This window comes from Waltera intestinalis (assembly GCF_009695995.1).
Lineage (GTDB): Bacteria > Bacillota > Clostridia > Lachnospirales > Lachnospiraceae > Acetatifactor > Acetatifactor intestinalis.
This window is the reverse complement of record NZ_VUMU01000005.1, coordinates 57,672-173,014: the sequence shown is the minus strand read 5'-3', so window position 1 is coordinate 173,014 and position 115,343 is coordinate 57,672. Positions and strand designations below refer to the sequence as shown.

Sequence of the window (115,343 nt, the reverse complement as noted above, 5' to 3'; positions counted from 1 at the left end):
CACTTATCCCTGACATCTTATTATTTACTTAAGGATAGATTGAATGACACAGAAGATATATATCGTAGAAGGGCGGCAGTTTCGGACAGAGGCGGATTACCAGAACGCTCTGAAGGATCAGCAGGTGATTGAAAATCTTCGGATGCAGACTAAGAAGATGAACCTGTCGGATCAGAAGAAGCTCTTGGAAGTGATCCGTAGCGGAAAATGCAGATTTCACAGTATCCTGGGACAGGATTATATGGAGGAACTGGCAGAAGAAATCCGCAGACAGGAACGAAAAGATGCCCCGGTTTCCAAAGCCAATGCAACGAAAAAAAAGGAACTTTTAAAGAAGCCAGTAAAGAAAAAAGAAACACCGAAACGTAGGCAGACCACACAGAAACAGAACAAACCGCAGTTTGATGAACAGGAACTGGATAAAATAGTAAAAGAAGAACTGAAGAAGCGCGAAAAACGAAGAAAACTTCTGGTAGTCCTCTGCGGTATGGCAGCCATTGTCTGCCTGGGGTATTTCGGCGTATATAATTGGTACAATTATCGTACTGCTGATAATTACAAGCAGCTGAGCGAATTGAAAGATAAAGAGCCAACAGCAAGCGATGCACCGGCTCCGGTGATTCATTATACCGTGGAGGAAGGACAGAGCACGCCGCCTCCGGTGCTGGATGAATATAAAAATCTATTAAATAAGAACAAAAGACTAATCGGATGGGTAAAAATTGACGATACTAATATAGATTACCCTGTTATGCAGACAACGGATAACGAATATTATCTGGATCACAATCTGAATCAGGAGTATGACAAGAACGGATCCATTTTCATGGACAAGGACTGTGATGTGCTGAAACCCAGTACAAACCTTATTCTGTATGGGCATCACATGAAAAGCGGGCAGATGTTCGGAGGCTTATCCTTATACAGCGACCAGAGCTACTATGAGAAACATCCCTGCATACAGTTTGATACCATCTATGAAAAAGGTCTGTATGAGATCATGTATGTATTCCGTTCAAGGGTATACAGTGAAGATGAGATCGTATTCAAATACTATCAGTTTATAGACGCCCAGAGTGAGCAGGAATTTGACTCTTATATGAATGACATGGAGGGAATGTCATTATATGACACAGGAGTCACGGCTCAATACGGTGACCGGCTTTTAACTCTGTCGACTTGTGATTATCAGGAGAAAAACGGCAGATTCGTAGTGGTTGCTAAAAAGGTGACGACAAAGGAGTAAAGGATGACTAAGGGTACAAGGAAGACCAACAGAAGATTAAAAAAGACAGTAAGGAAGACCCTGGGAACATTGTTCCTGATCTCGGCGATCGTAGTAGCAGCGATCCCTACGGAAGGACTGCGTGCGGAGGAAGATGCTGTGGCGCAGGCTGCAGGACATTCACATAATGCGACACATAGCTCTTCTAAATATAAGGTTACGATTCCGAAGGACGCATCAGAGAAAGCAAGTCTGCTTTCCGGTAGCAGCACAATTCCCACCATGGATACGCTGATTCCCGTGGTAGACAGCAATGCGACCATTTATACAACAGAGACCAACACAGACGGAACCAGCTATCAGTTTGCCTATGTGAACTATAAAAATTCCTGGTGTGCAGTATTGCTTGGTTATAATAAAAATACGACATTGACCGGGAATGTACTGGATATTCCCGATATGGTAAATGCGTACATACAGCCTACCGGTAACCAGGGTACCATCAATGGTTACGTGGCGGCAAGTAAGAATGGACAGCCTTTGTATTATGAGGCTCTGACACAGAAGACCAGAGAAGTGGAAGTACAGGCGACGGATAGCGAAGGAAATCCAAGATATGATTCGCAACAGAATCCGATCATGGAGACCAAGACTGAGACTTACTACGATGGTGAGATGCGTCCTTGTTATGCTACGGACAATGCCTGGAAAGAACTTTCTCTTGAGAATTTCTTCCAGAAAAAGGGCACCGGTTATTCTTACACCAGTACGCAGGCGGAAAATGAGGATAAAACAGCAAAAGTATATGACGGATTTGCAAAGACAGAACAGCCGGATGATCAGTGGATCAAGGATCTGGATGTAAAATACATCGGTAACCAGTATCTGGCATCAACAGCCAATCCAAATGGTACCTATACCTGGTCTGTGGCAGGAGATATCACATCTAAAAATCCGTTAGATGGTATTTTCGCCGGAGCCAGCAATATTGTAACACTGAACATTGGTGAGAAACTGATTGGTGTCGGCAACTATGCGTTCTATGGCTGTAATGGTCTGAACAGCATTTCCTTTGGTAATGGTATCACTGTCATCGGTAACTGGGCGTTTGCGGAATGCGGCAGTATGAAAGCAGTGAACATCCCCAGAGAGTGTAACCTGGCACAGTTGGGAGATCATGCTTTCTACAGTTGTACCCAGTTGACGGATATTGATATTCCTATTTCTGTAAGTTATATCGGAGACTATGCATTCGCGGAATGCCGGTATTTATATGAAGTAGAGATATGTAATCCGGAGCAGGAGAACGGCATCAGCTCCAGCAGCCTGAAGGAAATGGGCTGGAATGTATTTGAAAATGACGAAACCCTGTATTCCGTGACTTTCCCGGATATGTATAGTGAGATCATCGGAATCTCCATGTTCAAGGGATGTAAGAACCTGCATTATGTAGCTTCCCGAAATGCACAGTTTACCATCAACTCCGGAAGTGCAGATGATGATGTGTATTGCTTTGACTGCTTTAAGTCCATGCTTGCGGATGATCCGGTAAACGGTACTTTCTATTTTGAAGGACTGAATACCAGTCTGCTTCATACATTGTGCCGGGAGAACTGTTTTGCATTCAGTTACATCAATTATGATCCGACTACAAAGTTATACCAGAAGCTGAACCAGTATGAATTGACGGTTCAGGACCCCCAAGTTTCAGGTGAACCTGGCCGTTCTACGTTTGTAGTAGATTCCTCCAACCAGTTGCTTAATGCCAGCGTAGGAACCGGCGTTAAGACATTGAATATCCCGGATCCCATCGGACCATATCATATTTACAATATCTCGGCAAATACATTTGCCAACAATTGTAACCTGACAATGGTATCTCTGCCTGCCAGTGTACAGTCGGTTGGAGAGGGTGCTTTTCGCGGATGTCATAATCTGGCAACGGTAATATTTAACAACAGCAGTATTGCTATTGGAACGGATGCGTTTAAGACCCAGGACTTTACCGGTACACACAGAACGGGTTGTACACACAGCACAGCGACAGCTATGAACGCTGCAGATAACAGTCCGGCAGTGAAACTGACCTTTGTAGGAGAAATCTCACCGGAGTCCACGCCGTATAAGTATGCGATGAGCCCGGACGGCAGATATAATAACAGCAGTCAGGTGGCAACCTATGTCAGATATTGCAGCGGATGGCCGTTTAACCTGGTAGTACAGTACAATCCGGAAAAGAATGTCAGCGAACTGACTGATTTTCCGGCATTTACGGAGTTAACCAAGTACTTAAATGAAGCTGATTATCCGTATCTGACAGATGCTCAGAGAGATGCAGCGAAAACTGCTCTGGATAAATATACTTCTGGAAGTTCGCTGACAGAAGATCAGCAGCAGTTCATTGATTCTGCGCTGAATGTGACCATACCGGAAGGTGTTCAGGCAATCAAGGATGGACTGTTTGTGGAAAAAGAGAAGGATCAGAAGGAAAAGACTCTGACCATATACGGTCTCGACAGTATTGAAGAAAATGACTTCAAGGGCGCAAAATACCTGACTAATGTCATCAGCTACAGCAATACCCTGTCCAGCATAGCAAACAATGCCTTTGAAGGCTGCGAGAAACTGGCTGCAGTGCAGATCAATGGCAATACCCAGTCCATTGGTAACTATGCATTTAAGGATTGTAAGCTGTTGAAAGATGTGTCCTTGTCGGGAAATATCAGCAGTCTTGGCAGTATTCCGTTTACCGGCTGTGAAATTCTGGATAAGGTAACATTCCAGGGAACGGATTATTTCACCTGTGATAATTCGATTATCTATGGAATGAACGACAGCGCAAAAGCGAAGATCATTGAATGCTTAGAGGGCAGAACCAGCAAGCGTGTGAACGCCAAAGAGACAACAGGCGTGACGGAAATGGCACCGGAGGCATTCCGGGGCTGCGACAATCTGACTACGATCGATCTGTCGGACAGTGCTATTACAGTAGTACCGGAATATGCATTTGCGGACACCAAGAATCTGGATACCGTGAAGCTGCCGATCACCTGTGAGGAACTGAAGGGTAATGTATTCAATGGCAGTAATATGAAATGGCTGGAGGAGTCCAGTGAGAGATTAACACTGATTGATCAGGATGCTTTTAACGGAATTCTTAAAGATAAAGGGGCTGTTACTTTGTGTGCTCCGTCGACCAGTTACCTTTACAGATATGGTGAGGCAAACGGATTTGCTGTGGAAGATACTCCGCTGGAGGAAATCTATACCGTTATCTTCCGTGACTGGAATGAAGAACTGCAGAAAAATGTCCAGGTAGACGAACAACAGGTACGGGGCGGGGAAGATGCGGTTCCGCCTACACCGTTAGGTAAGACCGGCGAAGTATTTAAGGGATGGGATGGCGATTACACGAACATCACGGAAGATACGACATGTACCGCTATTTATGAGAAGGAAGATCCCGATGCAAGTAAATTTACCGTAACTTTCCTGGATTGGGATGATAAAGTGGTCAAGGAGATCAAGGTATCCTCCGGTGGAAGCATCGCAGATGCAGATCTGCCTAATACTGCGACTCTAGTGAGAGATGGTTATTTATTTATTGGCTGGGACAGGGATCTGACCAACATCACAGAGAATATTACCACCAAAGCCGTATATAAGGCGCTGAGCGAGGATGATATTGTAGTCAGATATATCAACAGTGTGACCAAGGAAGTATTCTATCAGACTACGATCAAGAAGGGTACGGTTGCACCCAGTATCCAGACCCCTACGGTCAGTGGTTACACCTTCAAGGAATGGCTGCCGGATATTGCAACAGCTATCACAGAAAATACAGATTTCTATGCAGTATATGAAGCCAGTGGCTCTAATAATGGTGGAACTGCCAGTCCGGGTGCCAGCACCAGTCCCGGAGCAAGCACCAGTCCCGGAGGCAATAATAACAACGGAACTACTGCCAAGATGTATACTCTGACGGTTAAAAACGGTTCCGGATCCGGAAGTTATGTGGCAGGTTCCCAGCCGATCATCGTGGCAAATGACCCTGCGGCGAACCAGCAGTTCAGTAGTTGGTCAATAGATCCGGCCAATACGACGATTGCCAGCAAGGTATTGTCTGCAACTGTCATCACTATGCCGGAAGCTAATGTAACAGTAACTGCAAATTATACTGCAAAATCCGGTTCAGGTAACAAAACAAATACATCTACAGGAAGCGGTAATTCCACGAATTCCAATTCCAACAGAAGACCGAGCAGCACTACTACGGGAACCGTATCCGGTGGCAGAACCACCGTTGTTATTGATAAAAACGGTCTGTCCAATACCGGTGTGGTATCTGCAACGGTGAATGGATCTTCTGATAACTTTGTGATCAAGATCACAGAGAGTGCAGCAGCTTCCGAAGAGGTAGTTAAGGCTCTGATGGCAGAGTACGGCAGTGATATCAGTGCTATCAAATATTTTCCTATGGATATCAGTCTGTATGATTCCACGGGCAATACGAAGATCACGGATACCACGGGATTATCCATCAGCATTACGTTACCGCTGCCGGATTCCCTGATCACCTACGCAGGTAATAATAAAGTGGCCGGAGTAGTGAACAGCAAGCTGGATAAGCTGTCGCCGAAGTTCTCCACGATATCCGGAGTATCTTGCGTAACCTTTACGGCAGAGCATTTTTCACCGTATGTGATCTATGTGGATACGAATAATCTGACTGCGGGAACCATCGCAGACAGCACACCTAAGACCGGAGACGGCATTCATCCCAAGTGGTTCCTATCCATGGGACTTGCATGTATCTCGGTAGTACTCTTCATGAAGAAGGACAAAAAGACTCTGCGGAAAGCCAGAGCCTAATGTGAAATAAAGGATGGGAAGGTTTATGAATCATAAAAAGTGGATGGCTGTCATAGCACTGGCAGTTACCGCATTGATCCTGACACATCTTCCTGTGTCGGAGGCAGATGCGGCAGCGTCTGCCTCTGATTTTCAGACGCAGGGGAGTACACTGGTAAAATACAGAGGGACGGAAGAACGCGTCACGATTCCGGATACAGTGGAAGTCGTAGGCGAGAGTGCCTTCGAGAACAATCAGAAGGTACAGTTCGTTGTAATTCCGAAATCTGTCAAGCGTTTGGAGGCCTATGTTTTTTGGGGATGTAACAATCTGGAAGAGGTTGTCCTGGGAAAGGGTCTGACTGCAGTGGACGAGTATTCGTTTGCAGGATGTACGGGTTTAAAGCAGATCACAATTCCGGAAAATATACAGAGTATTGATGCACAGGCATTTGCGGGATGTGTTAATCTCACAGATATTTATATCCCGGCTACGGTGACCGGTATTGCGGAAGATGCTTTCTTAAACTGTGATAATGTGACAATCCATGCGGACGAGGGAAGTGTGGCAGCACAGTTTTCCCAAAAACTTGCGGAGCAGAAAAGCCGTGATCCGCTGGTGACGGCAGCTCCTGTACAGACACCGACAGCAGTAAGCAGACCGGATACACAGGCAACGACAGAACCTGTATCAACGGCTACGCCTGCACCTGCTGCAACACCGGTTCCCGGTAATGTCCTGGGCAGTACTATTATTGTAGGGAATCATGCCTTGGTAATGGTGCATCCGGGTGAGGAAAAAGTACAGCAGGGGTATACGGAACCGGAAGCGGGACAGGAGACCGGTGAAGAACAGGATATCACAGCTGAGACAGAGAACGGCAAGATTCCGGAATGGATGTATTATCGTAACCAGGCTGTCGGCGCAGTTACGATCCCGGAAGGTACTACAGAGATCGGACGGTTTGCTTTTTCCAGAAGTTCTCTCCGGACAATTACGATTCCGGAAGGTGTAACGACGATTGATTATGCGGCGTTTTATCATTGTGATAATCTGGATAACGTGGTATTGCCGGACACGGTGAATACTGTTGGTGCCAAGGCGTTTACCCATACCGGCTGGCTGGATGATTTTGAAGAGAACAGTATGGATGATTTTCTGATCAGTGGGGACATCCTGGTAGCTTATAAAGGGAATCTGCCTGAAGTTGTGATACCGGCTGGCGTTCGCGTGATCGCAGAGGAAGCATTCCGAAATCATACGGAATTGAAAAAAGTACATCTGCCGGCGAGTGTCACGGATATTGGAAATGACGCTTTCCCGGAGGGGATAGAGATTATAAATGAATAATGGGGTGATTTAACCGACACCCGGAATAGAAACCGGCATAAGATAGAATAAGTCTTATGTCGGTTTTACTATATTTTTACCGGGAAGGAAAACGGATGCAGAGGGTCAGGGAGCAGGTACAGGTACCGGAACAAATATATAGCGTAACTTGGCGGTCAGAGCCTGTAACGGTTGCTGTATTGGATACCGGGATCGCATATCATCCGGATCTTGCCGGGCATTTGTTATGTTTTCGTGATTTCGTGGAGAAGAGCTCTCTGCCGTATGATGATAACGGACATGGAACCCATGTATGTGGCATCCTTTGTGGAAACGGAGAATTGTCGGATGGAAGGCTTCGGGGAATGGCACCGGCATCGAAACTTGTCGTGGGAAAAGTGTTGGATGGAAAGGGAGAAGGATCCTGTGATTCCATGCAGGAGGCATTTCAGTGGATCCTACGGGTAAAAAACAGGTATCAGATCAGGATCTTAAATATATCTGTCGGAATCGGTGAACTGAAGGAACGATATAAGGAACAGGTACTGCGGGAGTATATGGAATTGTTGTGGGATCATAATATTCTCGTAGTCTGTGCAGCGGGAAATGCAGGACCTGAGGATGGGAGTATTTCGGAGATGGCAAGCAGCCGGAAAGTGTTAACAGTGGGTTGTCACGATGGAAGATATTGTAAAAATGACCCGAAGCGATGCGAAACATATTCCGGAAGAGGTAGAAAATACGACGTCATCCGAAAACCGGATATTGTGGCTCCCGGGACGCGGATCCTGTCCTGCAATGCTTTCTGGAAAAATAGAAATGGCAGAATTTTTAAACCTTATATTGCAAAAAGCGGTACCTCCATGGCAACCCCCATTGTGTCCGGAGCGGCAGCACTGGTACTACAAAAATATCCGAGAATGTCCAATGAAGAATTTCTCCGTCGGGTAGCGCTGACAGCTACGGATCTCGGAGAACCCTGGAATAAGCAGGGCTTCGGAATGCTCAATGTCCGCAGATTATTAGAAAACAAGTAAAATGATAAAATCACTGGGAAAAATAAAAAATGTGATTAAAATAAGTCAATAAAATTAATACTAAAGATATTGACACAAATGGTATGATTGTATACAATGATACGAGAACTGCAAAATGTATTTTTACTGCGCAGAGTAAAAATAGAAAACAATATTGCAGATGTCGAATGTCAGGGAAGAGAGGTATACCAATGAGAGATAGTGATGCATTTCAGAATCGTCCGGTCTCCATGAATCCGAAGAACAACCTTCTGGAGATTGAGGAGCATATGTACATACTGGATGATGTGGAGAAGCCGAACGTGTTCCGTAATATGTTCCCTTATTCCGAAATCCCCAAAATACCTTTTAATGATCGTATCGTGCCTCATAACATGCCGAAGGATATCTGGATCACAGATACCACTTTTAGAGACGGACAGCAGTCCAGGGCACCTTATACCACGGAGCAGATCGTGAAAATCTATGATTATCTGCACGAACTGGGCGGTCCCAACGGAATGATCCGTGCCAGCGAGTTCTTCCTGTACAGCAAAAAGGACAGAGATGCTGTCTATAAGTGCATGGAGAGGGGATATAAGTTCCCTGAGGTGACCAGCTGGATCCGCGCCAGCAAGGAAGATTTCAAATTAGTAAAAGAGATTGGAATGAAGGAGACCGGTATTCTGGTAAGCTGTTCCGATTATCATATTTTCTTAAAGTTAAAAATGACCAGAAGACAGGCAATGGATCACTATTTAAGCGTTATCCGTGACTGCTTAGAGGAGGGCATCAGCCCAAGATGTCACCTGGAGGATATCACCAGAGCGGATATCTACGGCTATGTGGTGCCGTTCTGTCTGGAATTGATGAAACTGATGAAAGAGTATCAGATTCCCATCAAGGTACGTGCCTGTGATACCATGGGATACGGTGTCAACTATCCCGGTGCCGTTATTCCCCGTAGTGTACAGGGTATCATCTATGCGATCCATACCCATGCAGGTGTGCCTCACGAGTTGATCGAGTGGCATGGACATAATGACTTTTACAAGGCAGTGTCCAACTCTACCACGGCATGGCTGTATGGCTGTTCCGGTGTCAACACTTCCCTGTTTGGTATCGGTGAGCGTACCGGTAATACGCCTTTGGAGGCAATGGTATTCGAGTATGCACAGTTAAAGGGCGACTTAAACGGTATGAATACCCGTGTGATCACGGAGCTGGCAGAGTACTATGAGAAAGAAATAGGTTATCAGATTCCTCCCAGAACCCCGTTTGTGGGCAAGAACTTTAATGTAACCAGAGCCGGCATCCATGCAGACGGACTGCTTAAGAACGAGGAGATCTACAATATCTTCGATACCGAGAAATTCCTGAACCGTCCGGTATTGTGCGCTATTTCCAACACCTCTGGTCTGGCAGGTATCGCACACTGGCTGAACACCTACTACAAGTTAAAGGGAGACAAGCAGGTACAGAAGAATTCCGAACTGGTAGCAGAGATCAAAAAGTGGGTAGATGAGGAGTATGCTGGAGGTCGTGTCACCGTGCTTACGGATGAAGAGATCGTGGCATGCGTCAACCGGATCTGTCTGGAGAAGAATCTGAAGATCGGTGAGTGAGCATAGAATAAGCATGACAACGGTAACAGCGTTGTCTGGAATCGAGGATTATAGTGAGTAAGTATGATGTAAAGCAGGAAGTAACGGACAAGTTCTCCCTGCGGGGACGGGTATTTCACAAGCTGAGAGAGGACATTTTAAGCGGAAAATACCAGGAACATGAAGAATTGAAGGAAGTGGCGATCGGCGAGGAGATGGGCGTCAGCAGAACCCCTGTCAGAGAAGCGTTCCGTCAACTGGAGCTGGAGGGACTGATCCAGATCATTCCGAACAAGGGTGCCTATGTCACCGGCATTACGCAGAAGGACGTGAAGGATATTTATATGATCCGTTCTTTGTTGGAAGGACTGTGTGCACGCTGGGCCACGGAGCATATCACTAAGGAACAGATGGAAGAGATGGAGGAGAATGTCTATTTGTCCAAGTTCCATGCCCAAAAAGGGCATCTGGAGCAGCTGGCGGAGTTAGACAACCGCTTCCATGACATTCTGTACGAAGCCTGTGACAGCAAGATGCTGGAGCATCAGCTGAAGGATTTCCATCAGTATGTTCTGCGTGTCCGTAAGAAGACATTGTCCAGCGCCAACCGCGGACCCAAGTCCAACGAAGAGCATGAGCAGATCATGGAGGCAATCAAGGCTGGCAACGCCGATCTGGCAGAGCAGCTGGCACATCAGCACATGATCAATGCCTATGAGAACATGGTGAAGAACGGTCTGAATGAGGCTTATGCACAGCAGGCTGGAAGTCAGGAATAAGTTGTCTGTTGGAACGAATTACGTTAAAATAGAATAGAACGAAAATTAATACTGGAAAGGAAATCGTTATGGAAAAGATCAAAATGACAACCCCTCTCGTAGAGATGGACGGAGATGAAATGACCAGAATCCTCTGGCAGATGATCAAGGATGAGCTGTTACTGCCCTATATCGATCTGAAGACAGAGTATTATGATCTGGGACTGGAGCATCGTAATGAGACAGACGATCAGGTAACCGTAGATTCTGCCAACGCTACCTTGAAATATGGTGTTGCCGTAAAATGTGCGACCATTACCCCCAACGCTGCCAGAATGACAGAGTACAACCTGAAGGAAATGTGGAAGAGCCCCAACGGAACCATCCGTGCCATCTTGGACGGTACTGTATTCCGTGCACCAATCCTGGTAAAGGGCATCGTTCCCTATGTAAAGAACTGGACCAAGCCCATTACCATTGCCCGTCATGCTTACGGTGATGTATATAAAAATACAGAGATCAAGGTACCCGGACCCGGTAAGGCAGAGCTGGTATTCACCGCAGCAGACGGCACCGAGACCCGTGAGCTAATTCACAATTTCGACGGAGCCGGTATCATTCAGGGTATCCACAATACCAATAAATCCATCGAGAGCTTTGCAAGAGCATGCTTCAGCTATGCGGTAGATACGAAGCAGGATCTGTGGTTCTCCACCAAGGACACCATTTCCAAAAAATACGATCATACCTTCAAGGATATTTTCCAGGAGATCTATGATAACGAGTACAAGGCTAAATTTGAGGAACTGGGCATTGAATATTTCTACACGCTGATTGATGATGCCGTAGCCCGTGTCATCCGTTCCGAGGGCGGATTCATCTGGGCATGTAAGAACTACGATGGTGATGTAATGTCAGATATGGTAGCTACCGCTTACGGCGATCTGTCCATGATGACCTCTGTACTGGTATCTCCCAGCGGCGTTTATGAGTACGAGGCTGCTCATGGAACTGTACAGCGTCATTACTACAAGCACTTAAAGGGTGAAGAGACCTCCACCAACTCCATTGCTACCATCTACGCATGGACAGGAGCTCTCAGAAAGCGCGGCGAGCTGGATCAGATTCCCGAACTGTGTAACTTCGCAGACAAGCTGGAGCAGGCATGCATCAAGACCATCGAGGATGGCAAGATGACGAAGAGCCTGTCTCTGATCTCCACCTGTGAGCATCCCGTGATCCTCAACAGCCTGGACTTCATCAAGGCTATCAGAGAGACCCTGGACAGCCTGCTGTAAATTGAAAATTAGTTGAATACATTGGCAAAATCCACGAACTCCCGGAGCATGCGATACACATGTCTCGATGTAAGGTCTCCGGATGTGAATTTTCTACGAAAAGTGATGAGTAGTTCTCGTCATGACGGGGCCGCCTACAGTCGACATCCATGTCGACAATCGGCTGACGCGGACATCGTGTCCGCTTTCCCCCTGTCTTTCAGCACTTTTCTAGAAAATATCAACATCCTCCGACAAACATCTTCGACATGGCACCGCATACTCCGGGAGTTCTGCGTTTTGAAAAGCTTTCAAAAACCAGTAGCCCTGGCTGGGTATAAGAATAAGCAGTGCCGTAAGCAGACGTCGGTACTTAGCGGTCGTATTGTGACCGCTTATGTACCGCTACGCTCTGCGACAGAGCGCGAGCGTGCCGCGTTTCTTATACCCTGCCAAGGGCTACGGGATTATTTCACTAACTCTCAATTTACTCCGCCAGTTCTTCCCATTGTTCATATAATTTTTCTAATTGTTCCTGGCAGGTAGTCTGCTCTTTGGACAGCTCCTGCAATTTCGCCACCTGGGTACCGATGGCGGGATCGGACATTTCAGTGTCGATCTCGGAGATGCGAGCTTCCAGTTCGGCAATCTTTTCTTCGCATTTTTTCAGGTCATTTTCTTTTTTTCGGAGTCTTGCTTGTTCTTCCTTCTGGGCTTTCCAGTCCAATTTGACTTCGGATTCTGCAGCCTTAGCAGCAACAGCACTATCTGCATCCGCATTCTGCGGTGCATTAGCCTCTATGGCAGCCATCACGGTGTCGTGTTTTTCCAGATAGTAGTCATAATTTCCAACATAACTTACGAATTGTCCCTCCGTCAGATCCAGGATCCTGTGGGCGGTACGGTTGATAAAATATCGGTCGTGGGAGACATACAATATGGTCCCTTCGTAACCGTTCAGGGCGTCCTCCAGAATCTCCTTGGACATGATATCTAAATGGTTTGTCGGCTCATCCAGGATGAGGAAGTTTGCGTTGGAGAGTACCAGCTTGGCGAGAGACACGCGTCCGCGCTCACCGCCGCTCAGATCACTGATGCGCTTGAACACATCCTCCCCGGTGAAGAGGAAAGCCGCCAGTACATTGCGGATCTGGGTATTGTTCAGGTAGGGATAATCGTCCGAGATCTCTTCGAACAATGTCTTCTCGCTGTGGAGCACATGATGCTCCTGATCGTAATAACCAATCTCTACATTGGAACCTAAGCGGAAAGTGCCCTGATCGGCAGGAACGAGACCGTTTAAGATCTTAAGCAAAGTGGTCTTGCCGCTGCCATTATCACCGATGATCGCCACGTGTTCACCGCGCTTGATCTCGAAATTGACATCGGTAAAAAGCTTATGGGAGTCAAAGCTTTTGGACAGATGCTCCACAGTCAGCACATCATTGCCGCTTAAGATCCGGGGCGTCAGAGTCAGCTTCATATCCGTGCGGACCTCGGAGGGCTTTTCGATGACCTCAATCTTGTCCAGCATTTTCTCCCGGCTTTCCGCCCGTTTGATGGATTTTTCCCGGTTAAAGGATTTTAATTTTTCAATGACTTCTTCCTGATGCTTGATCTCACGCTGCTGGTTCATATAGGCATTCCAGGCAGCAACGCGCAACTGTTCCTTTTTTACGGCATAATCGGAGTAATTGCCCATAAAGGTCGTAGCTTTAGACTGGTCGATCTCGATGACTTTCCCGGCGATCCGGTCCAGGAAATATCGGTCGTGGGAGACGATGAGAACGGCTCCCTTGTAATTCAACAGATAAGTCTCTAACCAGGCGATGGAATTCATATCTAAGTGGTTCGTCGGCTCGTCCAGGATAATGAGATCAGGGTTCTGTAACAGAAGCCGTCCTAACGCCACACGGGTCTTCTGACCGCCGGAGAGCGTGGCAACCGGTTTGGAGAATTCATCTTCGGTAAAGCCAAGACCCTTTAACACTCCTACCAGCTCACTGCGGTAGAGATAGCCGCCGCCGGTCTCGAAAGCATGGGTGAGAGAGGTGTACTGCTTCATAAGGTCTTCCAAAGCGTCCCCATTAGCATGCTTCATATTGTTTTCGCATTCTCGGATCTTTTCTTCCAGGCGCAGCAGATCCGCCTTGACGGATAACAGTTCCTCGTAAATGGTGTGAGAGGTGTCCACGGTGCTGTTCTGGGCGAGATACCCAAGTGTCTTGTCTTTCGCCAGAACCACCTGCCCGTCATCGGGAGTCATTTCCCCTACGATGATGCGGAGCAGCGTTGTTTTTCCGGCACCGTTGATGCCCACGATGGCAGCTTTTTCATGATCCTCTATATGAAAAGAGACATTTTTCAATACCTGATTTTCTACAAATGCTTTTGAAATATTCTGACAAGATAATATCATGGTAGTAAGTATCCTTTATTTCCAGCCCACACAGAACGGGCTTTTTAAATTTTATTGTAACGAAAAGAAGAAAACCTGTCAATTCATTGACAAGTTTTTAACATATGGTGTATACTTAAAAAAATCGGAGGTGAAAGTATTGGAAGCAAAAGAAATTTCACAGGCTGTGATCGGCAGACTGCCCAGATACTTTCGATATTTGGGGGAATTGAAGGATGAAGGTGTGGAACGTATCTCTTCGCAGGAACTTTCCGGACTGATGAAAGTGACCGCATCCCAGATACGACAGGATTTTAATAATTTCGGCGGATTTGGTCAGCAGGGATATGGATATAATGTAGAATATCTGTACCGTGAGATCGGTAAGATATTAGGGCTGGATAAGCAGCATAATTTCGTTATTATCGGAGCCGGTAACCTGGGCAGAGCTCTGGGTAATTATTTGAACTTTGAGCGTCGTGGTTTTATTTTTAAGGGAATGTTCGATGCGAATCCGGAGCTTGTGGGGAAGGATGTCCGTGGTGTGAAGGTTATGCCCATGGAGCAGCTGGAATCTTTTATCCGGGAGAATGACATAGATATTGCAGTACTGACGATTCCCAAGACCAGCGCTGTAGAAGTGGCTGACAAGCTGGTGGCGAACGGGATCCGTGCCATCTGGAACTTTGCGCATGTGGATCTGAATGTTCCGGAGGGAATACAAGTAGAGAATGTACATCTGTCAGACAGTTTAATGAAACTTTCGTATAATATTAACCGTTACAATTCAGATATAAAATAATGAACCTCAGGGAAAAACAAGCGGCTGCGAAGCAGACATTTGTTTTTCTGGGTTCATTAGCGAACGAATATCCTGCGAAGCGGGATGAAGAGTGCGATAGCACGAATTCGTGAGCTTACGAGAGAGTAAAGCATAAAGGGAGTGATATTATGGGCAACGATAACGCAGAAGAAAATGCGAGGAACCGGCAGGAAGCTTTTAAAAGTGCACTTGTTGGGAAACATCTGCCCGTACTCACCCTGGATAATAAGTGGTACAAGCTGCTGAATAAGACCGGTTCTGTTCCGTTAAAAGAGACAGAGGATGCCTTGAACCAGCTGTTAAAAAGACAGGGAAAGCTTAATACAGAGTCGAAGGATATCCGCAATCTGAAAAAGAAGCTGATGAAAGAGATCGTTCCCATGGTGGATGAGGCAGAACAGCAGGGAGAGGACAGTAAGCTGAACAGGCAGATCGAAGAACATAAGCGCCTGATCGAAGAGTGCAATGAGAAGCTGGAAGCTTATGAAGATGAGCTGAAAGACCTCCCCCGGGAGATCGAAAGATTAAATCTTCAGCTAATGATGTTTACTATGGAGTGCTGCTATGATATTATGAAGGATAATGACAAACAGATCAATGAGACTGCAGAGTGGGTGGGCGCGATCCGCATTGAACTGAAAAAACGTCTGATCGAGAAACAGCAGATGGAACAGCAGAATCAGGAGATTTATAACTACATGCATGACATCTTTGGTGCAGAGGTGGTCAATCTGTTTGACATGAAATATAATCCGGAGCAAAAATAGTATGAAATATCTGGTAACTGCACAGGAAATGAAGCAATACGATAAGAATACCATAGAGTACCTCGGCATACCGGGGCCGGTTCTGATGGAGAGAGCGGCGCTGGTAGCGGAGGATTTTATAAAAGAGCGCTTTGATGCCGTGAAAGAACGGACGAAAGTGCTCATTTTTGCTGGTATGGGGAACAATGGCGGCGATGGCCTGGCGTTAGCAAGACTTCTTGCGGCGGACGGATACGCAGTCGCGGTAAAATGCGTGGGAGATATGCAGAGAGCTACAAATCAGTGGAAATCGCAGTGGCAGACTTTGCAACATTTTCCGGTGAAGACAGACAGTAATATTGCGGTGGATGAATATAATGTAATTGTAGACGCCCTCTTCGGCGTTGGATTGAGCCGCCCTGTGGAAGGAAACTATGCGGATGCCGTGAAAGAGATGAACATGGCAGAGGGATTTAAGCTGGCACTGGATGTGCCAAGCGGTATCTGCTCAGATACCGGCAGAGTGCTGGGTTGTGCATTTCTGGCGGATGCCACGGTCACTTTTGGTTTCTGTAAGAGAGGACTGGTACTGTATCCCGGTGCGGAATACGCCGGAGAAGTCCGGACTGCGAATGTGGGGATCGGACCGGAGAGCTTCTTAGGACAGGAACCAGAAATGTACACTTATGAGAAAGGTTCCGTACAGTTACTTAAGAGAAACGCTGCGGGGAACAAAGGAACCTTCGGCAAAGCACTACTTGTTGCAGGAAGTAACGGCATGGCGGGGGCAGCTATTTTGGCGGCGAAAGCAGCCTATCGTACCGGAGCCGGCATGGTAAAGGTGATTACCGCGGAAGAGAACCGACAGATCATACAGCAGGGGATTCCGGAAGCGTTGTACGGCTCCTGCAGACAGCTGACGGAGAGCTTAGACTGGGCGGATGTCATCGCCATAGGTCCCGGCATCGGCAGAGAAGAACAGGCACTGCAATGTCTGAAGACCGTGGTGGAGAGAAGCAGGAAGCCGCTGGTGCTGGATGCAGATGCCCTAAACCTCCTGGCAGAGGAGAACGGCAGGATGCTGGCAGAAGAACTGCGCGCCCAGGGTGCGGAAGGCAGAGTGATCCTTCTGACACCTCATGTGGGGGAAATGTCAAGACTGCTCCAGCGGACAATCCCGGAGTGCAAGGACGATCTGCCCACATGTGCGAAAATACTGGCCAAGCGATTTCATGCCGTAGCAGTTGCCAAGGATGCGAGGACTGTGGTATGTAAGGAACAGGGAGCCTGTTATCTGAATACCACGGGCAACAGTGGAATGGCTACGGCAGGCAGCGGAGATGTGCTGACCGGCGTGATCCTGGGATTGCTGGCGCAGGGAATGGATGCCCCGGAGGCTGCAACCTGCGGCGTATATCTGCACGGCATGGCAGGAGATCTGGCGGCCGGACTTCATACCGAATATGGTGTGATGGCGGGAGATATCGCCGAATGTCTGATGAAAAATCAAAATAAGAAAGCGTGAAAATATGACGAGAGAACTGCAGGAAAAATTAGAGTCCTATCAACGGGTATGGGCGGAAGTGGATCTGGATGCCATCTGGGAAAATATGGTCCATATGAAAGAAAACATTGCGGAGAATACGAAAATACTGGCTGTCATTAAGACGGACGGATATGGTCATGGTGGTGTTCCCATCGCGAAAATGTTAGAGCAGCTGGACTTCATGTTCGGCTATGCGGCAGCCACTTATGAAGAGGCACATGTACTCAGAGAAGCAGGCGTGAAGAAACCGATCCTGATCCTGGGATATACTTTTCCCTATTGCTACGAAGAATTGATCCGGGAGGAGATCCGCCCGGCAGTCTACCGCAGGGATACGGTGGAAGAGCTGGTCGCAGCAGCGGCAAAGGTCGGACAGAAGGCAAAGGTTCATATCAAGGTAGATACCGGCATGGGAAGAATCGGCATTACGCCGGATGAAGAAGGACTGGAGTTCGTCAGATTCCTTATGGGACATCCGGAGCTGGAAGTGGAGGGCATCTTCACCCATTTTGCCAAATCCGATGAAGAAGATAAGACTTCTGCATACCATCAGCTGGCACTTTTTCAGAATTTTATCGACAGAATACAGACAGAGCTGGGGCTTACTATTCCCGTCAAGCACTGCTCCAACAGTGCGGCAATCTTGGAAATGCCCCAGGCAAATATGGATATGGTCCGTGCTGGTATCACTACTTACGGTCTGTATCCTTCCGAAGAAGTGAGCAAGGATATTGTACCCTTACGGGCAGCCATGTCTCTCTACAGTCATATTGTATACTGTAAGACGATTCATGCGGGACAGAGCGTCAGCTACGGCGGGCTGTTTACGGCACAGAAGGATACCAGAGTAGCCACGATCCCCGTAGGTTACGGAGACGGTTATCCCAGAAGTCTGTCCGGAAAAGGCTATGTACTGATCCGGGGGAAAAAGGCACCAATCCTCGGAAGAGTCTGTATGGATCAGTTCATGGTAGATATTTCGGAGATTCCGGGAGTTATGGAGGGCGACAAAGTAACTCTTCTCGGTGTGGACGGTACAGAGCGGATCACAGCGGAAGAATTGGGAGAACTCTCCGGCAGATTTAATTATGAATTTGTCTGTGACCTGGGGAAAAGAATTCCCAGGGTCTACAGGCAGCATGGTGAGATCACAGAAGTAAGAGACTATTTTGAAAATTTCTGATGGATCAAGAGTGTTCGTATAACTCCGTAAGAATCGGCAATACTTATCTTAAATCGCTGATGTAAGGAGTAGAAATGAGAAGAGGAGATGTCTATTACGCGGATCTGCGGCCGGTGATCGGCTCGGAACAGGGCGGTATCAGACCGGTGCTCATCATCCAGAATGATGTGGGCAACAAACACAGTCCTACCGTGATCTGCGCTGCAATCACCTCAAAGATGAATAAGGCGAAGCTGCCTACACACATTGAATTAAATGCCCGTCTCTATGATATGGATAAGGATTCGGTAGTGCTTCTGGAACAACTGCGCACCATTGACAAGAAGAGATTAAAGGATAAAGTATGTCATCTTGACGGTGATATTATGCGGAGAGTGAACCGGGCACTGAAGGTAAGCCTGGAACTGGATACATAGCCTGATACCCTGCGTATCCAGAGGAATATATAAAAGAATTAAAATACGAAAGGATGAAATGAACGATGGATATCAGTGGGCCTGTGGCCATATTTCTCTTTTTCCTGCTGTTACTGGTAGATATGTTTTTTTACGGATTTGATGCTGCCATTGACAACCTCAATGAAAAAGAGATCTTACATAAAGCAGAGGAAGAAAAGGATCGCCGGTCGGTGCGGCTTTCTGAGATGGTCAGCCGTCCGGGGATCTATATCAATACGGTACAGTTAGTCATTACGCTGATCAATATTTTAATGGGTGCCTTTTACCTGAATATCTGGCTGCAGACGATCGACAACGGCCTGAATGTGATCAATATCGGCGGATTGTCGCTTCAAAATGTTCCCACGGGAGTGATCTCCGGGATTGCAACGGTATTGTCTTTTGTTGCCATGATTTATATTCTGCTGACCTTCGGAGTACTGATCCCGAGAAAAATGGCATCCAGGAAACCGGAAAAGTGGGCATATGCCTGCATTGACCCGATCTTTTGGATTACGAGACTGTTATCTCCCTTGACGGGTCTGGTAAATCTGACTGCAAAGGGAATATTATTCATATTCGGTGTCCGTAATAATGTGGATGAGAATGATGTGACCGAGGAAGAGATTATTAACATGGTTCAGGAAGGGCATGAACAGGGTGTGATCCAGGCCAGTGAAGCGGAGATGATCTCCAATATTTTTGAATACGGAGACAAGGAAGCTCAGGACATCATGACGCACCGCGGAAGTATTGTAGCCATCGACGGTGAGACGAAGTTAAAAGATGCCATTGCTTCCATGCTGGAAGGCAAGAACAGCCGTTATCCGGTATATGAAGAGAACATTGATCATATCATCGGTATCTTACATCTGAAGGATGCCATGCGGTTCCACATCAGCGATGATAAACTGGATCTGCCCATTGCAAAGCTGGATGGGCTGCTCAGAGAACCTTATTTTGTGCCTCAGACCAAAAATATTGATGAACTGTTCAAAGAGATGCAGTCCCAGAAACTACAGATGGTCATTGTTGTAGACGAATACGGTCAGACCGACGGACTGATCGCCATGGAGGACATCCTGGAGGAGATCGTCGGTAATATCATGGATGAATATGATGAAGATCAGGAATATATCAAGAACCGCGGTAAGGGCGAATATGTCATGGAAGGTAAGACTCCGCTTAAGGAAGTGGAAGAGCTGTTAGACATTACCTTTGACGAGGAGGAATTCGAGACATTAAACGGCTTCCTGATCTCGAGGCTGGACAGGATCCCAGAGCCGGATGAACAGTTTGATGTGGACTATAAAGGATACAATTTCAAAATCCTTTCTGTGGTCAAAAAAATGATCGGAAGTGTCCTCGTCAAAAAGCTCCCGGAGGAAAAAACACTGGAGAATGCAGAAGACGGACAATCAGTGCTTGAAGAAAAACAAAAATAATGCTATGATAAAAAAAGCGTTATTGCGCAGGCGTTGCGCATACAAAGAGAAAGAAACTTTAAGTTCAAAGGAGTAACAAAGATGTCAGGACATTCAAAATTTGCTAATATTAAGCATAAAAAAGAGAAAAACGATGCAGCAAAGGGTAAGATTTTCACTATTATCGGACGTGAAATTGCAGTCGCTGTAAAAGAGGGCGGTCCCGATCCTGCTAACAACTTTAAACTGGCTACCGTTATCGCCAAAGCTAAGGCTAACAACATGCCAAATGATACTATCGATCGCGGTATTAAGAAGGCAGCCGGCGATGTAGGCAATGTGAACTACAAGTACGTGACTTACGAAGGTTACGGTCCCAACGGTATCGCCATCATCGTAGATGCACTTACCGACAATACCAACCGTACCGCTGCAAATGTCAGAAGCGCATTCACCAAGGGACAGGGTAACGTAGGTACTCCTGGATGCGTATCCTTTATGTTCGATAAAAAGGGCCAGATCATCGTGGACAAGGAAGAGTGTGATATGGAAGCGGATGATCTGATGATGACAGCACTGGATGCCGGTGCGGAAGACTTCTCCGAAGAGGAGGACAGCTTTGAGATCCTGACCGATCCCGATAGTTTCGAAGAGGTACGTAAAGCACTGGAGGATGCCGGAATTCCCATGATCAGTGCGGAAGTCACAATGATTCCTCAGAATTATGTAACTCTGACCGATGAGACTGCAGTGAAGAATTTACAGAGAACACTTGATCTGTTAGAAGACGATGATGACGTTCAGGCAGTTTATCACAACTGGGACGAATAATTCGAAAGGGTAGGGGTAGCAGCATGGAGAAACTTGCTATTGTAGTTCCTTGTTATAACGAAGAAGAGGTGCTGAAGATTGCTTCCGAAGCACTGAGGGGGGTACTGGATGATCTGATCCGCAAAGGGAAGATTGCGGAAGACAGTTTTATCCTGTTTGTTAATGATGGAAGTAAGGATCGTACATGGGAGCTGATCGAAGAAGAACATCAGGCGCATCCGGTACAGGTATGCGGCGTGAAGCTGGCAGGCAATGTGGGACATCAGTTCGCACTGACCGCCGGACTGATCACGGCAATGGATCTGTCCGATGTGACGGTTTCCATCGATGCGGATCTGCAGGATGATGTGGCTGTGATCGAAGAGATGATCGATAAGTTCCATAACGGCTGTGACATTGTATACGGTGTCCGTAAGGAACGTAAGACCGACACTTTCTTCAAACGTACCACTGCGCAGGGGTTCTATAAGGTTATGGAGATGATGGGAGTCAAGACGGTTTACAATCATGCGGATTTCCGACTGATGTCCAAGCGTGCGGTAGAACAGTTCTCCAAATATCAGGAAACAAACCTGTTCTTAAGAGGCATGATGCCTCTGATCGGTTACCAGACCGACTGTGTATATTATGATCGTAAGGAAAGAGTGGCCGGGGAATCCAAGTATCCGTTAAAGAAGATGCTGGCATTGGCATTTAACGGGATTTCTTCTTTCAGTGTGAAGCCGATCAGCATGATCCTGGGATCCGGTGTGATCATTGTATTATTAAGCATTCTTGCGGCAATCTATGCACTGATCTCTTATTGCACCGGACATGTGGTACCGGGATGGACTTCTTTGATTCTGTCCATCTGGTTCTTGGGCGGTATTCAGCTGATGGCCGTCGGACTGGTAGGTCAGTATATCGGCAAAATCTACATTGAAGTAAAACATCGTCCCAGATATAACATCGAAAAGGTACTGAAATAATGAATTATAAAAAAAGCATTTTAAGTGTTGTATTGTGGTTCATTTATGCAATAATAGTGGGCACCGGAATGGTAGGCACGGCTATGGCCGTGACCCTGCCTGCGTACGGTGCCCTTATTATCACAGGGGTTTGGCTTGCGGTGACAGGACTGGCTGTGTTTCTGCTACATAGATTTTTGGAGAAAACAAAGCACCCATTTTCGGAAGACAGACAACAGATAAAACTGATCGCGGAAAGCCTGTTGTTGGTTGCGCTGATCGCAGCTGGTATTGTACTTCGTACCGGAGAAATCATGCGGTATGATCTGTCCGCAGGGGGCGGAAATATCTGGTTTGATACCGTCATGGTTACAGAGAATACACAAATTCCGCAGGTGGTGCATGGAGCGGTATATTTTTATCTGCAGGTATTACATGGTCTGCTGGTTTTTCTGGGCAATAAAATGACAGCGGCTCTGATCCTTCAGGTGATATTGCAGATCCTGTCCGGAATTTTTCTCTATTTTGCATTAAGAAAAATGTCGGGTGCGGTAACAGCAGTGGTGACATTCGCATATTGGATGCTGTGCCCGGTGATCTCAGAGGTGGTTATTCTGGGACCGGAAACGCTGTACATACTTCTGTGGATGATTGGGTTGTGCATAACAGCAGAGTCCCTGGATCATTTTGTACAGTCGGGAGCTGAACCGGGGATCCGCTCCGTAATCGGTTTCTTTTTTGCCGGGGTAGCTACGGGCGTTCTGGGATATCTGGATGTTATGGGTTTTTTATTATTGCTACCGATATTTTCTGTGATTTTTTTGGTAACACAGGAGATGATTCGACTGGCTCGTAAAATCGGTGCGGCTATCCTTGGAATTGTGGGAAGCCTGGCGGGCTTTTTGCTTTCCATAGCTTTAGATGCCGTAGGCAGCGGTAAAATGATGGAAAATGTACTGGCAGCATGGGGAAAGGTCTATCTTCCGGAAAATTTTGTATTACCGGTAACCATTGAAAACGATAATGCGATAACTATTGCAGTAGTTGCGATTCTCGGAATCGGAGTTTTTGGATTTTGGTGCCGGAAGAGCCTGGAAAGACAATCCGTGTGGCTGGTAATTGCCCTTTCCCTGGGTGGGATGATCTGCTATGGAATGACGAGTGCGGAAATGCAGGGATTTACTTTGCTGTATCTGATCATAGCTGTGGTGGCCGGTGCAGGAGTACAGGCAGTCCTGCCGTATGAGCTTACACAACAGAATGCATTGCAGCAAGTCCGGGGAGCAGTCGAAGAACCTATGGCGGAAACCAAGCCGAAGAAACGACAGCTTAAGATACAGGATCTGGAGGAAGAAGGGCTTCCTGCAGAAACGGACAATAAAGTGCAATTGATCGAGAATCCGCTTCCGGTTCCGAAAAAACATGTTCCCAAAGTGTTGGATTATAAATTGAATGATGATGTCTCCGATTTTGATTATCCTGTAGCGGATGATGATGATTTTGACCATTAAAATTGTGTGATGAAAAGCAGAAAAACGGACACACTAAAGGCGATACTTTAAAAAAGGTATCGTCTTTTTTATTTTTAAGAAAGGCCGGTAAAAGTATGAGTGATATTAAAAGTGAAAAAGAAAAAGCGGAAGCGGAAGAACACAGAGATGAACGGATCGAAAAAACCGGACAGATCACCCTGCAGGATCATGCGGGGGAACAGAAGATACATTTGCTTACGATCATCGGAGAAGTGGAAGGGCATGAGAATCTTGCAGGGAATTCCAAGACGACGAAATATGAACACATTCTTCCTCAGCTTGCGGCAATCGAAGACAGTGAAGAAATCGGCGGTGTGCTGGTGCTGTTAAATACTATGGGTGGAGATGTGGAAGCGGGACTTGCCATTGCTGAAATGCTGGCGTCGTTGAGTAAACCTACGGTATCTCTGGTCCTGGGAGGCAGCCATTCCATAGGCGTTCCCATAGCAGTCAGCTGTAAATATTCTTTTATTGTCCCAACGGGAACTATGGTGATACATCCGGTACGGACGAACGGTATGGTGATCGGTGTTCCACAGACTTTTGAATATTTTAAGCTGATCCAGGACAGAATTACGGGGTTTGTGTGTCAACATTGCAGGATCAGCCGGCAGAAGCTGGAAGATCTCATGATGGAGACCGGATTCCTGACGAAAGATGTCGGCAGTATCCTGGTAGGAGAAGATGCTGTGAAACACGGTATCCTTGATGAAGTGGGCGGGATTGACCGCGCAATCCGAAAGCTTCGGGAGATGATGGACAGCAATATAAAAAAGGATGACAAGGCAGTGGAAAAATGATATACTTCTAATTATGACTATTAGGCTGACGTAAAAGAAAAGCATCGTAGATGCGATTTTACTAATGCGGCTCTGAATAGTTATATTCGTATTAACATTAAAGTTAGGGGTATGATGACATGGCATCTTCATCAGGCAAAAGAACATCATCTTCCGGCAGGACAAGAAAAAGTACGACGAGCAGACGCAACAGGCAGGCGCAGAGATCTGCACAGGACAGTGAACTTTTTCACGAGATTGGTCTGATCGTCCTGTTTGTTGCGATGTTGATATTATTTTGTTGCAATTTTGGTATTATCGGTCCGGTTGGCAATGCAATCAGTGGGGTCTTATTTGGCATTTTCGGATTCACTGCGTATATAGCGCCTATTGTAATATTTCTGGCGGTGGCTTTCTGGTTCGCCAATGAGGGGAACCCTACCGCAGTCCGAAAAGTGATCGCCGGTGCCGTATTGTTTTTAATGATCGGTGTAGTATGTGATCTGATCACGAAGACTGCCGGCTCTATGGAACAGTACGATATCAAAATGTTATATACGAACTGCAGCACAGGTAAAAAGGGCGGCGGTATTTTCGCAGGCAGTATCTGTTATCTGTTGTTACATTATCTGGAGACCGTAGGAACAGTGCTGGTAGTGCTTTTGTGTTCATTGATCAGTCTGATCCTGGTAACGGAGCGATCCTTCTTAAACAGTATGCGTAACGGCGGCGACAGGATCCGTGAAATGTCCAGAGAAGACGCGGCGCGTAGACGAGAGAATGCCGAAATCCGCAGGCAGGAGCAGGAAGAGCGTACTTCCCAAAGAGAGGAAGCACGCCGCATCCGCGAAGAGGAGCGCCGGATCCGTGAAGAAGAGCGAAGACTTCGCGCTGAGGAGAAAGAGAACGAACAGATCCTGAATGCTGTCCCCCGCAGAGAGAAAAAGGTGACAGGAGTTATGATGGATACCTCCTTGAAAAAGCAGGATACACAGCCTGCCGGTAGACGGGATGATATCCATGAGATCGTATACGAAGAGGATGCACAGGAAGCTCCTGAAGTGGAAGAGACCCGGGTGACTTCCAATGATTTTGATAAAATCAATGTGACGGATATGCATCAGGTGACGATGCAGGAAGCAGTGGGGGAGGCTTCTTATGAAGATATACCGGTGGAGGAAGTAAGCAGCGCAGCTACGTTTAAAAAGCCTTTTGAACGCAGAGAGTCCTGGCAGGAGGAAGCGGCGCTTCTGACGCCCCAGGCGGAAGCTATCCGGATCCATAAGGAAGACATTCCGGAGCATGAGGAAACACCTGCAGAACCGGCTGAGAGCCCCGTACGCCCGAAGATCACGGCACCGGAGCCTCCTAAGGGGAATTCCCTGGCGGAAGACCAGATACATAAGGATATTGCAAAGGCAGCCAAACAGCCAGCGGCAGAATACCGGATCCCTCCTTTGAGTCTGTTACAGAAGGGAAAGGCGTCTACGGGAGATTCTTCCAGAGAATTAAAAGAGACTGCCATGCGCTTGCAGCAGACACTGAATACTTTCGGTGTGAAGGTAACGATCACCGATATCAGTCAGGGTCCTAGTGTTACCCGGTATGAATTACAACCGGAGCAGGGGGTAAAGGTATCTAAGATCGTAGGTCTGGCAGATGATATCAAATTGAATCTGGCAGCCACGGATATACGTATCGAGGCACCGATCCCAGGCAAGGCTGCCATCGGTATCGAAGTCCCGAATAAAGAAAATATGACAGTAGCACTCCGTGATCTTTTAGAGAGTAACGAATTCCGGGAATTTAATTCCAACATTGCTTTTGCCGTAGGTAAGGATATTGCTGGCAAGACGGTAGTAGCGGATATTGCCAAGATGCCCCATATGCTGATCGCCGGAGCTACCGGTTCCGGTAAATCCGTATGTATTAATACCCTGATCATGAGTATTTTGTACAAGGCACATCCGGATGATGTAAAACTGATCATGGTAGACCCTAAGGTCGTAGAACTGAGTGTGTATAACGGCATTCCTCATCTGCTGATCCCGGTAGTGACAGACCCCAAGAAGGCATCTGCTGCATTGCATTGGGGTGTCAGTGAGATGGAAGACCGTTACCGGAAGTTCGCGGATTATAATGTCCGTGATCTGAAGGGCTATAATAAAAAGATAGAGGCCATGCCTGTTTGCGAGGGAGAGGAACGGCCTAAGAAGATGCCGCAGATTGTTATTATCGTAGACGAACTTGCGGATCTGATGATGGTATGTCCCGGCGAGGTAGAAGAATCCATCTGTCGTCTGGCACAGCTTGCCAGAGCGGCAGGGATCCATCTGATCATTGCTACCCAGCGACCCAGCGTGGATGTCATCACCGGTCTGATCAAGGCGAACATGCCCAGCCGTGTGGCGTTCTCCGTATCCAGTGGCGTGGATTCCCGTACAATCCTGGATATGAACGGAGCCGAAAAACTTTTGGGAAAAGGAGATATGCTGTTCTACCCTCAGGGCTATTCGAAGCCGGCCCGTGTACAGGGAGCTTTCGTATCGGATAAGGAAGTATCCGATGTGGTGGATTATCTGAAAAATCAGACCCTTGGCAATGTCTATAACAGCTATGCCGAGGATATAGAAGAAAAAATTAAAAATATCGGCTCATCGGGAGGCTCTTCCGGAAGCGGATCCGGCGGTGGCAACGACAGAGACGAATATTTTGAGGAAGCCGCGCGTTTTATTATAGACAAGGATAAGGCATCCATCGGAATGCTGCAGCGTGTGCTTAAGATCGGCTTTAACCGTGCCGCCAGGATCATGGATCAATTGTGTGAGTACGGCGTGGTCGGCGAAGAAGAAGGCACAAAGCCCAGAAAGGTACTTATGAGTATGGAACAGTTTGAACAGTTGTTAGAGGAAATCTGACATGGAGAACTGTCTGAATAAACGGAGGGAAAAATATGAAAACAGATATTGAAATCGCACAGGAAGCGGTCATGGAACCGATCACGAGCGTTGCGGCAGGTATTGGCATCGACGCAGATGACCTGGAGCTTTACGGCAAGTACAAAGCAAAACTTTCTGAGGAATTTCTGAAAAAAATACAAGCTCGTCCCAACGGAAAATTGATTCTGGTAACAGCAATCAACCCGACTCCCGCCGGAGAGGGCAAGACGACCACCACGGTAGGATTGGGAGAAGCTTTCGGACGAATGGGGAAAAAAGCAGTGATCGCTCTCAGAGAGCCATCTCTTGGTCCCTGTTTCGGTATCAAAGGCGGTGCAGCCGGCGGTGGATATGCCCAGGTAGTACCTATGGAGGAACTGAATCTTCATTTTACCGGAGATTTTCATGCAATTACTTCTGCAAACAATCTGCTGGCAGCACTTTTGGACAACCATATCCAGCAGGGCAATGAACTTGGCATTGATACCAGACAGATTGTCTGGAAGCGCTGTGAAGACATGAATGATCGTGTCCTGCGTAATATCGTAGTGGGGCTGGGCAATAAGACAGATGGCTATGTCAGAGAGGATCATTTTGTCATCACTGTGGCCAGTGAAATTATGGCAATTCTGTGCCTGGCTGACGATATGAAGGATCTGAAGGATCGTCTGTCCCATATCGTGGTGGCCTATAACTATCAGGGAGAACCGGTAACGGCAGGTCAGCTGAAGGCAGTAGGCGCTATGGCAGCTTTGTTAAAGGATGCTATAAAACCGAATCTGATCCAGACACTGGAGCATACCCCTGCGCTGGTACACGGCGGACCGTTTGCCAATATTGCACATGGATGCAATTCTGTCAGAGCGACCAAAGCTGCCATGAAGATGGCGGATTATTGTATTACGGAAGCCGGTTTCGGCGCCGATCTGGGTGCGGAGAAGTTCTTTGATATCAAGTGCCGTAAAGCCGGACTTACCCCTGATGCGGTTGTACTGGTAGCAACGATTCGCGCATTGAAATACAATGGCGGTGTAGCAAAAGCGGATCTGGGTGCAGAGAATCTGAATGCCCTGAAAAAGGGTATTGTCAACCTGGAGAAACATATTGAGAATCTGCAGAAATATGGTGTACCCGTAGTTGTGACCCTGAATTCCTTCATCACGGACAGTGCGGCAGAGACTGCTTATGTCAGAGATTTCTGTGAAGCAAGAGGTTGTGAGTTTGCACTCTCGGAAGTATGGGAGAAGGGTGGCGAAGGCGGAATCGCTCTGGCTGAAAAAGTATTAAAGGCAATGGAAGAGAAAGAGAATGATTTCCATGTCCTCTATGAGGATGAAATGCCTCTTTCGGATAAGATCACAAAAATTGCGAAGGAAATCTACGGTGCATCCGGCGTAAACTTTGCGCCTGCTGCTGTAAAGCAGTTAAAACGACTGACGGAGCTGGGCTTCGGTAATCTGCCGGTATGTATGGCGAAGAATCAATATTCCCTGTCGGATGATCCCACACTGTTAGGAAGACCATCCGGATTTGAATTAAACGTAAGAGAGGCTTATGTATCTGCCGGCGCCGGTTTTGTCGTAGTACTCACCGGTGCGGTCATGACCATGCCGGGACTGCCCAAGGCACCTGCTGCCTACAATATTGATGTGGATAACAATGGAAAGATCACAGGATTATTCTAGTAAGGAGGACTGGTGTCCCATGGCACAGTTGATAGATGGAAAAGCTATTTCCGCACAGATCAAAGAGGAAGTAAAAGAAAAAGTTGCAGCTTTAAAAGAGCAGGGGTGTGAAGTGACTCTGGCTGTGATTCAGGTAGGAGCCGATCCGGCTTCTTCCGTATATGTTCGAAATAAGAAAAAAGCATGTGAATATGTGGGTGTTCGTTCTCTGGCGTATGAACTTCCGGAGGAGACCACAGAAGAAAAGCTTCTGGAGCTGATCCGAGAAATGAATGACAGAACGGATGTGAACGGCATTCTGGTGCAACTGCCGTTACCCAAACACATTGATGAGGAAAAGGTACTGGATGCCATTTCTCCTTTAAAGGATGTAGACGGATTCCATCCGCAGAATGTCGGTGCGCTCTGTATCGGCAAACCGGGATTTGTATCCTGTACACCTGCCGGTGTGATCCAGCTCCTTAAGAGATCCGGCATTGAGATTGCCGGTAAGGAATGTGTTGTTGTTGGCAGAAGCAACATTGTAGGCAAACCGATGGCACTTTTATTGCTGCGGGAGAACGGTACGGTTACCGTTGCTCACAGTCGCACAAAGGATCTGAAAGAAGTGACAAAGCGGGCGGATATTCTGGTAGTTGCCGTAGGCAGACCGAAAATGATCACCGCTGATTATGTCAAAGAGGGTGCCGTTGTGATCGATGTCGGCATTCACCGGAACGAACAGAATAAATTATGCGGCGATGTGGATTTCGATAGTGTGGAGCCTGTATGCAGCGCAATCACCCCGGTTCCCGGTGGCGTAGGACCCATGACCATAGCCATGCTGATGAATAATTGTCTGGAATCCGTTTCTTTGCAGGCAATAAGAGGATAATCGTATGAAGTGTCCGAATTGTGGGGCAGAGATGGAGGAAGGAAAGCTTTACTGTGAGCATTGCGGTGAAGATATCCATATAGTCCCTGATTTTGAGCCGGAAGTAGAATACAATATGGAACAGACGCTGAGTGACATTGCGAAGGAAATGGAGCCGGAATCTGCGGAGGAGGGAGAACCTGTAAATCCCGAATCACAGGATTGGGATGAACTCCCGGAAAGCCATGTCTCACAGCACCCATTCCGATGGAAATTTATTGTCCTTGTGCTGGTCCTGCTGGTGGTTGCTGTGGTATGTACCGGTTTTGGGATTTCTTATTCCCATTATCATTCTGCAGACTATCAGGTAAAATGCGCTAAAGGTTTTGTCTCATTAGAGGAGTATGATCAGGCAATCGCTTGTTATGAAAGAGCACTGGAACTGGAACCTGAAAATATTACTTTTAAATTTGAACTGGCAGATATTTACTTCCGGAAAAACAATAAGATAGAGTACGAATATTTGCTCAGGGAAATCGTGGCAGATTCCGAGGCCACTTCCGAACAGCTGGAGACTGCTTATGGAAAACTGATTGCCATTTATGCGGCCAGAGACGATTATAAAACGATTAATGATCTTCTGCAAAACTGTGGTAATGTAAACATTATGAGTAAGTACCAGAGTTATATGGCTATGGAACCGGAATTCAATCTTCAGGAGGGATATTATACCAGCATTCAGCCGCTGAAATTGACCACTTTCGGAAGCGGGAAGATTTTTTATACCATGGACGGAAGCAAACCCGGAGAGAACAGTTCCCTGTATACCGCACCTATTTTGCTGGAGAATGGGGATTATTGTATTAAAGCAATATACATCAATGAGAATGGAATTGAAAGTCCGGTGGTGACCAAAAATTATCATATTGAAATTGATGAATTGAGCGCACCGGAGGTCACGACTGTCAGCGGTGACTATGAGTTCCCAATCAACATTGAAGTGACAGATGGAAATGATGTCTATTATACGACGGACGGTTCCGATCCTACGCAGAATTCTGCAGTATATTCCGGACCGATTCCCATGCCTTTGGGAAAATCGACTTTTCGCTTCCTTCGGATCGCAGAAGGAAGGAAAAGCGAGATCGTTGAAAAAAGTTATAATCTGGTTATGAATACAGAATTCATGCCGGAAGATGCCGTTAAAAAAGTTGTGAACCATGCAATACAGAGTGGTAAAATAACAGAGGAGTCCGGCAGCTTTGATGAGTCCGGAGCAGCATATCTGTATCAATATCAGTATGTGACCAACATAAATAAAATAGATGATTTTTATGTCATCGCAGAAATCTACAGAGGTGAAGACGGAACCGACACAAAGACAGGAAACCTGTTTGCTGTAAATGCCTATAATCAGGAACTGTATAAACTGCAGGTGGACGAAAGCGGTCGCCGTTATACTCTGGTGACTGTTTCAGATATATAAAATCCTATATAAATCCTAACAGAAGGGACGGAAAAGAGAAATGTATAAGATCGTAAAAAAACAGGAGCTGACAACCAACATCTATCTGATGGAGGTAGAGGCAAAAAGAGTGGCGAAGACCTGTGAACCCGGTCAGTTTGTCATCGTAAGAATGGACAGTGAAGGAGAGAGAATCCCTCTGACTATCTGTGATTACAACAGAGAAAAAGGAACCATCACAATTGTGTTCCAGACGGTAGGCGCGGGAACCAAAATGATGGCACAGTTAGAAGAAGGGGAATATTTCCATGATTTTGTAGGCCCTTTAGGACGTCCTTCCGAACTTGTGGAGCAACCTCTGGAAGAAGTAAAATCCAAAAAGATCCTCTTCGTTGCAGGTGGTGTAGGAGCAGCACCGGTATATCCCCAGGTGAAATGGCTGCATGAGCATGGAATCGCTGCAGATGTTATCGTAGGAAGCAAGACCAAGGATCTTCTGATCCTGGAAAAGGAAATGGAATCTGTAGCCGGAAATCTTTATGTGACCACGGATGACGGTTCCTACGGAAGAAGTGGTATGGTAACCCAGACGATAAAAGATCTGGTAGAAGAAGGCAAAAAATACGACCTGTGTATTGCTATTGGCCCCATGATCATGATGAAGTTTGTATGTTTATTAACCAAAGAACTGGAGATTCCGACCGTTGTCAGCCTGAACCCCATTATGGTAGATGGAACGGGAATGTGTGGTGCCTGTCGTGTAACGGTCGGTGGCAAGGTGAAATTTGCCTGCGTGGACGGCCCCGAGTTTGACGGACATGAAGTGAACTTCGACGAGGCAATGAGACGTCAGCAAATCTACAAGACCGCAGAGGGACGTGCAATGCTGGCTCTGGAAGAGGGCGAGACCCATCACGGCGGCTGTGGCAACTGCCAGTAAGCTTTTAGACGGAAAGTCTGAACACGATAAAACAGAAAGGCATGGTTAAATAAAATGGATGTATTAAAGAGAATTCCTGTCAGAGAACAGGATGCAAAGGAACGTGCTACCAACTTCAAGGAGGTATGTCTCGGATATAATAAAGAGGAAGCAATGGAAGAGGCTTCCCGCTGCATTAACTGTAAAAACGCACAGTGCGTAAAAGGCTGTCCCGTAGCCATCCAGATCCCTCAGTTCATTGAACAGGTGAAGAACGGCAATATTGAAGAGGCTTATCATATCATCAGCGAATCCAGCGCACTTCCCGCTGTCTGCGGTCGTGTATGCCCGCAGGAGAGCCAGTGTGAAGGAAAATGTATCCGTGGTTTCAAGGGGGATCCCATCTCCATCGGTAAACTGGAGCGTTTCGTTGCAGACTGGGCAAGAGAAAACGGTATCAAACCCACACCGGCAGCACAGAAGAACGGCAAAAAGGTAGCTGTCATCGGTTCCGGCCCTGCGGGTCTGACCTGTGCCGGAGATCTGGCAAAAATGGGTTATGATGTCACCATCTTTGAGGCACTGCATGAGGCAGGCGGTGTACTGGTATACGGTATTCCTGAGTTCCGTCTTCCCAAGAGCGGCGTTGTGGCAAAAGAGATCGAGAATGTTAAATCTCTCGGTGTTCATATTGAAACCAACGTAGTGGTAGGTAAATCCGTGACCATCGATCAGCTGATGGATGAAGAGGGCTTCCATGCCGTATTTATCGGTTCCGGTGCAGGACTTCCGAAGTTCATGGGTATCCCCGGTGAGAATTCCAACGGTGTATTCTCTGCCAATGAGTATCTGACCAGAAGCAATCTGATGAAGGCGTTTGATCCCGATTCCAGAACACCTATCATGCACGGTAAAAAGGTAGCTGTGGTAGGCGGCGGTAACGTGGCTATGGATGCTGCAAGAACCGCACTTCGTCTGGGGGCTGAGGTACATATCGTATACCGCAGAAGTGAAGAGGAGCTTCCTGCCAGAGTGGAAGAAGTACATCATGCAAAAGAGGAAGGCATCATTTTTGATCTGCTGACCAATCCTATAGAAATCCTGTCCGACGATAAGGGCTGGGTGACCGGCATGAAGTGCATCCGTATGGAACTGGGCGAGCCCGACGAGAGCGGCAGACGTCGTCCCGTGGAAGTACCCGGATCCGAATTCGTGATGGAGTTAGATACCGTGATCATGTCTCTTGGTACCTCCCCGAATCCGCTGATCTCTTCTACCACCAAGGGACTGGATACCAATAAGTGGAAGTGCATTATTGCGGATGAAAATAACGGCAAAACCACCAAGGAAGGTGTCTATGCCGGAGGAGATGCGGTAACCGGAGCAGCTACCGTAATTCTGGCAATGGGAGCAGGAAAGGCTGCTGCCAAGGGTATTGATGAATATCTGAGTGCAAAATAAAGTGTTGCGAATATTAAGGATGGTGTTAGCATATGGCATGGTGTCCGAAATGTAAAAATGAATATCGGGAAGGAATCACCGTATGTCCCGATTGCGGAGAAGCACTGGTAAGTGAGGAAGAACTGACGGACTGGGTTTCCGTGCTGTTTGGTGAACAGGACGAGATGGAGAAGTTAAAAGACTTCCTTACATACAATGGAGTGGGAAAAAGTAAACTTGTCTATGATGAGACAGAGCAGGTCTATGAACTGTTTGTAGATGCCAAGGACGAAAAAAAGGCGAAGACCATCGCCAGAGTTTTCTTAGAGCAGCAGGAAAAGGAGCACAAGGAGAATGCCGCTGAAGAAGAAGCAGCGGTAGACGAATTCCTGATGCCCGGCGAAGATGACACATCGGAAGAAAAGCCAAATTCCGGTGAACTATTGAAAGCCGCATCCACACAGGGAGGACTGACTTATATGAACAGTGGTGCTAAAGCAGAGGAAAACAGATCCTCCGCCTGGGTACTGTTGATTGTGGGTGCTTTAGGAATACTGGTGATGGCTCTTGGAATTACAGGGGTACTACCCTTTAACATTGGGAATCCGTACATGTTCTACGGGGTCATGAGTGCTGTATTTATCCTCTTCATCGTTATGGGCGTGGTGTCCATGCGTAATGCAAAGCTTTTCGAGAAAAAGGCAGAGTCCGAGAACTCTCTGGTAGATACCTTGCTTAAATGGAGCGAGGAAAACCTGACTGCAGAAAAAATCGATGCGCAGATTGAAAATGCCGCCGATACTCCCGAAGAAGCCTTGTATTACAAGAGATTTGAAGTGATCCGCAGCCAGATGAATCATCAGTTTATGAATCTGGACCAGCAGATGCTGGAGAATCTCATCGACACGAAGATCTACGAACAGATCTTCCCGGATACTGACGGAGCAGCGGAAGAATGATCAAAATATCCATCGTATGTGTAGGGAAGATCAAGGAGAAATTTTTCCGTGATGCCATTGATGAATACAGCAAACGGCTGAGTCGTTACACGAAGTTGAACATTATCGAAGTGGCGGATGAGATGACACCGGATGGAGCAAGCGCCGTTCTGGAAGATCAGATCCGTGAAAAAGAGGGAGTCCGCATTCTTGCAAAGCTACCCCAGGATGCCCTGATCGTGACACTGGAGATCGCCGGCAAAAATTATTCTTCCGAAGAATTTGCTTCGTGGATCGAGGACTGCAGTGTCCGTGGAAAAAGCCACATCTGCTTTGTCATCGGCGGCTCCTTAGGACTGCACAATAGCGTCTGCAAAAGGGCGGACCTGGCACTCAGCTTTTCCAAAATGACATTCCCGCACCAGCTGATGCGTGTGATCCTGTGCGAACAGATCTATCGGGCGTTCCGGATCATTCAGCACGAGCCTTACCATAAGTAAAAGTATTGTGATTTAAATAAAAGTGGCGAAAATATGACAAAAAAACAACGAGCATTAGAAATCATAGAACGTCTGAAAAAAGAATACCCGGATGCCGGATGCACTCTGGATTACGATCAGGCATGGAAGCTGCTTGTCAGCGTCCGCCTGGCGGCCCAGTGTACCGATGCCCGGGTAAATATCGTGGTGGAGAAGCTTTACGAGAAATTCCCGGATGTGGATGCCCTGGCGGATGCACCGGTGGAAGAGATCGAGGCAATCGTAAAACCCTGTGGCTTAGGTCACAGCAAGGCGAGAGATATCAGCGCCTGCATGAAGATCCTTAGGGATAAATATCAGGGGAAAGTGCCGGATGACTTTGACGAACTGTTATCTCTGCCGGGTGTTGGAAGAAAAAGTGCGAATCTGGTCATGGGAGATGTCTTCGGTAAGCCCGCCATCGTGACGGACACTCACTGTATCCGCCTGGTGAACCGCATGGGACTGGTGGACGGTATCAAGGAGCCTGCCAAGGTGGAAAAGGAGCTTTGGAAGATCATTCCGCCGGAGGAAGGCAGCGATTTCTGCCACAGACTGGTATATCACGGAAGAGAGGTATGTACTGCCAGAACCCATCCTTATTGCGAAAAATGCTGTATCAGTGATATCTGTAAAAAAGTCGGTGTATAAGAGCTGGTGGTAATGTTGCCGCAGACAGGAGGAAGCCTATGAGAATGTATGATATTATCATGAAAAAGAGAAACGGCGGAGCGTTATCCAAAGAAGAGATTCGCTTTTTTATTGAAGGCTACACGAAGGGAGAGATACCGGATTATCAGGTGTCTGCTCTGATGATGGCAATTTATTTTCAGAAGATGACAGAGAGGGAGACTTACGAACTTACCATGGCCATGGCACACAGCGGGGAGATGCTGGATCTGTCATCCATCCATGGTCGCAAGGTAGACAAACACAGCACCGGAGGTGTGGGAGATAAGACTTCTCTGGCATTGACACCCATGGTGGCGGCCTGCGGAATTCCCGTAGCCAAAATGAGCGGTCGGGGTCTGGGACACACCGGCGGAACCATTGATAAGCTGGAAAGTTTCCCCGGATTTTCTACTTCACTGACTACGGAACAGTTTATTGAAAATGTGAACAAAATCGGTATTGCCATTATGGGACAGACCGCAGATCTGGCACCGGCGGATAAAAAGCTGTACGCCCTGCGGGATGTGACCGCTACGGTAGACAATATGTCGCTGATCGCCAGCTCCATTATGAGTAAGAAACTGGCAGCCGGTGCAGATGCCATTGTACTGGATGTGAAGACCGGAAGCGGTGCTTTTATGAAGGGCAGGGAGGATGCTTTTGCCCTGGCGGAAGAAATGGTTAAGATCGGCAAAAATGCAGGCCGCAGGACCATTGCCGTAATTTCGGATATGGATCAGCCTTTAGGAATGGCAGTGGGAAATGCTCTGGAGGTAAAAGAAGCAATCGCAACATTGCGGGGCGAAGGTCCGAAAGATTTTACCGAGCTTTGCATGGTGCTTGGAAGCCAGATGCTGATGGCCGGCGGAAAGGCACTGAGTGTAGAACAGGCAAGAGCGGCACTTACAAAAGTCATTGAAGATGGCAGTGCCTTACGGAAACTGTCCGAGTTCGTGGAAGCACAGGGTGGTGATCCGACAGCGGTAACAGATCCTTCCTTACTCCCGAAGGCATCCATGGTAGTGCCGGTCTGTGCGGACAGGGATGGTTTTGTGGGACGGATCGCCTGTGAGGATGTCGGAATCTGTTCTCTGTTGTTGGGTGGCGGAAGAGAGACCAAGGAAAGCAAAATTGACTTGTCTGTAGGTATTCTTTTAGAAAAGAAAAAAGGGGATGCTGTAAAAAAAGGCGATGTGCTTGGATATCTGCATGCAAATGACGAACAGCGCCTGGAAGCGGCGAAAGATAAGTTCTTAAATGCCTATGCTATCACTGACAGCCGGCCGGAGACAGAGCCGCTGATCAAAGGGATCCTGCAATAACATATTCTGCGGATTCCGTTCATATAGTTTTATATGAAAAAGAGAACACAGCCGTACCAAAAGGAAAAATGGATCAATTCTTTGCAGCTTCCGAAAGATGTCTGTATGGGAGCACTGAGGGTTACGCTCACCGGTAATTCGGAAGTCTGGATTGAAAATTATCGTGGTATCCTGGAGTACACCGGAGAGCGGATCCTGTTACAAGCCAGGACCTGCCAGGTATGTCTGGAAGGAAGCAGACTTTCCATCGACTATTATACCAATGAAGACATGAAAATCAGTGGTAACATTGTATCGCTGACTTATATATAACAATGGGGGAACGATGGAAGATGACAGAATGGCTGAAACGGCTTCGGGGATATGTGAAAATTATTGTGTGGGGATTTGCACCACAGCGTTTTATCAATTTATGCAGTAATAAGGGAATATTGTTATGGAATATTGAAAAGCAGGATGATGTATATATCATGTGTGTCAGCCTGGAGTCTTTTTACCGGCTTCGTTCCATTGCCAGAAAAACAAAAGTAAGGGTAGTCATATCAGAAAGATATGGACTACCTTTTTTTCTGCCGCATCTGCAACGGAGAAAAGCATTCCTGGCCGGACTGGTGCTGACGGTCATGTTTTGGATCGTTTCTTCCATGTTTGTATGGGATATCCAAATATCCGGCAATTGTGTCATCACGGATGACATGATATTTCAATTCCTGGAACAGGAAGGAATACAGATGGGAATGCGAAAAAGTAATCTGGATATCGGAGAACTGGAAAAGCAGATCCGCAGGCAGTTCCCGCAGGTCACATGGACTTCCGGAAGACTGATGGGCACCAGACTACTACTGGAATTAAAGGAAAATGATGCACCGATTCCGGAAGATACGCAGGGTGCAGATGCTATCATTGGCCGGGATCTTGTGGCAGAGTATGACGGTGTCATCACCGATATGATCGTGCGAAGCGGCATTCCCCAAGTGACAATTGGCAGTCAGGTGGCCAAGGGAGATCTTTTGGTGGATGGAAAGGTGCCTATCTATGCCGAAGACGGTACGATACGGGAATATCGTATGGTCACTGCTGACGCGGATATCCGGATGGAGCATTCTGGTCACTTTCGAATTTTTTTACCGGAGGATTATATTTTAAAAAAATATACCGGCAGGGAAAAAACAGGATATTTTATGCGTCTGGGTGACAGAGAATGGAAACAGGCTCAAAAGGTTTCGTTTCTGCAATATGACAGTATTCTGAATACCCATAGTATGAAAATATTAAAAATGTTTGGAATCAACGGTACATTTGGCAAAATTACATACAGAGAGTATCAAAAAACAGAGTATCTCCGTGATGACAGTGAGGCAAAGGAAATACTGCAGGAAAAAATATCGGATTTTCTTGAAAGTTTAGGCGAAAAAGGGGTACAAATAATCTCGAAAGATGTTAAAATAGAAACAAAGTGCAATGGCTGGGTGGCGCATGGGGAACTCGTGGTGCAGGAAAAAGTCGGAACACAGGTGGATACTACGCAGAAAGAGGATTAAGACATTAATGAGCGTGACAACAATCAATCTGGAAATGGATACAGAGCAGATGCGGAAGATCTTCGGGATGCAGGATGCTTATATAAAAAAGCTGGAGCAGGATTTTCAGGTAACGGTCGTAGATCGTAATGGGAGTATTATCATTACCGGAGAAGAGGAAAATGCCGGAAAGGCTTCCCGGGTATTAAGGCAATTGACGGCACTGTCGGATCTCGGAAATGATATAGAAGAGCAGAGCGTGGATTATGCCATTGAGATGGGCAAGGAGGATCAGGAAGACAGACTCATGGAAATGGATGCCGACTGTATCTGTCATACGATCAACGGTAAACCCATCAAACCCAAGACACTGGGACAGAAAGCCTATGTGGATGCGATCCGCAAGAATATGATCGTGTTCGGACTGGGACCTGCAGGTACCGGTAAGACTTATTTGGCCATGGCCATGGCCATCACTGCATTTAAAAATAACGAAGTCAGCCGGATCATACTGACCAGACCGGCGATCGAAGCCGGGGAGAAGCTGGGATTTTTACCGGGTGATCTGCAGAGTAAAGTAGATCCGTACCTGCGGCCTTTGTATGATGCCCTGTATCAGATCATGGGGGCGGAAAGTTTTGCCAAAAATATGGAAAAAGGACTGATTGAAGTGGCACCTCTTGCATATATGAGAGGACGAACCCTGGATAATGCCTATATTATTTTGGATGAAGCGCAAAATACCACTCCGGCTCAGATGAAAATGTTCCTGACACGAATCGGTTTCGGTTCTAAAGTAATCGTAACCGGGGATTCTTCCCAAAAGGACCTTCCGGTGGGAGCAAAATCCGGTCTGGATGTTGCTGCCAGGGTATTGAAAAATATTGATGATATCGCGTTCTGCAACCTGACGAACAAAGATGTGGTAAGACATCCGCTGGTGCAGAAGATTGTAAAGGCGTATGATGATTATGAAGCACGAACGAAACGAAGATAAAAACGACTTCCTGCTTTTTTTACTGCCGGAGATTTTTACCGTGATCGCGGGAAGCACGGCAGTATATGCTATGGGTATTTTCGGCAAACAGCTCTCCGTTGAAAATGCTCTGCGAAACGCAGTAATGACCGCAATGGGCCTGGCTGTAGCCGGTTTTTTTCTCAGAAGAGAACAATTGGATTCTCAACTGGATTATGACAACGATGAACACCTGATGCGTTTTTGGATAGCAGTATGGAGCTGTCTGCTGCTTTCACTGGCTTGTACATTTCTTCCGGTAGGAGGCTGGCCCTTTTTACCTGTTTTTGTGGTATTATCTCTGTTCAGCAATCTGCCGGTCGGAATTCTTTTCTCATCAGTGGTTCTTATGATTGCTTCATTTGAAGGTCAGACTCAGGGAATTTTCTTCCTGTATTTTATCAGCGGTATTTTTGTTGCCTGCCTTTTTCAGCATCTCGAGCAGGAATTTGCAATCGGTATACCTTTGTTCTTGTCTTTGTTCTGCCTGTTTTTATGTGAGACGGCCAATATTGTGTTATTGACCAATGAGCATCTGAGCCTGGAGCAGTTTTTAGTGCCGGCAGCTAATCTGGTCGTCTCCGGTATCTTATTGCTTGGTATCCTGAAGTTTTTTTCCGGAGCAGTGGTATTCCGGGACAGAGTACGCTATCTGGACCTGAACGATACGGAGAATCAGATACTGGCGAAATATCGGCAGACGGATCGCACAGAGTATTTTCAGTGTATTCATACCGCATATTTCTGTGAACGGATCGCCTTAAAACTTGGATTGGACAAAGATGCTTTAAAATGTGCGGGGCTGTACCACAAAAAAGGCTGGGAGCTTATGAATCTTCAGGGCGAAAGCTTTCCGAAGGGCGCGAAGGAGATTTTGGAAGAGTATAAGGAAGATCAAAAATATCGACGGAAGGAAACAGTGGTTCTCTATTGTTCAGATGCTGTTGTCAGCGCCATTTTACTTTTATTGCAAAAGGAGCCGGATAAAAAACCGGACTATGATCAGGTGATCGATAAAATTTTCGAACGGATCCGGATCAAAGGATTTGTGAATGAATGTGATCTGAGTCTGCGGGACTGGAACAGAATGCAGAAGATATTTAAGGAGGAAAAACTATATTATGACTTTTTACGTTGAAAATGAAACAGAGGAAACATTTGCGGAGGGTGAGGTTTCTTTTTCTGTGGAGGATACCGTGGAGAAGGTCGCAAACGCTGTGCTGGAAATGGAAGGCTGTCCTTATGAGGTCCAGCTGAATGTCCTGCTTACCGATAATGATGGGATTCATGCCTACAATAAGGAATATCGTAATATAGACAGAGAGACGGATGTCCTTTCTTTCCCCAATCTGGACTTTGCTGCCCCCGGTGATTTTGCTATTCCGGAGGACAGAGAGGCTGATTACTTTGATCCGGATACCGGAGAACTGATTCTCGGAGATATTATTATTTCCGTGGACCGTGTCAGGGAACAGGCGGAAAGTTACGGTCACAGCAGAAAAAGGGAATTCGCATTCCTCGTGGCTCACAGCATGCTGCACCTGTGCGGATATGACCACATGGAGCCGGAAGAAGCAGAGGTAATGGAGGCAAAGCAGGAGCAGGTCCTCGCATCCCTTGGAATTACAAGAGATTAAAAAGGGCGTGGATACACGTATAGGTAACCGAAATGAATCAGGTAGAGATAAAAAGAAAACAGATACAGTTTTTTTCTTATTGTTTGGCAGGGATAAATGTCTGGGTGTTCGGAAAACAGCTTGGAAATAATGGCCTGGCTTATTTGGCGGCCGCTTTTTTGGTTTTTTTGTTTTTTTGGATACTTACCGGTAAAAATGTCCCGGATCGTTTTGGCCGGCTTCTTAGGAGCAGAAGTGCCAAAGGACAATATAAAAACGTATCTAAAATGCGAAGGAATATGATGATTTTCCAGATTGCTGCCGGGCTGGTCGGTGCGGTGCTCTGTGCGGCACTTGGATATTTTGTGCTGGAAAAAGCGTTTCGGATTCCCTATGGAAGTATGATCCTGTGGATTCTGTGTCCTGCGCTGATACTTAGATGTATGCAGTCGGTACTCCTGGGAATTTTTCAGAGTGAAGGATCGGAAATGCCTTCTGCGGTATCCGGTATCCTGCGACAGGTATTTTATTTTGGACTGGGCCTTTTGTTTTTGGGTATTTTTCGTACCTATGGGGAAAAAGTCAGTCTTCTCCTGAAAAAAGATGACTTTACTGCTATGTACGGTGCTATGGGTGTCGCATTGGGAATTGTGATCTCCGAGGTATTGGTTCTGATTTTTGTATTTGTGATTTATCAGGGAAGCGCATCCGGAAGAAGAGAGTCGGAAATAGGCATGAAGGGGACTGATACTTTTTTCAGTCAGGTCCGGGTTCTGCTTTTCAGTATGGGCGGTGATATCATCAGCGATTTACTTTTGTATCTGCCGTTATGGACAGGGCTCGTTTTATTTGAGAAAAATGCGTCGGATATTTATGCAGCTGCAGACAGCTATGGCGTGTTTATCGGAAGATATCTGGATACAATGCTTCTGGTTGTGGTTCTTTTATGCATGGGAATCCTACCGGGAGTAGCCAAAGCCGGCGCACATATCCGGAAAAAAGAAGAACGCTATGCCCAAAACGCAATACAGTCGGGAATCCAGGGTGTATTTCTACATGGAATGTTTTTCACCGTATGGCTTGCCGTTCTGGCGATACCCCTGGCGCAGACAATCGATAACTCTGTCGGAATCCTGCTGGGAGAAATGTTTACAACAGGATCCTCTGTGGTCCTGTGGGCGCTCTTGCTCTTTTATTGCTCACAAATTTTAAAATTATCCGGAAAAAACCATTTGGTCCTGTTGGGATACGGTGTGATGGATCTCGTATTTGTCATAACGTCGACTATTCTTTTCAGAATGGAAAATGCCGGGATTCTGAGCATCATCCTCGGGAGTGTCATCGGAATGGCTGCCGGCGCTGTGTGTCTGTGTGTTATATTATGTCTGCAGAGGAAGACCCGGCCCGACGCGCTCAGGGGACTGGCAATTCCGGCCGGCTGCTGTTGTGCCTGCGGTCTGCTGGCATTCGGTCTGGAAAAACTGTTGTTCCCCCATGTGGGAGCAGTGGTAACGGTGATTTCGGAACTGATCATTACACTGTTGCTGTATTGGTTCCTTCTGCTATTGTTGCGTTGTCTGCGGGGACAGGATTTTCAATATATTCCCGGCGGCAGGCTGATGCGTATGCTGGGGAAAATGTTCCGGCTGTAAAATTTGCGTCAGATGTATATTATTCCAAAAATAACTGATACTGATACAAAGAATGAACATTGACACCACAGATGTGAGGCAGTATGAAACTTGTAAAACGTATCAGTTACTTTTTTGTAATTCCCATTTTCTTTTTGAGTCTTGGCATTTTTATTGGGGTGTGGGGAATCCGTTTTTTCTATCCGGGATCGTATCCCGGACGGTATTCCGAAGTCCCTGCGGATAGAGCAGACACTTCGGAGGTACCGGAAAATGTTGCGGTTACCGTGTCAGAAGAAACCTTATGTGCGGATACGGAATATGTATTGAAAGAGACGGACATTCTCAGAAATACCTCCGTAGAGACTTCCTGGCAGATTCCGCATAAATATATTGGCATGACCAGGGAGATGTTTCTGGAAACGATGAATCTGTATGCGGAACATCCTCCACTGTCAGAGCTCGAAAGAGGTTTTGTGGGTTTAGAGGTATTATCCTTTTCCAGGGAAAAAGTTGTGGTTCGTATGGATTATCGCTATCTGCAGCCAAGCGATGGCTTTTATCTGGCAGTATGTGACAACGAAGTTGTGGTATACCTGGAGGATCGGTCTACCATATATATCAATACAGGGATTGCCCTGGACAGTCTTCCGGAGAAAATACAGATGCAGATTATGGACATGCTGTCCATTCCTGATGAGGAAACACTGTATGATTTTCTGGAGACATATTCTTCCTGAAGAAAGAAACAGGTGAAACAGAAATGAAAAAACACATTGGAATCATCGGCGGCGGTGCAGCAGGTATGATGGCTGCGGTCACAGCTGCCCGAAAAGGTACCAAAGTTACGATTTTGGAACGAAATGATCGAATCGGGAAAAAAATATTACAGACAGGAAACGGAAAATGCAATCTGGGCAACAAAAATCTCACGGTGGAATGTTACCATGGAGGAGATGCTGCATGGATAAAGCAGGCGCTGGAACGCTTCGGTACGGAGGACACCGTTTGCTTTTTTCAAAAAATAGGGCTTCTGATCAAGGAAAAAAACGGATATCTGTATCCGGTCAGTGAACAGGCAGCGTCGGTACTGGATGTGCTTCGCTACGAACTGCAGACGCTGGGAGTTGAAATCATCTATGGATGTAAAGTGCAGAAAGTGGAACGAACACTATCCGGGAAACTTGTGGTAAACGATGGTGACAGAGAATGGCAATTTGATGCGGTGATCCTGACCTGCGGCGGAAAGGCTGCCCCCGGTACCGGCTCTGACGGAAGCGGATGGAAAATTGCCAAAAAAGCTGGTCATACCTGTATTGCTCCTGTACCTGCGCTGGTGCAGCTCCGGTGTCTGGAGACAGATCTTCTGAAGGGAATAGCCGGTGTTCGTGCTGACAGCAGAGTGCGTATTTTGTGTGACGGACGTGAAACAGATGTCGAGCGCGGAGAATTGCAGCTGACGGAATACGGCATCTCCGGAATTCCCATATTTCAGTTGAGCCGTGATGTGAATTATTTACTCAGGGACCGGAAAACTGTAATGGCCGAGATTGATTTTCTGCCGGATATGACGGAAGAATCCTATGAAAATATGAAGAAAACCCGCCGGATGCTGCAGGAAAAGCGGACGGCAGAAGAGTTTTTTACGGGAATCCTGAATAAAAAGCTGATGTCTGTATTTTTGAAAATTGCAGGCATAAAACCGACAACTCCGGCAGTGGAAATTCCGGAAGATAAAATAAACACTTTTTATGAACTGTGCAGATGTTTCCGGTTACATATTACGGAGAGCAATCCCTATGAGAATGCGCAGGTAGCGGCCGGAGGAATTGCAGTAACGGAAGTGACGGAAGACATGGAATCAAAACTCTGCCCCGGGTTGTATTTCGCAGGAGAGATTCTGGATGTGGACGGAAGATGCGGCGGATATAATCTGCAATGGGCCTGGAGCAGCGGGTTTATTGCGGGGTGTTCTGCTGCAATCAAGACAGAATAAGGAGTTATTATGATCAGATTAAACCAGTTGAAACTTCCGGTAAATCATACGGAGGAACAGCTTGTACATAAGACGGCACAAAGCCTGCGGATCCCTACAGAAGATATTCTGGAACTGGAGGTCGTAAGACAGTCTTTGGATGCAAGGAAGAAGCCGGAACTTTTTTACAGTTACAGTATCGATGTCATCGTGAAAAAAGAAGAGAAAGTATATAAGGATGCCTGTCGTAGACTCGGTAAGGCAAATGTTCTGCAAACGGAGAAAAGGAAATATCATTTCCCTGCAGGCGGCACACAGCCGCAAAAGCATCCAACGGTGATCGTCGGATGCGGACCGGCTGGATTATTCTGCGGATATTATCTCGCACTACACGGATATCGTCCCGTGATTTTAGAGCGGGGCGCGGATGTGGACACGAGACAGGCGGATGTGGAGCGGTTCTGGGAGACAGGGAAACTGCAGCCCAATTCCAACGTTCAGTTCGGAGAAGGGGGTGCCGGAACTTTTTCGGACGGTAAATTAAATACATTGGTTAAGGATAAATACGGCAGAAACACAGAAGTTCTCAGGACTTTTGTAAGGCACGGTGCGGATCCTGCTATTTTATATCAGGCAAAGCCCCATATCGGGACCGATGTACTGAGCCGGATCGTGAAAAGCATGCGGGAAGAGATCCTGCGTCTGGGAGGCGAAGTTCATTTTCACAGTCAGGTGACGGAAATATTGACTGAGGGTGGTCATGTTACGGGAGTGAAAATAAACGCTGCCGAAGAGCTCCCGTGTGAGCAGCTGGTTCTGGCTCCCGGACACAGTGCCAGAGATACTTTTTCCATGCTTTATGAAAATCAGTTCCCAATGTCGGCAAAACCTTTTGCCGTAGGATTTCGTGTGGAACATCCGCAGGCTTTGATCAACCGGAGTCAATACGGTGTGGAGCAGGTTAAGGGACTGGGTGCAGCTGCCTACAAGGTGACGGCGAAGACCGGTACCGGCAGAGGGGTATATTCTTTCTGCATGTGCCCCGGAGGATATGTGGTCAATGCGTCTTCAGAACCCGGAAGACTGGCTGTCAACGGCATGAGTTACAGTGGACGTGACGGTCAAAATGCCAACAGCGCTATTATTGTATCGGTGACGCCGGAGGATTATGGATCGGAGCATCCGTTAGCCGGAATCGAATTTCAACGGGTACTCGAGAAAAAGGCATATGATCTCTGTAATGGAAAACTTCCGGTACAGCACTATGGAGATTTCCGCAAAAAAGTGACAGGAGAAGATCTACCGGAAAAAGAAATAGATTCCGACGAATGGGACAGAATGGAACCACAGTGCAAAGGAGCTTATGAATGGGCTGATCTGACGGGAATCCTTCCGGAGGAATGCAATCATGCTTTTGTGGAAGGAATGGACAGTTTTGGCAGACAGATCCTGGGATTTGATTCTCCGCATGCGATTCTGACCGGAGTAGAAAGCCGCACCTCGTCACCGGTGAGAATTGATCGGGATGAGAAATTGCAATCCGCGATCCGCGGATGCTATCCCTGCGGAGAAGGGGCAGGGTATGCCGGTGGAATTACTTCGGCGGCGATGGACGGTATCCGTGTGGCGGAGATGATTGCATCACAGTTTGCTCCATCACAGCGTTGACGTACAGAGAAAAATAGTATATCATTCAGATATTCGAAAGTTTTTATTTTATAGTCAGAGAGGCAGTCACGTGAATAACATAAGGGAACAGATAAAAAATAAGAAGAAAATCGTCGTTAAGATCGGTTCCTCTTCTTTACAACATAGCGAAACAGGAGATCTGGATTATATCCGGCTGGAAAAGCTGGTGAGAGAACTCTGTGATATCAGTAACCAGGGGAAGGAAGTCGTACTGGTGACTTCCGGTGCCATTGCCGTGGGCAAAAAAGCAGTGAATCTGAAGACAATTGAGGGACAGACCCAGGCAGAGGCCATGGCTGTAAAACAGGCATGCTCGGCAATCGGTCAGGCCCGTCTGATGATGGCTTATCAGAAACTGTTTTCGGAATACAATCATGTAGCGGCACAGATTTTGATGACTAAAAATACCATTGTGGATAATCTGAATCGTTATAATGCTCATAACACCTTTACACAACTATTAAAAATGGGGGTGATCCCCATTGTGAATGAAAATGATACCGTAGCTACCTACGAGATCGAAATTGGTGATAATGATACGCTGTCCGCAATCGTGGCAGCCCTGATCGATGCGGACCTGTTGATCCTGCTGTCGGATATCGACGGACTCTATACCGATGATCCAAGACAGAATCCGGATGCAGAATTTATCGAACAAGTGGATGAACTTACGGATGAATTCATGAATATGGGCAAGGCTTCCACCGGCAGTAATGTAGGTACCGGCGGCATGAATACCAAGATGATCGCAGCTAAAATTGCCACCAGTTCCGACGTGGATATGATCATTGCCAACAGCAGAGACATCGGCGTGCTGCATCGGTTGTTAGAAGGAGAGAATGAAGGTACTCTGTTCGTAGCACACAGGGATGAAAGCTTTGATCTGCCGGAATTTGTACAGAATCTGCATAAAAATTGATCCGGCAAAAAGGAGAATACATTATGAATATGGATGAAAGAATAAAGCGCATCAATGAGCTTTATCATAAATCTCAGAATGAGGGACTGACCGACGAAGAAAAACTGGAACAGACCATTTTACGTCAGGAATATGTGGACAGTATCAAACGTAATATGAAAGCTCAGCTGGATAATATAGAGATTGAGAGACCGGACGGCACCATTGAGAAATTAAAGCCGGTTTATAAAAAGAAAAAATGATCAAAGAACAGAAAAAACAGATTCGAAGAAAAGCGCTTGCCCGCAGAAATGCGCTTACCGAACCGGAGAGGGAACGAGGAAAGCTGCTGATCACGGAGCGGATTCTGGGACACCAGTGGTATTATCTGTCGGATACGATTTTAGGTTTTGTAAGCTACGGCAGTGAGATCTGTACGACGGAGATTCTCGAAAGTGCTCTGCAAGACGGAAAAAATGTCTACGTTCCCAAAGTGGAAGATGGAAAAATGGAGTTTTATCGGATGTTCTCTCTGTCAGAGTTAAAAAACGGTTACAAGAAAATCCCGGAACCGGCAGGGGATACGGACCGGTATGTGTTTGAACCGGAGCATGCAGACAAAACCTTACTTCTGATGTCGGGAAGCGCCTTTGACCCGCTGGGAAACCGTATGGGATACGGCGGTGGATTTTACGACAGATATCTTGCGGACAAAGAAAACTTAAGACTGCGGAGCATCGGTATCGGTTTCCGCTGCCAGCAGGTAGAACAGGTACCTGTGGAAGTGACAGATGTGAAGCCGTATCAGGTGATTCTGGTTTAAATTATAAATACCGGATAGGAAGTAGGGGATAGCTATGGCAGAGTTAACGGAATTGGGAAAAAATGCATGTGCTGCGAAATATATATTGCAGAAACTGACTACTGAAGAAAAAAATAAGGCACTGGACACTGCGGCAAACTATCTGTGTGACAGGCAGGCGGAGATTCTTGCTGCCAATGAGTCTGATCTGGAGAACGGCCGAAGAAACGGAATGAATCCCGGACTTTTGGATCGTTTAAAACTGACATCCGATCGGATTGCCCAGATTGCGGAGGGACTTCACCAGATTTCCGAGCTTCCCGACTGTATCGGAGAGGTTATGGAACATTTCGAGCGTCCCAACGGATTAAAGATCGATAAGGTGCGGGTTCCGTTAGGTGTCATCGGCATTATCTATGAAGCGCGTCCCAATGTTACTGCGGATGCCTTCGGATTGTGCTTTAAAACCGGTAATGCTGTGATCTTAAAGGGCGGCAGTGATGCCATTCATTCCAATATTGCAATTGTAAGAGTATTGCAGGATGCCCTGGATGTCTGCAAAATGCCCCGGACAGCGGTACAACTGATTGAGGATACCGATCGGGCGGTTACCGCACAGTTCATGAAGATGAAAGAATATGTGGATGTACTGATTCCCAGAGGTGGTGCGGGACTGATCCGCAGCGTGGTGGAGAACAGTACGATCCCCGTGATTGAAACCGGCACCGGTAATTGCCATGTTTACGTAGATCGGGACGCAGATGTGGATATGGCAGTAAAAATTCTGATGAATGCTAAGACCCAGAGGATCGGCGTCTGCAATGCCTGTGAGTCGCTGGTGGTACATCGGGCGATCCGTGACAGGTTCCTTCCCAAAATGGCGGAGACCCTGAAAACCAAAAATGTGGAACTGCGGGGGGACGAAAGTACCCGTGAAATCCTGCTGGACTGTATTCCGGCAACGGAAGAAGATTACGGTACCGAGTATCTGGACTATATTTTATCCATTAAAACGGTTGACAGTGTGGACGAGGCGATCGCTCACATTAACCGATATAATACGAAGCATTCCGAATGTATCGTGACGGAAAATGTGCAGACGGCGGAAAAGTTCTTAAACGAAGTGGATGCTGCCTGTGTCTATGTCAATGCATCCACACGCTTTACGGATGGATTTGAATTTGGATTTGGTGCCGAGATCGGCATCAGCACACAGAAGCTGCACGCAAGAGGCCCCATGGGTCTGAAGGAGCTGACCTCCTATAAATACAAGATCCACGGAAACGGTCAGATCCGCGGATAATGACCTGTGTATTCTCCGGATCTTTTGTCCGGAAATAACTATAGAGTATAGGAGAGAGATTATGAAAGAAGTAAATGGAAGTATTTGGCACACCATGAGCACTCAGAGAGTGACTCCCACAGATTTTGTCTGTGTTATTGAGATTTCCAAGGGTAGCAAGAACAAGTATGAACTGGACAAGGAGACCGGTCTTCTGATCCTGGACCGTATCCTGCATACATCCACCCATTATCCCGCAAACTATGGTTTCATTCCCAGAACCTACGGTGATGACGGTGACCCTCTGGATGTATTGTTACTGTGTTCCGAGCCGGTACAGCCTATGACTCTGGTAAGAGCGTATCCGATCGGTGTGATCTCCATGCTGGATAACGGCAAAAACGATGAGAAGATCATTGCAGTACCTTTCAATGATCCTAATTATAACTGCTATCATGATATTTCCGAGTTGCCCAGTCATGTGGTGGACGAGATGGAGCATTTCTTCACAGTATATAAAGCACTGGAGAATAAGACCACCGCAGTCAATGAAAAAGGCAACAGAGAAGAAGCCATCGAAGTCATTAAGAAATGTCTGGATAACTACATTGATACCTTTATCAAGAGCTGGTAACTAATGGACAATTGATTCTTGATAGTCACATAACACCATATTCCTGCGTTGCGGCGTAAGAATATGGTGTTTTTCATAGGAACTAATGAAAAAAATGTCAAAATCCACTAGATTTTTTTGGGGAAATATGAGAGAATGAACACGACCATTATGATATTATTTTATCAATAGTATTATAAGTACATATTGAAAGGAGATTTCACATGATTTATTCAAAAGAAGTTGAAGAAATGTGTCCCGTTGCACAGGGCGTACATCATGGTTGTGCTCCCATTCCCGAAGAGGCAAAATGGGTGCAGGCAAAAGAAGTTAAGGATATTTCCGGTCTGACTCACGGTGTGGGCTGGTGTGCACCTCAGCAGGGTGCATGTAAGCTTACCCTGAACGTTAAGGAAGGCATCATCCAGGAGGCTCTGGTTGAGACCATTGGATGTTCCGGTATGACCCATTCCGCAGCTATGGCTGCTGAGATCCTGCCCGGTCTGACCGTTATGGAAGCTTTAAATACAGACCTTGTATGTGATGCAATCAATACCGCCATGAGAGAGCTGTTCTTACAGATCGTATACGGACGTACCCAGAGTGCATTCTCTGAGGAAGGTCTGCCTGTCGGTGCAGGTCTGGAAGACCTCGGTAAGGGCTTAAGAAGCCAGGTTGGTACTATGTACGGTACTCTGAAGAAGGGTCCCCGTTATCTGGAGATGGCAGAAGGTTATGTAACCGGTATCGCTCTGGACAAGGATGATCAGATCATCGGTTACCAGTTCGTTAACCTTGGCAAGATGACTGACTTCATCAAGAAGGGTGACGATGCTAACACTGCATGGGAAAAGGCTAAGGGCCAGTACGGTCGTGTAGATGATGCAGTTAAGATCATCGATCCCAGAAAACAATAAGATACAGGAGGACAGAAAAAATGGCTTTATTTGAATCATATGAAAGACGTATTGATAAGATCAACGCTGTACTGAACAGCTATGGTATCTCCTCTATCGAAGAAGCAGAGAAGATCACGAAAGATGCTGGTCTGGATGTATACGATCAGGTTAAGAAGATCCAGCCCATCTGTTTTGAAAATGCTTGCTGGGCTTACACTGTAGGCGCTGCAATCGCAATCAAGAAAGGCTGCAGAAAGGCATCTGAAGCAGCAGCAGCAATCGGTGAAGGATTACAGTCATTCTGTATTCCCGGTTCCGTTGCGGATACCCGTAAGGTAGGTCTTGGTCATGGTAACCTGGGCAAGATGTTACTGGAAGAGGATACCGACTGCTTCTGTTTCCTGGCTGGACATGAGTCTTTCGCAGCAGCAGAAGGTGCGATCGGTATCGCAGAGAAGGCTAACAAAGTTCGTCAGAAGCCTTTACGTGTTATCCTGAACGGTCTTGGTAAGGATGCTGCAAAGATCATTTCCCGTATCAACGGATTTACTTTTGTAGAGACCTCTTATGATCCTTACACCAATACCGTTACCGAGGTAGAGAGAATTGCTTACTCTGAGGGACTTCGTGCTAAGGTTAACTGCTACGGTGCTAACAGCGTTCCCGAAGGTGTAGCTATCATGTGGAAGGAGAACGTAGACGTATCTATCACCGGTAACTCTACCAATCCTACCAGATTCCAGCATCCCGTAGCCGGTACTTACAAGAAGGAGAGACTGGAAGCAGGCAAGAAGTACTTCTCCGTTGCATCCGGTGGCGGTACCGGACGTACTCTGCATCCCGATAACATGGCTGCAGGTCCCGCTTCTTATGGTTTCACCGATACTCTGGGTCGTATGCACTCTGATGCGCAGTTCGCTGGTTCTTCCTCTGTACCTGCACATGTTGAGATGATGGGTCTGATCGGTATGGGTAACAACCCTATGGTAGGTGCTACCGTAGCTGTTGCAGTATCTATCGAGGAAGCTGCTAAGGCTGGCAAGTTCTAATAAATCTGATTTTCAGAATTCTGAGACTCCCGAAAAAATCGGGAGTCTTTTTTTATAAAATTATTTTTGCAATCGAACATACATTCTGCTATAATATAATGAGTAACCGCAGCACAGAAAGGAGGCATTTATGGAAACATCATCACATACGTATATTGCTATGGATCTGAAGTCCTTTTATGCCTCCGTGGAGTGCGTGGACAGAGGCTTGGATCCACTGAACACCAACCTGGTGGTAGCGGATGCCTCCCGGACGCAGAAGACCATCTGCCTGGCAGTGTCACCCTCCTTGAAAGCCTATGGGATTTCCGGAAGAGCAAGACTGTTTGAGGTAATCTCCAAAGTACGGGAAGTAAATGCACTGCGGAAGGTAAGGGCACCCGGAGGAGCTTTTACCGGAAAATCTTCTTTTGCGGATGAATTGCAGGAACATTCCGAATTAGAGGTAGCTTTTGTCACAGCTACACCACGTATGGCGAGATATTTAGAATACAGTACACAGATTTATGATATTTATCTGAAGTACATTGCACCGGAAGATATTCATGTTTATTCTATTGATGAGGTATTCCTGGATGTGACACAATATCTGAAAACCTATGGCATGACAGCGAGAGAACTGGCGTCCAAAATTGCAATGGAGATTCTCGAGAAAAAGGGGCTGACTGCCACAGCCGGAATCGGAACCAATCTGTATCTGTGCAAGATTGCCATGGACATCGTAGCCAAACATATGGAGCCGGATGTAAACGGTGTCCGGATCGCTGAACTGGATGAGATCAGTTACCGGGAACTTTTGTGGGATCATAAACCACTGACGGATTTCTGGAGAGTTGGCACTGGATACCGTCGAAAACTGGAAGCAGCCGGAATGTTTACCATGGGTGATGTGGCCAGATGTTCTATCGGCAGCACTCAGGATTACTATAATGAAGATTTACTCTATAAAATGTTTGGAATCAATGCGGAGCTTCTGATCGATCATGCCTGGGGATATGAACCAGTGACCATGGATCTGATCAAGTCCTACCGGCCGGAGACCAATTGTATCAGTTCCGGGCAGGTATTGCATTGTGCCATGGATTTTACGAAGACGAAGATCATAGTCCGGGAGATGGCTGAACAGCTGGCCCTGGATCTGATGGCGAAAAAGCTGGTGACAGATCAGATCGTACTGACTGTGGGTTATGACATTGATAATCTGAAGATACCGGAGATTGTCGATCATTATCATGGGGAGATCACGGTAGACCGTTATGGCAGGAGCGTACCAAAACATGCCCACGGCACCGGCAATCTTACGACAATGACTGCATCCTTAAGTAAGATCACGGAGACGACGATGGGATTATATGAACGGATTGTGAATCCATCACTTTTAACCCGAAGGATCACTCTGACAGCCAATCATTTAAAAGATGCAGACAAAGTGAAGGATGAGCCGGTCTACGAACAGCTGGATCTGTTCTCCGGAGGCCTTTTGTATGCTGGACAGGAGCCTGCACAGGATATGACGCAGCAGGAAAAAGAACGTCTGGAAAAGGAAAAACATTTGCAGGAAGCAATGCTCCGGGTGAAATCCAAATACGGAAAAAATGCCATTTTGAAGGCAGCCGACTTACAAGAGGGCGCTACCACAATAGACAGGAATCGTCAGATCGGTGGTCACAAAGCATAATAAATAATCATAGAAAAAGGGTAAAAAATGAACGAGAAATATAAGGACATGCTCCGGCTTCCGCATCCTGTGTCCGCCACCCACCCCAGAATGTCGTTGCAGGACCGGGCGGCACAGTTTTCTCCCTTTGCGGCATTGACAGGATACGAAGATGCTCTGAAGGAAACGGCCCGTCTGACAGATCATTTTGTCGAACTGGATGAAGACAGGAAGCAGGAGATTGACCGGCAGATCGGTTATCTGCAACAGCACATGAGAGAGGAACTTACGGTAAAGATCACTTATTTCGTACCGGACACTCGGAAAAACGGCGGTGCCTACAACACTCTGGAAGGATGCGTGCAAAAAATTGACGAAAATAGCAAAAGCCTCCGGATACAGGGAACGGAGATATTGGTAGATAAAATCTATCAGATAGATTTTATCCGGGCAACATTGTAAATATTTATAGAAAATGCTACAATATTGCCCGGCAGACATTACTGAAAAGTTTGGAAAGGAATCTTTCGGAATGAAGAAAAAATATATCGGTACAGTTTTTTTCTCTCTTCTTTTACTGTTGTTATTTCTTCCGGTTTTCTTTTATATTATTTATTACGGAAATAACGTAGATTATAATGCAATGCACAAAATTGTTACCGTGGAAGGAAACAGGGTCTTATTTTTATGTGCGATCGTGGGAGCCGCGGTACTTGGAATTCTTTATTATTTTCTCAGAAAAATTCCAACCACGCCCCGTACAATAACTGTATTTACGACCGTTACCGTGGCGGTCTGTGTCCTTTTTTATATGATCAATGTCAGTATTTCCAAATGTATAGCGTTCTACGGCGGCTGGGACTGCGGAATGGTGGCCAATTCGGCACGCTGGATCTTCGAAGGCGGCGAACTGGGATATGACGATTATTATACGATCTACAGCAACAATATTCCCATTACATGGCTTTTGTATAAGCTGTATTGCTTTTCTTCCGGTATGAAAGCGTATCCGTATAACCCGGAGTTTATATGGATCCAGTTCCAATGCGTAATGCTTTCACTGGCAGTATTATGTTCTGTACTTTTGGTGCTCAGAGTCAGTAAAAACCTGGGAACATCTGTTATAGCACTGATTTTCAATATTGCCATTCTGGGAATTTCTCCCTGGAAAATCATTCCGTATACGGATGGCTGCACCATAGCGATGCCTGTTATGATCCTTTTCTTATATTCCATGGTGCGAGGCCGCAAAAGCAGGTGGAGTTATGCTCTCTGGTTCCTGCTTATGTTTCTCGGATGCCTGAGCGGCATTATGAAAGCGACCTGTTATGTGGCGGTAATTGCGATCGTCATAATTGATATTTTTTGGACTGTTTCGGAGGAGAGCGATGTTCGTTCCCGGTTATACGGACTGGGAGGGAAGATGTTACTGCTGGTAATTGCCTTTTGTCTTGCATCATGGTGCAGGCAGGGAATGTATCAGACATTACACTACGAATACAATCCGGAGCTGGAAATCGGTTGGAGTAATTATATGTATAATGGTCTCAATGAGGACACCACGGGAGCCTGTTCCGGAGAGGGCCTTGAGATCGTACGGTCTTTTGCCGGTTCCGATAAGGCTTCCCGGATGCAATATGAACTTGCAGGAATCCGCAGGAGAATGCAGGAACGGGGATTTATAGGGACCTTGCGGTTCTGGCTGCACAAACAGGTCATGAATTTTAATGACGGCACCTTCAGCTGGTATCAGGAGGGATATTTCCAGGCCTGGGAATATCCGGAGATTTCAGACAGCTCTTTTACGGAACCATTGCGGAATTTCTACTGGCTGGATGGCAGTAATTATATCTGGTTCACGACAGTAAGCCAAGGTCTGTGGATTTTTGTACTGCTGGGAATTCTGACAGAAGCGGCATTGCTTCTGGTGAACGCAATTGCGGGATTTCGAAAGCATGGTATGTCTGTTAGGGAGGAGTCGTCCGAACTGTTGAATATTTCTGTTACCATGATCGTTATTTTTATCGGTATGTTTTTATTTGTTATGTTGTTTGAAGCCAGGGCGCGGTATCTTTATAATATGATCCCGGTCTTTTCAACAATGGCAGTTCTTGGATGGTGCGGAATATATCGTAAATGCTTCCTGATGTTTGTCAAAAAGCGGCAATAAGATATTTATTATATAAAAATTGCACGTTATCCGCTTTTATAATGTGAAAATACCACTGGTAAAAAATACAAGCATCTTGTATAATGTACATTGATAGTTCAAATTATTTTATAAAATAGGAAATAATAAGAGGGAGGAAGAATTAATGTACTATTGTAAGAATTGCGGCGAACCTTATATGACGGATGAAGCTGTAATGTGCATAAAGTGTGGCGTAGCTAAGGGACAGGGCAATAATTATTGCCATAACTGCGGTAAGCCGTTAGCTCCGGATGCAGCAGTATGCTTAAACTGCGGCGTAGCTAATAAACAGGCTCCTGCACCGGATGCAAAATCCAAACTGGTTGCCGGTCTCCTGGGTATTTTTCTGGGTACATTCGGTGTTCATAATTTTTATCTTGGCTACACCGGAAAAGCAATCACACAGCTTGTGCTTACCATTGTTGGATATATTCTTTGCTGTGTTGTAGTTGGTATTTTCCTGGTTATAGGTATATGGATCTGGAGTCTGGTAGAGGCTATTATGATCCTGACAGGCAAGATCAATGTAGACGGTAAAGGTAACCCGCTGGCAGATTAAATAAACAAAGATCCTGAAAGGATCGGAAAGAGGAAACAATGGACGGACAGAATTTTGAAAATGAAAACAATGTAACGGTAGATACTACCGCAACAGAAGTAAGTTCTACAGCAGAACCCGCACAGGAGACACCTGCAGCAGAACAGCCTGCAAACAATTATCAAGACTATACTACTAATGTACAGCCTCAGGTAGCTGTAACAACACCTGTACAACCTGAGAACAAAGATACCAATGTGCTGGCTATCATCAGTCTGGTACTGGGTATTCTTTCTATTGTTCTCGGATGCTGTACCGGATGGATCGGTGCTTTGTTTGGTATCGGTGGTATTATCTGTGCAGTATTTGCCAACAAGCAGGGTAAGAGCGGACTGGCAAAAGCCGGACTGATCTGCTCCATCGTCGGTATCGTACTGGGAATCCTGATCACCGTTCTTGCAGTAGTATTTTCTATGGCTATGGTAGGTTACGGCTTTGAAAGTATGTACTAAGAATAGCAGAAGTCTGGAAGATTATCTTTATCTGACAGGATGGATATTTCTTCTGACCGGTAGTATTGGAATCTATCTGTATCTTCATATAGTTCTTCCGAATCTGCAGGGATATACCTGCATGGTCTGCCGATTGTTTGGATTTTATTGTCCCGGCTGCGGTGGAACCAGAGCGGTAAGTGCACTGCTTGCAGGACATCCTCTGTTAGCAACCTGGTATCATCCACTGGTACCTTATACCGTTGTTATCTTTGGAGGATTTATGTTGACACAGACTCTCGCCAGATTGCATATCGGTGGGATCAAAGGATGGAAGTTCCATGAGTGGCATCTGTATGCAGCTGTCGCAATCATGATCGGAAATTTTATTTTGAAAAACATTTTGCTTCTGGGTTTTCATATTTCACTATGACTGTATTTGCAATTTTTACATATACAGAATTTTTTAAGCACAAGAGTGCGGAGGGAGAAAAAATGAATAAAAAAACTACAGGTATCATTGCTTACATCACTTGGATCGGCTGGATCGTTGCGTTTTGCGCAGGTGATAAAGAGGGCGCTAAGTTTCATCTGAATCAGGCGCTGGTAATTCTGATCGGTCAGATCATTGCAAGCGCTGTCAATTTTATTCCTAAAGTAGGTGGATTTGTAGGTTCTATCCTGAGTATTTTCCTGTTTGTATGCTGGATCATGGGTCTGATCTATGCTTGCCAGGATCAGGAGAAGGAAGTTCCGCTGATCGGTCAGATTAAAATTTTAAAATAATCATCTATCAGAAAAAATAACATAAAAAACCCCGGTGCATCAGCAGCATCGGGGTTTTTCTTGTTCTTACGAATTATTCTGCAGTAGCAGAAGCAGCATCTGCTGTTTCCTCTGCAGTGGTCAGATTTACATTTTCCGGTTGTTCACCATGCAGGAACGTAATAATGATCTGAATACGTTTATAAGCTCTTGCGTAGTTTTCTTTTGCATAATCGGCAGTCAGTTGATTGTAGCCGCCGTTGCTGTAGGCTTCATGATAACTTTCCACGGCCTGTGTCATGTACGCGCTGGCTTCATCTGCCAGAGATTCCAGATAATCAAATTCCGTGGGAAAATCCAATTCCGCAAAATTCTGAAAAGAGGTATCCAGCTGATCCAGATATCCCAGCAATTCATCAGTTGCTGTATCCGATTCCGCATCTACGTTATTGATGGCAGTATCGATATCGGAGATTTCTGTGCAGAAGGCATCTATTTCACCCTTGAACTGTGTCAGCTTAGGGTCTTTTCCACAAGCGGTAAGTGCCATGGCAGTAAGAAGTCCTGCGGTAATGGCAAGTATTTTTTTCTTCAAGATAATCATCCTCCAAATCATTTGATTCACATAAAATTTATCATATTCTGAGACTTTACGCAACCATATAATGTTAAATCGTCCCCTTTACGAATAAAAGGACAATGTGGTATGATTAAAAGAATTAAGAAACAGGGAAGAGAAACATGACACGAGAAAAATTTATTGATTTCACAAAAGATCATATCATATATCTGGATGGTGCCACCGGCTCCAATCTGGTAAAGGCCGGAATGCCCTCCGGAGTTTGCCCGGAGCAGTGGATTCTGGAACATAGAGAGGTAATGCTACAGTTACAGAAAGAATACGTGCAGGCGGGAACCAATATTCTGTACGCACCTACCTTTACTGCAAACCGCGTAAAACTGGCAGAATATCATTTAGAGAAAAATATGTCCTCTATGATCCATGACCTGGTGGCGATATCCAAAGAAGCTGCGGCGGACACTCCGGGACATCCGGTCTATGTGGCCGGAGATATCACCATGACCGGCGAGCAGCTGCGCCCTATGGGAAAAATGGAGCTGGAAGATCTGATCGCTATCTATAAAGAACAGATTCTCTGCATGGTGGATGCCGGAGCAGATCTGCTGGTAGTTGAAACGATGATGAGCCTGGCAGAGACCAGAGCGGCATTGATCGCTGCAAAAGAAGTCTGTGATCTCCCGGTGATCGCTACACTTACTTTTGAAGCGGATGGCAGAACTTTATTCGGCACAGATGCCAAAACGGCGGCAGTCGTACTGGAAAGTCTGGGTGCGAGCGCTATCGGTGCGAATTGTTCCACCGGTCCGGCACAGATGGAAGGCATCATCTCCGACATGGTATCCGTTACCACGATACCTATCATTGCAAAGCCAAATGCCGGACTGCCTTTTCTGGATGAAAACGGAACCACCTGCTATAACATGGAAGCAGAAGAGTTTACCGAAGAAATGCAAGTACTGGTGAATGCTGGCGCAACCATACTGGGGGGATGCTGCGGCACCACTCCGGAATTTATCAGACAGATCCATGACCGCTTTGGTACGGAGACAAGGGTAACGGCAGCCAGACGACCGGAGGGCATCCGGTATCTGACCTCCGAACGCATTACCCACAGCTTCGGGCTGGAGGATGGTTTTTTCGTTGTGGGAGAGAGAATTAACCCTACGGGCAAAAAGGCACTTCAGGCACAACTGCGGGAAGGCAATTTTGAAAAGGTGATCCAGTTCGCCGAGGAGCAGGAAACCTGCGGTGCAAAGGTACTGGATATCAATATGGGGATGAGCGGTATTGATGAAAAGCTATGCATGCTCCGGGCACTGGAGGAGGTAAGCGGTGTGACGAATCTTCCGCTGTCACTGGATTCCAGTTATGTGGAAGTACTGGAAACCGCCCTTCGTAATTACCCGGGACGTGCTTTGGTCAATTCGGTGTCTCTGGAAACGGAAAAATTCGAAAAGCTGCTTCCTATTGTAGCTAAGTATGGTGCAATGTTCATCCTGCTTCCTTTATCGGATGCAGGTCTGCCTAAGGACATTGAAGAGAAAAAAAAGATTATACATAAAATTTATGATCGTGCACTTTCGCTTGGAATGCGAAAGGAAGATATTGTAGTAGACGGTCTGGTGGCAACCGTCGGAGCAAATCCAAAGGCTGCACTGGAGACGCTGGAAACGATCCGTTACTGCAAGAGCAACGGCTTCGCCACAATTTGCGGCTTATCCAATATTTCATTTGCCATGCCGGAGAGAGGTTTTGTAAATACCGCTTTTCTGACGCTGGCGATTCAGTCGGGACTGACGATGGCGATTGCCAATCCCTCTCAGGAGATGCTGATGAGCTGTGCGCTGGCAACCGATCTTCTCCTGAATAAAGAAGAGGCTGCACTCCGTTATATTGAATATGCCGGAGGCGTCAAAGAGCGCAGAGAAGAAAAAGAAGCGGAATTATCCAGAAAACTTGCTCTTTTGGAGCAACAGGGAACGAAGGCAGCTTCCACGGACAATACAGAAGTGCCGTCTGCTGTAACTGCTTCGAAAGATACCCTTCAGATCAATGAAATGCAGGAAAAACTGAAAACAGCAGTTCTGAAGGGGAATCGTAACGGTATTGTAAAAATTACAAACGAAGCACTGGAGAGTGGAGAAAAACCTGTGGAATTATTGAATCAGGTTCTGCTTCCCGCTATCAATCTGGTAGGAGAATATTTTGATCAGGGCAAGTATTTCCTGCCGCAGCTGATTGCCAGTGCAGAAGCAATGAAGAATTCCATTGAAGTACTGGAGCCTTTATTACAGACCGGAAACAGTGGGGAAGAAATGCCGGTAGTCGTTATTGCTACCGTAGAAGGCGATATTCATGACATTGGTAAAAATCTTGTAGCGTTGATGTTGAAAAATCATGGTTTCCATGTGATAGATCTGGGAAAGGATGTTCCCCAGGCCAAAATTTTGGAAACGGCAAAGGAACATCACGCTGAGTTTATCGCCCTGTCAGCGTTGATGACCACCACCATGCAGAGAATGCGGGAGATCGTAGTCGCTGCGAAACAGGAAGGTATCACCGCCAAAATCATTATCGGCGGAGCCGTGATCACCCAGGAATATGCGGATGAGATCGGAGCGGACGGCTATTCCAAGGATGCAGCAGATGCTGTGAAGCTGGCCAAAAGCCTGATGGAATAAAATAAACAGCAGAAAATTATGGAGTATAGATAAAGGAGTGGAATGACATGATTGGAGCAGATGCGATTATTAAATGTCTGGAAGAAGAAGGTGTAAGTACAGTATTCGGATATCCCGGAGTGGCGATATGTCCTTTTTTCAACAGTATTCTGGATTCCGATATTAAGACAGTATTGATCCGTACCGAACAGAATGCAGCACATGCTGCCAGCGGTGTGGCACGAATGACCGGAAGACCCGGAGTCTGTGCGGTAACCTCCGGACCGGGCGCTACGAATGTCATCACGGGTATTGCTACAGCATTTGCGGACAGTATTCCACTGATCTGCATCACCGGTCAGGTGAACAGCGAACTGCTGGGAAGCGATGTATTCCAGGAGGCGGACATCACCGGTGCTGTGGAATCTTTTGTGAAATACAGCTATCTGGTAAAAAATGTAAATGATATTCCCAGAGTATTCAGGGAAGCGTTTTATATTGCCAATACCGGTAGAAAAGGACCGGTACTGATTGATATTCCCATTGATATTCAGAATGCCACGATCAAGAATTTTCATTATCCGGAAGAGGTAAACCTCCGCACTTATAAACCAACGGTCAAGGGACATGCCGTACAGATCAAAAAGGTGATCCGGGAATTGGAAAAGGCAAAGCGGCCTATTATCTGTGCCGGAGGCGGTGTATTGCTCAGTGAGGCGGAAGAGGAGCTTCGGGCATTTGCGGAAGAACACAGAATTCCCGTAGTGTCTACCATGATGGGAATCGGTGTCATGCCCACCGAACATCCTCTGTATTATGGAATGGTGGGCAATAATGGCAAGGCATATGCAAACCGTGCCATGAACGAATCGGATCTGTTGATTATGGTGGGAGCCCGTGTAGCAGATCGTGCGGTCAGTCAGCCGGATCTGATTACCCGGAATAAAGTATTGGTACATATCGATGTAGATCCTGCAGAGATCGGTAAAAATGCCGGTCCCTCCATCCCATTGGTCGGCGATGCAAAACACATTTTTCTGGATTTCCAGAAGGAAGAATTCAGCTGCGACCATGGGGAATGGCTTACTACCTTAAATGAATATCGCTCCACAATGGAGAAAAAGAGAACCCCGAATCCCGATTTTGTAGATCCGGCTGCATTCATTACCAGACTTTCCGAGAAAATGCAGGAAGACGGCATTTATGTCGCAGATGTGGGACAGAACCAGATCTGGTCCTGCGGTTATCATATCGTGAAAAAAGGGAAGTTCTTAACATCCGGCGGCATGGGAACCATGGGATATTCCATTCCTGCGGCTATGGGTGCCAAAACAGCCGCGATGGACAAGCAGGTCATTGCCGTATGCGGTGACGGATCTTTCCAGATGTCTATGATGGAACTGGCCACCATCAGACAGCATCGGATCCCGGTCAAGATCATTGTATTGAAAAACAATTATCTCGGTATGGTTCGCGAATATCAGCACTATACCTACAAAGATCATTATTCTGTGGTAGATCTGTCGGGAAGTCCCGATCTGGAGAAATTATCCGCAGCTTATGATATTCCTTATCTGCGGTTGAATAATATGGAGCATGTGGACGAAGTGCTGGATAATTTTCTGGCTGAAGACAATACGATGCTGTTAGAATGTCTGATCGATCCTATGGATCTGGTGAAATAACAAAGGGGGCTGTACTGAGATGAAGAGAATATATTCCGTACTGGTTGAAAACCGTTCCGGTGTACTGTGCAAGGTGGCCGGACTGTTTTCCAGAAGATGCTTTAACATTGACAGTCTCGCAGTGGGAGAGACGGATGATCATGCGGTTTCCTGTATGACGATCGTGAGTTCCGGTGATGAACGTACTTTGGAACAGATTGAAAAGCAGCTGAATAAAAAACTGGATGTCATTAAAGTAAAAACGCTATCCCAGGAACAGTGTTATACCAGGGAACTAATGTTATTAAAAGTTAAATATAACAAGAATAATCGTAGGGATATCATAGAAATTTGCGACATTATGAAAACAGAGATCGTAGATATGTCAAAACATTTTATGATGTTGCAAATATGTGATTCACCGGAGAAAATCGATACTCTGATCAAAATGCTTCAATCGATCAGTATCGTCGAAGTAGCCAGAACCGGAACCCTTGCATTATCAAAATGTGCAGAAAACGATGATTAAAATACATCAATCATAATATTAAATTCACTAATTGACATTCTGTAATCATCTTGCTATATTAAGAATACAATCGCTGTTTCGTGATGGAAGCACATGATTGAAGAAAGAAGAAATACGAAAGGTATGGTATTTTACGCATGCAGAAGAGAGTATTTCAGTTATTGGTAGATAATACATCGGGTGTACTCAGCCGTATTTCCGGATTATTTTCCAGACGCGGTTACAACATCGAAAGTATTACGGCAGGAGTAACAGCAGATCCCCGCTTTACCAGAATTACCATTGTGACATCCGGTGATGAAGATATTCTGGAACAGATCGAGAAGCAGGTAGGGAAGCTGGTGGATGTCCGGGATATCAAGGAACTGGATCCGGAAGACAGCGTTTATCGGGAACTGGTACTGGTCAAAGTAAAGGTTGACCCCAAGAAGCGCCTGGAGACACGACAGGGAGTGGAATTTCTTGCCAATAATTTCCGCGCGAAGATCATTGATGTCGGTGCCGAGAATCTGATCGTGGAGTTCACCGGTAATCACAGTAAGGTTAATGCACTGATTCAGCGTTTTACAGAAGAGTACGAAGTACTGGAGCTCGCAAGAACCGGTATTACAGGTCTGGGCAGAGGTATTGAGAACGTAACTTATATCGAGGATTAGGCACACGTTTACGTTAGCTCTAGGGAATATCCCTATCAGTTATAAATCTTTAGTCTCATAACGGAGGAGAAGAAAATGGCTAAAATTTTTTATCAGGAAGATTGTAATCTCTCTTTATTAGAGGGTAAGACTATCGCAATTATCGGCTACGGCAGCCAGGGTCATGCACACGCACTGAACCTGAAGGATTCCGGATGTCATGTTATCATTGGTCTGTACGAGGGCTCCAAGTCCTGGGCAAAGGCTGAGGCGCAGGGATTTGAAGTATTTACCGCTGCAGAAGCTGCAAAGCGTGCTGACATCATCATGATCCTGATCAATGATGAGAAGCAGGCTGATCTGTACAAGAATGACATCGAGCCCAACCTGGAAGAGGGCAATATGCTGATGTTCGCCCATGGTTTCAATATTCATTTCGGATGTATCGTACCTCCCAAGAACGTTGATGTTACCATGATCGCTCCCAAAGGTCCCGGACATACTGTAAGAAGTGAGTACCAGGCAGGTAAGGGTGTTCCCTGTCTGATTGCCGTAGAGCAGGATGCAACCGGTAAGGCTCAGGATCTGGCACTGGCTTATGCACTGGGTATCGGCGGCGCAAGAGCAGGTGTTCTGGAGACTACTTTCAGAACTGAGACCGAGACGGATCTGTTCGGTGAACAGGCTGTTCTGTGCGGTGGTGTATGTGCTCTGATGCAGGCTGGTTTCGAGACACTGGTTGAGGCTGGTTACGATCCCAGAAATGCATACTTTGAGTGCATCCATGAGATGAAGCTGATCGTAGATCTGATCTACCAGAGTGGATTTGCAGGAATGAGATATTCCATCTCCAATACCGCTGAGTATGGTGACTACATTACCGGCCCCAAGCTGATCACCGAAGAGACCAAGAAGACCATGAAGAAGATCCTGTCCGATATTCAGGATGGTACTTTCGCTAAGGAGTTCCTGTTAGATATGTCTCCCGCAGGCAAGCAGGTTCACTTCAAGGCTATGAGAAAGCTTGCTTCTGAGCATCCTTCCGAGAAGGTCGGCGAAGAGATCCGTAAGCTTTACAGCTGGAACAATGAGAACGATAAGCTGATCAACAACTAATCGATTGTAAAAAATAATGCTATGAAAAGGGCTGTGTGAGGAATGTAAAAGTTCTGTCACAGCCCTATTTTTTCGCAAAAAAACAGTTGTTTATAGGTGAAGAGCGCAAAAATGGACTGGAAAACGCATATTAATTGCGCTAAAATGAAAGGAACGAACAAATAGGAAAGGCATCCTGCAAATATGAAAGATTTTGAAGCAAAAACATCTCCGAAAAAAAAGATGGACACCGAGAGCTGGTTTATTGAATGCTATCGGAATAATCAGGGACATCCCCTGCGGACACTGATGCATCTGTATAAGGGGAATTATCATAAATTTGTCATGGCAGTGATCTGCTTCTTCGCAAAGCATGCCTGTGTCTGGGTGTTGCCCATCATCACAGCGAATATTATTAACGATGTGACGGCGCACAATCCGGATACTTTCCGGAATATTATATTTTACAGTATTCTGGAAGCGGGACTGATCCTGCTAAATATTCCGATGAATTATCTGTACACTTCCTATAAGAGCCTGGCGACCCGCTATGCGGAGACAGGACTCCGGAAAGCACTGATCCGGAAATTACAGCAGCTGTCCATTTCCTATCATGTGGAGACCCAGTCCGGACGACTGCAGTCCAAGATCATGCGCGATGTGGAAGCAGTGGAAGGTCTTTCCACACAGTTATTTTTAAGTATTTTAAATATTGCCCTGAATATCGGGGTTGCACTGGTGGTCACTATCAGTAAGAGCCGCATCGTATTTATATTTTTCCTGCTGACCACACCGGTGGCGGCAATTACCATGGTTACCTTCCGGAATATTATGAAGAAGAGAAATACGGAGTTCCGTAAGGAAATGGAAGAGACCTCCGCCAGAGTCATGGAAATGGTGGAACTGGTACCCGTGACCAGAGCCCATGCCCTGGAGGATGAAGAAGTATCCAAAATGAGCGGGCAGCTGTTTGCTGTGGCGGAGAAGGGCTATAAGCTGGATCTGATCCAGGCACTGTTTGGCTCGGTGGGTTGGGCGGTATTCCAGATCTTTCAGGTGATCTGCCTGGCATTTACCGGATATCTCGCCATCGGCGGGAAGATCCAGGCTGGTGATATCACACTGTATCAGAGTTATTTTGCTACAGTGGTCAATCAGGTATCTTCTATCGTTACCCTGCTGCCCACTATTGCAAAAGGTATTGAATCGGTGAATTCCATCGGTGAGGTATTGCTGTCTGAGGACATCGAAGACAACGAAGGCAAGGAAAAACTGGAGCAGGTGACCGGTACTTTTGACTTTGAAGATGTATGTTTCCATTACAAAAACAACGAGCATAACGTATTGAACCACTTAAATCTTCATGTGAAAGCGGGAGAGACCATTGCACTGGTAGGCGAGTCCGGTGCCGGAAAATCCACGATCTTAAATTTGGTCATTGGTTTCCATCAGGCGGAGAGTGGAAAAGTCCTCATCGACGGCAAAGATTTAAGCAAAATCGATCTTAGAACATACAGAAAACATTTAGCGGTAGTACCTCAGACATCCATTCTGTTCTCCGGAACGATCCGCGATAATATTACCTACGGCTGTGAAAATGTCTCAGAAGAACAATTACAGAATGTGATCAAGGCTGCGAATCTGTCAGACTTGATCGCATCCCTTCCAAAAGGTCTCGACACTATGGTGGGAGAACACGGCGGCAAGCTATCCGGCGGCCAGAGACAACGTATTTCTATTGCCAGAGCACTGATCCGGGATCCGGAGGTTATCGTGCTGGATGAAGCAACCTCGGCATTGGACAGTATCTCCGAAAAACTGATCCAGCAGGCGTTAAACAATCTGACGGAGGGGCGGACAACGTTTATTGTGGCACACAGACTGTCAACGATCCGGGATGCCGACAGGATTGCTGTAATCGCCGACGGACATTGTACGGAATATGGTACCTATGATGAGCTGATGGCTCTGAAGGGAGAGTTCTACCAGTTAAAACAGATCCAGAGTTAAAACTACTTGAAACATATGTTCGGCTATGGTATGATAAACATATCGTAGCCGAATTTTATGTGCTATGATTTGGCAAGCCAGGAAAGACGAGGATTTAACATACATGTTTGCATATATAAATGGCTTTTTGGAAGATGTTACGGTAGATAACGCGGTGATCGATGTCAACGGCTTCGGAATCAATGTCCGAATCTCCGCGGACACGGCATCGAAACTTCCCGGAATCGGAGAGCAGGTCCGACTCTATACATATACCTATGTGAAGGAAGACGCCTTTTTACTATATGGATTTCTCTCAAGGAGCGATCTGGAGATGTTCAAGCTCTGTATTACGGTCAGCGGTATCGGACCTAAGGGAGCGCTGGCCATATTATCTGTTATGGATGCGGATTCTCTGCGGTTTGCCATTATGTCCGGGGATGCCAAAGCGATATCGAAGGCACCGGGCGTAGGCACCAGAACGGCGCAGCGGCTGATCCTGGAACTAAAGGATAAGATATCCATTGACGATACGCTGATTTCCAGAGAGATTGCAGCAGGCGGTGCGGAAGGCATTCTGACCGCAGGAAGTCTGCATATTGACAGTGAGAAGAAAAAGGAAGCTGTGGAAGCCCTGGTGGCATTGGGCTACGGACAGGCAGAGAGTTTAAAGGCTGTCAATGCCATCGAAGATGTGGAGGCCATGGATTCCGGAGCAATCTTAAAGGCTGCCCTGAAAAAATTGTTTTAAGGAATGAGAGCAACGACTATGTCCAGAAGAATGATAGAGACAAATATCACAGAAGAAGATATTAAACTGGAAGGCTCCTTACGTCCCCAGACGCTGGACGATTATATCGGTCAGTCCAAGATAAAGGAGAACCTGAAGGTCTATATTACCGCTGCAAAACAGCGTGGGGATGCACTGGATCATGTGCTGTTCTACGGACCACCCGGACTTGGTAAGACCACCCTTGCCGGGATCATTGCCAATGAGATGGGAGTCCATATGAAGGTGACCAGCGGACCGGCGATCGAGAAGCCGGGAGAGATGGCTGCCATCTTAAACAATCTAGAAGAAGGAGATCTGCTGTTCGTGGATGAGATACATCGTCTGAATCGTCAGGTGGAGGAAGTACTGTATCCCGCCATGGAAGATTATTGTATTGATATTATGATCGGTAAGGGCTCCAGTGCCAGGTCCGTCCGCCTGGAATTACCGAAGTTCACGCTGGTAGGAGCGACGACCCGGGCGGGACTTTTGACAGCACCTCTGCGGGATCGCTTCGGAATGATCCATCATCTGGAATTCTATACCATAGAGGAATTGCAGCAGATCATCATGCACTCAGCAGGAATCCTGGATGTAGAGATCGAACCTGCCGGAGCAAAAGAGATGGCTAGGCGAAGCCGTGGAACACCCAGACTTGCCAACCGTATCTTGAAGCGTGTCCGCGATTTCGCACAGGTCAAATACGACGGAATCATTACAGAAGAAGTAGCCAGAACCGCACTGGATCTTATGGATGTGGACAAGATGGGCTTAGATCATATCGACAGGAATATCCTCGTGACGATCATCGAGAAATTTAACGGTGGTCCTGTGGGACTGGATACCCTTGCAGCTGCCATCGGAGAAGATGCCGGCACAATAGAAGATGTCTACGAACCTTATCTGATCAAGAATGGGTTTCTGAGCAGAACGCCCAAGGGTCGTGTGGTAACAGACCTGACTTATCGTCACCTGGGGTTAAAGCTTTAGAAAATCAGGACGCATAATTGGTTATTTTTTGCTTGCCACTCGATATAATCTGATATATAATAAATCTTGTATTATATTTTTTACAATATAGCACATATTGTGTTTCCAAAAGATTGTTAAGAGGGGTGTTGACAATGTCTCCGAAAACAGATACTGAAGTGCTCATAGGTGGTAAAGTATTTACTTTAAGCGGCTATGAAAGCGAAGATTACATGCAGAAGATTGCTTCCTACATCAATAATAAAATGACTGAGTATGGGAAACTGGACAGCTTTCGAAGACAGTCTTTGGACAGACAGAGCGTTCTGCTTCAGCTGAACATTGCAGATGATTATTTCAAAGCCAAAAAGCAGATTTCCATTTTGGAGGAAGAACTGCAGGGGAAAGAAAAGGAACTCTATGATCTGAAGCATGAGCTGATTTCCGCGCAGATTAAGCTGGAAAATGCGGAAAAACAGGGAAAAGAGCTACAGAAGCAGTTGAACGAAGATGCCAGAAAAATTGTTCGTCTGGAGACAGAACTAAAGGATAAATAAATTGATAGCTGTCCGTTTTCGGGCAGCTATTTGTATAAGCGTGTATCATACGCAACAGAGGATGTCTATGAGAAATAAAAAAGTGGAATTACTTGCTCCCGCCGGGAATGCGGAAGCATTTTACGGAGCCGTACACGCGGGAGCAGATGCAATCTATCTGGGAGGGAATCGATTTGGCGCACGTGCATATGCTGAGAATTTTTCGGAAGATGAACTGGTGGACTGTATCCGATATGCTCACCTGTTGGGCAGGAAAGTATATCTTACCGTAAATACCCTGGTAAAAGAATCCGAGTTCTCTGAGCTTTATGAATATCTGATGCCTTATTATCGCGCCGGCCTGGACGGTGTCATCATTCAGGATATTGGTGTATTTGCCTTTATCCGTGATGCCTTTCCGCAGATGGAACTACATGGAAGTACCCAAATGACGATCACCGGTGAATATGGTGCAGAATTTCTGAAAAAGCAGGGTGCCTGCAGAGTGGTACCCGCCAGAGAACTGAGTCTGGAAGAGATTCGTCGTATCAAAGAAGTAACCGGAATGGAAATAGAATGTTTTATCCATGGTGCCATGTGTTACTGTTATTCCGGTCAATGCCTCTTCAGCAGTATCCTGGGCGGGCGAAGCGGCAACCGCGGCAGATGTGCCCAGCCATGCCGACTGCCGTATACCGTAGGCGGTAACCGCCGTGAATGTTATCCTTTAAGTCTGAAGGATATGTGTACCATTGAGAATATTCCAGAACTGATAGATGCCGGAATCGATTCTTTTAAAATAGAAGGCCGTATGAAGAAACCAGAATACGCCGCCGGTGTAACTGCTGTTTATCGGAAATATATTGATAAATATTATGAGAAGCCCGGGGAAAAGCTTTCCATTTCAGGGGAAGACCTTCATCGGTTATCCTGCCTTTATATTCGCAGCGAACGGCAGAACGGCTATTATCATAAACATAACGGCAAAGAAATGGTGACTCTGAACAATCCTGCCTACAGTGGCAGTGATGAGCAGGTTTTGGAGCAGATTCGCGAAAAATATTTATACAAACATCTGACACTTCCGGTACAAATGAAGGCTTCTTTTCTCACCGGAACCGTTGCGAAACTGACTCTTCGTTGTGATCAGACAGAGGTAACCGTTACCGGAGAGACCGTCCAGGAAGCTGCAAAACAGCCGATTACTGTGGAAAATATTTCCAAACAATTGGGAAAATTGGGAGGAAGTAATTTCCATTTAGATGGCACCATGGATATCCGGGTAAGTGAAAATGCATTCTATCCTCTGAAGACAATGAATGAGCTTCGGAGAAAAGGGCTGTCGCTGTTAGAGCAGAAACTGATTACAGCAAACGGCTTCCCTTATACCAGAGAGGTACAGAAACCTTTTGACATTACCGGAGCACATAACGGACATATGCAGAAACAAAGTGGATTTTCGTTATATCTCCGAACCGCAGAGCAGTGGAACGGGTTTCTGAGATCGTCTTTTCTTAAAAAACCGAAAGAACATACTTCGTTACGAATTTATGTTGACAGTGATCTGTTCCTCACCTGGGGGGATACTATCGCAGAGCACTTACAAATATTAAAAAAAATTCCAGCAGAGACAGTGCTCGCTCTGCCTAAAATCATTCGCTTACGCGACAGTCGGTATCTGAAATTGTTGGAGAAAAGCATTCGTGACAATTTAGAAGCTGTTGACGGATTTCTTGTAAGTTCCCTGGAACACGTTGGTCTTCTGCAACAGTGGGATTTTTTACAGTCAAAAAAGAGGTACGGAGATCATGGTCTGTATCTTTGGAATTGCCGCAGTATAGAATTCTGGACGGATTATCTGGACGGATTCTGCCTACCGTTAGAACTGAATTATGCGGAGCAGAGGCAGCTCGTGAATGGGATTCTTCCTGCTGAGAAATTTTTGTACGGTCGGATTCCCATGATGGTGACGGCTAACTGTGTGACGAAGACTACCGATCATTGTCGCCGCGAGGAAGGTTTCGGAATCACAGAACTGACAGATCGTTACCATAAAGTGTTTCCGGTAATGCGAAACTGTACGCATTGCTATAATATTATCTATAACAGTGTTCCTTTCTCCCTGCATAAAACAGTTGCAAAATGGAAGGACAGTTTTTGTTGTCGTTTGGAATTTACAACAGAATCGGAAAATGAGACTTGGAATGTACTGGAGTATTTTTACGGAAGCAGAACGGATCTGCCTTATACGGAATATACCACCGGTCATGAAAAACGTGGCGTAGAATAGAGAAAGGGATCCCTAATTCATGCAGGAATATGTAATAGAATTATCTAAATATTTCATAGCCCTTTTTATGGTGCTCTATACCGGCAGCTGTTTTTATACTTTCCGCTACCCGGTTGGCGAATATTCCAAAGGAATCTTTATATTGCAGAATATTTTAATGTTTCTGGTACAGGTCCTTTGTTTTTTGGATCTGTCTCTTACCGGCGGAGATCTTCAGTATTTATTTTTCTTTGCATTTATACTGATTTTTCTGTTCGCAACGATAACTATGGTTTCTCTGATCTACGAGAATATCAATAGGCTTTTGCTCAATAACATGTGCATGCTTTTGGGCATCGGCTTATGTATGGTATCCAGACTTTCTTTTGATAAAGCGATCCGACAGTATGTGATTGTTCTGGTATCACTGATCATGTCGCTTTTTATACCTTTTTTACTTGGCAGAATTCACTTTTTCAAAAAAATCACCTGGTTATACGCAACACTGGGAATTGGTCTGCTCAGTACGGTATTGATTCTCGGAGAGGTAACCCATGGGTCCAAAATATCTTTTACCATGGGAGGAATTACATTTCAGCCTTCGGAATTTGTGAAGATCCTGTTCCTTTTCTTCCTGGCGGGTGCATTATGGGAAAATGTGTCCTTTCAGCGGGTGTTACTGACTGCTGTGATTGCAGGAGCTCATGTAGTTGTCCTGGTCGTATCCAAGGATCTGGGAAGTGCGCTGATCTTTTTCATTGGTTTTGTATTCGTTGTTTTTGCCGCAACGAAAAATTATCTCTATCTGGCGGCCGGAATGATCGGCGGAGGCGCAGCCTCTTATCTGGCATATCTGTTGTTTGATCATGTACGGGTCAGAGTTCTGGCATGGCAGGATCCTTGGAAATACATCGACAGTAAAGGATATCAGATCACACAGTCGCTGTTTGCCATCGGAAGCGGAAGCTGGTTCGGCATGGGATTATTAAAAGGTAATCCTACCGCGATTCCGTATGTGGAAGCGGATTTCATTTTTTCATCCATTTGCGAGGAACTGGGAGTTATCTTTGGAATGTGCCTGATTTTGATCTGTATCAGCAGTTTTTTGGAAATGATGCGGATTTCGGTACAAATTCACGACCGCTTTTATCAGCTGATCGTATATGGCATCGGTATTATGTATATTTTTCAGATTTTTCTGACGATTGGCGGAGGAACCAAGTTTATCCCTCTGACAGGTGTAACGTTGCCGTTTATCAGTTACGGCGGAAGTTCCGTTATGACTACGATGATCATGTTTTTCATTATACAGGGAATTTACATCCGGCTTCAAAAGGAAGGTGAGCGCAGAAGTGGCAGAAAATAAAAAAAAGCAAAATCACAAACGTATGGGAAACCAGCGGGAGATCTGGATCTCTGCAGGTGCAGCCGGTGTGCTGTTTCTTTGTCTGTTTCTCTATCTGGGACATTTTGTGGCCACGAGTGAACAGGACATGATCAACAACAGCTATAATTCAAGACAGCAGATACTGTTGTCGAGAAATTATCGTGGATCCATCTATTCCAGAGATGGAGAGGTACTTGCGGAGACAATCTTGAATGATGAGGAAGAAGAGAGCCGTAACTACCCTTACAAAAATCTGTTTTCTCACATTGTTGGCTATTCCACACAGGGCAGAATGGGTGTAGAAGCGCTGGCCAATTATTATTTGATCAATACAAATACTTCCTTGAGTAACAAGGTGAAAAACGATACTGCTGGAAAAAAGAATCCCGGGGATAATGTTTACACTACACTGGATGTTAAAATTCAACAGGTGGCAAATGATCAGCTGGATATCTATCGCGGTGCCATTATTGTAACCGAAGTGTCTACCGGGAAGATTCTTGCCATGGTATCCCATCCGGATTTTGACCCCAATTCCATCGGAGAAATATGGGAGGATCTGGTAGATAACGATTCCAGTACCGTACTGGTCAACCGGGCTACACAGGGATTGTATCCTCCGGGTTCTACCTTTAAAATTGTGACGGCATTGGAATATATTCGGGAAAATCCGAATACCTACCAAAATTATTCTTATACCTGCAACGGAGCTTTTCGCCTGGGCAATAGCAAGATCAGCTGTTATCACGGCTCCAGTCATGGGACGGTGGATTTTACCAGATCTTTTGCAAAATCCTGTAATTCGTCCTTTGCTAATATCGGAATGAGCCTGGACCGGACTGCTTTTCAGGAGACATTAAATGATCTTCTGTTTAACAAAGAGCTGCCATTGACACTGAATTATGCCAGAAGTTCAGCGCTGGTATCCGATGATACTCCTCCGGCAGAAATGATGCAGACCTCCATCGGTCAGGGTAAGACACAGATTACTCCCATGCATCTGAACATGATCACCTGTGCCATAGCCAACAACGGAGTCCTCATGAAACCGTACGCGATCGATCACGTGGAGAATGATGAAGGAACTGTCATTAAAAGTTTCAAACCCAGCGAATACGGCAGTCTGATGTCAGAAGAAGAGTCTGCGATCCTCAGACAACTGATGACTGATGTGGTCCAGGAGGGTACCGCTTCCAAGTTAAAAGGACTTGACTATACCGCAGCCGGAAAAACAGGTTCCGCGGAATATAATAATATTAAAGGTGACAGTCATGCATGGTTTACCGGATTTGCTCCTGCAGAAGATCCGGAAGTGTGTGTAACCATTATTGTGGAAGGTGCCGGCAGCGGCGGAGATTACGCCGTGCCCATTGCAAGACGTATTTTTGACGCGTACTTCAGCGAAAAACAGTAATCGGAGGTTAAGGAACATGATTGAGGCTATCAGCTGCGGCGGAGTCGTAATATTTCGCGGAAAGATTTTACTGCTCTATAAGAATATCAAAAACAAATACGAAGGCTGGGTTCTTCCGAAAGGAACGGTGGAACCCGGTGAGACCCATGAAGAGACCGCATTGAGAGAAGTATTGGAAGAGAGCGGTTCCCGGGCATTTATCGTGGACTACGTCGGGAGAAGTGAATATTCATTTACCGTACCGGAGGATGTGGTAGCAAAAGAGGTTCACTGGTATCTTATGAGTACCGACAGTTATTACAGTAAACCGCAGAGAGAAGAATATTTTGCGGATTCCGGTTTTTATAAATATCATGAAGCATATCATTTACTGAAGTTTGCCAACGAGAAACAGATTTTGGAAAAAGCTTATGCGGAATACCAGGAAAGAAAAAGGAATAATCAATGGATGAATTGATTATTCCAGCTTCTTATTTTTATTTATTATATTTATACGTTTTTAACGATTTCAAGATCGGTTCTCTGCAAAAGATCCACAAATTCATTTTTTTCATTTTTCAGAATCGGGCGGGAGAACTTATTGGGATGAATGATCAGGACTTCCCAGATACTTCCGTCATTCAACTGCACATTGGTACCGATTTGTGCGTCTGCGATCCGTTTCATGATCGGCATTAACAATTCCACATCATACTTGTCCAGACTCTTTTCGAAATTCCCCAAAATCTGTAACGGTGTAAGTGCGTTGCGGTAAGTTCTCGGCGATGCCATTGCAATATAAGCGTCAATGATCGCCATATATCTGGCATAGACATCAATTTTCTGCCCCGACATATGATAAGGATAACCGCTGCCATCCAGACGTTCGTGATGCATGATCACTGCATTTTTAACATGTTCGTTTAAATCCTGGTTACGTACGGAAGTATAGCCTACCACCGGATGCGTTTTGATGATCTTGAATTCTTCCTCTGTGAGTTTTCCAGGCTTCCACAACAATTCATAAGGAAGCTGCAGTTTTCCGATATCATAATAGAATCCGCAAAGAATCAAAGTGTTTTTTTCTTCTTCTGACATAGAGAGCCAGTCGGCGAACGTACCTGCCAGCAGTGCAGCATTCAGGCCCTGCGTATACGTCAGTTCATCCTCACTGGGCATAAGGTTATACAGATAATCCAGCAATACGGATCCGGAAGTAATATAATAGTATAATTCTTGATATATGGTAAGTAGAAAAATATCCGCCGGCTTTCTTCCCATGACCAATAATTGTTTCATGGCCAGTTTATACTCAGCCAGAAAAATCGGATAAGCACGTTCAAATGCCTTAAAATTGGAATCAAAGCGAATTTTCTCATAATGGGTCGTGGCGAAATCAATATCCTCCATAATCGTAACGCATACCAGATCGTATCGCTTTAATTTTTCTATGATCTGCGGAGTTACTGTGGTACCGGCAGGATAAATGACATGATTCTGATCCTGAATATCTTCTCCGAGAACCATATCCGGCTGAAGCTCCATCTTCGTTATAACTTTCAATGGTTTTTCCTCCTCCTTTGTACTGATTACAGTATAAAATATCATCCGGAAAAGTCAAGCGACAAAAATTGTAATATAGAAGAATCTATGCTATAATAAACTCATCTTGGCAGCAATAACCTATGCTGCAGGGCAGGTTAACAAAAAGGAATTTATTTATGGCAGGAAAGCTTACGTTTGCTCCCAATCTCTATCTGGGAGAAAGCATTGCATCTGAAAAACTGGATAAACTAAAAAAGAGACTGGAAAAAAAACCTCTTTTGGCAAATGTCTATCTCATTACTCCGGCGAAGAACCCGGCCGATCAGCTAGATATTTTTGATGCCAGGCAACTCATACAGCCTCATTACAAAAAAGAAGAATTTCTGATTCTTGGTATTGCAGCGGGATATGAGGAGGCATTGCAGCTGATCGAACAGATCACAGGAGAATGTCTGGACGCCAGAGGCGACTGTAATCTTCGGGAGTATTTACTATGTTAACGATTCTTTTTAAAATATTGGGCATTTTAGGAATTCTGTTACTGGTACTTCTGTGGATTGCACTTACGGTAATACTTTTGGTATTGTTTTTCCCTCTTTGTTATAAGGCATCCGGACAGAAGAGTGTCGATGAAATGCGTTTTTCCGTAAAAGTCCGATGGTTATTCGGTCTGGTGCGAATCTTTTACAATTATCCGCAGCCGGGAAAGCTTCTGGCAAAGATCCTTTTTTTTACTGTATATGATTCCTCGGACGAGAGAAAAGAAAAAAAGAACATTTCCACCGGGAAGTCCTCAAAAAAAGCAGTGGTTCCTCCCACAACGGAAATACCACAGGAAGCTGTGCCTTCCGCTTCCGATTCGCAGACATCTGTGAAAAAACCGATTTCGGAGCAAAAAAGCACGAAAGAAAGAGGCTTTTTGGATAAAATCCGGTACACAGTCGGTAAAATATGTGATAAAATCAAACATATTCTGAATAACATTACTTTTTATAAAGATTTATGGAATGACCCGGAGACCAGAGGATTACTCCGGCATGCCGGAAACCGTATCGGTCATATTCTGAAATCATTACGTCCGCGAAAACTGGAACTTACGGCCCGCATCGGCACCGGATCACCGGATACCACAGGCTACCTGTACGGAATCTACGGTATGATACTTCCTCAATTGGGAAAAGACATCTGTATCACTCCGGATTTTGAACAGGCAATTTTAGAGGGTAATTTTAAAACATCCGGCCATTTTACCTTAGCGTGTGTATTGTTCCATACCATTTGCGTGCTTATGGATAAGCGGCTTAAACTATTGCAGCATAAAATCAGACAATTTCAAAATAAAGAAAAAGAATAACAGATTAAAAACAGGAGGTTTAATATGGCAGAAAAAGATAATCAGTTTCAGGGGGTTGTGGAATCTCTTTTAAAAGGAATGGATACCGTGCTCTCCACAAAGACGGTAGTAGGCGAAGCTACCAAGATCGGAGATACCATTATATTACCGTTAGTAGATGTTACTTTCGGTGTCGGAGCCGGTGCGGGGAATAATTCCGAAAAAAGATCCGCATCCGGAGCCGGTGGTCTGGGCGGTAAAATGACTCCCAGCGCCGTACTGGTGATCAAAAACGGTTCCACCAAGCTGGTCAATATCAAAAATCAGGATACTGTTACCAAGATTCTGGATATGATTCCCGATATTGTAGATAAATTTACCCAGCCGAAAGAAAAAGAAGGAATGTCGGATGCCGAAGTTGTCGATATTGCATTCCCCGAAGACGGAGAAAAGCCTTCCGAAGATAAGTAATAATTTTTATACTCTGCATATAATAAGATGAGAATATGAATAGCGGGTCTTTTATGAAAAAAATCATTGGCCTGATTCTTTTTTTTGTAGCTATCGGCATGTTGTTGATGATGGTGATCCACAATCGGCTCATCGGATTGATCATATTGGCACTTCTGTTGTTTGCAGGGTATTATCTTTTCAGCAGTTGTGAGTAAGAGGGTTGAGCATGATTGATTGGGAAGAAATCATCAGGACAGAAAGTACAGAGGAACTGAAAGAAGCCAAGCTCTGGCTGTTTCAGGAGAATATGCGTCTGCAGCAGGAGCGTACCGAATTAGAACAGGCAAAGGACAAATTCCTCGAGGAACGTGTAACACTCCGGGATGAACTGGATGCTTTGAACCGTCGTACGGTTATGGAACGAAAACGTCTGAAAGAAGAAAGTCTGTTTTTTGAGAAAAAAATGGCAATTCTGCAGGACGGCTTCCGCCAGTTGGAGGAGGATCGGAAAAAGCTGGAAAAAGAGAGACGACTTCTCCGGGAAGAAGAGGTCAGTCCAAAAGCTTCTGACGAAGACGGCACCGAGAATACCCTTACCGTAGTACAGCTTTTATTTCGCGGTGTCAATAATCCATTGGCATTACGGAAGAGATATCGGGATCTGATCAAAATCTTTCACCCGGACAACCTTTTCGGTGACGGAGAGCTGGCTGGACAAATCAACAAAGAGTATTTAAAAAGGAAACAGGAAGAGCGGTTTTGGTAAAAAAATAAGCCAGAAATGAAATTTATCATTTCTGGCTTTCTCAAATCCAATATTATCGTAGAAGATTAAGCTCTTTCAACTTTACCAGATTTTAAGCAGCTGGTGCAGACATGCATTCTTCTAGCTCCGCCGTTAACCTTGCACTTAACGCTCTTAACATTAGAGTTCCAAATTGCGTTGCTTCTTCTATGAGAATGGCTTACGTTGTTACCGAAATGAACGCCCTTACCGCAAATATCACATTTAGCCATCTTGACACCTCCTCGATCTAACGCGCATCTTACGCTTACTTTTAATCAAAATTTTTAATAAAACATATGTGAAATGCTCACAACATTGATATATTAACAGAAAAACAAAATAAAAGCAAGCAAAAAATATTTATTTTTTTTATTTTTATGTTTCTTTTTCATGACAAAGCTGTTAAAATACATTTATATATGTCTGAGTCCGGGAAAATCCGGCCGGAGATATCGGAAGAAACAATTGATCCGAATATAAAGGAGGTTCTGTATGAAAGGTTCTTCTATGAATACCCATATGGGAAATATTGTCATTGATAATGAAGTCATTGCACAGTATGCCGGCAGTGTGGCGGTAGAGTGCTTTGGTATCGTAGGTATGGCCGGAGTCAGCATGAAAGATGGCCTGGTAAAGCTGCTGAAAATGGACAGCATCACCAGAGGTATCAACGTGTCCCTGGACAACAATAAACTGGTTCTGGACTTCCATGTGATCGTAGCTTACGGCGTCAGCATCCTGGCTGTCACCGACAATCTGATCAGCAACGTAAAGTATAAGGTGGAAGAGTTTACCGGTATTGAGATCAAAAAGATCAACATCTATGTTGAAGGTGTAAGAGTGATTGATTAAGGAGGAAGTAATTGTGGCTTTACAACAAATCGACGCTAAGATGCTTTCCAAGATGTTCTTAGCCGGCGCCAAGAATTTAGAGAACAAGAAAGAATGGATCAACGAGTTAAATGTATTTCCCGTACCCGACGGAGATACCGGTACCAATATGACTATGACGATCATGTCTGCGGCAAGAGAAGTTTCCGCACTGGGAGACGATGCCGATATGGCTGCTTTATGTAAGGCAATCTCCAGCGGTTCCCTTCGCGGGGCGAGAGGTAATTCCGGTGTTATTTTATCTCAGTTGTTCCGTGGATTTACCAAAAGTATTAAGGAAGAGCAGGTTCTGGATATTCCTGTTCTGACCCGTGCATTCGAAAAAGCGGTAGAAACTGCATACAAGGCTGTTATGAAGCCAAAAGAGGGCACGATTCTGACCGTAGCAAAAGGTGCTTCCGATAAGGCAAAGGAACTTTGTGAGGACGGTGCGGATGATCTGGAGCAGTTTTTAGGTACTGTCATCGAACACGCCCGTTATGTGCTCAGCCAGACTCCCGAAATGTTACCGGTATTAAAGCAGGCCGGCGTTGTGGATTCCGGCGGACAGGGGCTGGTAGAAGTATTAAGCGGTGCTTATGATGCCTTTTTAGGTAAGGAGATCGATCTGACCGTAGCTCCTGCAGCTGCTACGAAAGCAGAAGATACTAAGAGTTCTCTGGAAGTACAGGCAGAAGCAGAGATCAAGTTCGGCTATTGCACTGAATTCATTATTCTGTTGAACAAGCCTTTCAATGTAAAAGCAGAGATGGATTTCAAGGCATTCTTAGAGTCCATAGGTGATTCTATTGTATGTGTTGCGGATGACGATGTTGTCAAGGTACATGTACATACCAACGATCCCGGTCTGGCAATCCAGAAGGCATTGAAGTATGGTGCATTATCCAATATGAAGATCGACAACATGCGTTTGGAACATCAGGAAAAACTGTTCAAACTCTCCGAGAAAGAAGCGGCACAGAAAAAAGCAGAGGAAGAAAAGGCTGCACAGCCTGCCAAGGAGGTAGGCTTCCTGGCAGTCTCCGTAGGTGACGGCTTGAGCGAACTGTTTAAGAGCCTCGGCGTAGATTATATTATCGAAGGCGGTCAGACCATGAACCCCAGTACGGCAGATATTTTAGACGCAGTGGACAAGGTAAATGCAAAGACCATTTTTGTCCTTCCGAATAATAAAAACATCATTCTGGCAGCAAACCAGGCAGCGGAACTGATGACCGATAAGGAGCTTTTAGTCATTCCCACCAAGACCATTCCTCAGGGTATCACTGCTGTGATCAACTTTGTTCCGGAGTTGTCTGTGGAAGAGAACGAAGAGACCATGCTTCGCGAGATCAAAAATGTCAAGACCGGTCAGGTGACCTATGCGGTGCGTGATACCGTGATCGATGACAAAGAGATCAAGAAAGACGACTTCATGGGCATCGGTGACCAGGGCATCGTAGCCGTCGGTACCGACATGGTAAAAGTAACTCGTGATATGATCGCTGAACTTGTGGATGAAGATTCCGAACTGATCAGCATATACTACGGCTGTGACGTGGCAGAGGATGCTGCGGAAGCGCTGCGTACCGATCTGGAGGAGGCTTATCCCGCCTGCGATATTGAATTACAGTATGGTGGACAACCTATTTATTACTATACTGTTTCTGTAGAATAAATTGAGAGTTAGTTGAATAGTTGCTTTAAAATCCACGCAGAAAGGACTGCCCGCCCCGGACTCGGATGCTAGCTACAACTGTGGATTTTCTAAAGGAAAGTGGCCAAGTGTTTCTCGTCATGACGGGGCCTCCTTTACGTTGCCATCCATGGCACTTATCGGCTAACGCGAACATCGTGTTCGCGTTGCCCCTGCGGCTCAACCACTTTCCAAGAAAATCTCACAGTCTCCGCCGCATCTATGTCCGGGGGAGCAGTCCTTTTCTGCTGGGTTATGAAAAGCATCTCAATTATTTAGGCAGAGCATTTTAGAATACATGCGCAGAAGTTAATAACAAGTTCTGCATTTTCATAAAAACTGTTATAAATGTTGTTTTTATGAAAAATATCCCCATCTTTTATGCTTCAAAACTAATAAATTTCATAAAATTCGAGATATTATAGAATTTATGAAAAAAAGGAATGTATTTTAAGAATTTTTTTCATAAATATAGTAAAATAAGTATCTTTTTATGAAACTAATAGCCCTTGCCAGGGCTACTGGTTTTTGAAAGCTTTCCAAAACGCAGAACCCCCGGAGTATGCGGTGCCATGTCGAAGATGTTTGTCGGAGGATGTTGATATTTTCTAGAAAAGTGACGAGAACTACTCATCACTTTTCGTAGAAAATTCACATCCGGAGACCTTACATCGAGACATGTGTATCGCATGCTCCGGGAGTTCGTGGATTTTGCCAATGTATTCAACTAACTCTCAATTTAGTTATAGAAAAGAGGGACCGGTATGAGTGATGCAATTCCTGTGAACAGAATAAAAGGCGTGGGAGAGAAGACAGCAGCTCTGTTCGGCAAGATCAATGTCTATACCGTAGACGATCTGATCCGCCATTATCCCAGGGATTATGAGACTTATGATGCTCCGGTATCCATTCTGGAGACATCCCCCGGCAGTGTCCAGGCAGTCTACGGTCAGATCACCGCTATCCCCAACGTGAAGAAAGTCCGCAATCTCTCCATCCTCAACGCCATTTTGAAGGATGACAACGGAGATTCCATCCAGCTTACTTTTTTCAATATGCCTTTTTTAAAAAAAGTATTAAAACCCGGTGGATTCTATCTGTTCCGAGGTCTGATTCAGCAACGTGGTACCCATAAATTCATGGAACAGCCCCGGATGTTTACCTGGGACGAATACATTCAGAAATCAGGCCGTCTCCTGCCCCGATATGCCCTGACCAAAGGACTGACCAATCAGACGGTGCAAAAATCTGTGGCACAGGCGCTGGAACACTATCCACCGGAAAAAGAATATCTGCCGCAGGTGATATTACAGAAATATCCCATGCTTTCCCACAGGAAAGCTGTCTATGCCCTGCATTTTCCTGAGAGCAGAGAGGAACTGTTAGCTGCCAGAAACCGTATGGTATTCGAAGAATTCTTCTCCTTTTTACTGGTACTTCGCAAAAATAAGGAATTAGCGGCGAAGACAGAAAACCATTTTCCCATGTACGAGACTGCGGATACAGTGCGGTTTTTAGAACAGCTGCCGTTCCCGCTGACAAAAGCCCAAAAAAAAGTCTGGGGTGAGCTCAGGGAGGACATGGGAAGTCCTTATGCCATGAACCGTCTGATTCAGGGAGATGTAGGCTCCGGTAAGACGATTTTGGCAGTGCTGGCACTTCTCATGTGTGCGGCTAATGGTTATCAGGGAGCAATGATGGCTCCTACTGAAGTACTGGCAGTCCAACATTTTGAGACCATTTCAGGCTATGTAAAAAAATATGGCATTGCTTTCCGTCCGGTGCTTCTGACAGGCTCTATGACGGCGAAGGAGAAACGGGAAGCTTATGCGAAAATTGCTTCCGGAGAAGCTAACCTGATCATCGGAACCCATGCTCTGATCCAGGAAAAAGTGGAATATTCTTCCCTGGCACTGGTAGTGACGGATGAACAGCACCGCTTTGGTGTAAGGCAGAGGGAGACATTAGCTGCCAAAGGGAGTGAGCCTCATGTATTAGTTATGAGTGCTACACCGATTCCCAGGACATTGGCCATTATCCTATATGGGGATCTGAAGGTCTCGGTCATCGATGAACTTCCTGCGAATCGTCTGCCTATCAAAAACTGTGTCGTAGGGACTGCCTATCGACCCAAGGCTTATGAATTTATCGCAAAAGAGGTAGCTGCCGGCAGACAGGCTTATGTCATCTGTCCCATGGTGGAAGAGGGCGAATCGGAAGACCTGGAGAATGTAGTAGATTATACAGAGAAACTCCGGGCAGCTCTGCCACCTTCCGTTCAAGTAGCTTACCTCCATGGAAAGATGCGCCCGGCAGACAAAAACCGTATCATGGAAGAATTTGCTGATAAGAAGATCGATGTTCTGGTCTCCACCACGGTAATTGAAGTCGGTATCAATGTTCCCAATGCCACGGTGATGATGGTGGAAAATGCGGAGCGCTTCGGGCTGGCACAGCTGCACCAGCTGCGTGGGCGTGTAGGACGTGGGGAATTCCAAAGCTATTGCATTTTTATCAGCACATCAGAAGCCAAAGAGACCATGGAACGATTACAGATCCTGAACCATTCCAACGACGGTTTCCATATTGCTTCCGAGGATCTGAAACTGCGAGGTCCGGGAGATATCTTCGGTATCCGGCAGAGCGGTGAATTTGCATTTGTACTGGGTGATATATATACAGATGCAAATATTTTAAAAGAGGCTTCAGATGCCGTGGAACAGTTGCTTGTATCCGATCCGGAGCTGACAGATGACGACAGTCTGGCATTGGTGAACTATTTCAAAGAACATACCGCAGTAAATGTTGTTGACTTTCGGACCATCTGACAGTAAAATTACTTTTAGGTTCAAAGTTTTATACTTAGGATCATATAATTTATGTTAATTCATGTAAAGGGAAGGTTTAGATACCAGAATGTCAAAAATTGCAATCGTAACCGACAGTAACAGTGGCATTACACAGGCAGAAGGAGCACGTCGCGGAATCCATGTTCTGCCCATGCCTTTTATGATCGATGAAGTCACATACTATGAAGATATTGACCTGACACAGGAACAGTTCTACGAAAAATTAAAATCAGGTGCGAATATTGCCACCAGCCAGCCCTCTCCCGACAGTGTCATGAGCCTGTGGGACAAGCTTTTACAGGAATATGACGAGATCGTACACATTCCCATGAGCAGCGGTCTGTCTGGTTCCTGCCAGAGTGCCATGGCCTTTGCTACAGAGTATGATGGCAGAGTCCAGGTCGTGAACAATCAGAGAATCTCCGTCACCCAGCGTCAGTCCGCACTGGATGCCCTGCAGCTTGCAACAGCCGGTAAAAATGCGGCAGAGATCAAAGAATTTCTGGAAAACGATAAATTCAACAGCAGTATCTATATCATGCTTGACACCCTGTATTACCTAAAAAAAGGTGGGCGGATCACTCCAGCGGCTGCAGCTATCGGCACCATGCTTCGTTTGAAGCCGGTACTGACCATTCAGGGTGAAAAACTGGATGCCTTCGCAAAGGCCAGAACCACCTCACAGGGCAAGACCATGATGATCAATGCTATTAAAAAGGATATCAACGAGCGTTTCGGCGGCATGACAGAGGACAAGCATATCTGGTTGCAGATTGCCTATACCCATGACCGAGCCGCAGCAGAACAGTTCCGTACCGAAGTGGAAGCGGAATTCCCCGGCTATGACATTCACATGGACCCGCTGTCCTTAAGTGTTGCCTGTCACATCGGTCCCGGTTCCCTTGCACTGGCATGCTGTAAAAAAATCAACGTGTAATTTTCAATGATTCTGTTCCTCCCGGAAAGTAGTATTCCGGGAGTTTTCATTATCTTATCTGTTTCCCCCATCCCTTGTATTTTTTACTTTTCCAAACACAAAATCTATGGTATACTTAAGACAATAATGTATTGATAAGGAGTTCCATTTCATGGCAAAAGACAATAATTATGATGCGTCAAGTATTACCGTTCTGGAAGGTCTGGAAGCGGTAAGAAAAAGACCCGGAATGTATATCGGCAGCGTCTCCACCAAGGGACTGAATCATCTGATCTACGAGATCGTTGATAACTCTGTGGACGAGCATCTGGCCGGATATTGTGATACGATAAAGGTGACACTGGAAGCCGACGGCTCCGCAACCGTGGAAGATAACGGTCGTGGTATTCCCGTGGGTATGCACGAAAAAGGGATCAGCGCGGAGCGTCTGGTATTTACGACTCTGCATGCCGGCGGTAAGTTCGACAATTCCGCATATAAGACCAGCGGCGGTCTGCACGGCGTAGGTTCCTCTGTAGTAAATGCTCTGTCTACACGACTGACAGTAAGAGTCAAGACCGGTGGCTGTATTTACGAAGACCGCTATGAACGCGGGAATCCCGTTCTGGATCTGGTAGACGGTTTGCTTCCCATCGTAGGTAAGACAAGGGAGACCGGTACCACCATTAACTTTCTGCCGGACGATACTATCTTCGATAAAACACGTTTCAAGGAAGATGAAGTAAAGAGTCGTCTTCATGAGACCGCTTATCTGAATCCGAAGCTTACGATCATTTTTGAAGATAAGAGAAAAGAAGAACCTGAAAAAGTCACGTTCCATGAACCGGAAGGAATCATTGGTTTTATCAAAGACATGAACCGTTCCAAAGAGACGGTTCATGATGTGATCTATTTCTCCGGTGAGAGTGACGGGATCTCTGTGGAAGTGGCATTTCAGTATGTAAATGAATTCCATGAAAATGTCCTGGGTTTTTGTAACAATATTTACAACTCCGAGGGCGGTACCCACCTGACGGGTTTCAAGACCCAGTTCACCAATGTGATCAATACCTATGCCCGTGAGTTGAACATTTTAAAAGAAAAAGATGCCAACTTTACCGGTGCGGATGTTCGTAACGGTATGACTGCCGTCGTATCCATCAAACATCCGGATCCCCGGTTCGAAGGACAGACCAAGACCAAGCTGGACAACCAGGATGCCGCAAAAGTTGTGGCAAAAGTAACCGGAGAAGAAATCATAAGATTTTTTGACCGTAATTTAGAGACCCTGAAAAGCATTATCGGCTGTGCGGAAAAGGCAGCCAAGATCCGTAAGACCGAGGAAAAGGCAAAGACCAATATGCTGACAAAGCAGAAGTTCTCCTTTGATTCCAACGGAAAACTGGCAAACTGTGAGTCCAGAGATCCTTCCAAATGTGAGATCTTCATCGTAGAGGGTGATTCTGCGGGCGGCAGTGCCAAGACAGCGAGAAATCGTATGTATCAGGCGATCCTGCCTATCCGCGGTAAGATCCTGAACGTGGAGAAAGCCAGCATCGATAAGGTTCTGGCAAATGCAGAGATCAAGACCATGATCAACGCATTCGGCTGCGGATTTTCCGAGGGTTACGGCAATGATTTTGATATTACCAAGCTGCGCTATGACAAGATCATTATCATGGCGGATGCCGATGTGGATGGTGCCCATATTTCCACATTACTGCTTACCTTATTTTACCGTTTCATGCCTGACCTGATCTTCGAAGGGCATGTGTACATAGCAATGCCTCCCTTATATAAAGCAATGCCCTCCAAGGGAGAAGAAAAATATCTATACGATGACAAGGCACTGGAAAAATACCGTAAGACCCACAAGGGACCCTTTACCTTACAGCGATACAAAGGTCTGGGTGAGATGGATGCCGAACAGTTGTGGGAGACCACACTGGATCCGGAACGCAGACTGTTAAAATTAGTAGAGATCGAGGATGCACGCATGGCTTCCGAGATGACAGAGCTTCTCATGGGTACGGATGTACCACCCAGAAAAGCCTTTATTTACGATCACGCTACAGATGCGGAATTAGACATCTAGTATTATAAGATCCTGAAATGTAATGTCAGAAAGACGAGGACCAGAAATGGACGACAGCAGAATTATAAAAACAGAATACTCCGAGGAGATGCAGAAATCCTTCATCGACTATGCCATGAGCGTTATCATCGCCAGAGCCCTGCCGGATGTCAGAGACGGTCTGAAGCCGGTACAGAGAAGAACTCTCTACGATATGCACGAGCTGGGGATCCGCTATGACCGTCCCTACCGTAAAAGTGCCCGTATCGTAGGTGATACCATGGGTAAATATCATCCCCACGGCGACAGTTCCATCTATGAGGCACTGGTAGTCATGAGCCAGGATTTCAAAAAAGGCATGCCTCTGATCGACGGTCACGGCAACTTCGGCAACATCGAAGGAGACGGAGCCGCTGCCATGCGTTATACCGAGGCAAGACTGCAGAAAATCACCCAGGAAGCTTTTTTGGCCGACCTGGATAAGGATGTCGTAGATTTTGTACCGAATTTTGACGAAACGGAAAAGGAACCTTCCGTACTGCCCGTAAAAATTCCCAACCTTTTAGTCAACGGCTCGGAGGGTATTGCCGTAGGTATGGCGACCAGCATTCCACCTCACAATCTGGGTGAAGTTATTGATGCTGTAAAAGCGTATATGCTGAATAACGAGATCACGACAAAAGAACTGATGCGTTATCTGAAAGGACCGGATTTTCCCACAGGTGGCATCGTTATTAATAAGGATGAACTGGAAGAGATCTACGAGACCGGAACCGGTAAGATCAAGCTGCGTGGCAAGGTAGAATTCCAGAAAGGAAAAGCCGGCAAGACCAACGTGGTGATCACTGAGATTCCCTATACTATGATCGGAGCCAATATTGCAAAATTTTTATCCGATGTAGCAGCTCTGTCCGAGACCAAAAAGACCCAGGATATTGTAGATATTTCCAACCAGTCCTCCAAGGAGGGCATTCGTATCGTAATTGAATTACGTAAGGATGCAGATCCCGAGAATTTTGTAAATATGCTTTATAAAAAAACTCGTCTGGAAGATACCTTCGGTGTGAACATGCTGGCTATTGCAAACGGCAGACCGGAGACCATGGGCTTAAAACAGATCATCAAGTCGAATGTGGACTTCCAATTTGAAGTAGCCACCAGAAAATATACGAATCTGCTTGCCAAAGAAATGGAGCGCAAGGAGATTCAGGAAGGACTGATCAAGGCCTGCAATGTGATCGATCTTGTCATCGAAATCTTACGTGGCTCCAAAGATCGTGCCATGGCGAAGGCCTGTCTCGTAGAAGGCAAGGTGGACGGGATCAAGTTCAAATCCAAAGAATCGAAGATTATGGCAGCCCAGCTGATGTTTACAGAGAAACAGGCGAACGCTATCTTAGAGATGCGTCTGTATAAGCTGATTGGTCTGGAACTGGAAGCCCTGATCAACGAGCACGAAGAGACCCTGGCGAATATCTATCGCTACGAAGACATACTAGATCGCAGAGATTCCATGGCACAGGTCATCATGAATGAACTGGATGGATTCAAAAAGGAATACAGCCATCCTCGTAAGACGGTCATCGAGAACGGCCAGGAAGCTGTTTATAAAGAAAAAGAACTGGAAGAAATGGACGTGGTCTTCCTGATGGACCGTTTTGGTTACGCAAAAACCATCGACCTGTCTACTTATGAACGGAATAAAGAAGCCGCGGATGCAGAGAATAAATACGTCTTCACCTGTAAAAACACCGGACGTATATGCCTGTTTACCAATACCGGTCAGATGCATACCGTCAAGGTACTGGATCTGCCTTACGGCAAATTCCGTGACAAGGGTGTGCCTATCGATAATGTAAGTAACTTCAGTCAGGCCAAAGAAGAGCTGGTCTATATCACCAGTCAGAAGGAACTGAACTTATGTCAGGTAATTTTCGTCACTGCTGAATCCATGCTAAAAGTAGTGGACGGCGGAGAGTTTGACGTAACCAAGCGTACGGTTGCAGCCACCAAACTGGCGGAAGGAGATACCCTCGTAAGTGTAACAGCACTCACGGACCAGCGGAACATTGTGCTGCAGACAAAGGGCGGATTTTTCCTTCGTTTTGCTGTAGATGAGATTCCTGAGAAAAAGAAAGGGGCCATCGGTGTCCGCGGTATGAAATTATCCGACGGCGATCTGGTGGAAAATGTGTATTACACCAAAAACGCCGTGGAAACCACCATTGAATACAAGGGAAAAGAACTTGTCTTAAACAATCTGAAGCTCGGCAAGCGTGACAGCAAGGGAACCAAGGTCAGAGTATAGAGAAACGGAGAAGAAAACATATGAGAGTAATTGCAGGAACCGCAAGAAGTCTGCCGCTAAAGACCCCGGAGGGCATGGATACCAGACCCACAACCGACCGGATCAAAGAAACTCTTTTTAATATGCTGCAGACTTATATTCCGGACTGTGTGTTCGTGGATATTTTCAGCGGAAGCGGCGGCATTGGCATTGAAGCCTTAAGCCGCGGCGCCAGAAAAGCTTATTTTATCGAAAATGCGCCTAAAGCACTGGCATGTATCGAAGATAATCTGTCATTTACGAAAATGAAAGATCGTGCTATCGTATTAAAGCAGGATGCCTGTGCCGGGCTGACCGGCATCTACGAAAAACATGTAGATGTGATCTTCATGGATCCACCCTACGATCAGGAGCAGGAACGCAGAGTTCTGGAACAGTTGCGTTATGCAAAATATGTATCAGAGGAAACACTGATCCTCGTGGAGGCCTCTCTGCATACGGAGTTTTCTTATGTAGAGGAGCTTGGGTTTGAAGTAACCCGTGAAAAAAAATACAAAACCAACAAGCATGTATTTCTTCGCAGGAAATAAATGCAGAACGGAGATTTTATGAAAAGGGCTGTTTATACCGGAAGCTTTGATCCTATTACCAACGGACATATGGATATCATCCGCCGGGCCTCGGAAATATTTGATGTTTTAATTGTCAGTGTTTTGAATAATAAAGAAAAGACACCGTTGTTTTCTGTAGAGGAACGTGTTAAGATACTAGAAGAAGCCACAAAAGATCTGTCTAATGTGCAGATTGACAGTTTCAGCGGCCTATTAGTAGATTATGCACAGGAAAAGGATCTGCATGTCATTGTGCGGGGGTTGCGTGCCATTACAGATTTTGAGTACGAACTGCAGATGGCCCAGACCAACCGGATGCTTTCCCACGGCAAAATCGATACCGTTTTTTTAACAACCAGTCTGGAATACGCTTATTTAAGTTCCTCTGCCATCAAGCAGATTGCAAGCTTTGACGGAGACATCACACCCTGTGTTCCGGATTTTGTAGCTGATCTGATTTACGAAAAATATCGTCAGAAAAAGCTTTCAGACAATCGCAATGTGTAAATAAGGAGAGTTTCATGAGCAGTCGAATCGAACAATTAATTGACGAAATAGAAGATTATATCGAGAGTTGTAAGCCTAAGTTCATGTCCAGTACCGAGATCATTGTTAATAAGGATGAAATCGATGAATTGTTGCGGGAACTGCGCATGAAGACACCGGATGAGATCAAACGTTATCAGAAGATCATCAGCAACAAAGAGGCAATTCTGAACGATGCCAAGGCCAAGGCAGAAGCTCTGATCAATGAAGCAACCGTTCATACCAACGAACTGATCAATGAACATGAAATTATGCAGCAGGCATATGCCCAGGCCAACGAGGTGGTCACCATGGCCAGTAAACAGGCACAGGAGATTTTGGACAATGCCACCATTGAAGCCAATGAATTAAAATCCCAGGCAATGCAGTATATGGATGATATGCTGGCTCATCTGGAAAATATCATATCCGCTTCCACACAGCAGGCCAGTGCCAATTATGATACCCTGATCGGCAATCTGAATCAGTATCGGGATATTATCCAGTCTAACCGCAGTGAACTCCATCCGGTAGATGAAGACTTAGAGGGTATAGACAACGCTGACGAGGCCAGTGATGATTTAAATGTAATGTAATCATAAAACCAGTTTTCTGCCGAAAGCTGGTTTTTTAAAAATAAAGGAATTGACATAATGAAAGTTAGTAAAAAACAAAAAAGGCTGTTTGTCAGGACAATGATCTGTACGGTCAGTCTTGTCACAGCCTGTTTTTTTTGCAGTTCGCTGGAAGCTGCTGCGGCTCCGAGAGCACAGGAGACCGGAGAGAGGGTTACCATTGTCATCGATCCCGGACACGGTGGTGAAAATGAAGGAACCCTGGAAGGCATTGTCCAGGAGAAGAAAATGTCCATGGTTACCGCCATGGCAATGTATGAAGAATTACTGAAATATGATAATGTGGATGTCTACCTGACCCATACGGAAGATGTCAATCTTTCTCTGGCAGACCGGGCACAGTTCGCTGCAGAGCGGAATGCGGATTTTTTATTCAGTATTCATTACAATGCATCCGTGGATCATGACCTGTTCGGTTCCGAAGTATGGATCTCTTCCGTACAGCCATACAATGCCTACGGCTATCAATTCGGCTGGGAACAGATGCAGCAGATGAAAGATATGGGACTGTTCCTCCGCGGCGTCAAGACAAAATTAAAAAATAATGGAGACGATTATTACGGAATCATCCGGGAGTGCACCGCCCGATCAATTCCTTCCGCTATCATTGAGCACTGTCATGTCGACGAAAGTCGTGATACCCCTTATTGCCAGACCGAAGAGGATTGGAAACGTTTCGGCAGAGAGGATGCATTATCCGTTGCCAGATATTTTGGATTATCCAGCACAAGTCTGGGGGTAGATTACAGCAATGAAGCGAATAATCTTCCAGAAGTATCTCTGCAATCCATTCTTCCCGCTACGATCCGTGATCAGACCGAACCGGATGTCTGTGTACTGACATTGCAAAACGCGGATTACGACACCGGAGAAGTCACATTGGAAGTGACCGCGACGGACTACGATTGTCCCATGATGTATTATGATTACAGTACCGATGGAGGGAAGACTTATTCCGAACTGATCCCCTGGCCGGATCTGGATATCATGGTCGGCACTTATCCAGATACTTTTACCTTTTCCCTGTCCTTCACTAAGGGAGAAACCCCGGTAATCACGGTGCGTGGATATAACCAGGCGGATCTGTTTACCGAAAGTGAACCGATTACTTTTGCCAAGCCTTTTGTCGATCAAGAGAAGGCTGCGGAAGAAGCAAGACAGGAAAGCCTGGCTGCAGAAGAGGCAGCGGCTTCCCGCATATCGGAAACCCAGGTGACCGACGCTTATGGTTCTGTGATCACCATGGCTGATTTAGCCGGGAATACAGGATCATCCTCTGAAGGCAAAAAGGAAGTAAATTTCGGAGTGTTTCTGGTCATATGTATCGTTCTGGTGGTATTACTTCTGATGGTCTTTCTACTGTATCAGATCCAACAGAGCAGGCACCGGAAACGTAGACGGAAGGCTCAGCGCAGAAATGTGTCCGGGCGCAACAGGAACCATCCCAGATAATAAAGTGCTGTAAGTCCGGTAAGAAACAGTTTATGAAAAAAATATCCGGTCAGAGATAAACCGGTATTTCGGATACAGCTTCCGGTCTGGGCCAGGCAGCAAAGTCCTCCGGCAGGTAGCAGCAATAACGTATAAAGAGGCCATCGATCCCCCAATATGCTTAACCCTCCGCTGATCTCCAAAAGCGGAGCACAGACACGACCATCCGGAAGAAAGATCCCCGGCAGCAGATTCAGCAGATTGAAGAAGATCATATAACCTCCCAGCTGTAAAATATTTCTGCCGGCAGCATACACTGCTTCATCCAATGCTTCCAACAACGGCATAACAGGTGTTCCACCGGCTGACACTGTGAAAATTGTCTGTGACATCGAAATTTTCCTGCGATATACTGTATAACGCAGAAGGATACCGTACCCCAGTGGAATACCATACATTCCGAATAAATAGGGCAGTATTGATTCCCGGTGCAGCAAAGGCAGAACAAATCCAAGAAAATATACCGGTCCAAGATTGTTACAGAAGGACAGCAGATATTGTCCTTCCGTTACAGAAAGTTCCTGTCTGTCGCGAAAATCAGCAATGGTACGGGCTCCCATGGGAAATCCGCACAGAAATCCCATCAGGATCACATAGGTTCCAGGTCTGGACAGACGAAATATTTTTTCAAACAAAGGTTGTACCGGTCGGATCAGACTGTTTACCAGTCCCATGCGGATCAATGTTCCCGACAGGATCATAAACGGAAGAAGCACCGGCACCATTTTTTCATACCAAAGTTCCAGGCCCAAGGCAGCATATGCAAGGCTTAAGGAAGAATGTGTCAGGATGCAGCAGGTCATTACAACAAAAAAACAGATTCCGGATATTTTTTTCATAGCAGACTGCCTTGCAGAGTTTGTATACTATATGCCGGAAAAAGAATTTTAAGTCTTAAGAAAGAGATCAGTGTCCATGCGATTGGATAAATTTTTATGTGATAATAATATAGGCACCAGAAGCCAGGTAAAGGAATACATCAAAAAGGGACAAGTGGCGATAAACGGTCAGATGGTCAAAAAGCCGGAGACAAAGGTCAATGAAGATACCGACATTGTCATTTGTCAGGGGAAAGAAATCCATTATCAAAAATATGTCTATTACATGTTAAATAAACCGGAGGGTGTCGTATCCGCCACCAATGACAATACTGCACCCACCGTGGTAAGTCTCTTGGCGGTACCGGAGCAGAAGGAGCTGTTCCCGGTAGGACGTCTGGATAAAGATACTACCGGGTTGTTGCTCTTAACCAATGACGGTGCTCTGGCCCATGATCTGTTGTCGCCGAAAAAGCATGTGGATAAAACATATCGTGTAAGGCCGGGGAAGCCGCTTTCCGCAGAAGATATCCACCGTCTGGAATCCGGTCTTGAAATCGGAGACGACAAACCGACGTCTCCGGCGAAGGCCGTACTTACCGAAGACGGAGACCTGTTGCTGACCATTCACGAGGGTCGCTTCCATCAGGTAAAACGCATGTTGCAGGCCATAGGTAATCAGGTACTTACTTTAGAGCGTATCCGTTTCGGCTCGCTGTCCCTGGATCCTGCTCTTTCCAGAGGAGATTACCGGGCGTTGACTGAAGAAGAAATCAAACACTTACGAATAAAGGAGTAAATTTTAATGCAATTCAAAAGAATGTTTTCCACAGATGCCTACAAAGGGACTAGCGGATATCTCCGCACCCAGAAAAATTATGAAATTTTACGAACGGTGCTTTATTTTGCCATTTCCCTGTCTCTGTTTATTGCCGGATGGGTCACTACCGGCAGTCGGGAGAATCTTCTGACCATCGTAGCGGTACTGGGATGTCTTCCGGCATGCAAAAGTCTGGTGGAGATGTTTATGTTCTTACGCTATAAGGGATGTAACGAACAGGATGCTGCGCAGATTGCCGCACATACCGACGGCCTTACCGGACTCTATGATATGGTGTTTACCTCCTATGAGAAAAATTATGTGATTCATCACATGACCATCTGCGGCAACACTCTCTGCGGATACACGTCCGATCCGAAGTTCGCAGAACAGGCTTTTTATAAACACATTCAGGATATCCTGAAAAAGGATAATTACAGAGAAGTCACTGTGAAAATTTTTCATGATCTTGACAAGTATCTGAAGAGATGTGAACAGTTAAAAGACCTTCCCGCACAGCCGGAACTGACAGACGGGATCTGTCAGACATTAAAAAGCGTATCTCTGTAAAATACTTTTGAAAAGAGGGATTTTTATGCAGCAACTCACCATTGGTAAAAATCAGGCTGGTCAACGTCTGGACAAATTTCTGAAAAAAGCATTTCCAAACGCCGGTACCGGATTTTTATATAAGATGTTACGCAAAAAAAATATTACATTGAATGGGAAAAAAGCAGAAGGAAAAGAAATTCTTGCCCAGGGAGACGAGATAAAATGCTTTTTCTCGGAGGAAACGTTTGCCTCGCTGTCCGGCGCCGAGAATAGAGAAACCACTTCTGACTACCGTAAAGCTTACCGTTCCCTAAAGGATATCAGTGTTCTCTATGAGGATGAAGATATTCTGTTGCTGAATAAACCCGCCGGGGTTCTGACGCAGAAGGCGAAACCGGAGGATCTATCCCTGAATGAATGGCTGATCGGACATCTGCTGGCTACGGATGCCATCACTGAGGCCGATCTCGCCACTTTTCATCCATCCGTCTGTAACCGCCTGGACCGCAATACCAGCGGAATCGTATTATGTGGTAAGACGTTATCCGGTTCCCAGGCTCTCAGCCGTATCATCAAGGATCGTACGGTAAAAAAATATTATCAGACAATCTGCAAGGGCAAAATTGTACAGGAGAGTACCCTGGAGGGTTATCTGTATAAAGAGGAAAGTACCAATACCGTAAAGGTTTATGCTGATCCGTCGGAGGCTCCCGCTGAGGCTTCCTATATCCGTACCATTTATATGCCAAATGCCGTGGCAGGAGATTTCACGCTGTTAACCGTAGAACTGGTCACCGGCAAGACACACCAGATCCGTGCCCACCTGGCCGGCACCGGACATCCGTTGTTAGGAGATACCAAATACGGAGACAACAAATTAAACAGGAGAATGCAGTCGGAATATTCTCTGCATCATCAGCTTCTGCATGCCGGAAGGATCTGTTTTCCGAAAGAGGCAGAAGGACCTCTTGCCAAAGTAAGCGGACAGACTTTTACCGCACCACTTCCCCATAAATTTGCAGAAATCTTACAGGCTCTGAATCTGGCTCCTGACAGTGCCTGTTAGAAAGGAGTCCTAAAAAATGGCAACATGGAATACGAGAGGACTCCGGGGATCCACACTGGAAGACATGGTCAACCGTACCAATGAAAAATACGCGGAGGCCGGACTGGCGTTGATACAGAAGATTCCTACTCCCATTACCCCCATCAAAATGGATAAAAACAGCCGGCAGATCACACTGGCTTTTTTCGAACAGAAGAGTACCGTAGACTACATCGGTGCCGTGCAGGGAATCCCTGTATGCTTTGATGCCAAGGAATGTGCCGTGGATACTTTTTCCCTGCAGAATATTCATCCTCACCAAGTAGAATTTATGCGACAGTTTGAAAAACAGGGTGGCATTGCTTTTTTCCTGATTTTCTACAGTCATAAGGACCTGTTATACTATCTGCCTTATGAAATGCTCCGGTTTTTCTGGGATAGAGCACAGGAAGGCGGTCGGAAAAGCTTTCGGTTCGAAGAATTAAATCCGGAATATGTTCTTCCGAAGCATCAGGGAATTCTGGTTCCCTATCTGGACATTTTGAAAAAAGATCTGGAAGATCGGGAAGAATAAATTTCTTGACATCAGAGAAGCCACCTAGTATACTACAAATAGTTTCACGTACTACTATGGTAGCACGTTAGCTTACTAAAGTATATAAAAGCATATAAAGCAGAGGATGTTATTATGAACAACAGACTTTTACATACCCCGGAAGGTGTCCGGGATATTTACGGAAAAGAATATGCCAGGAAACTGGCTGTGGAGCAGAAGCTGCAGAATGCTATTCATTGTTTTGGATATGAAGATATTCAGACACCCTCCATTGAATTTTTCGATGTATTTTCCAAGGAGATCGGAACCACGCCCAGCAAGGAGCTTTATAAGTTTTTTGACAAGGAAGGAAATACATTAGTGCTGAGACCGGACTTTACCCCGTCCATTGCCCGTTGTGCAGCCAAATATTTCATGGAAGAGAAGGTTCCTCTTCGCTTCAGTTATAACGGCAATACTTTTACCAACACATCCAATCTACAGGGTAAATTAAAAGAAGTGACCCAGATGGGAGCGGAACTCATCGGTGATCCTTCGGTGGAGGCAGATGCGGAAGTCATCAGTATGGTGATCGAAGCGCTGAAGAGCACAGGACTGACAAGATTTCAGGTAACCATAGGAGAAGTGGACTATTTCCGTGGCCTCTGTGAAGAAGCAGGTCTGGATGAAGATACGGAAAAAGAACTCCGTTCCTGCATCTCCGGCAAGAATTTTTTCGCTGCGCAGGAACTGCTGGAACAGAAGCAGATTCCGGAACCTTATCACAGCATTTTATTAAAGCTGGCGGATATGTTTGAAAACATAGAATCTCTGGAGGATGCCAAATCACTGGTGAAAAATGAACGTTCCTTACAGGCGATCGCAAGACTCGAGAAATTAAGAAAACGCCTGGAGCAATACGGTGTAGCGGAATATATTACCTTTGATCTCGGAATGCTGAGCAAATATCAGTATTATACCGGTGTTGTTTTTAAGGCTTATACATATGGCATCGGTGATGCCGTGGTAAAAGGCGGTCGTTATGACAACCTGCTCCGAAAGTTCGGTAAAGATACGGCAGCCATCGGTTTTGTCATCGTTATTGATGATCTGCTGGAGGCTTTATCTCGTCAGAAAGTAGTTATTGATGTTCCCGCTTCCGGCAAAATTATGTATTACCGGGCAGGAGACGAGACGGATTATCTGGTAAAGCTTGCTGCGGCTGCAAAATTACGTAAAGAAGGCATTCCCACCGTACTTTCCCCCGAAATCACCGAGAACGAGGAGGCAGACCAGTAATGAGTGAAGAAAGATATCTTACGTTTGCTCTGGGAAAGGGCAGACTTGCCAAAAAGACACTGGAACTTTTCGAGCAGATCGGTATTACCTGCGACGAAATGAAAGATAAAGACACCAGAAAGCTGATATTTGTCAATGAAGAATACAAATTGCGCTTTTTCCTGGCTAAAAGCCCCGATGTTCCCACTTATGTCGAATACGGTGCTGCGGATATCGGTGTGGTCGGTAAAGATACGATTTTGGAAGAAAATCGTAATGTTTATGAAGTCCTGGATCTTGGTTTTGGCAAATGCCGTATGTGTGTCTGCGGTCCCGCTTCCGCAGGAGAACTTTTAAAGCATCATGAGAGGATCCGGGTAGCCAGCAAATACCCTAATATCGCCAGAGAATATTTTTACAATAAAAAGCATCAGACAGTAGACATTATCAAGTTAAATGGCTCTGTGGAGTTAGGTCCTCTGGTAGAGTTATCCGATGTCATCGTGGATATTGTGGAGACCGGTTCCACCTTAAAAGAAAACGGTTTGGAAGTTTTGGAAGAGGTATGTCCTTTGTCCGCCCGCATGATCGTCAATCCGGTAAGCATGCAGATGGAAGCCGACCGTATCCGCAAACTGGTGGGGGCAATCCGCGAGCAGTTAAAAATACAGTCGTAACCAGATAAATCAGAAAATAGAGCAGATAAATCACAGCATATTGATTAGGAGAGTACCGTTATGAGAATCGTAGCATTGGATAAAGAATCAAAACAGAGTATTTTAAACGACCTCTTAAAGAGAAGCCCGAATAACTACTCTCAGTATGAGAGCACCGTGAATCAGATCATTGACAGAGTTCGTGCCGAGGGTGACAAGGCTTTATTCGATTATACCCTGCAGTTCGATAAGTTTACTTTAACCGCAGAAAACATTCGCGTCACGAAAGAAGAGATTGCGGAGGCTTATACGCAGATGGATGAAAACCTGATCGATGTGATCCGTCAATCCGCAGAGAACATCCGCGCTTTTCACCAGAAACAGCTTCGTAACAGCTGGTTCGATGCCAAGCCCGACGGCACTATCTTAGGTATGAAGATCACCGCCATTGAGAGGGCGGGTGTCTATGTTCCCGGTGGAAAAGCCGCTTATCCTTCCAGTGTATTGATGAATGTGATCCCTGCGAAAGTAGCCGGTGTAGATGAGATCATTATGACCACCCCTCCCGGAAAAGACGGTAAAGTCAATCCCGGAACTCTGGTAGCTGCTGATATCGCCGGTGTGGATACCATCTATAAGGTTGGCGGAGCACAGGCCATCGCTGCCATGGCTTTCGGCACAGAGTCTGTTCCGAAGGTAGACAAGATTACCGGCCCCGGTAATATTTTCGTAGCACTTGCCAAAAAAGCAGTGTACGGCTATGTCAGCATTGATTCCATTGCCGGCCCAAGTGAAATTCTGGTGCTGGCGGATGAGACCGCAACTCCCAGATACGTTGCGGCAGATCTTCTGTCCCAGGCAGAGCATGACGAGCTTGCAAGTGCCATCCTGATCACGACTTCTAAGGAGCTTGCCGAGAAGGTATCTGAAGAGGTGGATGGTTTTGTGAAAGTACTGGAACGTGCGCCCATTATTCAGAAATCACTGGATAACTACGGATATATATTACTGGCTGAAAGTATGGAAGATGCCATTGATGCAGCAAATGCCATTGCTTCCGAGCACCTTGAGATCATTACGAAAAATCCTTTTGACACCATGACACGTATCCGCAACGCCGGTGCCATTTTCTTAGGAGAGTATGCTTCCGAGCCTTTAGGAGATTATTTTGCAGGTCCGAACCACATCCTGCCTACCAACGGTACCGCAAGATTTTTCTCACCGGTAAATGTAGATGATTTCATCAAGAAAACCAGTATCATTTCTTATTCCAGACAGGCTCTGGAGAAAGTACATAACCAGATTGAGACCTTTGCAAAAAGCGAAGGCTTGACCGCACACGCAAACAGTATTAAAGTGAGATTTGAAGATTAGGAGATACTATGGAACGAAAAGCATCTGTGAACCGAACAACAAAAGAGACCGATATTGCCATTACCCTGAATCTGGATGGCAGCGGAAAAGCAGATCTGTCTACCGGCATCGGATTTTTTGACCATATGCTGGATGGCTTTGCGAGACACGGCTTTTTTGATCTGAACTGCAAGGTAAAGGGAGACTTACAGGTGGATGGCCACCATACGGTGGAGGACACCGGTATCGTCTTAGGCGAAGCCATCAAAAAGGCAGTGGGAGATAAGAAAGGAATCAACCGTTACGGTTATTTTATCCTGCCCATGGATGAAGTGCTTGCCTTGTGTGCCATTGACTTAAGTGGTCGCCCTTATCTTAATTTTGAATGTGAATTCACGGTGCCTAATGTAGGTGAACTGGATACCGAGCTGGTAAAAGAATTTTTCTATGCGGTGTCTTATAGTGCCGGAATGAATCTACATATCAAAATGTTGTCCTCCGGTAACAATCATCACATGATCGAGGCAATATTCAAGGCATTTGCCAAAGCACTGGATCAGGCCGTTTCCTATAATCCGAAGGTAACGGATGTATTAAGTACCAAAGGAAGTCTGTAAAAAAATACGTGCCTGTGGTCCGTACCCTGCAGGCATAGAAAACACGAGGATTACTATGATCATCAAGAAATTTGTTCCCTGTATTTATTTATATCATGAGCATGCGGTAAGAAATCTTACGGATACCACCATCGTGGATACCGACCCGGTACGTCTGGCAGATTATTATTGTGAGCACAATGCAGATGAATTGATCGTATTCGATATGTCAGAAGGAGACGCCGAGCATGAGGCAGCGTTGGACATCATTAAGGAAATCTGCGCCAAAGCGGAAGTGGATGTCATCGGTGTCGGCAATGTAAAGCGCATGGAGGACATTAAGAAATTACTTTATGCCGGATGTAAAAAAGCGGTTCTCGACTATGAGAAAGAGAGTAATATTGAGATCACGGAGGAAGTCTCCCTGAAATTTGGCAAGGAAAAGATACTGATCTCCTATAATGATCCTTCCGTTCTGGAATTACATAAAGATAAAATTGAAAAGTATGTCTCTGCCATGATCCTGATGAATCCTCACCAGATCCGGGAGACGCAGAGCATTCTGTCCCTTCCCTTTTTCGTGCAGATCAATCAGGTAGCATTAAACAAGCTGTTAGAGATCTTCGCATATGAAAATGTATGCGGTGTCACCGGTAATACCATCAATGACAATGTGAAAGAAATCGTTGCCCTGAAGGATCTGTGCCGGGAAAATGATATTCCCATTGAATCCTTCCAGGCTGCTTACAAGTGGGAAGATTTCAAGAAAAACAGTGACGGCATGGTACCTGTTATCGTGCAGGATTATCGTACCCAGGAAGTTCTGATGATGGCTTACATGAATGAGGAAGCTTATGAACAGACTCTGAAGCTTGGTAAAATGACTTACTACAGCAGAAGCCGTCAGGAATTATGGCTGAAGGGTCTCACCAGCGGACATTACCAGTATGTGAAGGAACTGGTGGCTGACTGTGATATGGACACAATCCTTGCTAAAGTATCACAGATCGGTGCTGCCTGTCATACCGGCAGCAAGAGCTGTTTCTTTAACGAGATCACAAAAAAGGATTACGAAGAAAGCAGCAACCCCTTACAGGTATTCGAGGAAGTATTCGATGTGATCAAGGATCGCAAGGTCCACCCCAAGGAGGGTTCCTATACCAATTACCTGTTCGAAAAAGGCATTGACAAGATTCTCAAGAAACTGGGCGAGGAGGCGACCGAGATTGTGATCGCTGCCAAAAATCCCAACCCCAATGAGGTCAAATATGAAATCAGCGATTTCCTGTATCATATGATGGTCCTGATGGCAGAGAAAAATGTCACCTGGGAAGAAATCACTACAGAGCTTGCAAATCGTTAACCGCATTTTCCATCCAGGTCTCGATATATGTTCCGTAATCTACCTCCGTAACGTAAGACAGCACCTGATCCATGGACAGACCGGCAAAGCTTTTATTTTCTCGATCAAGCAATATCACTGTAAGCAGTAATACTCCGGCCAGAGCAAGACGGATTCTGAAAGTCCCGGTATGAGAACTACCGGAACCACTGGATTCTTCCTGCTCCGGCCTTATTTCTGTCTGTCTGCGCATTTGCTGCAGCAGTTGTGCTGTATTCTTATCATCCAATGGTTCCAAAAATATTCCTCCCTACATGACCATGCTTTGCAGTTCATATTTATGTACCTTTTGGTACTGGCAGAACTGGTTTTTTTAAGATATAATGAAGTTCTGAATAGTTATGAGCAATTTGGGAGAGATCACGACAGAACAAACAGGAAATGAGTATCAGAAAAAATAAACTCCTGCGGGCTTGCAAAGATGAGCATCCCATTTTATACTGCTAGAGATGCGCAAAAAGCTCTCGGCATTACGGGAATGGCGGAAATCTATGAGAAAGCCAGATATTCCAGGATTCCCTGCACGGAGGAAGATGTCCGGCAGATGAAAAATAAATTGAGGTAAATATTGATTATGAACGAAAAATTAGCATTAAGCGATGATATTCTGATGAAGATTGAAAAACCTGCCCGTTACATCGGCAACGAAGTGAACGCGGTGGTGAAGGACCTAAATAACATTGATGTCCGTTTTTGTATGTGCTTCCCCGATGTCTACGAGATCGGCATGTCCCATCTGGGCATTCAGATTCTGTACGGCATGCTCAACTCCTGGGACGATGTCTGGTGTGAGAGAGTCTATTCTCCCTGGGTGGATTTAGATGCCATCATGCGTAAGGAAAACATCCCTCTGTTTGCCCTGGAGAGTCAGGATCCGGTAAAGGATTTTGATTTCCTGGGAATCACCATCCAGTACGAGATGTGTTATACGAATATATTACAGGTCCTGGATCTGGCGAAGATCCCGCTGCTTGCAAAGGAACGCGGGGATGATTGTCCAATTGTCATCGGTGGCGGTCCCTGCACCTATAATCCGGAACCCATTGCAGACTTTTTCGATATCTTCTATATCGGTGAAGGCGAGACCCAGTATCGTCCACTGATCGATCTGTATAAAAAGTGCAGAGAAGAGAAGACGGGTAGAGAAGAATTCTTACGCCGTGCTGCGAAGCTGCCCGGCATGTATGTTCCCAGGTTCTATGAAACTACTTATCATGAGGACGGCACCATCGCTTCCTTCCGACCGACCGAAGAGGGGATTTCCGCTACGATCCGCAAGGAACTGGTGACGGATATGACCGACAGCTTTTATCCCATGAAGCCCGTGGTACCTTACATTAAGGTCACACAGGACAGAGTGGTCTTAGAGATTCAGAGAGGCTGTATCCGCGGATGCCGTTTCTGCCAGGCTGGGCAGCTGTATCGTCCGGTCAGAGAGCGTGACGTGGAAGTATTGAAAAAATACGCCATGGAGATGCTGAAAAATACCGGTCACGAGGAGATCTCCTTAAGCTCCTTAAGCTCCAGTGATTACAGCAAACTACCGGAACTGATTGATTTCCTGATGGAAGAATGCAACAAGAGACATATCAATATCTCCCTGCCGTCCTTACGTATCGATGCCTTTTCCCTGGATGTCATGAGTAAGGTGCAGGATGTGAAAAAATCCAGTCTGACCTTTGCTCCGGAGGCCGGCAGCCAGAGACTGCGTGATGTCATCAATAAAGGATTGACGGAAGAAGTGATCCTGCATGGTTCCGCGCTGGCTTTCGAGGGCGGCTGGACCAGAGTCAAGCTGTATTTCATGCTGGGACATCCCACCGAAACCGAGGAGGATATCCGCGGCATCGCTGAACTGTCCAATAAGATCGCAGCCACCTTCTTTGATACGGTCCCGAAGGAGAAACGTGTCAACGGCAGAGTACAGATTGTCACCAGTACCTCCTTCTTCGTACCGAAGCCCTTTACTCCATTCCAGTGGGCACCCCAGTGTACCAAGGAAGAATTCGTGGAAAAGGCATATCTGACCAGAAAAGCCATCTCCGAACAGTTGAACCAGAAGAGTATCAAGTACAACTGGCACGAAGCAGATGTCAGCGTATTAGAAGGTGTGCTGGCAAGAGGCGACAGGAGATTGTCCCAGGTGCTTTTATATGTTTATAACAAGGGCTGTTTCTACGATGCCTGGAGCGAATACTTCCACAATGATGTCTGGATGGAAGCCTTCGCTGCCTGCGGTCTGGATCCGGATTTCTATTCCCACAGAGAACGACCCTTGGACGAGATCCTGCCCTGGGATTTCCTGGACTGCGGTGTCTCCCGTTCTTTCCTGGAGAGAGAATGGCAGAAGGCGAAAAACGAGACGACCTCACCGAACTGCAAACAGGCATGTCAGGGCTGCGGTGCCGCCAGATTCGGCTGCGGTATCTGCATAGAGCCCAGAGACTGATCGTACGAGACACACCCTTATGGCACGTTATTGAATGTTGAAGAATAAGAAGAAAGGGAATTGCAGGTCTTTCAAGAAAGACCGCATAGAAATCTGACAGAAATTATGAAATTAAGAATTAAATTCAAAAAATACGGACCGGTACGTTTTATTGGCCATCTGGATGTAATGCGTTTTTTCCAGAAAGCCAACCGCAGAGCGGAGCTGGATGTAGCATACACCGGAGGCTTCAGCCCGCATCAGATCATGTCCTTTGCCGCACCCTTAGGCGTGGGACTGACCAGCAACGGAGAATATATGGATTTGGAAGTACATTCCCTGACTTCCTGCGAGGATGTTAAGACACGGCTCAATGCCGCATCTGTACCCGGCATTGAGATCACTTCCGTGAAGATCCTGCCGGATAAGGCGGGCAATGCCATGGCAAGTGTGGCTGCCGCCGGATATACCGTAACCTTCCGGGAGGGCAGAGGTCCTCATTTTGATCTGGCACCTGCTGTGGAACGCTTCCTTAAAAAGGACGAGATCCTGATCACCAAGGAGACCAAAAAAGGCAGCCGGGAAATCAATTTAAAAGAAGGCATCTATGAGCTGAAAGCCGTGGATGGTAACAGCCTGTATCTGTTGGTAGATGCATCCAGCGCCGGCAATATCAAGCCCATTCAGGTAGTGGAGGCATTATTTGCTGAAAATGGAGACCCCCTCCCTGAGAATGCCCTTATGGTCAACAGAGAAGAGACCTATTTAAGAAGCGATGCCGGAGAACTGCTTCCCTTAGACGCCATCGGTTATGACAGCGAAGAAGCTTACAAAGCGGCTTCCGGAGATAGCGAATGAGCCGCAGTCTCACCGGCGGCAGACCGGCAAGAGAAAAAGAAATAAATGAGATCCGTAAGAGCACGGACTGTACTACCGGTAAAATGATCTTTACGAAGCTTCGGGATAAAAATGTGGCATTACTTGTGAACTCCGGCGGAATTGCCGCCGTGCGGGTTCTTCGTTCGAATGCCAGTAAGCTTGGCGGAATCTACCTTGGAAAAATACAGAATGTTGCGAAAAACATCGATGCCTGCTTCGTGGAGATTGCGCCCGGGGAACTGTGCTTTCTGCCATTACGGGAAGCAGGTACGGCACATCTAACCAACAGACAGCCGGACGGAAGCTTAAAAGCCGGAGATGAACTGGTGGTCATGGTCACCAGAGATGCCCAGAAGACAAAGCGGGCTTCCGTTACCACAGATCCTTCCCGGATGAAGCAACAGCTTGTTAAAAACGGAGCCACCCATGAGAGCGCATCTGAAGCCCTTCAGAGCCTTTTAAATCAGGCAATCCATAAAGTATGCCTTACCTGTCTTCTTGCGCCTTCTGAAGCCATCTACGAGGCATTGGAGCAGTTGGCAGATTCATCGGAATACAGTGAAGTCCTTACGGATGACCCTGAGATCTTCCACAAGCTTTCTGAAAGCAGTCATCCGCTTTTACAGCAGAAGAGTCTCCGATTGTATGATGATCCTGCCATTTCCCTGCGTCTTTTATATTCTCTCGAAAGGGGGATGGATGAGGCACTGGATACGAGAGTCTGGCTGAAATGCGGCGGATATCTGGTCATTGAGCCCACGGAAGCCATGACAGTCATCGATGTCAATTCCGGCAAAAATGAATCTAAGAAGATGGGAGAAGAGACCTATTATCAGGTCAATGCCGAAGCGGCAGAAGAGGTTGCTAGACAGTTGCGTCTACGGAATCTGTCCGGTATCATTATTGTAGACTTCATCAATATGGCAGAAAAGGAAAATCGTCAGAAACTACTGGAATACTTGAAAATGCTGACCACACAGGATCCTCAGCATCCCCGGATCGTGGATATGACACCTCTGGGGTTAGTGGAGATCACCCGTAAAAAGTCCCACCCCACCCTGGCGGAACAATGGGAAAAAATATAAGAACCTGCTTATAAACCAGTCAACACTCGTTTGGCTGGTTTTTTGTTATATTTCACAATTTAAGGAAACTCTTTTTAGTAAAAACGTTTCTTGAATATTCCCCTGCAAAATGTTACTCTTGTATCAAAGGAAACTAAAATATATATTTTGGTTTCCGCAGAAACCTATGAAAGCATTCTATTCTAAAGACGGAGGAACACCTATGGATACCACAGATGCTCTGCAAAAAAACATTTTGGATGCCACCCTTCGTGTCTTCGATCGGAAAGGGCTGAAGTTCACGATGGATGACCTGGCAAAGGAACTTTCCATCAGCAAAAAGACCATCTACACCGTCTATGACGATAAGGAAGCATTGTTTCTTGCTATGGTAGATTATATTTTTGATTCGATCAAGGAAAGCGAGCAGATGATCCTGACGGATCCTGCGCTGGGAACCATCGAAAAGCTACAGCTCATCTTAGGCGTCCTGCCGGAAGGCTATCAGAATATTGACCTCAGAAAGCTCTATTCCCTACGGGACAAATATCCTAAGATCTACCATAAAGTGGAGCTTCGCTTAGAGACCGGCTGGGAGCCTACGATCCAGCTGATCGAGACAGGCATGGCAGAGGGCAGTATCCGCCCGGTTCCCATCTGTCTTGTGAAAATGATGCTGGAAGCCTCCATTGAGCAGTTTTTCCAAAGAGATATCCTCACACAGAATCATCTGACTTACGTGGACGCCTTAAACGAGGTCGTAAATATTCTCATGTACGGAATCACACAGAGGCAGTAAATACGCAGACAAAAAGGGAGAAGAACTTATGACACATAGACTTTACTTAAACGACGACTGGCTGTTCACTGAACAGTTTGAGGACAGTTTAGTGACACCGGAATATCCGGAAAACACACTGCAGCCGGTACGTCTGCCGCATACCTGTAAGGAAACCCCGTTTCATTATTTTGACGAATCCCTCTACCAGATGGTCAGCGGATACAGGCGCCATCTCCTGATTCCAAAGGACTGGCAGGGAAAACGGATCCTGCTTATTTTTGAGGGAGCTGCCCATGACAGTACTGTATTTTGTAATGGGAAAAAAGTGGGAGAGCATCACTGCGGTTACACTGCATTTACTGTAGATTTAACAGACAATGTACTCTATGGGCAGGATAACCTGCTCTGTGTCCGCTTAGACAGCAGAGAGAATTTAAACGTTCCGCCTTTTGGCTATGTGATCGATTATATGACCTATGGCGGTATCTACCGGGATGTCCGGCTGGAAGTAAAGGAAAAAGTCTCTCTTTCGGATATCTTCGTCCATACAGCGATAGATTTCAGATCGTCTCCCGTGACAGCTCAGATCACCTCTGAGCTCACGCTTACTGAAAGTGATGAGAACGTGACCATCCGACAGTACTACATGCCCAAAAGTACCGCAGCCGCGCAGGAATCCTGGAGGCTTTTGTGCGAGCAGACTGTTTCTACGGATGTTTCCTGCGACAAGGAGTTCTCCCTCACGGCAACCATTACCGCTCCCCTGTTATGGGACACCGAAGAAGCTAATCTTTATATTTTAAAGACACAACTATATCAGGATAATACGCTCCTGGATGAGACAGAGACCACGTTTGGTATCCGGGAAGCAGTATTTAAAAAGGACGGCTTTTATCTTAATGGCAGGAAGTTGCGGATCCGCGGCTTAAACCGCCACCAGAGCTTCCCTTATGTGGGATATGCCATGCCTAAGAGCATGCAACGGCTGGATGCGGATCTTCTGAAAAAGGAGTTGGGTTTAAATGCCGTAAGGACTTCCCATTATCCCCAGAGCCATTATTTTTTAGAGCGCTGTGATGAGCTTGGACTTTTAGTATTCACAGAATTCCCCGGCTGGCAGCATATCGGAGATGATTCCTGGAAAGCACAGGCGGTTGCAAATGCCGAAGACATGATCCGACAGTACCGTAATCATCCCTCCATCATTTTATGGGGAATACGCATCAATGAGTCACCGGATGACGATGCTTTTTACGAAAAGACCAATGCCGTGGCACATAAGCTGGATCCATCAAGACCTACCGGTGGTGTCCGTGCCATGAAAAAAAGTCATCTGTTAGAAGATGTCTATACGTATAATGATTTTCTGCACGACGGTGAGATGCCCGGCTGTGATCCAAAGAAAAAAGTCACATCTGATATGGAGAAGCCTTATCTGATCAGTGAGTACAACGGACATATGTATCCCACAAAGGCCTTCGACAACGAAGAGCGCCGCAGTGAGCATGCCATCCGCCACGCCAATGTACTGGATGCCGTGGCAGGTCAGCCCGATATTGCCGGAAGCTTCGGCTGGTGCATGTTCGACTACAACACTCACAAAGACTTCGGAAGCGGTGACAGGATCTGTTATCATGGTGTCATGGATATGTTCCGGAATCCGAAGCTGGCAGCAAATATCTATGCCTGTGAGCAGGAACAGTCTCCTGTATTGGAGATCACTTCCTCCATGGATATCGGAGAGCATCCCGGCTGTAACCGCGGCAACATCTACATTCTGTCCAATGCAGACAGCGTAAAGATGTACAAAAATGATCGTTTTATCAAGGAATATCTGCCGGAAATGTCACCTTATAAGCACTTAAAGCACGGTCCCATCCTGATTGATGATTTTATCGGAGATTCTTTTGCACAGAACGAAAGATTCCGTCCGAAACATGCCAAGGAGATCACGGATGCCATGAATCTCGTAGCGCGAGGAAGCCTGAACCACATTCCAAAGAGATTATATCTTACGGCTTTAAAACTGCTTCTGATCTATCATATCGATTTTGCGGAAGTGACCAGGCTGTATACAAAGTACATCGGTGACTGGGGCGGTACGGCTACCATATACCGGTTTGACGCTATCAAAGACGGCAAAGTCGTAAAATCCGTCACCAAAGAACCGGTTCGCGAAATCCGGCTGGAAGCAGAAGCGGATCATACCATTCTGACGGAACAGCACAGCTATGATGTGTCACTGGTGCGGATCCGTGCAGTGGATGACCATGGAAATGTGCTTCCCTTTTATCAGGAGCCGGTTCGTCTGATTACGGAAGGTGACATCTCCATCATCGGACCTGACACCATTGCTTTACAGGGAGGCATGGGTGGAACTTATGTTAAGAGTACGGGAAGATCCGGTCGGGGAGCTTTGCTGTTGCAGTCACAGACGGCAGGGGAAATACGGATACCTTTTCAGATTATGATTTAATGGTTTCATTTGAGCGTTAGATTTCAAAGGATTTCAAAAGAAAGGATCAGGGTTACATTATGGGTTTAAGTGGAAAAGAAAAATTTTCTTATGGACTGGGTGCGGTAGGCAAGGATATGGTATACATGCTGTCTGCCAGCTATATTTTGTATTATTATCAGGATATTTTAGGCGTGAACGCCGTAGCCATGGGTATCATTCTACTGGTTGCAAGAGTATTCGATGCGTTTAACGATCCCTTCATGGGCGTCATCGTGGCAAAGACCAGGACCAGATGGGGGAAGTTCCGCCCCTGGCTGATGATCGGCACAGTGACCAATGCCGTTGTTCTGTATCTGATGTTCTCGGCACCGCCTGCACTGGATGGCAATGGACTGGTAGCTTATGCGGCAGTCACTTACATTCTCTGGGGCGTGACCTATACCATGATGGATATTCCCTTTTGGTCCATGATACCGGCATTTACTCACAGCGGAAAAGAACGTGAAGGATTGTCTACGCTGGGACGTTCCTGCGCCGGTGTCGGCTCTGCCATCATCACCGTGATCACCATGCTTTGTGTCAATGCCCTGGGCGGAGGAGAAGAGCGGATCGGATTTTCCCGATTCACCCTGATCATTGCTGTGCTGTTCGTGATATTTATTGCCATTACCTGTATTAATATCAAGGAAAAATCTACGGTAGATGTGGACGCACCTTCCATCGGCCAGATGTTCAAGGCGTTAATTCAGAACGATCAGGCGATGGCAGTGGTAATTACCATTGTACTGATCAACTGCGCGGTCTATACCACCTCCAACCTGGTAATTTATTTCTTCAAATACGATTTTGGCGGAGATACCTGGTATAATTCCTATACACTATTCAACACCTTCGGTGGAGCGGTACAGATTCTCGCCATGATGCTTCTGTTCCCGTTATTTCGTAAGTTTATGAGTACCATCCGGATCTTCTATGTCAGCTTCCTGATGGCAATTGCCGGATATGCTGTATTGCTTCTTTTATGTTTTACGAATATGAGTAATGTATTTTTACTATTCATTCCCGGCTTCTTAATCTTTGCCGCCAATGGTATGCTGACCGTACTGACCACCGTATTTTTAGCCAATACCGTAGATTACGGTCAATGGAAAAATCATCGCAGAGACGAGAGTGTCATTTTCTCCATGCAGACCTTCGTGGTAAAACTGGCTTCCGGTGTTGCTGCGTTAGTGGCTTCTCTGTGCCTGAACCTCTGCAACTTAAGCTCTGATACCAGCGATGCTGTGGCAACTGCAGGAGCTTCCGGAAGTTCTGTGGTGGGACTTCGTATGACGATGACACTGTTCCCCATTCTGCTCCTTGTCACCGGTGTCATTTTCTTTCATAAGAAGTATCAGTTGACCGAGGAACGATTAAAAGAGATTCAGGAGGCTTAAAGCATGATTCAGATTGTAAAAGATTCCGATACAAGACCATGGTTCTTTTTACAGACAGCTCACACAACCTACGGAATGTGGGTCATGGAGACCGGACATTTAGAACATCTGTATTACGGGGAACGGATCACTGTGGATTCACAGAATCCTTCCTCCTGTGCGCCCCTTGTCATACAGAGAGCCTTCGCTCCGGGAAATACCTGTACCTACGACAGGGAACATCCGCAGATCTCCATGGAAGATATCTGTTTGGAGGTTAGTACGTTGGGAAAGGGAGATATCCGGGAACCCTTTTTAGAAGTCAGGCTTGATGACGGAAGTGTCACCTCTGACTTTACTTTTGATTCCTATGAAGTTATTACTTTAAAGGAAAGAGAACAGTGCCTGCAGGATTCCGGACTCCCTCACAGTTATTCAGAAGCGGAAACTGATTCCGTGGAATGCCTTCAGATTATTTTGCAGGATGTTACGAATCATTTGGAGTTGCAGCTGTTTTATACCTTATTCGAAGAATGTGATGTCATTACCAGGAGTGCACGGCTGATCAATCATAGTGACGCAACTGTCACCTTGAATCGATGCCTCAGCGCACAATTAGATCTGACAGAGGATTATTCCATGATCACTCATTTCAGTGGTGCCTGGGCAAGAGAAATGCACAGAGAACAGATTTCCTTACATTCCGGCAAATTTGTAAATGCTTCTTATACAGGAACCTCTTCGAACCGTTCGAATCCTTTTATGATCCTGGGACATAAGAACACCTGTGAGACTTTTGGCTCCTGTATCGGCTGCAATCTGATCTACAGTGGAAATCATTATGAAGCCCTTGAGAAAGACTCTTATGGGAAACTGCGCTTTTTAAGTGGGATCAATCCACAAAGTTTTTCCTGGGAGCTGACTCCGGAAGCGCACTTTGATACACCGGAGGCTGTTTTAAGTTATTCTTCGAAGGGGTATGGCAGACTCAGCCGACAGTTACATTCCTTTATCAGAGAGCATATTGTCCGAGGAGTGTGGAAGAGAAGACCTCGTCCGGTTCTGTTAAACAGCTGGGAAGCCTGTTATTTTAAGATTGATGAGAGAAAGCTTGTACAGCTGGCAAAAGCAGGAGCAGATGTCGGCATCGAACTGTTTGTCATGGATGACGGGTGGTTCTTGGGACGAAATGATGACACCTCCTCCCTGGGAGACTGGGAACCGGATCCGAAGAAGCTGCCCGGAGGAATTGCTTCCCTCAGTAAAAAAATCAAAGCCCTGGGGATGGATTTCGGTCTCTGGGTTGAGCCGGAGATGATCAGTGAAAACAGCCGTCTCTATCAAGAACATCCCGACTGGGCAATGATGATTCCGGGACATCCCCACTCCGAGGGACGTAATCAACGCCTTTTGGATCTGTGCAATCCCGAAGTACAACAATATGTAATAGATTCCATGACGAAGGTATTTTCCTCCGGAGACATCCGTTATGTAAAATGGGATATGAACCGCAATTTTAGTGATATTTATTCCCCTTATCTGCCGGCCACGAAACAGGGAGAGACGGCACATCGTTATGTGCTGGGGCTTTATCACATTATGGATGAACTTACCACACGTTTCCCTGAAATTTTGTTTGAAGGCTGCAGTTCAGGTGGAAATCGTTTTGATCTGGGAATATTAAGTTATTTCCCGCAGATCTGGGCGAGCGATAATACTGATGCACTGTGCCGTACCGGGATTCAGAACAGTTACAGCTATGGATATCCCTTATCGGTATTTACAGCACATGTATCATCCTGTCCAAATCATCAGACCTTAAGAATCACACCCCTTGAAACCCGTTTTCAGGTAGCTTCCTTCGGCGTCTTAGGATATGAATGCAATTTAAAGGATCTGTCCGGAAGTGATCTCAACGCAATCCGGGAACAGATTACACTTTATAAAAAATGGCGGGATGTTTTCCAGTTTGGAACCTTTTACCGTGGAACAGAAAACGAGGATTCTGACTCGGAAACCTTATCCTGGACCTGCGTGTCCCCGGATGGCAGAAGAGCAGTGGGGCTGTTCTTCCGGTGCCTGGCAGTTCCGAACCAGTCCCATGACTGTTATCGACCGGTGGGGTTACTTCCGGATGTGAAATATCATTTCTACGGCAGGAATATCAAATACAATCTGAAAGACTTCGGAGACCTTGTGAACACTGTTTCTCCGGTTCATATCAAGCAGGGATCTGCATTACAGGAGATTCTTTCGCGATTCGTGAATATGGATGGTGAAAAAGAAGACCTGACTGCTTACGGAGATACCCTGATGCGTGCAGGAATCGCACTGAAGCCCGCTTTTGCCGGAACCGGATATAATTCCGACACCCGACTGTTCCCGGATTTTTCTTCCCGAATTTACTTTATGGAAGCTGTGGAATAAAATAATAACGCTTTTAAAAGCACCTGTCAAAGAATCTTTCACCAGATTCATCAGTAAGAACTACGGCCATTATTGTTGGAATTATAATGGTATGTATTGGCTGGTATAAAAAATCAAAGAATGATAAAAAGGTATTTCAATATATGAAAGAACATGATTAAATGAATACAAATTCTGTAAAATTTTGACGGAGGAAGCTAGCCCTTACTGGGACAGAGGGCACCGAACCAACTATGCGCAAAAGGGTCACTATTTTTCGCACGTTGAGCATTGGTATTGGATACCAAGCGCAGACCGTCGTGAGGACGCAGATAGACAGATATTACAACCAGTAGTGACTGTCACTCCGTCCGAACACTGGAATCGAAGAGTGGCAGTCATAAATAAAAATATCTGACTATCAAGTACGAACAGAGTTGACGCGGTAGGGGAATTTACTTCCCCGTGAGCGTTTGGCAACTGTGCGAAAAATACGTCTTTTGCGGGTGAGAACCTAAAACATAGTTGGTGACATGAAAGCCATAGAACAGATTAGGAAGCCGGTGCGTAGTACTTCTGAACCCCTTTAGGGGTGCCTTCCATGACGGAGCAAAGGCTGACTTTTCGGACGCATGAGACGGAGGAAACTAATCACAACCAACCGATCGATATTCCTTGCCTGCCAGGGACTGCACCCCGGGGGTGCGCATTTGTATCGAAATTCTACCACTTTTTGAAAATTTTTTAACATAATATATTAGCCTTTCTAAAAATACTTCGAGGGTATTCAGCCACCCTTGGGGTATTTTTTTTGCAAAAATTTCAAAATTCCAACGAAAATGAACCATTTTTTGTTTTCTTTTATACATAGATAGATAGCAAACATTGTGGAAAAAATGGGGTAACTAGGTAGCCATAGTGCTATAAACCCAGTATTTATGCGGTTTACAGGTGGTTACCTCGCTACGGCAACAGAGGTAACCACTGCAGCGAAGCAAAACCCTGAAACCGTGATTCCCACTGCATTTGCGGACTTTTTGAAATGGCTACCTAAAAACGGCTGAAGAGGTAGCCAGGTAACCATTTTTATAAAATTTCCCCTAGGAAACGAAAAAAAAATCTGTAAATTTCAAAATTTAGAAAGGCGAAAAAAATGACACGAAAGAAAGAAAAACAAAAAAGAATGCTAACCATGAGATCGAGTGTCAAAACACTGGCAATCAAATGCTACGAAGAGCAGATGCCGGATGGATGGGAAGCAGTAAAAGAACGTATTAAAAAATACCCAAAAGATTCTTTGCAGATACTCGGCATCTGTCATTACAAAGACCCTGCAACAGATGATATTTGGGAACCATCAATGGAAAAACCGCATTATCATATCATCGTCAGAGTATCAGCACAACCATTCCAAAAATCAGAAGCGGTACATATCAGCACAATTTTGAACGCATTAGGAATCGTGTTCCGTAAGGATGTAGATGATTTACTTTGGACAGAAGATGGTATTGATACCTGTAAAGATTTTGCAGGGTATGCGACTTATCTGACACATGAAACGGAACAGGCGGTTTTAGATGGCAAAACAAGATACGAACTTGAAGAATTCGTAAGTAATCTCACGATAGATGAGATTAAACAGGTAAGAGATGGTTATACAAGATTATCGGATACAAATGGAAAGGTGTGTGTATCAGCAATGGCGAAATTAGACGAAGAAGCATACAAGTTAGGACAGGACTTAGGGGATTTTGATAAATGGTATGGTGAATTACCATTCATCGTAAGATGTAACACCAAAATGTCTACCGTAGCCAAAAGTTATTACAGAGGTGTAGAAGACCGGGTAAAACGTGGCAATCGTGAAGTTACAAGAATTTGTATCTTTATCCAAGGAAAACCAAATATCGGAAAAACCTATGCCGCCAAAAAAGCCTTGGCAGGAAAATATGTACTTGAAATAGCAGGCGGTGGCACAGGTAAGTTTGACACATTAACTCCTGCACACGAAGCAATCATACTGGACGATACCACCTGCGGTAATCTACTTAATCTGACGGATAACTATTTCTGTCAGACCTACAAGCGTAACAATAACAATCCTTACTGGTGTGGCGAATGGTTCGTAGTAACCAGCAACCTGACATTTGAAGAATTTCTACGCACCTGTAATATATCCCAAGAACATTTCGATGCCATGCGTTCGAGATTCTTT

Annotated in this window: 102 protein-coding genes (1 of these 102 only partly in view); 96 read left to right on the top strand and 6 right to left on the bottom strand. The window is 45.9% G+C overall.

The features are described 5' to 3' along the window. Positions 1–43 precede the first annotated feature (43 nt). The 7 genes from srtB (at position 44) to FYJ59_RS06365 (ending at position 12,082) form a co-directional block, all read left to right on the top strand. On the top strand, positions 44–1,246 hold the full coding sequence (gene srtB / locus FYJ59_RS06395) for a class B sortase (RefSeq protein WP_154495998.1): 1,203 nt from the start codon (positions 44–46) through the stop codon (positions 1,244–1,246). 3 nt (positions 1,247–1,249) lie between these two features. After that, positions 1,250–6,097: a leucine-rich repeat protein gene (locus FYJ59_RS06390; protein ID WP_154495997.1), complete on the top strand. Its 4,848-nt coding sequence runs from the start codon at positions 1,250–1,252 to the stop codon at positions 6,095–6,097. A 25-nt stretch (positions 6,098–6,122) separates the two neighbouring features. Continuing rightward, a complete protein-coding gene (locus FYJ59_RS06385) occupies positions 6,123–7,427 on the top strand; it encodes a leucine-rich repeat domain-containing protein (protein WP_205839472.1) in 1,305 nt (434 codons plus the stop codon). Between the two features lie 95 nt (positions 7,428–7,522). Next, complete coding sequence (locus tag FYJ59_RS06380; protein WP_154495995.1) at positions 7,523–8,443, top strand: S8 family peptidase; 921 nt, start codon at positions 7,523–7,525, stop codon at positions 8,441–8,443. A gap of 191 nt (positions 8,444–8,634) precedes the next feature. Next, complete coding sequence (locus tag FYJ59_RS06375) at positions 8,635–10,047, top strand: beta/alpha barrel domain-containing protein (protein ID WP_148446871.1); 1,413 nt, start codon at positions 8,635–8,637, stop codon at positions 10,045–10,047. A 53-nt stretch (positions 10,048–10,100) separates the two neighbouring features. Continuing rightward, entirely contained in the window at positions 10,101–10,805 is a 705-nt protein-coding gene (locus tag FYJ59_RS06370) for a GntR family transcriptional regulator (RefSeq protein WP_249327045.1), read from the top strand. Positions 10,806–10,873: 68 nt separating this feature from the next. After that, the gene (locus FYJ59_RS06365) at positions 10,874–12,082 is read left to right on the top strand and encodes an NADP-dependent isocitrate dehydrogenase (protein WP_022153808.1); all 1,209 of its coding nucleotides are present in this window, start codon (positions 10,874–10,876) and stop codon (positions 12,080–12,082) included. Between the two features lie 466 nt (positions 12,083–12,548). Here the strand turns inward: FYJ59_RS06365 and FYJ59_RS06360 are convergent, their stop codons facing one another. Next, on the bottom strand, positions 12,549–14,480 hold the full coding sequence (locus FYJ59_RS06360) for an ABC-F family ATP-binding cassette domain-containing protein (RefSeq protein WP_154495993.1): 1,932 nt from the start codon (positions 14,478–14,480) through the stop codon (positions 12,549–12,551). A 139-nt stretch (positions 14,481–14,619) separates the two neighbouring features. Between FYJ59_RS06360 and FYJ59_RS06355 the strand changes: the two genes are divergently transcribed. From FYJ59_RS06355 to FYJ59_RS06145, 43 genes are all read left to right on the top strand, one after another. Next, complete coding sequence (locus FYJ59_RS06355) at positions 14,620–15,261, top strand: redox-sensing transcriptional repressor Rex (RefSeq protein WP_022155133.1); 642 nt, start codon at positions 14,620–14,622, stop codon at positions 15,259–15,261. Positions 15,262–15,410: 149 nt separating this feature from the next. Further along, positions 15,411–16,049 (top strand): hypothetical protein, encoded by a 639-nt coding sequence (locus FYJ59_RS06350; protein WP_154495992.1) that lies wholly within the window; start codon positions 15,411–15,413, stop codon positions 16,047–16,049. A 1-nt stretch (position 16,050) separates the two neighbouring features. Beyond that, a complete protein-coding gene (locus FYJ59_RS06345) occupies positions 16,051–17,553 on the top strand; it encodes an NAD(P)H-hydrate dehydratase (RefSeq protein WP_154495991.1) in 1,503 nt (500 codons plus the stop codon). 4 nt (positions 17,554–17,557) lie between these two features. Further along, positions 17,558–18,757, top strand: a complete 1,200-nt coding sequence (gene alr, locus FYJ59_RS06340) for an alanine racemase (protein WP_154495990.1) — start codon at positions 17,558–17,560, stop codon at positions 18,755–18,757. A gap of 74 nt (positions 18,758–18,831) precedes the next feature. Beyond that, the gene (locus FYJ59_RS06335; protein ID WP_022155129.1) at positions 18,832–19,173 is read left to right on the top strand and encodes a type II toxin-antitoxin system PemK/MazF family toxin; all 342 of its coding nucleotides are present in this window, start codon (positions 18,832–18,834) and stop codon (positions 19,171–19,173) included. 65 nt (positions 19,174–19,238) lie between these two features. Next, a complete protein-coding gene (locus tag FYJ59_RS06330) occupies positions 19,239–20,639 on the top strand; it encodes a hemolysin family protein (protein WP_154495989.1) in 1,401 nt (466 codons plus the stop codon). An 81-nt stretch (positions 20,640–20,720) separates the two neighbouring features. Beyond that, on the top strand, positions 20,721–21,449 hold the full coding sequence (locus tag FYJ59_RS06325; RefSeq protein WP_118692969.1) for a YebC/PmpR family DNA-binding transcriptional regulator: 729 nt from the start codon (positions 20,721–20,723) through the stop codon (positions 21,447–21,449). Positions 21,450–21,472: 23 nt separating this feature from the next. Continuing rightward, positions 21,473–22,417, top strand: coding sequence for a glycosyltransferase family 2 protein (locus FYJ59_RS06320; RefSeq protein WP_154495988.1), 945 nt, complete (start codon positions 21,473–21,475; stop codon positions 22,415–22,417). Next, positions 22,417–23,907: a hypothetical protein gene (locus FYJ59_RS06315; RefSeq protein WP_154495987.1), complete on the top strand. Its 1,491-nt coding sequence runs from the start codon at positions 22,417–22,419 to the stop codon at positions 23,905–23,907. Before FYJ59_RS06320 ends, FYJ59_RS06315 begins: the two co-directional genes overlap by 1 nt. A gap of 95 nt (positions 23,908–24,002) precedes the next feature. Continuing rightward, entirely contained in the window at positions 24,003–24,728 is a 726-nt protein-coding gene (locus tag FYJ59_RS06310; RefSeq protein ID WP_118551373.1) for a ClpP family protease, read from the top strand. A gap of 119 nt (positions 24,729–24,847) precedes the next feature. Then, a complete protein-coding gene (locus FYJ59_RS06305) occupies positions 24,848–27,625 on the top strand; it encodes an FtsK/SpoIIIE family DNA translocase (protein WP_154495986.1) in 2,778 nt (925 codons plus the stop codon). A 35-nt stretch (positions 27,626–27,660) separates the two neighbouring features. Next, a complete protein-coding gene (locus FYJ59_RS06300; RefSeq protein WP_154495985.1) occupies positions 27,661–29,331 on the top strand; it encodes a formate--tetrahydrofolate ligase in 1,671 nt (556 codons plus the stop codon). A 19-nt stretch (positions 29,332–29,350) separates the two neighbouring features. Beyond that, the gene (gene folD, locus FYJ59_RS06295) at positions 29,351–30,205 is read left to right on the top strand and encodes a bifunctional methylenetetrahydrofolate dehydrogenase/methenyltetrahydrofolate cyclohydrolase FolD (protein WP_154495984.1); all 855 of its coding nucleotides are present in this window, start codon (positions 29,351–29,353) and stop codon (positions 30,203–30,205) included. 4 nt (positions 30,206–30,209) lie between these two features. Next, on the top strand, positions 30,210–31,670 hold the full coding sequence (locus FYJ59_RS06290; protein ID WP_154495983.1) for an FN3 associated domain-containing protein: 1,461 nt from the start codon (positions 30,210–30,212) through the stop codon (positions 31,668–31,670). 40 nt (positions 31,671–31,710) lie between these two features. Next, entirely contained in the window at positions 31,711–32,589 is an 879-nt protein-coding gene (locus tag FYJ59_RS06285) for a sulfide/dihydroorotate dehydrogenase-like FAD/NAD-binding protein (protein ID WP_154495982.1), read from the top strand. Between the two features lie 54 nt (positions 32,590–32,643). Continuing rightward, on the top strand, positions 32,644–34,029 hold the full coding sequence (gltA, locus tag FYJ59_RS06280) for an NADPH-dependent glutamate synthase (protein WP_154495981.1): 1,386 nt from the start codon (positions 32,644–32,646) through the stop codon (positions 34,027–34,029). A gap of 32 nt (positions 34,030–34,061) precedes the next feature. Continuing rightward, complete coding sequence (locus tag FYJ59_RS06275; protein ID WP_154495980.1) at positions 34,062–34,967, top strand: TFIIB-type zinc ribbon-containing protein; 906 nt, start codon at positions 34,062–34,064, stop codon at positions 34,965–34,967. After that, entirely contained in the window at positions 34,967–35,446 is a 480-nt protein-coding gene (gene rlmH, locus FYJ59_RS06270) for a 23S rRNA (pseudouridine(1915)-N(3))-methyltransferase RlmH (RefSeq protein ID WP_328597214.1), read from the top strand. The genes FYJ59_RS06275 and rlmH overlap by 1 nt, the downstream gene beginning before the upstream one ends. A gap of 33 nt (positions 35,447–35,479) precedes the next feature. Next, positions 35,480–36,115 (top strand): endonuclease III domain-containing protein, encoded by a 636-nt coding sequence (locus tag FYJ59_RS06265; RefSeq protein WP_022155116.1) that lies wholly within the window; start codon positions 35,480–35,482, stop codon positions 36,113–36,115. Between the two features lie 38 nt (positions 36,116–36,153). Further along, complete coding sequence (locus FYJ59_RS06260; RefSeq protein WP_154495978.1) at positions 36,154–37,458, top strand: pyrimidine-nucleoside phosphorylase; 1,305 nt, start codon at positions 36,154–36,156, stop codon at positions 37,456–37,458. A gap of 33 nt (positions 37,459–37,491) precedes the next feature. Continuing rightward, complete coding sequence (locus FYJ59_RS06255) at positions 37,492–37,770, top strand: YabP/YqfC family sporulation protein (protein WP_118547089.1); 279 nt, start codon at positions 37,492–37,494, stop codon at positions 37,768–37,770. Positions 37,771–37,790: 20 nt separating this feature from the next. Next, the gene (locus FYJ59_RS06250) at positions 37,791–38,999 is read left to right on the top strand and encodes a sporulation protein YqfD (RefSeq protein ID WP_205839471.1); all 1,209 of its coding nucleotides are present in this window, start codon (positions 37,791–37,793) and stop codon (positions 38,997–38,999) included. 7 nt (positions 39,000–39,006) lie between these two features. Next, a complete protein-coding gene (locus tag FYJ59_RS06245; RefSeq protein WP_154495976.1) occupies positions 39,007–39,975 on the top strand; it encodes a PhoH family protein in 969 nt (322 codons plus the stop codon). Next, a complete protein-coding gene (locus FYJ59_RS06240) occupies positions 39,941–41,131 on the top strand; it encodes an HD domain-containing protein (protein ID WP_154495975.1) in 1,191 nt (396 codons plus the stop codon). Before FYJ59_RS06245 ends, FYJ59_RS06240 begins: the two co-directional genes overlap by 35 nt. After that, the gene (gene ybeY, locus FYJ59_RS06235) at positions 41,115–41,630 is read left to right on the top strand and encodes an rRNA maturation RNase YbeY (RefSeq protein WP_154495974.1); all 516 of its coding nucleotides are present in this window, start codon (positions 41,115–41,117) and stop codon (positions 41,628–41,630) included. Before FYJ59_RS06240 ends, ybeY begins: the two co-directional genes overlap by 17 nt. Positions 41,631–41,908: 278 nt before the next feature. Beyond that, a complete protein-coding gene (locus FYJ59_RS06230) occupies positions 41,909–43,261 on the top strand; it encodes an MATE family efflux transporter (protein ID WP_154495973.1) in 1,353 nt (450 codons plus the stop codon). Positions 43,262–43,344: 83 nt separating this feature from the next. Then, a complete protein-coding gene (locus FYJ59_RS06225) occupies positions 43,345–43,980 on the top strand; it encodes a hypothetical protein (RefSeq protein WP_154495972.1) in 636 nt (211 codons plus the stop codon). Positions 43,981–44,003: 23 nt separating this feature from the next. Continuing rightward, positions 44,004–45,236 carry a BaiN/RdsA family NAD(P)/FAD-dependent oxidoreductase gene (locus tag FYJ59_RS06220; RefSeq protein WP_154495971.1) on the top strand — a complete coding sequence of 411 codons (1,233 nt, stop codon included), beginning with the start codon at positions 44,004–44,006 and terminating at the stop codon, positions 45,234–45,236. 9 nt (positions 45,237–45,245) lie between these two features. Further along, a complete protein-coding gene (locus FYJ59_RS06215; protein WP_154495970.1) occupies positions 45,246–46,883 on the top strand; it encodes an NAD(P)/FAD-dependent oxidoreductase in 1,638 nt (545 codons plus the stop codon). Positions 46,884–46,953: 70 nt separating this feature from the next. Further along, positions 46,954–47,823 carry a glutamate 5-kinase gene (gene proB / locus FYJ59_RS06210; RefSeq protein ID WP_328597211.1) on the top strand — a complete coding sequence of 290 codons (870 nt, stop codon included), beginning with the start codon at positions 46,954–46,956 and terminating at the stop codon, positions 47,821–47,823. Positions 47,824–47,846: 23 nt separating this feature from the next. Further along, entirely contained in the window at positions 47,847–48,065 is a 219-nt protein-coding gene (locus FYJ59_RS06205; protein WP_330490523.1) for a DUF896 domain-containing protein, read from the top strand. Further along, entirely contained in the window at positions 48,062–48,625 is a 564-nt protein-coding gene (locus tag FYJ59_RS06200) for a 5-formyltetrahydrofolate cyclo-ligase (RefSeq protein ID WP_154495969.1), read from the top strand. The genes FYJ59_RS06205 and FYJ59_RS06200 overlap by 4 nt, the downstream gene beginning before the upstream one ends. A gap of 34 nt (positions 48,626–48,659) precedes the next feature. Next, positions 48,660–49,907 carry a glutamate-5-semialdehyde dehydrogenase gene (locus FYJ59_RS06195; RefSeq protein WP_154495968.1) on the top strand — a complete coding sequence of 416 codons (1,248 nt, stop codon included), beginning with the start codon at positions 48,660–48,662 and terminating at the stop codon, positions 49,905–49,907. 61 nt (positions 49,908–49,968) lie between these two features. After that, entirely contained in the window at positions 49,969–50,520 is a 552-nt protein-coding gene (locus FYJ59_RS06190) for an inorganic diphosphatase (protein WP_022155101.1), read from the top strand. Positions 50,521–50,723: 203 nt separating this feature from the next. Further along, on the top strand, positions 50,724–51,416 hold the full coding sequence (locus tag FYJ59_RS06185; RefSeq protein WP_118551401.1) for an iron-sulfur cluster assembly scaffold protein: 693 nt from the start codon (positions 50,724–50,726) through the stop codon (positions 51,414–51,416). Between the two features lie 20 nt (positions 51,417–51,436). Then, positions 51,437–52,447 (top strand): GGGtGRT protein, encoded by a 1,011-nt coding sequence (locus FYJ59_RS06180; RefSeq protein WP_022155099.1) that lies wholly within the window; start codon positions 51,437–51,439, stop codon positions 52,445–52,447. A gap of 130 nt (positions 52,448–52,577) precedes the next feature. Beyond that, positions 52,578–54,125, top strand: coding sequence for a Y-family DNA polymerase (locus tag FYJ59_RS06175; RefSeq protein WP_154495967.1), 1,548 nt, complete (start codon positions 52,578–52,580; stop codon positions 54,123–54,125). 27 nt (positions 54,126–54,152) lie between these two features. Then, the gene (locus FYJ59_RS06170; RefSeq protein ID WP_022155097.1) at positions 54,153–54,566 is read left to right on the top strand and encodes a YolD-like family protein; all 414 of its coding nucleotides are present in this window, start codon (positions 54,153–54,155) and stop codon (positions 54,564–54,566) included. Positions 54,567–54,636: 70 nt separating this feature from the next. Beyond that, on the top strand, positions 54,637–56,274 hold the full coding sequence (locus FYJ59_RS06165; RefSeq protein WP_154495966.1) for a glycosyltransferase family protein: 1,638 nt from the start codon (positions 54,637–54,639) through the stop codon (positions 56,272–56,274). 145 nt (positions 56,275–56,419) lie between these two features. Continuing rightward, positions 56,420–56,854 (top strand): NINE protein, encoded by a 435-nt coding sequence (locus FYJ59_RS06160; RefSeq protein ID WP_118547102.1) that lies wholly within the window; start codon positions 56,420–56,422, stop codon positions 56,852–56,854. Positions 56,855–56,892: 38 nt separating this feature from the next. Then, a complete protein-coding gene (locus FYJ59_RS13910; protein WP_205839470.1) occupies positions 56,893–57,345 on the top strand; it encodes a DUF4190 domain-containing protein in 453 nt (150 codons plus the stop codon). Next, a complete protein-coding gene (locus FYJ59_RS06150; RefSeq protein ID WP_154495965.1) occupies positions 57,329–57,757 on the top strand; it encodes a DUF2752 domain-containing protein in 429 nt (142 codons plus the stop codon). The genes FYJ59_RS13910 and FYJ59_RS06150 overlap by 17 nt, the downstream gene beginning before the upstream one ends. Positions 57,758–57,819: 62 nt before the next feature. Next, positions 57,820–58,110, top strand: coding sequence for a hypothetical protein (locus FYJ59_RS06145; RefSeq protein WP_154495964.1), 291 nt, complete (start codon positions 57,820–57,822; stop codon positions 58,108–58,110). A 73-nt stretch (positions 58,111–58,183) separates the two neighbouring features. On the opposite strand, the gene FYJ59_RS06140 is transcribed toward FYJ59_RS06145, so the two are convergent. Beyond that, positions 58,184–58,684: a hypothetical protein gene (locus FYJ59_RS06140; protein ID WP_154495963.1), complete on the bottom strand. Its 501-nt coding sequence runs from the start codon at positions 58,682–58,684 to the stop codon at positions 58,184–58,186. Positions 58,685–58,830: 146 nt separating this feature from the next. Between FYJ59_RS06140 and FYJ59_RS06135 the strand changes: the two genes are divergently transcribed. The 13 genes from FYJ59_RS06135 (at position 58,831) to FYJ59_RS06075 (ending at position 75,048) form a co-directional block, all read left to right on the top strand. Next, positions 58,831–61,353, top strand: coding sequence for a homocysteine S-methyltransferase family protein (locus tag FYJ59_RS06135; protein WP_154495962.1), 2,523 nt, complete (start codon positions 58,831–58,833; stop codon positions 61,351–61,353). A gap of 47 nt (positions 61,354–61,400) precedes the next feature. Continuing rightward, entirely contained in the window at positions 61,401–63,017 is a 1,617-nt protein-coding gene (ilvB, locus tag FYJ59_RS06130; protein WP_154495961.1) for a biosynthetic-type acetolactate synthase large subunit, read from the top strand. 19 nt (positions 63,018–63,036) lie between these two features. Continuing rightward, positions 63,037–63,525 carry an acetolactate synthase small subunit gene (ilvN, locus tag FYJ59_RS06125; RefSeq protein WP_022155088.1) on the top strand — a complete coding sequence of 163 codons (489 nt, stop codon included), beginning with the start codon at positions 63,037–63,039 and terminating at the stop codon, positions 63,523–63,525. 137 nt (positions 63,526–63,662) lie between these two features. Further along, positions 63,663–64,181, top strand: a complete 519-nt coding sequence (gene ilvN, locus FYJ59_RS06120; RefSeq protein WP_022155087.1) for an acetolactate synthase small subunit — start codon at positions 63,663–63,665, stop codon at positions 64,179–64,181. A 75-nt stretch (positions 64,182–64,256) separates the two neighbouring features. Next, positions 64,257–65,276 (top strand): ketol-acid reductoisomerase, encoded by a 1,020-nt coding sequence (gene ilvC, locus FYJ59_RS06115; protein ID WP_022155086.1) that lies wholly within the window; start codon positions 64,257–64,259, stop codon positions 65,274–65,276. A gap of 183 nt (positions 65,277–65,459) precedes the next feature. Next, complete coding sequence (locus tag FYJ59_RS06110) at positions 65,460–67,265, top strand: ABC transporter ATP-binding protein (protein WP_154495960.1); 1,806 nt, start codon at positions 65,460–65,462, stop codon at positions 67,263–67,265. Positions 67,266–67,368: 103 nt separating this feature from the next. Continuing rightward, the gene (gene ruvA / locus FYJ59_RS06105) at positions 67,369–67,995 is read left to right on the top strand and encodes a Holliday junction branch migration protein RuvA (protein ID WP_118547108.1); all 627 of its coding nucleotides are present in this window, start codon (positions 67,369–67,371) and stop codon (positions 67,993–67,995) included. Positions 67,996–68,013: 18 nt separating this feature from the next. Then, positions 68,014–69,006 (top strand): Holliday junction branch migration DNA helicase RuvB, encoded by a 993-nt coding sequence (gene ruvB, locus FYJ59_RS06100; RefSeq protein ID WP_118551418.1) that lies wholly within the window; start codon positions 68,014–68,016, stop codon positions 69,004–69,006. Positions 69,007–69,140: 134 nt separating this feature from the next. Then, positions 69,141–69,542, top strand: a complete 402-nt coding sequence (zapA, locus tag FYJ59_RS06095; RefSeq protein WP_022155082.1) for a cell division protein ZapA — start codon at positions 69,141–69,143, stop codon at positions 69,540–69,542. Positions 69,543–69,609: 67 nt separating this feature from the next. Continuing rightward, positions 69,610–71,811 (top strand): peptidase U32 family protein, encoded by a 2,202-nt coding sequence (locus FYJ59_RS06090; RefSeq protein WP_205839469.1) that lies wholly within the window; start codon positions 69,610–69,612, stop codon positions 71,809–71,811. Positions 71,812–71,830: 19 nt separating this feature from the next. Next, positions 71,831–73,156, top strand: a complete 1,326-nt coding sequence (locus tag FYJ59_RS06085) for an FtsW/RodA/SpoVE family cell cycle protein (protein ID WP_154495958.1) — start codon at positions 71,831–71,833, stop codon at positions 73,154–73,156. After that, positions 73,143–74,591 carry a peptidoglycan D,D-transpeptidase FtsI family protein gene (locus FYJ59_RS06080; protein WP_328597210.1) on the top strand — a complete coding sequence of 483 codons (1,449 nt, stop codon included), beginning with the start codon at positions 73,143–73,145 and terminating at the stop codon, positions 74,589–74,591. Before FYJ59_RS06085 ends, FYJ59_RS06080 begins: the two co-directional genes overlap by 14 nt. A gap of 16 nt (positions 74,592–74,607) precedes the next feature. Then, positions 74,608–75,048 carry an NUDIX hydrolase gene (locus FYJ59_RS06075; protein ID WP_022155078.1) on the top strand — a complete coding sequence of 147 codons (441 nt, stop codon included), beginning with the start codon at positions 74,608–74,610 and terminating at the stop codon, positions 75,046–75,048. A 32-nt stretch (positions 75,049–75,080) separates the two neighbouring features. Here FYJ59_RS06075 and FYJ59_RS06070 read toward each other — a convergent pair whose 3' ends face one another. Beyond that, a complete protein-coding gene (locus FYJ59_RS06070) occupies positions 75,081–76,133 on the bottom strand; it encodes an HD-GYP domain-containing protein (protein ID WP_205839468.1) in 1,053 nt (350 codons plus the stop codon). Positions 76,134–76,291: 158 nt separating this feature from the next. Here FYJ59_RS06070 and FYJ59_RS06065 point away from each other — a divergent pair, with 158 nt between their 5' ends. Genes FYJ59_RS06065 through FYJ59_RS06050 form a run of 5 tightly spaced genes read left to right on the top strand, consistent with a single transcriptional unit; the run spans position 76,292 to position 78,667 of the window. Next, positions 76,292–76,615 carry a hypothetical protein gene (locus FYJ59_RS06065; RefSeq protein WP_118547114.1) on the top strand — a complete coding sequence of 108 codons (324 nt, stop codon included), beginning with the start codon at positions 76,292–76,294 and terminating at the stop codon, positions 76,613–76,615. Then, complete coding sequence (locus tag FYJ59_RS06060; RefSeq protein ID WP_154495956.1) at positions 76,609–77,469, top strand: DUF2953 domain-containing protein; 861 nt, start codon at positions 76,609–76,611, stop codon at positions 77,467–77,469. Before FYJ59_RS06065 ends, FYJ59_RS06060 begins: the two co-directional genes overlap by 7 nt. Before the next feature lie 24 nt (positions 77,470–77,493). Then, on the top strand, positions 77,494–77,919 hold the full coding sequence (locus tag FYJ59_RS06055) for a GerW family sporulation protein (RefSeq protein ID WP_022155074.1): 426 nt from the start codon (positions 77,494–77,496) through the stop codon (positions 77,917–77,919). Positions 77,920–77,972: 53 nt separating this feature from the next. Then, a complete protein-coding gene (locus FYJ59_RS13905) occupies positions 77,973–78,116 on the top strand; it encodes a hypothetical protein (RefSeq protein ID WP_205839467.1) in 144 nt (47 codons plus the stop codon). An 11-nt stretch (positions 78,117–78,127) separates the two neighbouring features. Then, positions 78,128–78,667 carry a hypothetical protein gene (locus tag FYJ59_RS06050; protein WP_118547116.1) on the top strand — a complete coding sequence of 180 codons (540 nt, stop codon included), beginning with the start codon at positions 78,128–78,130 and terminating at the stop codon, positions 78,665–78,667. Between the two features lie 65 nt (positions 78,668–78,732). On the opposite strand, the gene rpmB is transcribed toward FYJ59_RS06050, so the two are convergent. Then, positions 78,733–78,918: a 50S ribosomal protein L28 gene (gene rpmB, locus FYJ59_RS06045; RefSeq protein WP_022155072.1), complete on the bottom strand. Its 186-nt coding sequence runs from the start codon at positions 78,916–78,918 to the stop codon at positions 78,733–78,735. 262 nt (positions 78,919–79,180) lie between these two features. Here rpmB and FYJ59_RS06040 point away from each other — a divergent pair, with 262 nt between their 5' ends. The 10 genes from FYJ59_RS06040 (at position 79,181) to FYJ59_RS05995 (ending at position 92,603) form a co-directional block, all read left to right on the top strand. Next, positions 79,181–79,540, top strand: coding sequence for an Asp23/Gls24 family envelope stress response protein (locus FYJ59_RS06040; RefSeq protein ID WP_022155071.1), 360 nt, complete (start codon positions 79,181–79,183; stop codon positions 79,538–79,540). A 13-nt stretch (positions 79,541–79,553) separates the two neighbouring features. Then, a complete protein-coding gene (locus FYJ59_RS06035; RefSeq protein WP_328597209.1) occupies positions 79,554–81,236 on the top strand; it encodes a DAK2 domain-containing protein in 1,683 nt (560 codons plus the stop codon). Positions 81,237–82,018: 782 nt separating this feature from the next. Next, positions 82,019–84,082 carry an ATP-dependent DNA helicase RecG gene (gene recG, locus FYJ59_RS06030; RefSeq protein ID WP_154495955.1) on the top strand — a complete coding sequence of 688 codons (2,064 nt, stop codon included), beginning with the start codon at positions 82,019–82,021 and terminating at the stop codon, positions 84,080–84,082. A gap of 88 nt (positions 84,083–84,170) precedes the next feature. Further along, positions 84,171–85,040 carry a DegV family protein gene (locus tag FYJ59_RS06025; protein WP_154495954.1) on the top strand — a complete coding sequence of 290 codons (870 nt, stop codon included), beginning with the start codon at positions 84,171–84,173 and terminating at the stop codon, positions 85,038–85,040. A gap of 151 nt (positions 85,041–85,191) precedes the next feature. Then, entirely contained in the window at positions 85,192–87,114 is a 1,923-nt protein-coding gene (locus FYJ59_RS06020) for a DNA gyrase/topoisomerase IV subunit B (protein WP_118547640.1), read from the top strand. Between the two features lie 46 nt (positions 87,115–87,160). Then, positions 87,161–89,401, top strand: a complete 2,241-nt coding sequence (locus FYJ59_RS06015; RefSeq protein WP_154495953.1) for a DNA gyrase/topoisomerase IV subunit A — start codon at positions 87,161–87,163, stop codon at positions 89,399–89,401. Positions 89,402–89,421: 20 nt separating this feature from the next. Continuing rightward, positions 89,422–89,970 (top strand): 16S rRNA (guanine(966)-N(2))-methyltransferase RsmD, encoded by a 549-nt coding sequence (gene rsmD / locus FYJ59_RS06010; protein ID WP_154495952.1) that lies wholly within the window; start codon positions 89,422–89,424, stop codon positions 89,968–89,970. Positions 89,971–89,988: 18 nt separating this feature from the next. After that, entirely contained in the window at positions 89,989–90,498 is a 510-nt protein-coding gene (gene coaD / locus FYJ59_RS06005; protein WP_154496004.1) for a pantetheine-phosphate adenylyltransferase, read from the top strand. A gap of 14 nt (positions 90,499–90,512) precedes the next feature. Next, positions 90,513–91,112 carry a vacuolar family H+-ATPase subunit H gene (locus FYJ59_RS06000; protein ID WP_154495951.1) on the top strand — a complete coding sequence of 200 codons (600 nt, stop codon included), beginning with the start codon at positions 90,513–90,515 and terminating at the stop codon, positions 91,110–91,112. A gap of 57 nt (positions 91,113–91,169) precedes the next feature. Continuing rightward, positions 91,170–92,603: an N-acetylmuramoyl-L-alanine amidase family protein gene (locus FYJ59_RS05995; protein WP_154495950.1), complete on the top strand. Its 1,434-nt coding sequence runs from the start codon at positions 91,170–91,172 to the stop codon at positions 92,601–92,603. Here FYJ59_RS05995 and FYJ59_RS05990 read toward each other — a convergent pair. Further along, entirely contained in the window at positions 92,558–93,481 is a 924-nt protein-coding gene (locus tag FYJ59_RS05990) for a hypothetical protein (protein ID WP_154495948.1), read from the bottom strand. The genes FYJ59_RS05995 and FYJ59_RS05990 overlap by 46 nt on opposite strands. Before the next feature lie 76 nt (positions 93,482–93,557). Between FYJ59_RS05990 and FYJ59_RS05985 the strand changes: the two genes are divergently transcribed. The 9 genes from FYJ59_RS05985 (at position 93,558) to hisIE (ending at position 101,658) form a co-directional block, all read left to right on the top strand. Next, positions 93,558–94,259, top strand: coding sequence for a pseudouridine synthase (locus FYJ59_RS05985; RefSeq protein ID WP_154495946.1), 702 nt, complete (start codon positions 93,558–93,560; stop codon positions 94,257–94,259). Positions 94,260–94,265: 6 nt separating this feature from the next. After that, positions 94,266–94,850: a hypothetical protein gene (locus tag FYJ59_RS05980; protein WP_154495944.1), complete on the top strand. Its 585-nt coding sequence runs from the start codon at positions 94,266–94,268 to the stop codon at positions 94,848–94,850. A 25-nt stretch (positions 94,851–94,875) separates the two neighbouring features. Then, entirely contained in the window at positions 94,876–95,898 is a 1,023-nt protein-coding gene (locus FYJ59_RS05975) for an RluA family pseudouridine synthase (protein ID WP_154495942.1), read from the top strand. Positions 95,899–95,914: 16 nt separating this feature from the next. After that, positions 95,915–96,451, top strand: a complete 537-nt coding sequence (locus FYJ59_RS05970) for a Holliday junction resolvase RecU (protein ID WP_022155057.1) — start codon at positions 95,915–95,917, stop codon at positions 96,449–96,451. A 114-nt stretch (positions 96,452–96,565) separates the two neighbouring features. Then, positions 96,566–97,711, top strand: coding sequence for an ATP phosphoribosyltransferase regulatory subunit (gene hisZ, locus FYJ59_RS05965; RefSeq protein WP_154495940.1), 1,146 nt, complete (start codon positions 96,566–96,568; stop codon positions 97,709–97,711). Beyond that, positions 97,711–98,367 carry an ATP phosphoribosyltransferase gene (gene hisG, locus FYJ59_RS05960; protein ID WP_022155055.1) on the top strand — a complete coding sequence of 219 codons (657 nt, stop codon included), beginning with the start codon at positions 97,711–97,713 and terminating at the stop codon, positions 98,365–98,367. The genes hisZ and hisG overlap by 1 nt, the downstream gene beginning before the upstream one ends. 60 nt (positions 98,368–98,427) lie before the next feature. Beyond that, positions 98,428–99,720, top strand: coding sequence for a histidinol dehydrogenase (gene hisD, locus FYJ59_RS05955; protein ID WP_154495938.1), 1,293 nt, complete (start codon positions 98,428–98,430; stop codon positions 99,718–99,720). 8 nt (positions 99,721–99,728) lie between these two features. Then, entirely contained in the window at positions 99,729–100,316 is a 588-nt protein-coding gene (gene hisB / locus FYJ59_RS05950; protein ID WP_154495936.1) for an imidazoleglycerol-phosphate dehydratase HisB, read from the top strand. Positions 100,317–100,371: 55 nt separating this feature from the next. Continuing rightward, the gene (gene hisIE / locus FYJ59_RS05945; RefSeq protein WP_154495934.1) at positions 100,372–101,658 is read left to right on the top strand and encodes a bifunctional phosphoribosyl-AMP cyclohydrolase/phosphoribosyl-ATP diphosphatase HisIE; all 1,287 of its coding nucleotides are present in this window, start codon (positions 100,372–100,374) and stop codon (positions 101,656–101,658) included. On the opposite strand, the gene FYJ59_RS05940 is transcribed toward hisIE, so the two are convergent. Further along, positions 101,636–101,935 carry a hypothetical protein gene (locus tag FYJ59_RS05940; protein WP_022155051.1) on the bottom strand — a complete coding sequence of 100 codons (300 nt, stop codon included), beginning with the start codon at positions 101,933–101,935 and terminating at the stop codon, positions 101,636–101,638. The genes hisIE and FYJ59_RS05940 overlap by 23 nt on opposite strands. 183 nt (positions 101,936–102,118) lie before the next feature. Between FYJ59_RS05940 and FYJ59_RS05935 the strand changes: the two genes are divergently transcribed. The 9 genes from FYJ59_RS05935 to FYJ59_RS05895 all read left to right on the top strand — a co-directional run. After that, positions 102,119–102,262, top strand: coding sequence for a DUF4129 domain-containing protein (locus tag FYJ59_RS05935; RefSeq protein WP_154495932.1), 144 nt, complete (start codon positions 102,119–102,121; stop codon positions 102,260–102,262). A 9-nt stretch (positions 102,263–102,271) separates the two neighbouring features. Further along, positions 102,272–104,146, top strand: a complete 1,875-nt coding sequence (locus tag FYJ59_RS05930; protein ID WP_154495930.1) for a TIGR03960 family B12-binding radical SAM protein — start codon at positions 102,272–102,274, stop codon at positions 104,144–104,146. A gap of 105 nt (positions 104,147–104,251) precedes the next feature. Beyond that, positions 104,252–104,983 (top strand): TIGR03936 family radical SAM-associated protein, encoded by a 732-nt coding sequence (locus FYJ59_RS05925; RefSeq protein WP_154495928.1) that lies wholly within the window; start codon positions 104,252–104,254, stop codon positions 104,981–104,983. Further along, positions 104,980–106,089: a ribonuclease E/G gene (locus FYJ59_RS05920; protein ID WP_154495926.1), complete on the top strand. Its 1,110-nt coding sequence runs from the start codon at positions 104,980–104,982 to the stop codon at positions 106,087–106,089. Before FYJ59_RS05925 ends, FYJ59_RS05920 begins: the two co-directional genes overlap by 4 nt. A 202-nt stretch (positions 106,090–106,291) precedes the next feature. Beyond that, the gene (locus FYJ59_RS05915; protein WP_154495924.1) at positions 106,292–106,867 is read left to right on the top strand and encodes a TetR/AcrR family transcriptional regulator; all 576 of its coding nucleotides are present in this window, start codon (positions 106,292–106,294) and stop codon (positions 106,865–106,867) included. Between the two features lie 28 nt (positions 106,868–106,895). Further along, the gene (locus tag FYJ59_RS05910) at positions 106,896–109,325 is read left to right on the top strand and encodes a glycoside hydrolase family 2 protein (RefSeq protein ID WP_154495922.1); all 2,430 of its coding nucleotides are present in this window, start codon (positions 106,896–106,898) and stop codon (positions 109,323–109,325) included. A 59-nt stretch (positions 109,326–109,384) separates the two neighbouring features. Then, positions 109,385–110,743 carry a glycoside-pentoside-hexuronide (GPH):cation symporter gene (locus tag FYJ59_RS05905; protein ID WP_154495920.1) on the top strand — a complete coding sequence of 453 codons (1,359 nt, stop codon included), beginning with the start codon at positions 109,385–109,387 and terminating at the stop codon, positions 110,741–110,743. Between the two features lie 3 nt (positions 110,744–110,746). Next, the gene (locus tag FYJ59_RS05900; protein ID WP_154495918.1) at positions 110,747–113,149 is read left to right on the top strand and encodes an alpha-galactosidase; all 2,403 of its coding nucleotides are present in this window, start codon (positions 110,747–110,749) and stop codon (positions 113,147–113,149) included. A gap of 1,132 nt (positions 113,150–114,281) precedes the next feature. Beyond that, positions 114,282–115,343 carry the 5' portion of a Rep family protein gene (locus tag FYJ59_RS05895; RefSeq protein WP_154495916.1) on the top strand. It continues 435 nt past the right edge of the window, so 1,062 of the gene's 1,497 nt are visible here — the first part of the coding sequence; it begins with the start codon at positions 114,282–114,284; its stop codon lies off the right edge, out of view.

Bases quoted from the DNA above. Each gene is read 5' to 3' on its own strand.
- srtB (WP_154495998.1), top strand. From the start codon at position 44: ATGACACAGAAGATATATATCGTAGAAGGGCGGCAGTTTCGGACAGAG.
- FYJ59_RS06390 (WP_154495997.1), top strand. From the start codon at position 1,250: ATGACTAAGGGTACAAGGAAGACCAACAGAAGATTAAAAAAGACAGTA.
- FYJ59_RS06385 (WP_205839472.1), top strand. From the start codon at position 6,123: ATGAATCATAAAAAGTGGATGGCTGTCATAGCACTGGCAGTTACCGCA.
- FYJ59_RS06380 (WP_154495995.1), top strand. From the start codon at position 7,523: ATGCAGAGGGTCAGGGAGCAGGTACAGGTACCGGAACAAATATATAGC.
- FYJ59_RS06375 (WP_148446871.1), top strand. From the start codon at position 8,635: ATGAGAGATAGTGATGCATTTCAGAATCGTCCGGTCTCCATGAATCCG.
- FYJ59_RS06365 (WP_022153808.1), top strand. From the start codon at position 10,874: ATGGAAAAGATCAAAATGACAACCCCTCTCGTAGAGATGGACGGAGAT.
- FYJ59_RS06360 (WP_154495993.1), bottom strand. From the start codon at position 14,480: ATGATATTATCTTGTCAGAATATTTCAAAAGCATTTGTAGAAAATCAG.
- FYJ59_RS06350 (WP_154495992.1), top strand. From the start codon at position 15,411: ATGGGCAACGATAACGCAGAAGAAAATGCGAGGAACCGGCAGGAAGCT.
- FYJ59_RS06345 (WP_154495991.1), top strand. From the start codon at position 16,051: ATGAAATATCTGGTAACTGCACAGGAAATGAAGCAATACGATAAGAAT.
- alr (WP_154495990.1), top strand. From the start codon at position 17,558: ATGACGAGAGAACTGCAGGAAAAATTAGAGTCCTATCAACGGGTATGG.
- FYJ59_RS06335 (WP_022155129.1), top strand. From the start codon at position 18,832: ATGAGAAGAGGAGATGTCTATTACGCGGATCTGCGGCCGGTGATCGGC.
- FYJ59_RS06330 (WP_154495989.1), top strand. From the start codon at position 19,239: ATGGATATCAGTGGGCCTGTGGCCATATTTCTCTTTTTCCTGCTGTTA.
- FYJ59_RS06325 (WP_118692969.1), top strand. From the start codon at position 20,721: ATGTCAGGACATTCAAAATTTGCTAATATTAAGCATAAAAAAGAGAAA.
- FYJ59_RS06320 (WP_154495988.1), top strand. From the start codon at position 21,473: ATGGAGAAACTTGCTATTGTAGTTCCTTGTTATAACGAAGAAGAGGTG.
- FYJ59_RS06315 (WP_154495987.1), top strand. From the start codon at position 22,417: ATGAATTATAAAAAAAGCATTTTAAGTGTTGTATTGTGGTTCATTTAT.
- FYJ59_RS06310 (WP_118551373.1), top strand. From the start codon at position 24,003: ATGAGTGATATTAAAAGTGAAAAAGAAAAAGCGGAAGCGGAAGAACAC.
- FYJ59_RS06305 (WP_154495986.1), top strand. From the start codon at position 24,848: ATGGCATCTTCATCAGGCAAAAGAACATCATCTTCCGGCAGGACAAGA.
- FYJ59_RS06300 (WP_154495985.1), top strand. From the start codon at position 27,661: ATGAAAACAGATATTGAAATCGCACAGGAAGCGGTCATGGAACCGATC.
- folD (WP_154495984.1), top strand. From the start codon at position 29,351: ATGGCACAGTTGATAGATGGAAAAGCTATTTCCGCACAGATCAAAGAG.
- FYJ59_RS06290 (WP_154495983.1), top strand. From the start codon at position 30,210: ATGAAGTGTCCGAATTGTGGGGCAGAGATGGAGGAAGGAAAGCTTTAC.
- FYJ59_RS06285 (WP_154495982.1), top strand. From the start codon at position 31,711: ATGTATAAGATCGTAAAAAAACAGGAGCTGACAACCAACATCTATCTG.
- gltA (WP_154495981.1), top strand. From the start codon at position 32,644: ATGGATGTATTAAAGAGAATTCCTGTCAGAGAACAGGATGCAAAGGAA.
- FYJ59_RS06275 (WP_154495980.1), top strand. From the start codon at position 34,062: ATGGCATGGTGTCCGAAATGTAAAAATGAATATCGGGAAGGAATCACC.
- FYJ59_RS06265 (WP_022155116.1), top strand. From the start codon at position 35,480: ATGACAAAAAAACAACGAGCATTAGAAATCATAGAACGTCTGAAAAAA.
- FYJ59_RS06260 (WP_154495978.1), top strand. From the start codon at position 36,154: ATGAGAATGTATGATATTATCATGAAAAAGAGAAACGGCGGAGCGTTA.
- FYJ59_RS06255 (WP_118547089.1), top strand. From the start codon at position 37,492: ATGAAAAAGAGAACACAGCCGTACCAAAAGGAAAAATGGATCAATTCT.
- FYJ59_RS06250 (WP_205839471.1), top strand. From the start codon at position 37,791: ATGACAGAATGGCTGAAACGGCTTCGGGGATATGTGAAAATTATTGTG.
- FYJ59_RS06245 (WP_154495976.1), top strand. From the start codon at position 39,007: ATGAGCGTGACAACAATCAATCTGGAAATGGATACAGAGCAGATGCGG.
- FYJ59_RS06240 (WP_154495975.1), top strand. From the start codon at position 39,941: ATGATGATTATGAAGCACGAACGAAACGAAGATAAAAACGACTTCCTG.
- ybeY (WP_154495974.1), top strand. From the start codon at position 41,115: ATGACTTTTTACGTTGAAAATGAAACAGAGGAAACATTTGCGGAGGGT.
- FYJ59_RS06230 (WP_154495973.1), top strand. From the start codon at position 41,909: ATGATGATTTTCCAGATTGCTGCCGGGCTGGTCGGTGCGGTGCTCTGT.
- FYJ59_RS06225 (WP_154495972.1), top strand. From the start codon at position 43,345: ATGAAACTTGTAAAACGTATCAGTTACTTTTTTGTAATTCCCATTTTC.
- FYJ59_RS06220 (WP_154495971.1), top strand. From the start codon at position 44,004: ATGAAAAAACACATTGGAATCATCGGCGGCGGTGCAGCAGGTATGATG.
- FYJ59_RS06215 (WP_154495970.1), top strand. From the start codon at position 45,246: ATGATCAGATTAAACCAGTTGAAACTTCCGGTAAATCATACGGAGGAA.
- FYJ59_RS06205 (WP_330490523.1), top strand. From the start codon at position 47,847: ATGAATATGGATGAAAGAATAAAGCGCATCAATGAGCTTTATCATAAA.
- FYJ59_RS06200 (WP_154495969.1), top strand. From the start codon at position 48,062: ATGATCAAAGAACAGAAAAAACAGATTCGAAGAAAAGCGCTTGCCCGC.
- FYJ59_RS06195 (WP_154495968.1), top strand. From the start codon at position 48,660: ATGGCAGAGTTAACGGAATTGGGAAAAAATGCATGTGCTGCGAAATAT.
- FYJ59_RS06190 (WP_022155101.1), top strand. From the start codon at position 49,969: ATGAAAGAAGTAAATGGAAGTATTTGGCACACCATGAGCACTCAGAGA.
- FYJ59_RS06185 (WP_118551401.1), top strand. From the start codon at position 50,724: ATGATTTATTCAAAAGAAGTTGAAGAAATGTGTCCCGTTGCACAGGGC.
- FYJ59_RS06180 (WP_022155099.1), top strand. From the start codon at position 51,437: ATGGCTTTATTTGAATCATATGAAAGACGTATTGATAAGATCAACGCT.
- FYJ59_RS06175 (WP_154495967.1), top strand. From the start codon at position 52,578: ATGGAAACATCATCACATACGTATATTGCTATGGATCTGAAGTCCTTT.
- FYJ59_RS06170 (WP_022155097.1), top strand. From the start codon at position 54,153: ATGAACGAGAAATATAAGGACATGCTCCGGCTTCCGCATCCTGTGTCC.
- FYJ59_RS06165 (WP_154495966.1), top strand. From the start codon at position 54,637: ATGAAGAAAAAATATATCGGTACAGTTTTTTTCTCTCTTCTTTTACTG.
- FYJ59_RS06160 (WP_118547102.1), top strand. From the start codon at position 56,420: ATGTACTATTGTAAGAATTGCGGCGAACCTTATATGACGGATGAAGCT.
- FYJ59_RS13910 (WP_205839470.1), top strand. From the start codon at position 56,893: ATGGACGGACAGAATTTTGAAAATGAAAACAATGTAACGGTAGATACT.
- FYJ59_RS06145 (WP_154495964.1), top strand. From the start codon at position 57,820: ATGAATAAAAAAACTACAGGTATCATTGCTTACATCACTTGGATCGGC.
- FYJ59_RS06135 (WP_154495962.1), top strand. From the start codon at position 58,831: ATGACACGAGAAAAATTTATTGATTTCACAAAAGATCATATCATATAT.
- ilvB (WP_154495961.1), top strand. From the start codon at position 61,401: ATGATTGGAGCAGATGCGATTATTAAATGTCTGGAAGAAGAAGGTGTA.
- ilvN (WP_022155088.1), top strand. From the start codon at position 63,037: ATGAAGAGAATATATTCCGTACTGGTTGAAAACCGTTCCGGTGTACTG.
- ilvN (WP_022155087.1), top strand. From the start codon at position 63,663: ATGCAGAAGAGAGTATTTCAGTTATTGGTAGATAATACATCGGGTGTA.
- ilvC (WP_022155086.1), top strand. From the start codon at position 64,257: ATGGCTAAAATTTTTTATCAGGAAGATTGTAATCTCTCTTTATTAGAG.
- FYJ59_RS06110 (WP_154495960.1), top strand. From the start codon at position 65,460: ATGAAAGATTTTGAAGCAAAAACATCTCCGAAAAAAAAGATGGACACC.
- ruvA (WP_118547108.1), top strand. From the start codon at position 67,369: ATGTTTGCATATATAAATGGCTTTTTGGAAGATGTTACGGTAGATAAC.
- ruvB (WP_118551418.1), top strand. From the start codon at position 68,014: ATGTCCAGAAGAATGATAGAGACAAATATCACAGAAGAAGATATTAAA.
- zapA (WP_022155082.1), top strand. From the start codon at position 69,141: ATGTCTCCGAAAACAGATACTGAAGTGCTCATAGGTGGTAAAGTATTT.
- FYJ59_RS06090 (WP_205839469.1), top strand. From the start codon at position 69,610: ATGAGAAATAAAAAAGTGGAATTACTTGCTCCCGCCGGGAATGCGGAA.
- FYJ59_RS06085 (WP_154495958.1), top strand. From the start codon at position 71,831: ATGCAGGAATATGTAATAGAATTATCTAAATATTTCATAGCCCTTTTT.
- FYJ59_RS06075 (WP_022155078.1), top strand. From the start codon at position 74,608: ATGATTGAGGCTATCAGCTGCGGCGGAGTCGTAATATTTCGCGGAAAG.
- FYJ59_RS06065 (WP_118547114.1), top strand. From the start codon at position 76,292: ATGGCAGGAAAGCTTACGTTTGCTCCCAATCTCTATCTGGGAGAAAGC.
- FYJ59_RS06060 (WP_154495956.1), top strand. From the start codon at position 76,609: ATGTTAACGATTCTTTTTAAAATATTGGGCATTTTAGGAATTCTGTTA.
- FYJ59_RS06055 (WP_022155074.1), top strand. From the start codon at position 77,494: ATGGCAGAAAAAGATAATCAGTTTCAGGGGGTTGTGGAATCTCTTTTA.
- FYJ59_RS13905 (WP_205839467.1), top strand. From the start codon at position 77,973: ATGAAAAAAATCATTGGCCTGATTCTTTTTTTTGTAGCTATCGGCATG.
- FYJ59_RS06050 (WP_118547116.1), top strand. From the start codon at position 78,128: ATGATTGATTGGGAAGAAATCATCAGGACAGAAAGTACAGAGGAACTG.
- rpmB (WP_022155072.1), bottom strand. From the start codon at position 78,918: ATGGCTAAATGTGATATTTGCGGTAAGGGCGTTCATTTCGGTAACAAC.
- FYJ59_RS06040 (WP_022155071.1), top strand. From the start codon at position 79,181: ATGAAAGGTTCTTCTATGAATACCCATATGGGAAATATTGTCATTGAT.
- recG (WP_154495955.1), top strand. From the start codon at position 82,019: ATGAGTGATGCAATTCCTGTGAACAGAATAAAAGGCGTGGGAGAGAAG.
- FYJ59_RS06025 (WP_154495954.1), top strand. From the start codon at position 84,171: ATGTCAAAAATTGCAATCGTAACCGACAGTAACAGTGGCATTACACAG.
- FYJ59_RS06020 (WP_118547640.1), top strand. From the start codon at position 85,192: ATGGCAAAAGACAATAATTATGATGCGTCAAGTATTACCGTTCTGGAA.
- FYJ59_RS06015 (WP_154495953.1), top strand. From the start codon at position 87,161: ATGGACGACAGCAGAATTATAAAAACAGAATACTCCGAGGAGATGCAG.
- rsmD (WP_154495952.1), top strand. From the start codon at position 89,422: ATGAGAGTAATTGCAGGAACCGCAAGAAGTCTGCCGCTAAAGACCCCG.
- coaD (WP_154496004.1), top strand. From the start codon at position 89,989: ATGAAAAGGGCTGTTTATACCGGAAGCTTTGATCCTATTACCAACGGA.
- FYJ59_RS06000 (WP_154495951.1), top strand. From the start codon at position 90,513: ATGAGCAGTCGAATCGAACAATTAATTGACGAAATAGAAGATTATATC.
- FYJ59_RS05995 (WP_154495950.1), top strand. From the start codon at position 91,170: ATGAAAGTTAGTAAAAAACAAAAAAGGCTGTTTGTCAGGACAATGATC.
- FYJ59_RS05990 (WP_154495948.1), bottom strand. From the start codon at position 93,481: ATGAAAAAAATATCCGGAATCTGTTTTTTTGTTGTAATGACCTGCTGC.
- FYJ59_RS05985 (WP_154495946.1), top strand. From the start codon at position 93,558: ATGCGATTGGATAAATTTTTATGTGATAATAATATAGGCACCAGAAGC.
- FYJ59_RS05980 (WP_154495944.1), top strand. From the start codon at position 94,266: ATGCAATTCAAAAGAATGTTTTCCACAGATGCCTACAAAGGGACTAGC.
- FYJ59_RS05975 (WP_154495942.1), top strand. From the start codon at position 94,876: ATGCAGCAACTCACCATTGGTAAAAATCAGGCTGGTCAACGTCTGGAC.
- FYJ59_RS05970 (WP_022155057.1), top strand. From the start codon at position 95,915: ATGGCAACATGGAATACGAGAGGACTCCGGGGATCCACACTGGAAGAC.
- hisZ (WP_154495940.1), top strand. From the start codon at position 96,566: ATGAACAACAGACTTTTACATACCCCGGAAGGTGTCCGGGATATTTAC.
- hisG (WP_022155055.1), top strand. From the start codon at position 97,711: ATGAGTGAAGAAAGATATCTTACGTTTGCTCTGGGAAAGGGCAGACTT.
- hisD (WP_154495938.1), top strand. From the start codon at position 98,428: ATGAGAATCGTAGCATTGGATAAAGAATCAAAACAGAGTATTTTAAAC.
- hisB (WP_154495936.1), top strand. From the start codon at position 99,729: ATGGAACGAAAAGCATCTGTGAACCGAACAACAAAAGAGACCGATATT.
- hisIE (WP_154495934.1), top strand. From the start codon at position 100,372: ATGATCATCAAGAAATTTGTTCCCTGTATTTATTTATATCATGAGCAT.
- FYJ59_RS05935 (WP_154495932.1), top strand. From the start codon at position 102,119: ATGAGCATCCCATTTTATACTGCTAGAGATGCGCAAAAAGCTCTCGGC.
- FYJ59_RS05930 (WP_154495930.1), top strand. From the start codon at position 102,272: ATGAACGAAAAATTAGCATTAAGCGATGATATTCTGATGAAGATTGAA.
- FYJ59_RS05925 (WP_154495928.1), top strand. From the start codon at position 104,252: ATGAAATTAAGAATTAAATTCAAAAAATACGGACCGGTACGTTTTATT.
- FYJ59_RS05920 (WP_154495926.1), top strand. From the start codon at position 104,980: ATGAGCCGCAGTCTCACCGGCGGCAGACCGGCAAGAGAAAAAGAAATA.
- FYJ59_RS05915 (WP_154495924.1), top strand. From the start codon at position 106,292: ATGGATACCACAGATGCTCTGCAAAAAAACATTTTGGATGCCACCCTT.
- FYJ59_RS05910 (WP_154495922.1), top strand. From the start codon at position 106,896: ATGACACATAGACTTTACTTAAACGACGACTGGCTGTTCACTGAACAG.
- FYJ59_RS05905 (WP_154495920.1), top strand. From the start codon at position 109,385: ATGGGTTTAAGTGGAAAAGAAAAATTTTCTTATGGACTGGGTGCGGTA.
- FYJ59_RS05900 (WP_154495918.1), top strand. From the start codon at position 110,747: ATGATTCAGATTGTAAAAGATTCCGATACAAGACCATGGTTCTTTTTA.